The 115,343-nt window shown below is 44.5% G+C and carries 102 protein-coding genes, 1 tRNA gene, 1 pseudogene and 1 riboswitch (1 of these 105 running past the window's edge); of the genes and pseudogenes, 36 read left to right on the top strand and 68 right to left on the bottom strand.

Translation table 11 applies throughout. The annotated features are described in order from the left end of the window. From rpoC to deoC, 11 genes are all read right to left on the bottom strand, one after another. Positions 1-4,039, bottom strand: partial view of a DNA-directed RNA polymerase subunit beta' gene (gene rpoC / locus EXT47_RS01385; RefSeq protein ID WP_010607820.1) — the 5' portion only. The gene continues 143 nt to the left of window position 1, outside the view; 4,039 of the gene's 4,182 nt are visible here — the first part of the coding sequence; it begins with the start codon at positions 4,037-4,039; its stop codon lies beyond the left edge, outside the window. Between the two features lie 109 nt (positions 4,040-4,148). Next, entirely contained in the window at positions 4,149-8,174 is a 4,026-nt protein-coding gene (gene rpoB, locus EXT47_RS01380) for a DNA-directed RNA polymerase subunit beta (protein WP_010607819.1), read from the bottom strand. Between the two features lie 350 nt (positions 8,175-8,524). After that, the gene (gene rplL, locus EXT47_RS01375) at positions 8,525-8,887 is read right to left on the bottom strand and encodes a 50S ribosomal protein L7/L12 (protein ID WP_010376226.1); all 363 of its coding nucleotides are present in this window, start codon (positions 8,885-8,887) and stop codon (positions 8,525-8,527) included. Between the two features lie 71 nt (positions 8,888-8,958). Further along, entirely contained in the window at positions 8,959-9,453 is a 495-nt protein-coding gene (rplJ, locus tag EXT47_RS01370) for a 50S ribosomal protein L10 (RefSeq protein ID WP_128725818.1), read from the bottom strand. A gap of 337 nt (positions 9,454-9,790) precedes the next feature. Next, positions 9,791-10,495, bottom strand: coding sequence for a 50S ribosomal protein L1 (rplA, locus tag EXT47_RS01365; RefSeq protein ID WP_010376228.1), 705 nt, complete (start codon positions 10,493-10,495; stop codon positions 9,791-9,793). Between the two features lie 6 nt (positions 10,496-10,501). Then, positions 10,502-10,930, bottom strand: coding sequence for a 50S ribosomal protein L11 (gene rplK / locus EXT47_RS01360; RefSeq protein ID WP_010376229.1), 429 nt, complete (start codon positions 10,928-10,930; stop codon positions 10,502-10,504). Positions 10,931-11,097: 167 nt separating this feature from the next. Next, complete coding sequence (nusG, locus tag EXT47_RS01355; RefSeq protein ID WP_010376230.1) at positions 11,098-11,655, bottom strand: transcription termination/antitermination protein NusG; 558 nt, start codon at positions 11,653-11,655, stop codon at positions 11,098-11,100. Positions 11,656-11,659: 4 nt separating this feature from the next. Further along, positions 11,660-12,037 (bottom strand): preprotein translocase subunit SecE, encoded by a 378-nt coding sequence (gene secE / locus EXT47_RS01350; protein WP_010376231.1) that lies wholly within the window; start codon positions 12,035-12,037, stop codon positions 11,660-11,662. A gap of 133 nt (positions 12,038-12,170) precedes the next feature. Next, positions 12,171-12,247: transfer RNA gene (locus EXT47_RS01345), tRNA-Trp, on the bottom strand. A gap of 96 nt (positions 12,248-12,343) precedes the next feature. After that, positions 12,344-12,844, bottom strand: coding sequence for a hypothetical protein (locus tag EXT47_RS01340; RefSeq protein WP_130125756.1), 501 nt, complete (start codon positions 12,842-12,844; stop codon positions 12,344-12,346). Further along, positions 12,828-13,577, bottom strand: coding sequence for a deoxyribose-phosphate aldolase (deoC, locus tag EXT47_RS01335; protein WP_010607817.1), 750 nt, complete (start codon positions 13,575-13,577; stop codon positions 12,828-12,830). The genes EXT47_RS01340 and deoC overlap by 17 nt, the downstream gene beginning before the upstream one ends. 401 nt (positions 13,578-13,978) lie before the next feature. On the opposite strand from deoC, the gene cysG reads away from it, so the two are divergent. Genes cysG through cysQ form a run of 6 tightly spaced genes read left to right on the top strand, consistent with a single transcriptional unit; the run spans position 13,979 to position 20,897 of the window. After that, on the top strand, positions 13,979-15,400 hold the full coding sequence (gene cysG, locus EXT47_RS01330; RefSeq protein WP_130125755.1) for a siroheme synthase CysG: 1,422 nt from the start codon (positions 13,979-13,981) through the stop codon (positions 15,398-15,400). A gap of 42 nt (positions 15,401-15,442) precedes the next feature. Next, positions 15,443-16,342 carry a sulfate adenylyltransferase subunit CysD gene (gene cysD, locus EXT47_RS01325; protein WP_010376235.1) on the top strand — a complete coding sequence of 300 codons (900 nt, stop codon included), beginning with the start codon at positions 15,443-15,445 and terminating at the stop codon, positions 16,340-16,342. Next, complete coding sequence (gene cysN, locus EXT47_RS01320; RefSeq protein ID WP_130125754.1) at positions 16,342-17,757, top strand: sulfate adenylyltransferase subunit CysN; 1,416 nt, start codon at positions 16,342-16,344, stop codon at positions 17,755-17,757. Before cysD ends, cysN begins: the two co-directional genes overlap by 1 nt. A 33-nt stretch (positions 17,758-17,790) precedes the next feature. Then, complete coding sequence (locus EXT47_RS01315) at positions 17,791-19,515, top strand: SLC13 family permease (protein WP_172439990.1); 1,725 nt, start codon at positions 17,791-17,793, stop codon at positions 19,513-19,515. 11 nt (positions 19,516-19,526) lie between these two features. Further along, entirely contained in the window at positions 19,527-20,123 is a 597-nt protein-coding gene (cysC, locus tag EXT47_RS01310; protein WP_010607813.1) for an adenylyl-sulfate kinase, read from the top strand. Between the two features lie 3 nt (positions 20,124-20,126). Continuing rightward, positions 20,127-20,897 carry a 3'(2'),5'-bisphosphate nucleotidase CysQ gene (cysQ, locus tag EXT47_RS01305; RefSeq protein ID WP_039494571.1) on the top strand — a complete coding sequence of 257 codons (771 nt, stop codon included), beginning with the start codon at positions 20,127-20,129 and terminating at the stop codon, positions 20,895-20,897. A 34-nt stretch (positions 20,898-20,931) separates the two neighbouring features. Here cysQ and EXT47_RS01300 read toward each other — a convergent pair whose 3' ends face one another. Together EXT47_RS01300 and EXT47_RS01295 are read right to left on the bottom strand one after the other, a co-directional pair. Then, a complete protein-coding gene (locus tag EXT47_RS01300; RefSeq protein WP_130125753.1) occupies positions 20,932-21,762 on the bottom strand; it encodes an arylamine N-acetyltransferase in 831 nt (276 codons plus the stop codon). Positions 21,763-21,895: 133 nt separating this feature from the next. After that, a complete protein-coding gene (locus EXT47_RS01295; RefSeq protein ID WP_240701581.1) occupies positions 21,896-24,553 on the bottom strand; it encodes a bifunctional diguanylate cyclase/phosphodiesterase in 2,658 nt (885 codons plus the stop codon). A 156-nt stretch (positions 24,554-24,709) separates the two neighbouring features. Here EXT47_RS01295 and EXT47_RS01290 point away from each other — a divergent pair, with 156 nt between their 5' ends. Then, the gene (locus EXT47_RS01290) at positions 24,710-25,690 is read left to right on the top strand and encodes an extracellular solute-binding protein (protein ID WP_223193748.1); all 981 of its coding nucleotides are present in this window, start codon (positions 24,710-24,712) and stop codon (positions 25,688-25,690) included. On the opposite strand, the gene EXT47_RS01285 is transcribed toward EXT47_RS01290, so the two are convergent. Further along, positions 25,667-26,329, bottom strand: coding sequence for a hypothetical protein (locus tag EXT47_RS01285; RefSeq protein WP_039494577.1), 663 nt, complete (start codon positions 26,327-26,329; stop codon positions 25,667-25,669). The two genes, EXT47_RS01290 and EXT47_RS01285, sit on opposite strands and share 24 nt — an antisense overlap. A gap of 89 nt (positions 26,330-26,418) precedes the next feature. Further along, positions 26,419-26,688 carry a hypothetical protein gene (locus tag EXT47_RS01280; protein ID WP_010376248.1) on the bottom strand — a complete coding sequence of 90 codons (270 nt, stop codon included), beginning with the start codon at positions 26,686-26,688 and terminating at the stop codon, positions 26,419-26,421. 198 nt (positions 26,689-26,886) lie between these two features. On the opposite strand from EXT47_RS01280, the gene EXT47_RS01275 reads away from it, so the two are divergent. Beyond that, complete coding sequence (locus EXT47_RS01275; RefSeq protein ID WP_130125752.1) at positions 26,887-27,255, top strand: RNA-binding S4 domain-containing protein; 369 nt, start codon at positions 26,887-26,889, stop codon at positions 27,253-27,255. Between the two features lie 268 nt (positions 27,256-27,523). Beyond that, on the top strand, positions 27,524-30,259 hold the full coding sequence (gene acnA / locus EXT47_RS01270) for an aconitate hydratase AcnA (protein ID WP_130125751.1): 2,736 nt from the start codon (positions 27,524-27,526) through the stop codon (positions 30,257-30,259). A gap of 49 nt (positions 30,260-30,308) precedes the next feature. On the opposite strand, the gene EXT47_RS01265 is transcribed toward acnA, so the two are convergent. After that, positions 30,309-31,070 (bottom strand): hypothetical protein, encoded by a 762-nt coding sequence (locus EXT47_RS01265; RefSeq protein WP_130125750.1) that lies wholly within the window; start codon positions 31,068-31,070, stop codon positions 30,309-30,311. A gap of 95 nt (positions 31,071-31,165) precedes the next feature. Between EXT47_RS01265 and EXT47_RS01260 the strand changes: the two genes are divergently transcribed. The 3 genes from EXT47_RS01260 (at position 31,166) to EXT47_RS01250 (ending at position 33,056) form a co-directional block, all read left to right on the top strand. Further along, complete coding sequence (locus EXT47_RS01260; protein WP_010376255.1) at positions 31,166-31,603, top strand: PaaI family thioesterase; 438 nt, start codon at positions 31,166-31,168, stop codon at positions 31,601-31,603. Between the two features lie 77 nt (positions 31,604-31,680). Continuing rightward, a complete protein-coding gene (locus tag EXT47_RS24030; protein WP_039494584.1) occupies positions 31,681-31,899 on the top strand; it encodes a hypothetical protein in 219 nt (72 codons plus the stop codon). A 71-nt stretch (positions 31,900-31,970) separates the two neighbouring features. Then, complete coding sequence (locus EXT47_RS01250) at positions 31,971-33,056, top strand: NAD(P)/FAD-dependent oxidoreductase (protein ID WP_039494585.1); 1,086 nt, start codon at positions 31,971-31,973, stop codon at positions 33,054-33,056. Here the strand turns inward: EXT47_RS01250 and EXT47_RS01245 are convergent. The 5 genes from EXT47_RS01245 to EXT47_RS01225 all read right to left on the bottom strand — a co-directional run bounded on the left by EXT47_RS01245 (position 33,053) and on the right by EXT47_RS01225 (position 38,840). After that, positions 33,053-33,592 carry a DUF4124 domain-containing protein gene (locus EXT47_RS01245; RefSeq protein ID WP_039494586.1) on the bottom strand — a complete coding sequence of 180 codons (540 nt, stop codon included), beginning with the start codon at positions 33,590-33,592 and terminating at the stop codon, positions 33,053-33,055. The two genes, EXT47_RS01250 and EXT47_RS01245, sit on opposite strands and share 4 nt — an antisense overlap. 13 nt (positions 33,593-33,605) lie before the next feature. Then, complete coding sequence (locus EXT47_RS01240; protein WP_240701580.1) at positions 33,606-34,373, bottom strand: amino acid ABC transporter substrate-binding protein; 768 nt, start codon at positions 34,371-34,373, stop codon at positions 33,606-33,608. A 104-nt stretch (positions 34,374-34,477) separates the two neighbouring features. Then, positions 34,478-35,218, bottom strand: coding sequence for a phosphoadenylyl-sulfate reductase (locus EXT47_RS01235; protein WP_039494589.1), 741 nt, complete (start codon positions 35,216-35,218; stop codon positions 34,478-34,480). A gap of 38 nt (positions 35,219-35,256) precedes the next feature. Beyond that, positions 35,257-36,978 (bottom strand): assimilatory sulfite reductase (NADPH) hemoprotein subunit, encoded by a 1,722-nt coding sequence (gene cysI / locus EXT47_RS01230; RefSeq protein WP_039494590.1) that lies wholly within the window; start codon positions 36,976-36,978, stop codon positions 35,257-35,259. A 44-nt stretch (positions 36,979-37,022) separates the two neighbouring features. Beyond that, a complete protein-coding gene (locus tag EXT47_RS01225) occupies positions 37,023-38,840 on the bottom strand; it encodes an assimilatory sulfite reductase (NADPH) flavoprotein subunit (RefSeq protein ID WP_039494592.1) in 1,818 nt (605 codons plus the stop codon). A 300-nt stretch (positions 38,841-39,140) separates the two neighbouring features. Here EXT47_RS01225 and EXT47_RS01220 point away from each other — a divergent pair, with 300 nt between their 5' ends. Next, positions 39,141-40,751 carry an endonuclease gene (locus EXT47_RS01220; RefSeq protein ID WP_010607794.1) on the top strand — a complete coding sequence of 537 codons (1,611 nt, stop codon included), beginning with the start codon at positions 39,141-39,143 and terminating at the stop codon, positions 40,749-40,751. 58 nt (positions 40,752-40,809) lie between these two features. Here EXT47_RS01220 and EXT47_RS01215 read toward each other — a convergent pair whose 3' ends face one another. After that, positions 40,810-41,979, bottom strand: coding sequence for a DUF3103 family protein (locus EXT47_RS01215; protein WP_130125749.1), 1,170 nt, complete (start codon positions 41,977-41,979; stop codon positions 40,810-40,812). 118 nt (positions 41,980-42,097) lie between these two features. Further along, positions 42,098-42,478, bottom strand: a complete 381-nt coding sequence (locus EXT47_RS01210) for a hypothetical protein (RefSeq protein ID WP_010376275.1) — start codon at positions 42,476-42,478, stop codon at positions 42,098-42,100. Positions 42,479-42,633: 155 nt separating this feature from the next. On the opposite strand from EXT47_RS01210, the gene EXT47_RS01205 reads away from it, so the two are divergent. The 4 genes from EXT47_RS01205 (at position 42,634) to EXT47_RS01190 (ending at position 46,092) form a co-directional block, all read left to right on the top strand. Then, complete coding sequence (locus EXT47_RS01205; RefSeq protein ID WP_130125758.1) at positions 42,634-43,344, top strand: hypothetical protein; 711 nt, start codon at positions 42,634-42,636, stop codon at positions 43,342-43,344. 85 nt (positions 43,345-43,429) lie between these two features. Continuing rightward, on the top strand, positions 43,430-44,050 hold the full coding sequence (locus tag EXT47_RS01200) for an endonuclease (RefSeq protein WP_039494600.1): 621 nt from the start codon (positions 43,430-43,432) through the stop codon (positions 44,048-44,050). Between the two features lie 63 nt (positions 44,051-44,113). After that, positions 44,114-45,706, top strand: coding sequence for a S41 family peptidase (locus EXT47_RS01195; RefSeq protein ID WP_130125748.1), 1,593 nt, complete (start codon positions 44,114-44,116; stop codon positions 45,704-45,706). After that, positions 45,706-46,092 carry a hypothetical protein gene (locus tag EXT47_RS01190; RefSeq protein ID WP_130125747.1) on the top strand — a complete coding sequence of 129 codons (387 nt, stop codon included), beginning with the start codon at positions 45,706-45,708 and terminating at the stop codon, positions 46,090-46,092. Before EXT47_RS01195 ends, EXT47_RS01190 begins: the two co-directional genes overlap by 1 nt. Before the next feature lie 23 nt (positions 46,093-46,115). On the opposite strand, the gene EXT47_RS01185 is transcribed toward EXT47_RS01190, so the two are convergent. Further along, entirely contained in the window at positions 46,116-47,003 is an 888-nt protein-coding gene (locus tag EXT47_RS01185) for a LysR family transcriptional regulator (protein ID WP_130125746.1), read from the bottom strand. A gap of 107 nt (positions 47,004-47,110) precedes the next feature. On the opposite strand from EXT47_RS01185, the gene EXT47_RS01180 reads away from it, so the two are divergent. After that, on the top strand, positions 47,111-47,677 hold the full coding sequence (locus tag EXT47_RS01180) for an NADPH-dependent FMN reductase (RefSeq protein ID WP_130125745.1): 567 nt from the start codon (positions 47,111-47,113) through the stop codon (positions 47,675-47,677). 121 nt (positions 47,678-47,798) lie between these two features. After that, positions 47,799-48,485: a 4'-phosphopantetheinyl transferase gene (locus EXT47_RS01175; protein WP_130125744.1), complete on the top strand. Its 687-nt coding sequence runs from the start codon at positions 47,799-47,801 to the stop codon at positions 48,483-48,485. 157 nt (positions 48,486-48,642) lie between these two features. Here the strand turns inward: EXT47_RS01175 and EXT47_RS01170 are convergent, their stop codons facing one another. The 4 genes from EXT47_RS01170 to EXT47_RS01155 all read right to left on the bottom strand — a co-directional run bounded on the left by EXT47_RS01170 (position 48,643) and on the right by EXT47_RS01155 (position 51,692). After that, complete coding sequence (locus EXT47_RS01170; RefSeq protein WP_010376294.1) at positions 48,643-49,158, bottom strand: DUF2489 domain-containing protein; 516 nt, start codon at positions 49,156-49,158, stop codon at positions 48,643-48,645. Continuing rightward, on the bottom strand, positions 49,158-49,745 hold the full coding sequence (gene yihI, locus EXT47_RS01165) for a Der GTPase-activating protein YihI (protein ID WP_010607784.1): 588 nt from the start codon (positions 49,743-49,745) through the stop codon (positions 49,158-49,160). Before yihI ends, EXT47_RS01170 begins: the two co-directional genes overlap by 1 nt. A gap of 24 nt (positions 49,746-49,769) precedes the next feature. Further along, positions 49,770-50,423, bottom strand: a complete 654-nt coding sequence (locus tag EXT47_RS01160; protein ID WP_045990431.1) for a class I SAM-dependent methyltransferase — start codon at positions 50,421-50,423, stop codon at positions 49,770-49,772. Positions 50,424-51,059: 636 nt separating this feature from the next. Next, positions 51,060-51,692: a cytochrome c gene (locus EXT47_RS01155; RefSeq protein WP_039494612.1), complete on the bottom strand. Its 633-nt coding sequence runs from the start codon at positions 51,690-51,692 to the stop codon at positions 51,060-51,062. A gap of 453 nt (positions 51,693-52,145) precedes the next feature. On the opposite strand from EXT47_RS01155, the gene yihA reads away from it, so the two are divergent. After that, on the top strand, positions 52,146-52,784 hold the full coding sequence (gene yihA, locus EXT47_RS01150) for a ribosome biogenesis GTP-binding protein YihA/YsxC (protein WP_017219189.1): 639 nt from the start codon (positions 52,146-52,148) through the stop codon (positions 52,782-52,784). A gap of 26 nt (positions 52,785-52,810) precedes the next feature. Here the strand turns inward: yihA and EXT47_RS01145 are convergent, their stop codons facing one another. The 3 genes from EXT47_RS01145 to polA form a co-directional block, all read right to left on the bottom strand. Next, positions 52,811-53,341 (bottom strand): DUF1285 domain-containing protein, encoded by a 531-nt coding sequence (locus EXT47_RS01145; RefSeq protein ID WP_039494614.1) that lies wholly within the window; start codon positions 53,339-53,341, stop codon positions 52,811-52,813. Continuing rightward, the gene (locus EXT47_RS01140; RefSeq protein WP_069018828.1) at positions 53,328-53,897 is read right to left on the bottom strand and encodes a YceI family protein; all 570 of its coding nucleotides are present in this window, start codon (positions 53,895-53,897) and stop codon (positions 53,328-53,330) included. Before EXT47_RS01140 ends, EXT47_RS01145 begins: the two co-directional genes overlap by 14 nt. Before the next feature lie 615 nt (positions 53,898-54,512). After that, positions 54,513-57,269 carry a DNA polymerase I gene (gene polA, locus EXT47_RS01135; protein ID WP_039494619.1) on the bottom strand — a complete coding sequence of 919 codons (2,757 nt, stop codon included), beginning with the start codon at positions 57,267-57,269 and terminating at the stop codon, positions 54,513-54,515. 432 nt (positions 57,270-57,701) lie between these two features. Here polA and elbB point away from each other — a divergent pair, with 432 nt between their 5' ends. The 3 genes from elbB to EXT47_RS01120 all read left to right on the top strand — a co-directional run bounded on the left by elbB (position 57,702) and on the right by EXT47_RS01120 (position 61,781). Then, positions 57,702-58,352, top strand: coding sequence for an isoprenoid biosynthesis glyoxalase ElbB (elbB, locus tag EXT47_RS01130; RefSeq protein ID WP_039494621.1), 651 nt, complete (start codon positions 57,702-57,704; stop codon positions 58,350-58,352). Between the two features lie 244 nt (positions 58,353-58,596). After that, positions 58,597-58,989 carry a cytochrome c5 family protein gene (locus tag EXT47_RS01125; RefSeq protein WP_010376308.1) on the top strand — a complete coding sequence of 131 codons (393 nt, stop codon included), beginning with the start codon at positions 58,597-58,599 and terminating at the stop codon, positions 58,987-58,989. 221 nt (positions 58,990-59,210) lie between these two features. Next, positions 59,211-61,781: a diguanylate cyclase gene (locus EXT47_RS01120; RefSeq protein ID WP_039494623.1), complete on the top strand. Its 2,571-nt coding sequence runs from the start codon at positions 59,211-59,213 to the stop codon at positions 61,779-61,781. Here the strand turns inward: EXT47_RS01120 and rep are convergent. Further along, complete coding sequence (rep, locus tag EXT47_RS01115; protein WP_039494625.1) at positions 61,767-63,782, bottom strand: DNA helicase Rep; 2,016 nt, start codon at positions 63,780-63,782, stop codon at positions 61,767-61,769. The two genes, EXT47_RS01120 and rep, sit on opposite strands and share 15 nt — an antisense overlap. Positions 63,783-63,976: 194 nt before the next feature. Between rep and EXT47_RS01110 the strand changes: the two genes are divergently transcribed. Next, positions 63,977-64,246 carry an accessory factor UbiK family protein gene (locus tag EXT47_RS01110; protein ID WP_010376312.1) on the top strand — a complete coding sequence of 90 codons (270 nt, stop codon included), beginning with the start codon at positions 63,977-63,979 and terminating at the stop codon, positions 64,244-64,246. A gap of 66 nt (positions 64,247-64,312) precedes the next feature. Here the strand turns inward: EXT47_RS01110 and can are convergent, their stop codons facing one another. From can to ilvG, 9 genes are all read right to left on the bottom strand, one after another. Then, on the bottom strand, positions 64,313-64,981 hold the full coding sequence (gene can / locus EXT47_RS01105) for a carbonate dehydratase (protein WP_045990427.1): 669 nt from the start codon (positions 64,979-64,981) through the stop codon (positions 64,313-64,315). Further along, positions 64,981-66,177 carry a methyltransferase gene (locus tag EXT47_RS01100; protein ID WP_039494629.1) on the bottom strand — a complete coding sequence of 399 codons (1,197 nt, stop codon included), beginning with the start codon at positions 66,175-66,177 and terminating at the stop codon, positions 64,981-64,983. Before EXT47_RS01100 ends, can begins: the two co-directional genes overlap by 1 nt. A gap of 27 nt (positions 66,178-66,204) precedes the next feature. Beyond that, positions 66,205-67,257: an ABC transporter substrate-binding protein gene (locus tag EXT47_RS01095; RefSeq protein ID WP_039494630.1), complete on the bottom strand. Its 1,053-nt coding sequence runs from the start codon at positions 67,255-67,257 to the stop codon at positions 66,205-66,207. Positions 67,258-67,379: 122 nt separating this feature from the next. Next, positions 67,380-67,814, bottom strand: coding sequence for a hypothetical protein (locus tag EXT47_RS01090; RefSeq protein WP_039494631.1), 435 nt, complete (start codon positions 67,812-67,814; stop codon positions 67,380-67,382). Positions 67,815-67,871: 57 nt separating this feature from the next. Further along, entirely contained in the window at positions 67,872-69,413 is a 1,542-nt protein-coding gene (ilvA, locus tag EXT47_RS01085) for a threonine ammonia-lyase, biosynthetic (protein ID WP_130125743.1), read from the bottom strand. 2 nt (positions 69,414-69,415) lie between these two features. Next, positions 69,416-71,272, bottom strand: a complete 1,857-nt coding sequence (ilvD, locus tag EXT47_RS01080; RefSeq protein ID WP_039494633.1) for a dihydroxy-acid dehydratase — start codon at positions 71,270-71,272, stop codon at positions 69,416-69,418. Positions 71,273-71,364: 92 nt separating this feature from the next. Further along, positions 71,365-72,288 carry a branched-chain amino acid transaminase gene (locus tag EXT47_RS01075; protein WP_010607766.1) on the bottom strand — a complete coding sequence of 308 codons (924 nt, stop codon included), beginning with the start codon at positions 72,286-72,288 and terminating at the stop codon, positions 71,365-71,367. Between the two features lie 20 nt (positions 72,289-72,308). Continuing rightward, a complete protein-coding gene (ilvM, locus tag EXT47_RS01070; protein WP_010376329.1) occupies positions 72,309-72,551 on the bottom strand; it encodes an acetolactate synthase 2 small subunit in 243 nt (80 codons plus the stop codon). Further along, positions 72,548-74,209, bottom strand: a complete 1,662-nt coding sequence (gene ilvG / locus EXT47_RS01065) for an acetolactate synthase 2 catalytic subunit (RefSeq protein ID WP_010607765.1) — start codon at positions 74,207-74,209, stop codon at positions 72,548-72,550. Before ilvG ends, ilvM begins: the two co-directional genes overlap by 4 nt. A gap of 528 nt (positions 74,210-74,737) precedes the next feature. On the opposite strand from ilvG, the gene EXT47_RS01055 reads away from it, so the two are divergent. Together EXT47_RS01055 and EXT47_RS01050 are read left to right on the top strand one after the other, a co-directional pair. Next, positions 74,738-75,613, top strand: coding sequence for a TraB/GumN family protein (locus tag EXT47_RS01055; RefSeq protein WP_039494637.1), 876 nt, complete (start codon positions 74,738-74,740; stop codon positions 75,611-75,613). A gap of 166 nt (positions 75,614-75,779) precedes the next feature. Then, positions 75,780-76,397, top strand: coding sequence for a hypothetical protein (locus EXT47_RS01050; RefSeq protein ID WP_039494639.1), 618 nt, complete (start codon positions 75,780-75,782; stop codon positions 76,395-76,397). Here the strand turns inward: EXT47_RS01050 and EXT47_RS01045 are convergent. Continuing rightward, positions 76,383-78,107, bottom strand: coding sequence for a response regulator (locus EXT47_RS01045; RefSeq protein WP_039494642.1), 1,725 nt, complete (start codon positions 78,105-78,107; stop codon positions 76,383-76,385). The two genes, EXT47_RS01050 and EXT47_RS01045, sit on opposite strands and share 15 nt — an antisense overlap. Positions 78,108-78,249: 142 nt before the next feature. After that, positions 78,250-78,428: riboswitch (Lysine riboswitch) on the top strand. 115 nt (positions 78,429-78,543) lie between these two features. Between EXT47_RS01045 and dapA the strand changes: the two genes are divergently transcribed. The 5 genes from dapA (at position 78,544) to EXT47_RS01020 (ending at position 83,735) form a co-directional block, all read left to right on the top strand. Beyond that, a complete protein-coding gene (gene dapA / locus EXT47_RS01040) occupies positions 78,544-79,428 on the top strand; it encodes a 4-hydroxy-tetrahydrodipicolinate synthase (RefSeq protein WP_039494644.1) in 885 nt (294 codons plus the stop codon). A 10-nt stretch (positions 79,429-79,438) separates the two neighbouring features. Then, the gene (locus EXT47_RS01035) at positions 79,439-80,179 is read left to right on the top strand and encodes a 2,3,4,5-tetrahydropyridine-2,6-dicarboxylate N-succinyltransferase (RefSeq protein WP_017219174.1); all 741 of its coding nucleotides are present in this window, start codon (positions 79,439-79,441) and stop codon (positions 80,177-80,179) included. Then, positions 80,179-81,384, top strand: coding sequence for a PLP-dependent decarboxylase (locus EXT47_RS01030; protein ID WP_039494646.1), 1,206 nt, complete (start codon positions 80,179-80,181; stop codon positions 81,382-81,384). The genes EXT47_RS01035 and EXT47_RS01030 overlap by 1 nt, the downstream gene beginning before the upstream one ends. Before the next feature lie 2 nt (positions 81,385-81,386). Next, a complete protein-coding gene (locus tag EXT47_RS01025; protein ID WP_130125742.1) occupies positions 81,387-82,499 on the top strand; it encodes a succinylglutamate desuccinylase/aspartoacylase family protein in 1,113 nt (370 codons plus the stop codon). A gap of 213 nt (positions 82,500-82,712) precedes the next feature. Further along, complete coding sequence (locus tag EXT47_RS01020; RefSeq protein ID WP_130125741.1) at positions 82,713-83,735, top strand: phospholipase A; 1,023 nt, start codon at positions 82,713-82,715, stop codon at positions 83,733-83,735. Between the two features lie 73 nt (positions 83,736-83,808). Here the strand turns inward: EXT47_RS01020 and EXT47_RS01015 are convergent, their stop codons facing one another. Continuing rightward, the gene (locus EXT47_RS01015; RefSeq protein ID WP_039494651.1) at positions 83,809-84,708 is read right to left on the bottom strand and encodes a bifunctional GNAT family N-acetyltransferase/hotdog fold thioesterase; all 900 of its coding nucleotides are present in this window, start codon (positions 84,706-84,708) and stop codon (positions 83,809-83,811) included. A gap of 173 nt (positions 84,709-84,881) precedes the next feature. On the opposite strand from EXT47_RS01015, the gene EXT47_RS01010 reads away from it, so the two are divergent. Next, entirely contained in the window at positions 84,882-85,571 is a 690-nt protein-coding gene (locus EXT47_RS01010; RefSeq protein ID WP_039494652.1) for a spermidine synthase, read from the top strand. A 33-nt stretch (positions 85,572-85,604) separates the two neighbouring features. Here EXT47_RS01010 and dtd read toward each other — a convergent pair whose 3' ends face one another. The 3 genes from dtd to EXT47_RS00995 are packed head-to-tail and all read right to left on the bottom strand — an operon-like array spanning position 85,605 to position 87,933. Next, positions 85,605-86,045: a D-aminoacyl-tRNA deacylase gene (gene dtd, locus EXT47_RS01005; protein WP_039494655.1), complete on the bottom strand. Its 441-nt coding sequence runs from the start codon at positions 86,043-86,045 to the stop codon at positions 85,605-85,607. Positions 86,046-86,064: 19 nt separating this feature from the next. Next, on the bottom strand, positions 86,065-87,009 hold the full coding sequence (locus tag EXT47_RS01000; RefSeq protein ID WP_039494656.1) for an alpha/beta fold hydrolase: 945 nt from the start codon (positions 87,007-87,009) through the stop codon (positions 86,065-86,067). A 42-nt stretch (positions 87,010-87,051) separates the two neighbouring features. Then, complete coding sequence (locus tag EXT47_RS00995; RefSeq protein WP_010607752.1) at positions 87,052-87,933, bottom strand: virulence factor BrkB family protein; 882 nt, start codon at positions 87,931-87,933, stop codon at positions 87,052-87,054. A gap of 157 nt (positions 87,934-88,090) precedes the next feature. Between EXT47_RS00995 and EXT47_RS00990 the strand changes: the two genes are divergently transcribed. After that, positions 88,091-88,738 carry a DUF2959 domain-containing protein gene (locus tag EXT47_RS00990; RefSeq protein ID WP_010607751.1) on the top strand — a complete coding sequence of 216 codons (648 nt, stop codon included), beginning with the start codon at positions 88,091-88,093 and terminating at the stop codon, positions 88,736-88,738. Positions 88,739-88,823: 85 nt separating this feature from the next. Here the strand turns inward: EXT47_RS00990 and EXT47_RS00985 are convergent, their stop codons facing one another. From EXT47_RS00985 to EXT47_RS00960, 6 genes are all read right to left on the bottom strand, one after another. After that, positions 88,824-89,480 (bottom strand): hypothetical protein, encoded by a 657-nt coding sequence (locus tag EXT47_RS00985; protein ID WP_039494659.1) that lies wholly within the window; start codon positions 89,478-89,480, stop codon positions 88,824-88,826. A 300-nt stretch (positions 89,481-89,780) separates the two neighbouring features. Continuing rightward, positions 89,781-90,440, bottom strand: a complete 660-nt coding sequence (locus EXT47_RS00980) for a 3-oxoacid CoA-transferase subunit B (RefSeq protein ID WP_039494660.1) — start codon at positions 90,438-90,440, stop codon at positions 89,781-89,783. Beyond that, complete coding sequence (locus EXT47_RS00975) at positions 90,440-91,144, bottom strand: CoA transferase subunit A (RefSeq protein ID WP_130125757.1); 705 nt, start codon at positions 91,142-91,144, stop codon at positions 90,440-90,442. Before EXT47_RS00975 ends, EXT47_RS00980 begins: the two co-directional genes overlap by 1 nt. Positions 91,145-91,152: 8 nt before the next feature. Next, positions 91,153-91,908 (bottom strand): 3-hydroxybutyrate dehydrogenase, encoded by a 756-nt coding sequence (locus EXT47_RS00970; RefSeq protein ID WP_039494664.1) that lies wholly within the window; start codon positions 91,906-91,908, stop codon positions 91,153-91,155. Between the two features lie 13 nt (positions 91,909-91,921). Beyond that, complete coding sequence (locus EXT47_RS00965; protein ID WP_130125740.1) at positions 91,922-93,100, bottom strand: homoserine O-acetyltransferase; 1,179 nt, start codon at positions 93,098-93,100, stop codon at positions 91,922-91,924. A 15-nt stretch (positions 93,101-93,115) separates the two neighbouring features. Next, entirely contained in the window at positions 93,116-94,420 is a 1,305-nt protein-coding gene (locus EXT47_RS00960; RefSeq protein ID WP_099031119.1) for a GntP family permease, read from the bottom strand. A 248-nt stretch (positions 94,421-94,668) separates the two neighbouring features. On the opposite strand from EXT47_RS00960, the gene EXT47_RS00955 reads away from it, so the two are divergent. Further along, the gene (locus EXT47_RS00955) at positions 94,669-96,951 is read left to right on the top strand and encodes a TonB-dependent receptor (RefSeq protein ID WP_130125739.1); all 2,283 of its coding nucleotides are present in this window, start codon (positions 94,669-94,671) and stop codon (positions 96,949-96,951) included. A gap of 97 nt (positions 96,952-97,048) precedes the next feature. After that, positions 97,049-97,714 (top strand): response regulator transcription factor, encoded by a 666-nt coding sequence (locus EXT47_RS00950; RefSeq protein WP_130125738.1) that lies wholly within the window; start codon positions 97,049-97,051, stop codon positions 97,712-97,714. A 4-nt stretch (positions 97,715-97,718) separates the two neighbouring features. Here EXT47_RS00950 and EXT47_RS00945 read toward each other — a convergent pair whose 3' ends face one another. From EXT47_RS00945 to rpsJ, 14 genes and pseudogenes are all read right to left on the bottom strand, one after another. Then, complete coding sequence (locus EXT47_RS00945; RefSeq protein WP_130125737.1) at positions 97,719-101,177, bottom strand: PAS-domain containing protein; 3,459 nt, start codon at positions 101,175-101,177, stop codon at positions 97,719-97,721. 87 nt (positions 101,178-101,264) lie between these two features. After that, positions 101,265-103,217: a methyl-accepting chemotaxis protein gene (locus EXT47_RS00940; protein WP_240701579.1), complete on the bottom strand. Its 1,953-nt coding sequence runs from the start codon at positions 103,215-103,217 to the stop codon at positions 101,265-101,267. 361 nt (positions 103,218-103,578) lie between these two features. Beyond that, positions 103,579-103,802, bottom strand: a pseudogene (gene rpsQ, locus EXT47_RS00935) (30S ribosomal protein S17). A 104-nt stretch (positions 103,803-103,906) separates the two neighbouring features. Beyond that, positions 103,907-104,164 carry a 30S ribosomal protein S17 gene (rpsQ, locus tag EXT47_RS00930; protein WP_010376371.1) on the bottom strand — a complete coding sequence of 86 codons (258 nt, stop codon included), beginning with the start codon at positions 104,162-104,164 and terminating at the stop codon, positions 103,907-103,909. Continuing rightward, the gene (rpmC, locus tag EXT47_RS00925; RefSeq protein WP_010376372.1) at positions 104,164-104,355 is read right to left on the bottom strand and encodes a 50S ribosomal protein L29; all 192 of its coding nucleotides are present in this window, start codon (positions 104,353-104,355) and stop codon (positions 104,164-104,166) included. Before rpmC ends, rpsQ (EXT47_RS00930) begins: the two co-directional genes overlap by 1 nt. After that, positions 104,355-104,768, bottom strand: a complete 414-nt coding sequence (rplP, locus tag EXT47_RS00920; RefSeq protein WP_010376373.1) for a 50S ribosomal protein L16 — start codon at positions 104,766-104,768, stop codon at positions 104,355-104,357. The genes rpmC and rplP overlap by 1 nt, the downstream gene beginning before the upstream one ends. Positions 104,769-104,781: 13 nt before the next feature. Then, positions 104,782-105,483: a 30S ribosomal protein S3 gene (gene rpsC / locus EXT47_RS00915; RefSeq protein ID WP_010376374.1), complete on the bottom strand. Its 702-nt coding sequence runs from the start codon at positions 105,481-105,483 to the stop codon at positions 104,782-104,784. Positions 105,484-105,495: 12 nt separating this feature from the next. After that, on the bottom strand, positions 105,496-105,828 hold the full coding sequence (gene rplV / locus EXT47_RS00910; RefSeq protein ID WP_010376375.1) for a 50S ribosomal protein L22: 333 nt from the start codon (positions 105,826-105,828) through the stop codon (positions 105,496-105,498). Between the two features lie 12 nt (positions 105,829-105,840). Beyond that, the gene (rpsS, locus tag EXT47_RS00905; RefSeq protein WP_010376377.1) at positions 105,841-106,119 is read right to left on the bottom strand and encodes a 30S ribosomal protein S19; all 279 of its coding nucleotides are present in this window, start codon (positions 106,117-106,119) and stop codon (positions 105,841-105,843) included. Positions 106,120-106,135: 16 nt separating this feature from the next. Next, positions 106,136-106,960, bottom strand: a complete 825-nt coding sequence (gene rplB / locus EXT47_RS00900; RefSeq protein WP_010607737.1) for a 50S ribosomal protein L2 — start codon at positions 106,958-106,960, stop codon at positions 106,136-106,138. Positions 106,961-106,977: 17 nt separating this feature from the next. Further along, positions 106,978-107,280: a 50S ribosomal protein L23 gene (rplW, locus tag EXT47_RS00895; RefSeq protein WP_010376382.1), complete on the bottom strand. Its 303-nt coding sequence runs from the start codon at positions 107,278-107,280 to the stop codon at positions 106,978-106,980. Then, positions 107,277-107,879 (bottom strand): 50S ribosomal protein L4, encoded by a 603-nt coding sequence (rplD, locus tag EXT47_RS00890; RefSeq protein WP_010376385.1) that lies wholly within the window; start codon positions 107,877-107,879, stop codon positions 107,277-107,279. Before rplD ends, rplW begins: the two co-directional genes overlap by 4 nt. A gap of 17 nt (positions 107,880-107,896) precedes the next feature. After that, a complete protein-coding gene (gene rplC, locus EXT47_RS00885; protein ID WP_010376387.1) occupies positions 107,897-108,532 on the bottom strand; it encodes a 50S ribosomal protein L3 in 636 nt (211 codons plus the stop codon). Between the two features lie 27 nt (positions 108,533-108,559). Continuing rightward, on the bottom strand, positions 108,560-108,871 hold the full coding sequence (gene rpsJ / locus EXT47_RS00880; RefSeq protein ID WP_010376390.1) for a 30S ribosomal protein S10: 312 nt from the start codon (positions 108,869-108,871) through the stop codon (positions 108,560-108,562). 471 nt (positions 108,872-109,342) lie between these two features. Between rpsJ and plsB the strand changes: the two genes are divergently transcribed. Next, positions 109,343-111,769 (top strand): glycerol-3-phosphate 1-O-acyltransferase PlsB, encoded by a 2,427-nt coding sequence (gene plsB, locus EXT47_RS00875; protein WP_130125735.1) that lies wholly within the window; start codon positions 109,343-109,345, stop codon positions 111,767-111,769. A 49-nt stretch (positions 111,770-111,818) separates the two neighbouring features. On the opposite strand, the gene EXT47_RS00870 is transcribed toward plsB, so the two are convergent. Further along, positions 111,819-113,903, bottom strand: a complete 2,085-nt coding sequence (locus EXT47_RS00870; protein WP_130125734.1) for a TRAP transporter fused permease subunit — start codon at positions 113,901-113,903, stop codon at positions 111,819-111,821. A 36-nt stretch (positions 113,904-113,939) separates the two neighbouring features. Then, the gene (locus tag EXT47_RS00865; protein WP_130125733.1) at positions 113,940-114,956 is read right to left on the bottom strand and encodes a TAXI family TRAP transporter solute-binding subunit; all 1,017 of its coding nucleotides are present in this window, start codon (positions 114,954-114,956) and stop codon (positions 113,940-113,942) included. Positions 114,957-115,343: the final 387 nt, after the last annotated feature.

The following is a 115,343-nucleotide window of genomic DNA, read 5'->3' as shown; positions in this document are numbered from 1 at the left end:
TACCCGCTGGGATCAAACGACCCACGATTACGTTTTCTTTCAGACCACGTAGCTCATCGCTCTTACCGTTAACCGCAGCTTCGGTTAGAACACGTGTTGTTTCCTGGAACGATGCCGCAGAAATAAACGATTCAGTCGCAAGTGACGCTTTAGTAATACCCATTAGTTGGATTTCAAACTTAGCTGGGATCTTACCTTGCATTTCTAGTTCACGGTTAGCGATGTTTACACGTGCAACTTCAGCTTGCTCGCCTACTAGGAATTCACTGTCACCACCATCAAGGATGATACACTTACGAAGCATCTGACGAACGATAGTCTCAATGTGCTTATCGTTAATCTTTACGCCCTGTAGACGGTATACTTCTTGTACTTCGTTAGTGATGTAGTTAGATACATCAGTAACACCACGTAGACGTAGGATGTCGTGCGGAGACTCTGGACCATCGGCGATTACTTCACCTTTAGCCACTTGCTCACCTTCGAACACGTTAAGCTGACGCCATTTCGGGATCATCTCTTCGTATGCATCACCCTCTTCCGGTGTGATCACAAGACGTTTCTTACCTTTAGTCTCTTTACCGAAGCTAACGGTACCTGTGATTTCTGCAAGGATTGCAGGATCTTTTGGCTTACGCGCTTCGAATAGGTCAGCAACTCGAGGTAGACCACCCGTGATGTCACGAGTCTTCGAACCTTCTTGTGGAATACGAGCCAGTACCGAACCAGGTAGTACTGTTGCACCATCTGTGATTTCAATCGTTGTGAATGAAGGTAGACGGATCTCTTGAAGACCACGTTCTTCGTTCTCAATGATTAGTTTAGGCTCTTTCGCGTTTACTTTCGCAAGATCCTTAACAACCACACGTGTTAGACCAGTTAATTCATCAGTCTGTGCTTCAGTGTTTGAATCATCGATATCGCTGAACGATACTTTTGACTCATGTTCAATGATGATTGGGTGGCTATGCGGATCCCAAGTAGCAACGATATCGTTACCTTTAACGTCAGCACCATCTTGTACAGTTAATACTGCACCGTAAGGAACTTTATAACGCTCTTTCTCACGACCGTGCTCATCGATTATCGTGATCTCAGTTGAACGAGACGTGATAACGATTTTGCCATCAGCATTGATTACAAACTTCGCATTGTGAAGTTTCAGATTACCATTGTTCTTAACTTGAACACTGTTCTCTGCAGAAGCTCGTGATGCCGCACCACCGATGTGGAATGTACGCATCGTAAGCTGTGTACCCGGCTCACCGATTGACTGTGCCGCGATTACACCAACTGCTTCACCAGGGTTGATGATGTGGCCACGCGCCAAGTCACGACCATAACAGTGTGCACACACACCAAAGTCGTTTTGACAGGTGATTACAGAACGTACTTTAACTTCGTCTACTGAGTGCTCTTCTAGAAGGTCACACAGTTTTTCGTCAATCATTACGTTACGTTCAACCAGTACTTCTGTTGTACCAGGCTTAACCACGTCTTCAGCAACAACACGACCTAGTACACGCTCACGAAGCGGCTCTACAACGTCACCACCTTCAATTAGCGGCTTCATTACTAGACCTTCTTCGGTACCACAGTCTGATTCATTGATAACCAAATCTTGTGCTACGTCTACTAGACGACGAGTTAGGTAACCCGAGTTCGCTGTCTTAAGTGCCGTATCCGCTAGACCCTTACGCGCACCGTGCGTCGAGATAAAGTACTGTAGTACGTTTAGACCTTCACGGAAGTTCGCTGTAATTGGCGTTTCGATGATTGAACCATCTGGACGTGCCATTAGACCACGCATACCCGCTAGCTGACGGATCTGAGCAGCACTACCACGAGCGCCTGAGTCTGCCATCATAAACACTGAGTTAAATGACGGTTGCTCTTCTTCGTTACCTTCAGCGTTGATAACCGTTTCTTTTGAAAGGTTAGCCATCATCTCGCGAGAAAGGTTTTCGTTTACACGTGACCAGATATCGATAACTTTGTTGTATTTCTCACCGGCAGTTACAAGACCTGATTGGAACTGTTGGTTGATTTCTGCAACTTCAGCTTCCGCACGATCGATGATCTCACCTTTAGTTGGTGGGATTACCATGTCATTGATACCGATAGAAACACCTGACTTCATCGCGTAGTGGAAACCGGTATACATCACTTGGTCAGCAAAGATAACTGTATCTTTAAGACCTAGACGACGGTAACACTCGTTAAGAAGACCAGAAATTTGTTTCTTACCTAGTGGTTTGTTGATCAGTTCAAACGGCAAGCCTTCAGGGATATTCAATGAAAGGATTGCACGACCTACTGTCGTATCTACTAGGTGAGTTAAAGTGCCGCGCTCACGTGTTTCTTCGTCGATAGTCACTTCTGTGATACGCACTTTAACACGAGCGTGAAGCTCAGCAGCACCTACACGGTATGCTTTTTCAGCTTCTTTAGCATCTTTAAATACTAAACCTTCACCTTTACCGTTGATGCGATCGCGAGTCATGTAGTAAAGACCTAGTACAACGTCCTGTGAAGGAACGATGATTGGTTCACCGTTAGCTGGTGCTAGGATGTTGTTGGTAGACATCATCAATGCACGCGCTTCCAACTGCGCTTCAAGCGTCAGAGGTACGTGAACAGCCATTTGGTCACCATCGAAGTCAGCGTTATACGCCGCGCACACTAGCGGGTGCAGGTGGATCGCTTTACCTTCGATAAGTACAGGTTCGAATGCTTGGATACCTAGACGGTGAAGTGTTGGCGCACGGTTAAGTAAAACCGGGTGCTCACGGATAACTTCGTCTAGTACGTCCCAAACTTCTGGTACTTCACGCTCAACCATCTTCTTCGCAGCTTTGATGGTTGTCGCCATACCACGGCGCTCTAGTTTACCGTAGATAAATGGCTTGAATAGCTCAAGTGCCATCTTCTTAGGTAGACCACACTGATGTAGTTTCAGCGTAGGACCAACGGTGATAACAGAACGGCCTGAGTAGTCAACACGCTTACCTAGAAGGTTTTGACGGAAACGACCTTGCTTACCTTTGATCATGTCAGCAAGCGACTTCAGTGGACGCTTGTTAGAACCTGTAATTGCACGGCCACGACGACCATTATCAAGTAGCGCATCAACCGCTTCTTGAAGCATACGCTTTTCGTTACGTACGATGATGTCTGGTGCAGCTAGGTCTAGAAGACGCTTCAAACGGTTGTTACGGTTGATCACACGACGGTAAAGGTCGTTCAGATCTGAAGTCGCAAAACGACCACCGTCTAGTGGTACTAGCGGACGTAGATCTGGTGGAAGAACCGGTAGCACGCTCATTACCATCCACTCAGGGTTGTTACCTGATTGGTGGAACGCTTCCATTAGTTTAAGACGCTTAGTGATTTTCTTACGCTTAGTTTCAGAGTTGATTGTTGGCAACTCTTCACGCATTTCAGCGATTAACTGACCAAGGTCTAGGTCACGAAGTAGATCAAGTACAGCTTCTGCACCCATCTTCGCTTCAAACTCATCACCGTGCTCTTCAAGTGCATCTAGGTATTCTTCTTCACCTAGTAGTTGACCGCGCTCAAGCGTAGTCATACCTGGCTCAGTTACCACGAATGATTCGAAATAAAGTACGCGCTCGATATCACGAAGCGTCATATCTAGCATTAGACCGATACGTGACGGAAGTGATTTCAAGAACCAAATATGCGCAACTGGGCTAGCCAGCTCGATGTGACCCATACGGTCACGACGTACTTTTGTTAGCGTTACTTCAACGCCACACTTTTCACAGATAACACCACGGTGCTTCAAGCGCTTGTATTTACCACACAAACACTCGTAATCTTTTACTGGGCCGAAGATACGGGCACAGAATAAGCCATCACGCTCAGGCTTGAAAGTACGGTAGTTGATTGTCTCAGGTTTCTTTACTTCACCGTAAGACCATGAACGCACCATGTCTGGCGAAGCAAGACCAATGCGAATTGCATCGAATTCTTCGGTCTTATTTTGTTGCTTCAGAAACTTAAGTAAGTCTTTCACCTTAGCTCTCCTGTCGGAGGTTAATCTTGAGGGCAAGCCATGCTTGCCCCTACATTCTTTTCAGTCCGGTTGCAGTTATGCAACGCCGCAGCGCACTGCGGCGGTCGGATTAAATTTCTTCCAACTCGATGTTGATACCTAGCGAGCGGATTTCTTTCAACAGTACGTTGAACGACTCAGGCATACCCGGTTCCATCTTGTGGTTACCGTCTACGATGTTCTTATACATCTTAGTACGACCGTTAACGTCATCCGACTTCACTGTCAACATTTCTTGTAGCGTGTAGGCAGCACCGTATGCTTCTAGTGCCCATACCTCCATCTCACCGAAACGCTGACCACCGAACTGTGCCTTACCACCCAGCGGCTGCTGAGTAACTAGGCTGTAAGAACCTGTTGAACGCGCGTGCATCTTGTCATCAACAAGGTGGTTCAGTTTCAGCATGTACATGTAGCCTACTGTTACTTGACGCTCAAATGCATCACCAGTACGACCATCATATAACGTTACCTGACCACTTCTTGGATAACCACCAAGCTCTAGCATGTCTTTGATTTCAGCTTCACGTGCACCATCAAATGCTGGTGTTGCGATTGGAAGACCACCTTTAAGGTTATCTGCCAAGCGACGGATTTCATCATCAGAGAAGTTAGCAATATCTACTTTCTGACGGCAGTCACCGATTTCGTAAGCTTTCTTGATGAATTCGCGTAGCTCGTGAATTTCACGTTGCTCTTTCATCATTTCTTCAAGACGTTCACCGATACCACGAGCAGCTAGACCCATGTGAGTTTCTAGGATCTGACCGATGTTCATACGTGATGGTACACCCAGCGGGTTAAGTACGATATCTACAGTACGACCTTTATCATCGTAAGGCATGTCTTCAACAGGAACGATAGTTGAGATTACACCCTTGTTACCGTGACGACCCGCCATCTTATCACCAGGTTGGATACGACGTTTAACAGCTAGGTATACTTTAACAATCTTAAGTACGCCAGGTGCTAGGTCATCACCTTGAGTGATCTTACGACGCTTGTTCTCGAAACGCTTATCGTAGTCAGCTTTAAGCTCGTCATACTGTGCAGCCAGTTGCTCAAGCTCTGCTTGATGCTCTTCATCAGCAAGACTTTGTGTTAGTAGCTTCTCAGTGTTAAAGCCAGCAAGCTGCTCTTCACTCATACCTGATTTAATCAGTAAGTTACGAGCGTGAGTCAGGATACCGCCTTCAAGGATTCTGAACTCTTCGTTGAAGTCTTTCTTCGCTTCGCGAAGCTGCATATCTTCAACTTCTAGTGCACGTTTGTCTTTTTCAACACCATCACGCGTAAACACTTGTACGTCGATAACCGTACCAGATACAGAGTTTGGTACACGTAGTGAGCTGTCTTTAACGTCAGACGCTTTTTCACCGAAGATAGCGCGTAGTAGCTTTTCTTCAGGTGTTAGCTGCGTTTCACCTTTAGGCGTTACTTTACCTACAAGGATGTCACCGCCTTTCACTTCAGCACCGATATATACAACGCCTGATTCGTCAAGCTTACCTAGTGCAGACTCACCTACGTTTGGAATATCCGCAGTGATTTCTTCTGGACCAAGCTTAGTATCACGAGCGATACACTGAAGCTCTTGAATGTGGATAGTCGTTAGACGATCTTCTTTTACAACATTCTCTGAAAGTAGGATTGAATCCTCGAAGTTGTAACCATTCCAAGGCATGAACGCTACGCGTAGGTTCTGACCAAGTGCTAAGTCACCTAGGTCTGTTGAAGGACCATCAGCAAGCACGTCACCACGTACCACCGGCTCACCAACCATACAAGTTGGTTTCTGGTTGATACAAGTGTTTTGGTTTGAACGTGTGTACTTCGTTAAGTTATAGATGTCGATGCCCGCTTCACCTTGGATGCGCTCATCTTCATTAACGTTAACAACAATACGGCTTGCATCAGCATACTTAACGATACCGCCACGCTTAGCAACGATTGTTACACCAGAGTCTTTCGCTAGTGTACGCTCAATACCAGTACCAACTAACGGCTTATCAGCACGTAGTGTAGGTACAGCTTGACGTTGCATGTTTGATCCCATCAATGCGCGGTTCGCGTCATCGTGTTCTAGGAATGGGATAAGCGCTGCCGCCACAGAGATTACCTGCTGTGGAGATACGTCCATATACTGGATGCTGTCGCTTGGCATAAAGGTTGATTCACCTTTAAAACGACATGGAATCAATTCTTCAGCGAATTGGTTGTCATCAGTTAGCGTTGTATTCGCCTGTGCGATAACGAACTGACCTTCTTCAATTGCTGATAGGTAATCAACATCGTCAGTAACGATACCATCTACTACTTTGCGGTATGGAGTCTCTAAGAAACCATAGTCGTTTGTACGCGCGTAAGTAGATAGCGAGTTGATTAGACCGATGTTTGGACCTTCAGGCGTTTCGATAGGACAAACACGACCGTAGTGCGTTACGTGTACGTCACGTACTTCGAAGCCAGCACGCTCACGAGTTAGACCACCCGGACCTAATGCAGAAATACGACGCTTGTGCGTTACTTCTGAAAGCGGGTTGTTCTGGTCCATAAACTGTGAAAGCTGTGAAGAACCAAAGAATTCTTTTACTGCTGCAGAGATTGGCTTAGCGTTGATCAAATCCTGTGGCATAACGTTATCTAGGTCACCAAGACTTAGACGCTCACGCACTGCACGCTCAACACGTACAAGACCTACACGGAATTGGTTTTCAGCCATTTCACCTACAGAACGGATACGACGGTTACCTAAGTGGTCGATGTCATCAACATCGCCTTTACCGTTACGGATGTCGATCAATACCTTCATCACGCTCACGATATCTTCTTTAGATAACGTACCGTCACCTTCGTCTGAATCATAACCAACACGGCTATTGAACTTCATACGACCAACCGTTGAAAGGTCGTAGCGCTCTTCAGAGAAGAATAGGTTATCAAATAACGCTTCTGCAGCTTCTTTTGTTGGTGGCTCACCAGGGCGCATCATGCGATAGATTTCTACCAATGCTTCTAGGCGATTGTTAGTAGAATCAACACGTAATGTCTCTGACATGTACGCACCGCTGTCTACTTCGTTGATGTAAAGCGTATCGATCTTTGAGTGACCCGCTTTCACCAATTCAGCCATAAGCTCTAGTGATAGTTCAGTGTTCGCTTCTGCAATCACTTCGCCTGTTGATTCGTCGATATAGTTTTTAGCAACAACACGACCGATGATGTACTCATGCGGTACTTCAAGAGTGTCGATGCCTTGCTTTTCGATGCTCTTAATGTGGCGTGCAGTAATACGACGGCCTTTTTCAACCAATACGTCACCGTTTGCATCTTTAATATCAAATGCAGCGGTTTCACCACGTAGGCGTGAAGGCACAAGTTCCATCAACACTTTGCCATCTTTTACTTCGAAACTTGTCGTTTCAAAGAATAGTGCCAAGATTTCTTCTGAAGTGAACTCTAGTGCACGTAAGATGATAGATGCTGGTAGTTTACGGCGACGGTCAATACGAACGTAAAGGTTATCTTTAACGTCGAATTCAAAGTCAAGCCATGAACCACGGTAAGGGATCACACGTGCGTTATATAACACTTTACCAGATGAGTGTGATTTACCACGGTCGTTATCAAAGAATACACCAGGTGAACGGTGTAGCTGAGAAACGATAACACGCTCAGTACCATTGATTACGAAAGTACCGGTGTCTGTCATGAGCGGGATTTCGCCCATGTAAACTTCTTGCTCTTTTATGTCTTTGACTGTGCCAGGTGCATCTTTGTCCATTAGCACAAGACGTAGTTTAACGCGAAGTGGAGCAGAATATGTCACACCGCGAATTTGACATTCTTTAACGTCAAATACTGGCTCGCCAATACGATAACTGACGTATTGAAGTTCAGAGTTGCCCGAGTAGCTCTTGATAGGGAATACAGAACGGAAAGCAGCTTCCAATCCAGTATCGCCATCGGCATCAGGCGCAATGAACTTATCGAACGATTCCAACTGCATTTGCAGTAGGAAAGGTATGTCCAAAACCTGTGGACGTTTACCAAAATCCTTACGGATACGTTTCTTTTCAGAATAAGAGTAAGCCATGGGGTTCCTCAGCTTGCTGATCTTTGACCCAACCTGTCCAAAATTGAACAGACTTCACTGGCATCTAAGCCATGATAACAACATCTAAATTGTCACACTAACTTGCTTAACTAACGGCTTAAATGAGCACAATTCAGGCTATATTCAAATCGTTAATGTCATCAAATTAGTGTTACTTCAAATGCCATTGCGATTTTCAACAAAAACTTCTAAGTTATTGAAAATTACAGTGAAATTCGAAGATTTATGCACGATAGAAATGCATATCTCTATAGCGCAAAAGGGCCGGTGATTAAATAATCACCAGCCCTTGCCTGATTTCTCAGGCAGCGAACCTAGCGGGAGCTAGATTACTTGATCTCAACTTGAGCACCAGCTTCTTCAAGATCTTTCTTAAGAGCTTCAGCTTCTTCCTTAGATACACCTTCTTTGATAGGTGCAGGAGCAGACTCAACTAGAGCTTTAGCTTCTTTAAGGCCTAGACCTGTTGCGCCACGTACCGCTTTGATTGCAGCAACTTTGTTACCGCCAGCAGCAGCTAGGATTACGTCGAACTCAGTCTTTTCTTCAGCAGCTTCAGCAGGACCAGCAGCAACAACAGCAGCAGCTGCAGTTACACCGAACTTCTCTTCCATAGCTTCAACTAGTTCAACAACTTCCATTACTGACATTTCAGCAATAGCGTCAAGGATTTGGTCTTTAGTTACAGACATTTCAAATTTCCTAATTATTTACGAACCCATGCGGTTCAAAAAATTTATTAAAGAAAGGAGCGTTGCTTAGATTAAGCAGCTTGCTCAGCTTTCTGTACACGTACCGCTTCAATTGTTTTACACAATTTGCCAGCAGACGCTTCTTTCATAGCGCTCATTAAGCGTGCAACAGCTTCGTCGTAAGTAGGTAGCTTAGCAAGCATATCTACATCAACGATTTTGCCTTCAAATGCAGCAGTTTTAAGCTCAAATGCTTCGTTCTTTTTCGCGAAATCTGCAAAGATACGCGCAGCAGCACCAGGGTGCTCTGAAGAGAAAGCGATAAGGCTTGGACCAACTAGTGATTCGTTAAGGCATTCGTAATCAGTGCCTTCAACAGCACGTTTAGCTAGGGTGTTACGAACAACTTTCATCCATACACCAGCTTCACGAGCTTCTTTACGAAGAGCAGTGATTGCACCTACTGTTACACCACGAGAATCAGCAACAACTGCTGAAAGAGCACCTTTGGCAGCTTCGTTGACTTCAGCAACAATTGCTTTTTTGTCTTGAAGATTTAAAGCCATGGGTGTTACTCCTGGTTTATAGAAAAACAAACATGTTTTTCAGTTCTACTCTACCCTGCTAAAAACTTTAGCAGAGATGCTTTTTACGGCGAGAGCCAGAAGATTAGGAAAATCTAGCTGGGATTCACACCGTCTACGTAGGACGATTAAGGCCGAAGCCACCTACGGTCTTGGACGGAAGCGCAATTTATCGATTCATTGTAGACCATGATGGAAACAATTTTCGAAATTATGCGCTTCAACCCGAATTCTTTGCTTTGTAAAGAAGCACACTTCTCTACAAAATGGCGCAAAATTATAGTCTAATTTTTACGCCATGTAAACGCTAAACTCTAAATTATACTACTTGAGTATTTAGAGTAGCTTGGTCTAAAGCAACACCAGCACCCATCGTAGTAGAGATGCTTACTTTCTTCACGAAAGTACCTTTTGCAGTAGAAGGCTTAGCCTTCTTAAGCGCGATGATTAGCGCTTCAAGGTTTTCTTGAAGTTGGTTAGCGTCAAAGTCTACTTTACCGATAGTAGTGTGGATGATACCGTTCTTATCGTTACGGTAGCGAACCTGACCAGCTTTAGCGTTCTTAACAGCTTCTGCAACGTTAGGCGTTACAGTACCTGTCTTAGGGTTAGGCATAAGACCACGTGGACCTAGGATTTGGCCTAGTTGACCAACAACGCGCATTGCATCAGGAGAAGCAACAACAACGTCAAAGTTCATTTCGCCTTTCTTAACTTGCTCTGCAAGGTCTTCCATACCTACTAAATCAGCACCAGCTTCTTTAGCAGCTTCAGCATTTGCACCTTGAGTGAATACCGCTACGCGTACATCGCGACCAGTACCGTGAGGTAGTACAGTTGCACCACGTACGTTTTGGTCAGATTTACGAGCATCGATACCTAGGTTTACAGCAACGTCAACACTTTCAACGAACTTAGCAGTAGCAAGTTCTTTTAGAAGAGCAACAGCTTCGTTGATTTCGTACTCTTTAGTCGCATCCACTTTCTCGCGGATAGTACGCATACGCTTAGTTAATTTAGCCATTCTCAATTACTCCTCTACGTTCAAGCCCATTGCACGTGCAGAACCTGCAATCGTGCGTACAGCTGCGTCCATATCAGCAGCAGTAAGATCTGGACGTTTCGTCTCAACGATCTCTTCAAGTTGAGCACGAGTAACTGTACCAACTTTTTCAGTGTTAGGACGACCAGAACCAGACTTGATACCAGCAGCCTTCTTAAGAAGGTATGCCGCAGGTGGAGTCTTCATTTCAAAAGTGAAAGAACGGTCACTGTAAACAGAAATAACAACAGGAACAGGTGCGCCTTTTTCGATAGACTCTGTACGTGCGTTGAACGCTTTACAGAATTCCATGATGTTTACACCGTGTTGACCTAATGCAGGACCTACTGGAGGACTAGGGTTAGCCATACCAGCAGCAACTTGTAGCTTGATTAGAGCTTCAACTTTCTTAGCCATGATAATACCTCAATTGTGGGTCTTTGCCTCGTGCGCGCGAGGACGCGTACTCAAACGGCTTCCCAGTTAAAAAATTCAGTCTTTTTGCCGCATATTTTTGCGTACAACAAAAAGGCCGCTGATTATAGATTAATCAGCGGCCTTTGACAACTTTTTCAAGTTAGAATTTATTTGTCTTTCTCAACCTGACCAAATTCTAGGTCTACAGGCGTTGAACGACCGAAAATAAGTACCGAAACTTTCAGGCGACTCTTTTCGTAATCCACTTCTTCAACCACACCGTTGAAGTCAGCAAATGGACCATCTGTAACACGAACCACTTCACCCGGTTCAAATAAAGTAGCAGGTTTCGGTGCTTCAGCATTTTCTTGCAGACGGTTAAGAATACGATCTGCTTCTTTTTGACTGATTGGTGCAGGACGGTCTGACGTACCACCAACAAAGCCCATTACACGCGGTGTACTATTCACCAAGTGCCAAGACGCATCGTCCATTACCATTTGAACTAATACATAGCCAGGGAAGAATTTACGCTCAGATTTACGTTTCTGACCTGCACGCATTTCAACCACTTCTTCAGTCGGCACAAGGATCTCACCGAATAGGTCTTCTAACCCTTCGATTTTAATATGCTCGATAATGGTTTGTGCTACGCGTTTTTCAAAACCTGAAAACGCTTGGATCACGTACCAACGTAATTTCTTTTCTTTGTTCTCATCCGACATGGGATCAGATCTCCAATCCAGTTAAAAAGCCTACTGCACGGAAAAGTATACCATCTAATCCCCATAGGATTAATGCCATAATCACCGTTGCAATGATCACGATAAAAGTAGTGTGAGTCGCTTCCTGACGCGTTGGCCAGATAACTTTACGTACTTCAATACGTGATTCTTTAGCAAAAGCGATAAAGGTACGGCCTTTTTCAGTCGTTACCAAAATGCCCAAAGCCGCAGCGATAGCTGCAACCACGCCAACAGCGCGTACTAAAACAGATAAATCGGCATATAGATAATTACCAACTACGGCACCAGTTAGAAGTGCAATAGCAGCTAGCCACTTTACCGTGTCCATCGAGCTCGACGAGTTTTCAACATTAGTGCTCATAATCAATTTTACCTTAAATACAGACACAACAACCCTGCATAGAACAGGGTAAATCCATTCAATCCAAATTTACAAATAAGCGACTTAAGTGGTTTTGGGTCACGTTATTTTAAATGTGGACTTGTTGCTGAATTGGCAGGGGCGGCAGGACTCGAACCCGCAACCATCGGTTTTGGAGACCGCTGTTCTACCAATTGGAACTACGCCCCTGCAAAGTGGATGCCCATTATACTGACGAAGCAAACGAAAACAAGTGTAAAAGATATGCAAAGTAACATTTAATCTAAACTTAGTTTTGCGACGTCTTCAGAAAAGACGCAATAAATCTCCGTGATAAAAATCACAAAGCACCCAAACTTGCTCAAATGGGTGACAATCAGGGATCTCCCAAGTGGCTTTTAAGCGCTTAAAATCGCCAAGATGATAAATGGGGCTAGCATTTCGAATTAACAACCAAACGCGTTGTGAATCATAGTGTTTTTTAGCTTTTTGATTGAGCAACCGCTGTAAACCGATACTCAGTTGATCGGAGTCAGCGGCTTGGCTCATTGCTGCCAGCTCTCTTTGCGTGGAGAGAGACAGCGGACGCCCAAGCACAGCCATCGCTTCATTCTCACTGGCATAAAAATGGGCTATTTCTATATCAAGCTGTGTTTTTCCTTGATAACAACTGACGTCTGGTTTATTTGGCTCATTGTGCCAAATATGGCGCATGTGCACTGCAAACTGCTTTTCATAACTGCGTAAAAACAGTTTAGCCGCGTCATGCTCAAGTTTTATTTTTTCTGCTTCACTCGCTCTGTCCATTCACAACCACTGCTACATCACTCAATAGGCTTGAAGCACCAAATCTAAAATTATTGGCATTGAGCCACTCGGCCCCCATAATTTCTTCCGCCAATCGTAAATATCGCTGCGCTTCTACTACTGACTTTACTCCACCGGCCGCTTTAAATCCAACCGATTTACCGCTGCTTTTGATTGTCTTAAGGATAACTTCTGCCGCTTCTGGTGTAGCATTGACAGCAACCTTACCTGTACTTGTTTTAACAAAATCCGCGCCCGCCATAATGGCAAGCTGCGCGGCTTCCGCAATGAGCTTTGGCTTAGCCAATACGCCACTTTCGATGATGACCTTGAGCTTTGCTTTACCTTGACAGGCAAGCTTGCTTGAATGCACATATTGCCAAGGTGTATCTGGATCACCCGCCATCAGCTGCTGATAAGGAAGCACGAGATCAATTTCGTCGGCACCATCTGCGATTGCTGAATGAGTTTGTGCAACGACCTGCTGGAGCTTTTGCTCTCCCGATGGGAAGTTGGTCACCGTTGCTACTTTTATCTGCGACCACTCACGCTTTTCCAACTCTTCTTTTACTAACGTCACAAACTGCGGATACACACAAATAGCCGCTGGTAGTCCAATATCAGGGTTAATGCTATTCAATAACGCGAGAATGCTTGCCGGCGTATCGTCCTCTTTCAAAGAGGTCAAATCCATTAAACTCAGCGACAACCGAGCATCAGATTGTAAAGTCATTACCGTGTTCCTTTTCATTCTATGTAATAAGCCGAGGGCCTGTTCATCTTTCAAGTTTGTTTTTGCAGCAAAGGTCAACAGACCCTAGTTAAATGCATACAGCAGCACCAGAAATAGGACAAATGTCCGCATACAATTAGCTGTCGGATACGGTTTTTACTATTGTTCATTAAATGAATATCTCATAACCAAACACTATAATCGTCAAATCACAGCAAAAACTCAAGCTAATCCCATGAAATAAAAAGAAAATGAGATTTAGCCACTTTCTTTATAACTTTTGGTTATATTGAGTCGGTTTAAATTATTTTTTCCCACATTTGCAACTCTATATGCTGCGCACTATTACCGATATCAATCAATATTGATATCAACCGTCGTGATGTTTAGCAGAGGTTATCGTGCAATACTTGCCAATTTTTACCAAACTAGAAAATAAACCTGTATTGATTGTAGGTGGTGGTGAGGTTGCGCTGAGAAAGTGCCGCGCCTTTTTAAAAGCCAATGCAGCAGTCACTTTGGTTTCACCTGAGTTTTGCACTGAGCTTTTATCACTAGCAGCAGATTCAAGCGTTGCACTTCGGCATAAGCCATTTGATGCATCAGACCTAGACAATGCCATGTTAGTCGTTGCAGCAACGGATATTGAAGCCGTAAATGCAGAGGTGGCAGAGCTTGCTGAAGCGCGCAACCTTTTCGTTAACGTAGTCGACGACCAACCAAAGTGTAATTTTATTTTTCCTTCAATCGTGGATAGAAACCCTATAACGATTGCCATATCTAGTGCTGGAACTGCGCCCGTCCTTGCAAGACGATTACGAGAGAAGTTAGAAACCCTTATTCCACAGCATATTGGTCCGCTGGCAACGCTTGTTGGTCAATTCAGACATAAAGTGAAAGCGCGCTTTAAACACTTTGCTGACCGCCGACAGTTTTGGGAATCTGTCTTTGATTCAAATGTGGTAAGTGAAGTACAAGCTGGTAACAATGAAAATGCACAAATTCAACTTGAAGCCATGCTAAAAAGCACTCCCTCCCCTGAAGGCGAGGTTTATGTCGTCGGTGCCGGCCCTGGCGACCCTGAGCTACTGACGCTTAAGGCATTACAACTAATGCAACAAGCCGATGTGGTAGTGTATGATTATCTGGTATCTGACGAAATCATGGATCTTGTACGTCGTGACGCTGATTTAATCTGCGTGGGCAAAAAAGCCGGTAATCATAGTGTTAAACAAGAACAAACCAACGAGATTTTGGTTGATTTAGCCAAACAAGGTAAAAAGGTTTGTAGAATAAAAGGCGGCGACCCATTTATTTACGGTCGCGGTGGCGAAGAAGTGCAAGTATTGGCCGAAAATAACGTGAAATATCAAATTGTCCCTGGTATTACTGCTGCTGCAGGATGTAGCGCATACGCTGGTATTCCACTAACTCATAGAGATCATGCTCAAGCCATTCAATTCGTTACGGGACATTGTAAGCAGGATGGACAGGAACTCGACTGGGAAGGCTTAGCTAAGACGAATCAAACGCTTGCCGTATACATGGGAGTGATTAAATCGCCGCATATTCAGGCGCAATTACTCGCTCATGGTCGCTCGCCGAATACACCAGTGGCAATTGTTGAAAATGGCACGCGCAAATCTCAGCGTGTCGTAAGAACACAATTAGATCAACTTGCACAGACTATTACTGCGCATGATATTCAGTCGCCAGCACTATTGATTATTGGTGAAGTAGCAGCATTACATGAGCAATTAGCTTGGTTTAATAAGAACAATCAAATCAGTAGCTTTGCTCAACCCATTACGCAAGTCGCGTAATTAAAGTACAAGATAGTTAAATTTATAAGTAGGACATTAATCATGGCTTTAACCCATCTCCAGCAACTCGAAGCTGAGAGCATAAAGATCATCCGAGAGGTTGCCGCAGAATTTGAAAACCCGGTAATGCTGTATTCGATAGGTAAAGACTCGTCGGTACTGCTTCACCTTGCTCGTAAGGCTTTCTACCCAGCGAAAATTCCTTTTCCTCTACTCCACGTTGATACCAATTGGAAATTTAGAGAAATGATCGAGTTTCGCGATAGATTAGCAAAAGAGTACGGATTTGAACTGCTTGTGCACAAAAACCCAGAAGGACTAGAGATGAACATCAGTCCATTTGTTCATGGTTCATCTAAGCATACCGATATCATGAAAACACAAGGCCTGAAGCAAGCGCTAGATCAATATGGCTTTGATGCGGCTTTTGGTGGTGCGCGCCGTGATGAAGAAAAATCTCGCGCAAAAGAACGGGTTTATTCATTTAGAGATAAACACCATCGCTGGGATCCTAAAAACCAACGTCCGGAGTTATGGAATACATATAACGGTCAAGTGAACCCTGGCGAAAGCATTCGAGTTTTCCCATTATCAAACTGGACAGAGCTCGATATTTGGCAATATATCTACCAAGAAGGTATTGAGATAGTGCCACTTTACCTCTCAAAGCCAAGACCAGTTGTTGAGCGTAACGGAACATTAATTATGGTCGATGACGACCGCATGCCACTTGCCGAAGGTGAAGTGCCAGAAATGAAATCTGTACGCTTCAGAACACTTGGCTGTTACCCACTAACGGGGGCAGTTGAATCAGAGGCCGATACGCTCACTGGAATTATCGAAGAAATGTTGTTATCTACGTCGTCAGAACGTGAAGGACGAGTGATTGATCATGATTCATCAGGATCAATGGAGAAGAAAAAGCGCGAGGGGTATTTCTAATGTCAACAGCAAATGAAGTGAAAGAATTAGGCATTGAAACCTACTTAGCGCGTCAGCAAGACAAGAGCTTGTTGCGCATGATGACCTGCGGCAGCGTAGATGATGGTAAATCAACGCTGATCGGCCGTTTGCTACACGATAGCCATCAAATCTATGAAGACCAATTAGCTGCGCTACACAAAGACAATGAAAAAGTCGGCAATGCGGGTGAAGATCTAGATTTAGCGTTACTTGTTGATGGCTTACAGGCAGAGCGTGAGCAAGGCATTACCATTGATGTGGCTTACCGCTATTTCTCAACTGCGAAGCGTAAATTTATTATTGCCGATACGCCGGGACACGAGCAATACACACGTAATATGGTTACAGGTGCTTCGACCAGCGATTTGGCGATTATCCTTGTCGATGCCCGTTATGGTGTACAAGTTCAGACTAAACGCCATAGCTTTATCTGTGATTCACTAGGTATCAAACAGTTCGTTGTCGCGATAAACAAGATGGATATTGTTGACTTTGATGAGGCCGTATTTGAGCGCATAAAGGCCGACTACTTGAAGTTTGCTGAGCAACTGAATGTACAAGATATTCGCTTTGTGCCAATGTCAGCACTTAAAGGCGACAATGTTGTAAACCGCTCAGAAAACACGCCTTATTATCAAGACAAACCATTGCTGGAACTGCTGGAAGATTCTCCAGCAGCAGAGCCTAACCATGGTTTTGAAGCGCGCTTCCCAGTGCAATATGTAGTACGTCCTAACCTAGATTTTCGTGGTTTCCAAGGCACATTAACCTCTGGTAGTTTAAGCGTTGGCCAAGCGGTTAAAGTATTGCCATCAGGTAAGACTTCAACCATTAAAGAACTCGTGACTTTTGATGGCAATCTAACCCAAGTGGAAACCGGACAAGCATTCACTATCACTCTAGCAGATGAAGTCGATGTGAGTCGTGGCGATGTGATTGTGCCTGCAGAGTCGACTGCTCAGGTGACGAATCAGATCACTGCTAAGCTGGTATGGATGCACGAAACACCACTACAATTGGGTAAAAGTTATAACCTTAAATTGGGTAGCAAGAAAACTGCGGCAATCGTGAAAAATATCGAGCATACTATCGATGTGAATACACTTGAGCACGGTCAAGCCGATTCATTGTCATTAAATGAAATTGCTATCGTGACCATCGAGCTGACAGAAAATGTCGTTGCGGATGAGTATTTAAATAATCGTGAAACTGGCTCGTTTATCTTAATTGATCGCCTATCAAACCTAACCATAGGTGCGGGTATGGTGGAAACGGTTGAAGCAGCAACAGCAACGTCCTCAAGTCAGTTTAGTGAATTTGAGATTGAGTTTAATGCATTAGTTCGCAAGCACTTCCCTCATTGGCAAGCGCTTGATATTTCGAAGCTAAAATAATGCAATTTAGCCTGTTAGTCGAGGTATGACGTCATTATGGAACAAGTCATTTTAACAGGCATTATGCTAGCGTTAGTCGTGTGTCTTTTTGCCACACGCATTAACGCTGCATGGCTATTCACAGGCGCAATCGCCACCAGTTATTTGACTGGCCTCATCGATCTTGAATCGATGTTGGTGAATTATGCAAACCCGTCTTTAATCACGCTTGTGCTACTTATTCTAGTTTCTATTGCGATTGAAAAAACAACCTTAGTCAAAAAACTCGCCCACTCAATGGCACAAGGTAGTCTCGCAAAAGCGGTGATTAAACTGGGTTTATCCACCGCCTTTTTGTCTTCTTTTACTAATAACACGGCGGTGGTTGCTTCGCTTATCACCACCGTTAAAGAGAGCAAAACACATGCGCCTTCTAAGCTGTTATTACCGCTTTCTTATACCGCTATTTTAGGTGGTACGTTAACGCTGATAGGAACTTCTACCAATCTTATTGTTAATGGCTTTGCCGTAGAAGCAGGAATGGCGCCGCTGGGCTTTTTTGACTTTACCTTAGTTGGTCTCGCCGTCCTGAGTGTTGGTTTATTGACCATCACGATTATGCTCAAATATTTGCCCGACAACGGCAAAAATAATGATGAGGTCGTGCCGTTCTATTTAGAAGGAAAAGTTGAGCCAAGCTCCAAGCTAGTTGGTCGCACGGTTGAAGAAAACGGCCTGCGCGACCTTAAAGACTTATTTCTTGCTGAAATCATTCGTGGTGAACGACGGATCTGTGCCGTTACGCCACAACAAGAAATTCTAGCTGGTGATGTTCTGCTATTTGTGGGCGACATCAACTCAGTGCCACTGTTACAGCGTTTCGATGGATTAAAGATAGTCCATGATAAGCACGAGAAAGACGTTGAGCACTTAGTGGAAGTGGTCGTCAGTCAGTCTTCCCGTTTTCTTGGAAAAACCATTAAAGAGATCCGTTTTAGGGAGCAGTTTCATGCCGCTATTATTGCGATCCGTCGTGGTCATGACCGCCTACAAGGTGGGATCGGTCAGGTCGAATTACAAGCGGGCGACTCTTTAATACTAGCACCAAGCAGCGATTTTTATGCACTCCCCAATCTCAAACGCGAATTTGTGTATATCTCGGGCCTAGATTTACAAACACATCTATCTCGCAATAAGTCCAACACGGTACTTGCGAGTTTTGCGACAGTGGTTGGCCTTAGTATCTTTGGGGTTGTGCCGCTGGTAAAAGGGTTGATTGTGTTACTCGCCGCACTTGTGGTGCTCGGCACAATTAAAGTCCCAGAGATGAAACGCCGCTTTCCTATTGAGCTTGTCGCTATTGTTGGCAGTGCGATAGGACTGGCTAAGTTAATGATTGAAACCGGACTGGCAGCAGAGATTTCCTCGAGCTTATTGTGGTTGTTAGGGGATTTTGGTCCTTACGGCGCATTTATCGCCATTTTTGTGATGACTGTGATATTTACCGAGCTCATCACTAACAATGCCGCGGCAGCACTTTCATTCCCAGTAGCCTATGCGCTGGCAAGTGGTTTTGATGTAAATCCACTGCCATTTGTAATGGCGGTAGCCTTTGGCGCATCCGCGAGCTTTATCTCACCTTTTGGCTATCAAACTAACCTCATGGTGTATAGCGCAGGCAACTATCGAATTCGTGATTACGTCACCATGGGACTGCCCTTGTCATTGATTTATTCAGCAACGGTACTGACTGTTATTCCATTTGTCTTTCCATTTTAATAGAGCAAAGTATGGACGAAAATATTGTTTGGCATAACTATGCCGTAGATAAAACAAAACGTAGCGAATTAAAAGGTCATAAGCCTTGCGTGCTTTGGTTTACAGGCTTTTCAGGCTCAGGGAAAAGCACCGTGGCCAATGCACTTGAGCATGCACTGCAAGCTAAAGGCATACATACCTACCTCCTTGATGGGGATAATGTCAGGCATGGACTGTGTAAAGACTTAGGGTTCAGTGATGAGGACCGCGTCGAAAACATTCGTCGAGTGGGTGAACTCAGCAAACTCATGGTCGATGCGGGACTAATGGTACTCACCGCTTTTATCTCTCCTTTTCAAGCAGAACGAGACATGGTGCGTAACTTAGTCGCAAGCGGCGAGTTTATTGAAGTATACCTAGATACGCCGCTTGCAGTTTGCGAGCAACGAGACCCTAAAGGTTTGTATAAAAAAGCGCGTGCTGGAGAAATAAAACATTTTACTGGCATAGATTCGGCGTATGAGCCCCCAATTAGTCCAGAAATATGTTTAAATACTTCCGAGCAGTCGCTGGAAGAATCTGTCCAGCAGCTAATACACTATCTACTGTCAAAAAATTTAATAGGGTAAGTCATGAATCATACGGATCTGCTGGAAGAAGTATTAAATCTGAGTATTCGCGCTGGTGAAGCGATTATGGAGATTTATGCCAAGGACTTTAATGTTGAATATAAAGAAGATGAAAGTCCCGTCACTGAGGCAGATCTCGCTGCACATCAAATTATTGTTGCAGGCCTTAAAACCCTCACTCCCGAAATGCCGATATTAAGCGAAGAAAGCGCAGGAATAGATTGGCAAGAGCGCCAACAATGGCAAGAGTATTGGCTAGTTGACCCCATTGATGGCACCAAGGAATTCATCAAGAAAAATGGCGAATTTACGGTAAATATTGCACTTATTAATAACGGTGAACCCATTCTTGGTGTTGTTCATGCTCCAGCACTTAATGAAAGCTACCTTGCAGAAAAAAGTATTGGCGCGTTCAAGCAAACGGGTGAAGCTCGCATAGAGCTCAAAGTCACCACCAAGCCCAATCAGGGTTTAATCAAAGTAGTTGGCTCGCGCTCACACCCTTCACCAGATTTAGCCGAGTACCTTACCCGCTTCGAGCAAGTCGACATGGTGCCTAAAGGCAGTTCACTTAAGTTATGCTTAGTGGCCGAAAGTAAAGCCGATGTTTACCCTCGTCTTGGCCCAACTTCAGAGTGGGATACCGGAGCAGGACACGCGGTGGCAAGTATCGCAGGGGCAAAGGTCAGCCAAGTGAATGGAGAGCCTCTGCGCTACAATCAAAAAGCCGAGTATCTTAACCCCTATTTTGTGGTTTCTAGGTTGGAAGACTAAGCTAGAAGGTGGTAATACCGTAAAACCAGTCGAATTAACGTTCGACTGGTTTATTTGCGGCGCGAGTTAGGACTTTATCGTATACGCTTTTTAAAACTGCTCTTGGCGTTTCAAGCAAAAATGTCTCTTTTACTAACTGCTCTAGCTGAGCAAAGCTCTCCACTTTAGTTTCAGTAACACTACCATCACATTCATGCCATTCGAAATAACTCTGATTACGCAGTAAATAACGGTGGCAATCTGTAATTCGAGAGACCACTAAGTTATTCACAAACGCCGCTTCAGGATGTTGATGGGAATAAAAGTGTGCCACTTCACAATCGGATTCGAACACTTCAGCAAGATCGACATGATATAAAGTGAGCGGTGCTTCTCCTTCCTCTAACAGAGTCACTTTGACTGTGTCTGCTGTTTTTTGTACTTGATAAGTCTGCCGACCTTGGATAGTTAAGGCCTGATTGATGTTAATCGGTACACGAGGCGACTTCACTCCAAAGCCTACATCAACCAAGTACTGCTCACCATCCAAATTAAGCAATGTCATCCGGTGAGAACGAGGATTGGAGGAGCTACCATTTAGCATTACTCTCGCAAGAACCGGCCTTACTGTAAACCCAAGCTGTTGCAGCGCTAAAAATGCCACCTTGTTATGCTCAAAGCAGTAGCCACCTTGTTTGTTGGTCACTAAACGGCTAAATAGTGGTAATGGGTCAAGCAACAGACGCTCACCATACATGGCATTAATACTTGAGAAGGCGTAGCGAGAAAGGTGTTTTTGTTGTAACTCGGTGACCAGCTCAACCCCAGCAAAGTGCTGTAACGATAAGCTGCTAAGATATTGATTGATATTCGCTTCTAATTCCATGACTGACTCCTAAAGTTGATGGAGGCAGGTTAAAACCTCAACCCATGTTAAGGTCAATAGGTATTTTCACTTTTTCAGCCATTATTTCTATCACCTAATGAGATGTCACTTTGTTATCCAAATCTCAGGTTAACTAGGCAAATAACTGATGCACTTTTTTGTTCGGTGAAACAAGGCATTTAGCTTCAGCCACAACCAGTGGCTTCGACATAAAATAGCCTTGCGTTTGATGACAATAAAGCCTTGATAACGTATCAAGCTGCGCTGCCGTTTCAATGCCCTCGGCTGTCACGACAAGGTTAAAGCTGTGCGCAATCGCGCAAATCGCTTCAATGAGTTGCGTCGCCTTACCGCCCAGCTCAATGCCGGACATAAAAGCCCTATCTATTTTAATGCCATCCACGGGAAGATGATTGAGCCGGGCAAGGCTGCTATAACCTGTGCCAAAGTCATCAATATAGATGCCAAATCCCGCTTGATGAAGTTGTTCCAGCGGCCCTATAAGCATGTTTTCCTCTGCCATCATGGCGGATTCTGTCAACTCAAGCTTAATTTGTTTCATCGCAACATTTTCATCCTCACAGCGAGACACTAACCAATCGATAAATTCCTGCGACTGGAGTTGCAACGGAGAAACATTAACAGCAACAAAAAGGGTGCTGTCTCCTACGGCATTGATAAAATTGAGCGCCTGATCAAATACCCAGCGACCAAGCTCTGAAATCTTCGCGCATTGTTCTGCGATGGGAATAAATTCCGCAGGACTTACTTCTCCAAGTGTTGGGCTATTCCAGCGTAGTAGCGCTTCGAACCCTTTTAAATTCTGCCCTTTTTGACAATAAACGGGCTGCAAATTCAGGCTTAGTTCGCGAGACATGACTATTGCCTGTAGCGCTTGCTCAATCTGGATCTTTCGACCTGCTTCGCAAGCGATTGCATTAGTGAATATGTGATAAGTGTTCTTGCCTCGCTTCTTTGCCTCATACATTGCAATATCGGCATCATGTAGTAGCTTCTCAGCATCGCAATGTAGACACGGAACGGTAAAGTGGCGTACGCCAACGCTACCACTAACACAGTGGCTGTTACCCTGATACAGAAATGGCGCTCGGATCCGCGCAAGAATATCTTCAAGCACCCCCTCAATTGGTTCATGTAGATGCTCATCGTAAATAAGGACGGCGAATTCATCACCGCCAAGCCGGGCAATATCGGCATAGCTACTAAGCAGCATACGCATTCTTGTTGCAAATTCGATAAGTAGCTTATCGCCGGCTTGATGGCCTAAGGTATCGTTTATTAGCTTAAAGCGGTCTAAGTCAATATATAGCAAAGTAAACTTGGCGCGTTTTCGCTCACGGAGCTTATCAACCAAAGACACGAAGCTCTGACGATTTAGCAGATCGGTCAAGCTGTCATGTTGCGCTTTATATCGCAATTGTTCTTGGAACAGTTTAGCCTGAGTAATGTCCGTCACTCTCCCCTCATACAGGCAACTATCCGGTTGATGCAGCCAATGCCCAGAATGTCTAAGCCAGATATGCTCTCCCGATTCTGCTTTTGCTAACCACTCCATTTCTTGGTGAGCTTGCTTAGTGGCAACAATCTGGTTCCACTGCTCATGACACTCAGAGTCTTGCATAAGTGCACTAAAGTCTGTGTTTGGCGAAGGAATACGCCCACCAAAAAGTAACGCATTGAAAGCGGGGTTGGAGTCAATAATGTAGCCCCGGCGGTCTAGTACAAATAAGCCTTCATGGCTATTAACGAATAAACTTTTATATTTACGCTCTGCAGCGACCTGTTGCTGCAAAGCCCCTAACCGTTTATTAGATTCGACTTGTAACCTGTGCTTAGACACCTCTAGGCTTTTAGTTCTTTCAACAACTAAATTATTGACGGTGTCATTGCGATTTTTCAGTTGTCTTAGCTGGAGCCACACCAATAAAATACAGGCGGCCAGAATACCTAAAAAGAGTACAATCAGTACGCTATGGTTATTTAACCAACTTGGATGTAAACACGCCTCATCATACAACTGCATGGTAATGGGCAAACCATAAAAATTAATGGTGTGCACCGCACTTGGCGTTAAATTATGAAGGTCGAAGCGCTTCTGCCAATCGGAGCTATAAATAATTTCTTTTTTTGAAGAGACCAATAAGTGTTGCTTACGCTGCTGATATAATTGGCCAAATAATGAATCCAATAAAAAAGGTAACTCAAAACTTAATCCCAGTAGCGTTTTAAACTCTCCAAAACGCGGTTGCTCAATCAATACACTGAGTTTTTGCCTATTTGGCCAGACATAGGTCGTTAAGTCATTCTCATCCCGCTCTGCAAAAATATCTCTCTCAAGCACCTCCCCCTGCCCGACGGTCTGACCAACTTCAGACACAGGTGCAGCACGGGTAACCACCAACCATTGGTTAGCCTGTTTATCTAGATTGCCTCTAATTTTAAAGTCAAAATACCCTCTTTCTCGCTGCACTTTCTCTAATATGGAGAATTGATCAGGTGAAACCACTGCGTATGTTTCCATACTCAACCCTAAATTCGCAGTGGTAAGCTGTGATTGCGCTATCTCATAAAAGTCTGCATCTTGATGGGTGTTGAGGTAAGCGTCTATCGAATACAGTAGGTGAGCAACGTGTTGCAACTTACTATCCAGTAAGTATTCTAATCGTGTCAACTCCTGCGCACTTTTGCTTTCTGATTGGTTTTGGTAGTAAACATTCGCTATCAAGCCAACATATATCAAACAGGCGAACAGCAAGATGAACCCCAGCACAGGAAGCCTTCGCTTAAAAACCTGCTGAGCGCTATGGAGAATGGCATTTGTAAAAACGCGTCGTTTAAGTCTGGACATCTTCATCGAACATTGTATGCTACACCCATTCGATAATAATTCTTATTTGCAATGAATAAAAGTAAACTTTTCCTTTTTTTGCTCTTTTGGGTACATTTTGGTCAAGCGGTTGCAACGCAGCCCCACACCTCACAAGTAAACGTCTATTCATTTAGAAAATATGAATTAATTCAACCTGTCCTCCAGGCATTTGAAAAAGAGACTGGGATCACCGTAAACCTAGTAAATGGTAAATCAGCACAACTGCTTGAGCGCCTCAAAAGCGATGGCGCCGACTCAAAGGCCGATGTGTTGCTCACCTCCGATCTAATTCAGTTGCATGATTACAAAACACTACTGCGTCCTATCGACAAGATCACAAATTGGCAAGCAGTAAATCATGAACTCAAGGATGATGATAAGCGGTGGATCAGTGTTTCGATAAGGACACGCGCATTATTCCGTAAAAAAGGCGTTTCTACGCCCTTGCCCGAGCACTTTTCGGATTTAGATAAAGCGCTTTACCAGGGTAAGTTTTGCATTCGACAGTGGTCTCATAGTTATAACTTGACGTTAGCATCGAGCCTCTATGCTTCTTCGAATAGCAATGACTCCTCATGGCTCAACCACGCTAATACGCTATTAGCAAAACGCCCTGTAGGAGGAGATAGAGATCAACTACGAGCGCTTGCACAAGGTCAATGTGAATTTGCGCTGGCGAATCACTATTATTGGAGCATGATGCAACACTCCGAAAATAAGCGCGATAAGGCACTTGCCGAACAGCTAGAGATCCATTTCCTGAAAATGCACTCGGGAAAAACGCCTATTTCTACCACCACAGTTGCGATAGCAAAGCACTCACCCAATGCACACAATGCTGAGTTATTTATTGATTTCTTGTTGAAACCAAGCACTCAGTCCATGTATGCTAATTTGCTTCATGAATACCCTGTGATTCAGAGCTCGCAAACGGCTCCAGCTCCGTTTGTCCCCGCCACGAAACAGGTGAAGCTCGGCCTGCAACAAGTATCACGAGCCCAGCAAGTTATTAATTCACTCAGCAAAGATCACTTGTAAGTCACAGTTAAATACTGGTACTGGTCCATCGAAAAGCTGCTGGCGGGTAAATGTTTTTGCAGGCTTCGGCCCCTGTAATGTCTGCACTGTATGTTCGCGCTCGGCATACACTTGTTGGTAGGGATGTTGTTCGGGTTTCTCATGCCATGTGAGCGTGAGATATTTACTTTTATAAGTCCAACGCCCCCGGTACTCAGTGCCAACCTGCAGCCAATGACCATTGGGTTTCAGCTGCAATTGGATAGAATCGTCTTTGCATTGGTGGGCAAATAATAGATCTGGCAATGCTTGAGCAGCTCTGTTTTGCACCAGATACAATCCCGCGTTATTCGGTGTATAGCGGTGCCCTTCCATATTAAATTCTGAAATTGTCAGCGTATCAAAACCTATATTTTTCACCACATATTCGATATCCCTCAGCCATTTGTCGCCTGAAGTCATCGGTGGAATATTTAATTGTGCACTCTCATATTGTAGCGGTACGGGAAGCTCGGTAAAACGATAATGAATATCTCGCTTTTCTAAAGCTTGAACTAAGTTAGCTCTAGTACCTTCATCAAGACCGGATTCAAAGATGTGTAAAGTTTGGGTACTACAGCCACTCAACAATAAAGTAGCAATTGCGAAAATACGTTGCATTGTCATCCTTGGTGTTACGCCTCGGTTTGAAATGCACCTTATCTGGGAAGTACACTTCAACCTCAGTCTTATTAAATTAATACTTCAAATTAACACCTAGACAACCAATTTTCAACAGACGCTTTTGGATAGAGAATATCTTTAAACAATCGATGCTGTTGATGACGTAGATGCCGCTCCTGACTTGGCAGCCCGGCTTGTACCTGACTATGATGCTCATTAAATCGAGAGATGACAGAAAGCTTATCCTTGGCTTGCGTGAGAGACTCATTGACATAGTGACGTACATCATCCGCGGTCATTAGATCAGTCTTATCAACGTTCATAAGCTCTTTTCTTAATGCTGTGCGAATACCCATCGTTGCCTCCATAAAATACTGATAAAAACAAATCGCGTGGCCGGCTTGCAAGATACACACCAAATGCTTCAATAATGTTAAAGACCCCGGATTTAATGAAAAAGTTTCGTCATTCACCGCAGTAATTTTATATACTGTCGTATAAGGCAATAAGACACTGGCTGTGTTAGGTAAATACGGCATGTTGAGGTTATAAAAATGCAAGATGGGTTTATTGAAATTGAGCTCGAAGAAGAGCCGATAGAATTGTGTAACCTTTTGAAAGTGCTCGACTTAGCAGAAACTGGCGGACATGCTAAGTTATTGATCACTGAAGGTTATGTAGCAGTCAACGATGAAATATGTACGCAAAAACGTAAAAAGATTTATTCAGGCGATATTCTGCATTTTGATGGTGATGAATTTCATTTAACCTTAGCACCTGATGCAACGCCGCAACCGCGATCAGTTGCCACTCCACGCGCCGAAACGGCACCAATGCCGAGTAAGAAAAAACGACAAAATTCAGGAAAATCTTACACACAAGTGGACAAAAATACAGGCCGAAAACCCATTTCCTTTGGCTAGCAATCCCAGACGCTGACGTATTTAATTACAAAAATGCTCACCTTTTTAGTGCACCGATGCCTCGCGAAAGTGCACTTCCCCCTTGAAAAAGTCCCCAATCAACACTAGGACTATAGCAGTACAAAAAAACGGCAAGTCTGCAACTGGTACATTCTATGCACCTTGTTTTGCATTTTTAGAACAAAACCAATTCACTTAATTGGATGCTCTACTTCCCTCTTATATAGAGCAAATCTTAAGTGCAGTTGGTATAAGGAAAGGGTCAAGCATGAATAATTCATATAACACCCTGACTCAGCTTACCGTCGGCGAGCGTCAGGTCCATATTCACTCACTTCCAGCTTTAAGCGATAGAGCAAGAAGATTACCGTTTTCGCTTAAAATTTTATTAGAAAATTTACTGCGCCATGAAGATGGCAAAAACGTGACTGCACAAGACATCGATGCCTTACTCAACTGGAAGCCGGAAGATAAACCAAGTAAAGAAGTTGCTTTCACGCCCGCGCGCGTCGTGATGCAAGATTTTACAGGCGTACCAGCTATCGTGGATCTTGCTGCAATGCGTGACGCTATGGCAAAACTCGGTGGCGATCCAAATAAAATCAATCCCTTATCACCCGCTGAAATGGTCATAGACCACTCAGTACAAGTAGACGAATATGGCCACGATGGCGCCTTTGATCTTAATGCTAAGTTAGAGTACCAACGCAACAAAGAGCGCTATGAATTTTTGCGCTGGGGGCAAGGCGCGTTTGACAATCTAAAAGTGGTGCCACCCGCAACCGGGATCGTGCACCAAGTTAACCTAGAGTATTTAGCACGTGTCGTATTCGAAAAAGAAATCGACGGTATGCCATTCGCCTACCCTGATACATTAGTGGGAACCGACTCTCATACCACAATGATCAACGGCCTTGGCATTTTAGGTTGGGGCGTAGGCGGCATTGAGGCCGAAGCCGCCATGCTTGGTCAGCCAATTTCACTGCTCATTCCTCAGGTCGTTGGTTTTAAACTGGAAGGACAGTTGCCTGAAGGCACAACCGCAACCGATCTGGTACTCACCGTGACACAAATGCTACGTGAACACGGCGTAGTGGGTAAGTTTGTCGAGTTCTTTGGCGATGGTTTAGCAGACTTACCACTTGCCGATCGTGCCACCATCGCCAACATGGCACCTGAATATGGGGCAACCTGCGGTATTTTCCCCATTGATAACGAGACCTTGGAATATCTACGACTAACCAATCGTGATGAAGAAAAAATTGCATTAATTGAAGGTTATGCCAAGCATCAAGGCATGTGGCGAGAACCTGGAGATGAACCACTTTACACCGACGTACTGACACTAGACTTAGCGACAGTGGTTCCGAGCCTTGCAGGTCCAAAGCGCCCACAAGATAGAATTCCTCTCAATGACGCAGGCAAAACAATTCAAGCCCATTTGGGTGAATTCCAGCATGAGCGCAGTGAAAAAAATGCCGTGTCAGATCAAGATGAAGCTCGCACTGTTGGTGAAGGCGGGACTTCTCGAGTTGACCAAGATGAGCCCGCAACGCTTGGCGTCGGTAAGGTTACATTTAAAGCTCAAGAGTTTGAGTTGGTCGATGGCGCCTGTGTTATTGCCGCAATCACAAGTTGCACAAACACCTCTAATCCAAGTGTTATTCTTGCCGCAGGTCTTGTTGCACAAAAAGCAAAGGCACTTGGCTTAAAACCTAAGCCTTGGGTGAAAACCTCATTGGCTCCTGGCTCAAAAGTAGTTACCGACTACCTCAAACAAGCTGACCTATTGGAACCACTTGCTGAACTAGGCTTTGATTTAGTGGGCTATGGCTGTACGACTTGTATCGGCAACTCAGGCCCTTTACCAAAAGAAATTAACGAAGCCATCGTTAAACATCAGCTGGTTGTCAGTTCCATCTTATCAGGAAACCGCAACTTTGAGGGGCGGATCCACCAAGATGTAAAAATGAACTTCCTCGCCTCGCCGCCACTTGTCGTTGCGTATGCGCTTGCAGGTCGCACTGATATCGATGTCTACAATGAGCCATTGTGTCAAACTGATGACGGCCAAGATGTGTTCTTAAAAGACATTTGGCCATCGGTCTCTGAAGTCAGTGAACTTGTGTCTCAGACAGTCACACAAGCCATGTTTGAGAAGAACTATGCAGACGTTTACCAAGGCGACCAACATTGGCAACAAATCGCGGTAAATCAGAGTGAGCGCTATGATTGGCAAGATAGCTCTACTTATATTCGAAAAGCTCCTTTCTTTGATGATATGAGTAAAGAGCCACCAGGGATCCCCAGTATCAAAGGCGCACGCTGTCTCGCTAAACTGGGCGACTCAGTGACGACTGACCACATTTCTCCAGCAGGTAATATTAAAGCTTCGGCACCAGCTGGGGAGTATTTACAAGCGCAAGGAGTGAAGCAAGCTGATTTTAACTCTTATGGTTCGCGTCGTGGTAACCACGAAGTCATGATGCGAGGTACGTTTGCAAACGTACGCTTACGCAATCAATTGGCTCCGGGTACAGAAGGTGGTATTACTCGCCTATTACCTGAGGGCGAACTTATGAGTATTTTCGATGCGGCAGAGCAATACCAACAGCGCAATACGCCACTCGTTGTACTCGCGGGCAGTGAGTACGGCACGGGTTCATCACGAGACTGGGCTGCTAAAGGGTCTTTACTACTTGGGATTAAGGCCGTACTTGCTAAAAGCTACGAACGTATTCACCGTTCTAACCTCATCGGCATGGGGGTATTACCGCTACAATTTAAACCAAATGATGGCCACGAAGAGCTGGGATTAACTGGCGAAGAAGAGTTTGAAATTGAAGGGATATACGACACATCAACCGAAGTGATAGTCACGGCAACAAATGCAGATGGCAAAGAAATCAAGTTTTCGGCGGATATCCGGATCGATACCCCTAAAGAGTGGGAGTACTACCAACATGGGGGAATTTTACAGTACGTCTTAAGACAAATGTTATAGGTCTCTTTTGGTAATACTTTAATGGAAAAGACGGCACCGGCCGTCTTTTTTAAAACCTGCGAGTGTAAATCAGCGTAATGGTATTGATACCACCATCATCAAACGCACTGCCAATACCAAACTTCAGCGCCGATTGTGAACTAAACCAATAATCGGTCTGTAATTCCACTACGGATTGGTCAAAATCATCTTCACGCAATCGAGCTGATACAGACACTTGCCAGTCCTTAGCCAAATAATAACCGGCATGGATCTGCCAAAAGTCGATATCTGCTGCGACTTTTTGCATTTTTACATCCCATCCAACGCCATTATCAATCTCTGTATAACGAAAAAATGGCGCTATTGCCGTTTCTGTATCTCGTTCATCCACTCCGTAGTTATCAAATTCTGAACGCTCACCGATGAACGTAACCCCAAGCTGCATGTTCTCACTAACAAAACGTCCCACTTGTACCAGCGCTATCGTATCTCGCGTCGCAGTAAAAAGTGCAGAGTCATCTCTAAATTGAGTTACATCTACAGCAACTCGCCAGTCTCGTCCAATAAAGAATTCCGCATCAGCTTGGTAAAGATGCCAATCATCATTTTTAAAACCACCTACAGAGAAGTTGTTACTCTTTTGCAGGTACCCCTGTAAACCATAGGGTGTGCCATCATTCTTTAACTCAGTAAGATAGTGTCGATACTGAACACCTAAGAATCCATCCTCAATCTCTAAAAACTCTCCGAAGCCAACACTTACTTCGTGAGAGTTAGCTATACTGAAGCCTGAATAAAATAACAGTCCTATCAGCGATAATGCTTTCATACTTTCCCCTTTATGTTAATGAAACGATTGTAACTATGAAAAAAAATCGCCATAGTAAAAAAATGTAAGCATATGTATTCAAAAGAGAGACAAGTATGGCAATCTGGTTCAAACCCGTAAGTGTAGAGTTATGCAAAAAGCTGGAAGATGGCATGACGGGTAAAGGTACGCTCATGAAAACGTTAGGAATAGAAATCAGCGAGGTGGGTGACGATTACTTGGTTGCGACTATGCCTGCCATTCCTGAGCACCATAATCCCATGGGTATGGTCCATGGCGGCGCAAACGTTGCTTTAGCGGAAACCGTTGCTAGTTACGCAGCAAACTTTGTTGTAGATACTGAACAATTCTACTGTGTTGGGCAAGAGATCAATGCTAATCACTTAAAAGCATCAAGAACAGGCATACTCACAGCCATTGCTAAGCCTGTACATCTCGGTAAACGTTCATCTGTTTGGGAGATCCGCATCACTAACAGTCGCAATGAACTATGCTGCATTTCCAGAATGACCGCCGCCGTAGTATCACGCTAAAACTTGATCTATCACAACTATAAAAAACCAAACCCACCTCATTATTATTGCAACACACAAAATAGTGAGGTGGTACTGTGTCAACTCAAAAGCTTTGGCCTCTGCATATGCTCATTGTGGTGGGATTGATTTTAATTTTCACAGGCCACACCATGTTAACGAGCGACTGGCTGAATGATCTTGGTCCGAGCGGTTTTATAATTGGTGCGAGCTGTGTCGCGCTCGGCCTTATTTGTTCTTTACCAACTAAAATATATCTGACCATTTTGTTAATGCGTCGAGAGCACCGAGATTAGCGTATACCAGCTTGATATTGGGTTGATTTTACTGCACCCTGAGCGTCTAGGTTTATGAAGGTACTTAGTTTGTGGAAAAGGTCGACACCCTAATTATTGGCGCTGGCGTTGTAGGCTTAGCGATAGCAGCAAAACTCAGCCAGAGCCGCAGCGTAATTGTTATCGATAAAGAATCTCGTGTAGGTGAGCATACGAGTAGCCGTAATAGTGAAGTGATCCATGCCGGCATTTACTACCCTTATGGTAGCTTAAAGCACCAGCTCTGCGTGCGAGGAAAAACACTCCTTTACACACACTGTGAACAGCTAAACATCCCCTTTCAGCGAATCGGTAAATTCATTGTTGCGACAACCGAAGAGGAAGTGCAAAGCTTAGAACAAATAAAGACGCGTGCCCATGCTAACTCTGTCACGGATATTGACTTTGCTTCATCCAAGACTATCAAGCAACAGCTCAGCTATTTGAAAATACATAGCGCACTATTCTCTCCCTCCACCGGTATTGTAGACAGCCACCAATTTATGCTGTCACTCATCGCTGAGATTGAAAGTAATGGGGGGATTGTTGCGACGCAAAGTGAGTTTATGCACGCACAGCAATTAGGCAGTGATTTTATTGTTGCGTTGCGCTGCGATGGCGAGCAGTTCGAAATGAGCTGTAGCCAGCTGATAAACAGCGCTGGGCTGAACGCCCCCGATGTACTCAATAAAATTACCGGTGATAGCGACAAAGCCATCGCCTATTATTGTCGCGGCCGTTACTATCGCTATCAAGGTAAGCACCCTTTTCAACAGCTCATCTACCCTCTACCTAACACGCATGGATTGGGCGTACACGCGACATTGGATTTAGCTGGGCAACTCAAGTTTGGCCCTGATACCGACTATATTGAAAACATAGATTATCAGTTTGATGACTCCCAAAAAGCGCGCTTTGTCACCGCAATAAAGCGATACTGGCCAGCTCTGGATGAGAATAGACTGACAGCGGATTACACTGGGATAAGACCTAAATTAAGCAAAGAAAAGCAAAGTGACTTTGTAATTCAGTTCGAGGCAACCCATGGAATATCAGGCTTTGTTAACTTAATGGCGATTGAGTCACCGGGATTGACCGCAAGTCTCGCCATTGCAGAATATATTGAACAACGACTTTAGCGCTGGTTTTCCTCCAGTGCCTTTTCAAGCTGTTTCGTTCTATCATCCATCAGCTGCTGAATGTTTTTCGCATCTTCCATCACCTGTTTTACCGCTTTTGGATTTAATGCCGTTGGTAATGCCGAAGCAGCTTCTTTACTTACGGCTTGCTCTGGCTGTTTATTCAGAATGCTTGTGTCTTCGGCTGCTATCACGGTAATTTTGCGCTCGTCTAATTGATAGTGCTGCGACTCGCCGTTTGGATTGGGTTTATCAGAGTAATGCCATTGTCCTTTGGCGTCCTGCCAACGATACACTTGCACCCCAGATGTAGATTGCTGAGTGTCGTCACTCACAAGCTCCTTCGTGTGGGTTTTCACTTTATCAAGCGCTGTCACACCTTGAACCGTTAATTCTGTTACCTGCTGCTCAACCTTGTTGGTCAACGAATTTACATTTAACCATGGCTTGCCATCAGGACGCTTCAATACAAACAAACTGGCTAACGCCACCAGCATTATCATAATCATCAAGTAACTTGCGGCTTTCATCTTCATACTCTGACTTTCCTTAGAGCCCATACTTTAACAGTATCTGCTTAAATTGCTCCGTTTTTTTAAAGTCAGCATAAAAGTGATTGAAGTCATCACACAATTTTTTCGCTCTTTGAGTGCGACCAAACTGCAATTGTAACGGCGCCACATCCGAAACGCCGCGCACGCTGATAGTACTTTTTAATACTGGATATTTCAGCTGTAACCAACGTAGTGTTGGTTCGCCAACAATAGAAAAAGCGAGACTTTTGTCACTTCCGCCTGCAAGCACGGATAAGATATCAAACTCTGAGTAGTAGTCTTTGCGCTGCAGCAAATTACTGTCAAAATACGGCTCTAACTGAGGATAGGTGTAACCAAATCGACCTAAAAATAGATGCTCATTTAAGCCGTTGACATCAAATTGTTCAGCCTGCTTGTGTGTAACAAAGACATCTTCAATTGTGTAAATTGGCGCGCTCCAACACATTTGCATTGTGCCACGATACCAATGTTCAGACTCCATCCGCACATCAACATTTCCTCGCTCGATTTCTACAGACGAACGCTTTTCTGGATACACAGGGTAATTTGGTTGGTAATGATATTGTGCTGCAAACAGCTCGAAAATATCGATAAGCACACCCTGCTCTTGGGCATGTTCGATAATAAAGGGAGGATAATACTGCACTGCAAAGTTGATAAACGTTTTGCTTTCTTCCGCGGTTTTAGCGTAGCCAGCAAGAGACAAGGTACAACAAAGTAGCAATAATAACATCGTCTTTGGAAAGTAGATCAAAGCCACCTCCAAGACCTTGAACAAATAATAGACTAAGTATGACCGATCGCTGGGAATTTCCAAGTCAAAAAACCAGCCACACTCAAATCTACTAAATATACGTTGCGGATCTAAATACCATCACCATCAATATGCAACCCACACTCACGATTTAGACCGAAGAAACGTGTTTCTTCCTCTGTCATGCCAGGTTCAAGCTTACGAGTAGTGTGAACATCCCCCATAGAAACATAGCCTTGCTCCCAGAGCGGGTGATAAGGCAAATCAAACTTTGTAAGATATTGATAAACATCACGATTATGCCAGTCAATAATAGGGTAAAACTTGACCGTGCCGCGACTGAGCTCAACGATTGGCTTATCCGCACGCGTTGAAGACTGTTGGCGACGTAAGCCACTGAACCAAGTGCCTGCGCTAAGTTCACGTAACGCTTGAGTCATCGGCTCAACTTTGTTTAGGGTATTGTATTTTTTAATCCCTTCTTCGCCTTGCTCCCATAACTTACCATACACCGCCTCTTGCCAAGCAGGACTCTGCTTAGCACGGTATATCTTAAGATTGAGTGCCAAACGCTCTGACAGTGATTCTATAAATTGATACGTCTCAGGAAACAAATAGCCCGTATCAGTAAGTACCACGGGAATATCAGGCTGCTGCTGAGTCAAAAGATGTAACATAACCGCAGCTTGAATACCGAAACTAGAAGACAAAAAGTGAGTATCCGGTAAGTTTTCCAGTGCCCAAGCCACTCTCTGCTCGGCAGTTTTATCACTCAGTAGGGCATTAGCATCCGCAAGTAGCATCTGCTGAGTTGCACTGTCCAGAGTCAATATTTGCTTAAAATCACTCATTTTCTCATCCAATGGGCAGCGTAGCTGCCCGTTCTAAATCAAGCGTGGAAATCAGTTTTTGACACTTTTACTTCCGCAACGATTTCTTTGCGGATGACATAGTCACCAAAACATTCATCTTCGTTGCGCTCACCGACCCACTGACCAATCAACTCATCTAGCGCTGGCAGGAAGACGTCTTCGCCAACATTCTCCAAGTACAGCTTAGGAATGCGAGTACCAGCACGGTTACCACCTAAATACATATTGTATTTACCTGGTCCTTTACCCACGAATCCAACCTCAGCTAGCATCGCTCGGCCACAGCCGTTAGGGCAGCCAACTACACGAAGGATAATATTCTCTTCAGCAACCTCATGCTTGGCGAGCAGCTCTTCTACCTTTGTCACAAGCTCAGGTAAATAGCGCTCCGCCTCAGCCATCGCAAGTGGACACGTCGGTAGCGATACACACGCCATCGAGTTTTTGCGCTGTTCTGAATGTTTGCTATCTATCAAACCATGCTCGCGGGCAATTTGTTCGATTTGCGCTTTATCCTCAGCTGCAACTCCAGCAATAATTAAGTTTTGGTTTGCAGTCATGCGGAAATCCCCTTTGTGGATCTCTGCAATTTTGCGACAACCTGTTTTAAGTGGTTTATCTGGGAAATCTAAAATACGGCCATTTTCGATAAACACCGTTAAGTGATGCTTACCATCAATACCTTCAACCCAACCAAAGCGGTCGCCACGGTGAGTGAATTCATAAGGACGGCTTGGCTCAAACGTCATACCGGCACGGTTTTCAACTTCCGCTTTAAACGCCTCAGTGCCAAATGTATCTAGCGTATATTTAGTTTTTGCATTTTTACGGTTTACTCGGTTACCCCAGTCACGTTGCACAGAAACTACATGCTCAGCAACGGCAAGCGTATGTTCAAGCGGAATAAAGCCAAGGTCATCTGCTTTACGCGGATAGGTATTCACGTCACCATGAGTCATCGCCAAACCACCACCCACAAGCACGTTAAAGCCAACTAGTTTGCCCTCATCTGCGATAGCAACAAAGTTGAGGTCATTGGCATGCACATCGACTTCATTGTTTGGGGGAATAGTAACGGTGGTTTTGAACTTGCGTGGTAAATACGTATCGCCCAGAATCGGCTCTGCCGTTGTCTCGGTTTTTTCACCATTCAACCAAATTTCAGCGTAAGCTTTGGTTTTAGGTAGCAAGTGCTCTGAAATTTTAGCCGCCCACTCGTACGCTTCTTGGTGTAACTCGGATTCAACCGGGTTAGTTGTACATAACACGTTGCGATTTACATCACCCGCCGTCGCAATAGAATCGATACCTACGCTATTCAGCAGCTGGTGCATCCCTTTGATGTTTGGCTTCAATACACCGTGGAACTGGAAAGTTTGACGCGTTGTCAGACGAATGCTGCCATACATGGTTTTATCCGCTGCAAATTCGTCAATCGCCAACCACTGATGTGGTTTAATGATACCACCAGGCATACGAGCGCGGAGCATCACGTTATGCAGTGGCTCAAGGCGCTGCTTAGTGCGCTCTGGGCGGATATCGCGGTCGTCTTGCTGATACATACCGTGGAAACGGATCAATTGGAAGTTATCCGCAGTAAAGCCGCCGGTTAGTTGATCGGTCAGATCCGTTGAAATTGTGCCACGTAAGTGGGCACTTTGTGACTTCAAACGCTCATTATCAGAAAACTTTGCGTTTGCATCGAGCTTACTATTCGGTTTGATTTCAGAGTTGCTCATTGTCTTTCCTACATTAAAATTGGCTGACGGTATAACAAGACGCGTTAGTAAACGTCTTTCTGATAACGGTTTGCGCTACGCAATGCTTTAAGATATTGCTCAGCTTGTTCATCATCTTTCCCTCCATGGGTTTTAATGATGTCGATAAGTGCTTGGTGTACATCTTTGGCCATTCTGCTAGCGTCACCACAGACATAAAAATGAGCGCCCTTTTCAAGCCATGCAAATACAGCTTCGCCCTTCTCGCGCAGTCTATCTTGCACGTAAATCTTTTCTGCCTGATCACGACTAAATGCCAAATCTACATGTGTTAATAAACCCGACTTTACATACTTTTGAATTTCTACTTGATAAAGGAAATCTTCTGTAAAGTGTGGATTACCAAAGAACAGCCAGTTTTCACCCTCTGCGTCACGCGCCTCACGTTCTTGCAAGAAGGCTCTAAACGGTGCGATACCTGTACCTGGGCCAACCATGATCACAGGTGTGGCATTGTCGACAGGTAATCTAAAGTTATCGTTGTGCTCACTGAATACTTTCACTTTCGTGCCTTCTTCAGCACGATTCGCTAAATAACCTGAGCAGCCGCCAAAATGCTTTTCACCAAAGGTATCAAATTCAACTAAACCTACGGTTAAATGCACCTCTTCTTCCACCTCAGCTTGGCTTGACGCGATAGAGTACAGGCGCGCTTGTAATTTGCGGCAGCAATCAACTAGTGCTTGCGCCTCAATGTTGGCAGGGTTTTGCTTTATCACATCGAAGATTTGGCGCTCTTCAATATAAGCACGCAATGCCGCTTTATCGTTTGCAAGTGCGCTTAGTTCCTCATTCCCAGTCGCAATCGCATACTTCTCAACAAAGCCAGGATACGACTGTGTTAGCTCAAGATGTTCAATTAACGCCGTTTCTAATGAAACCGAGAGTTCACCTATTTTTACAGTTTGTGCTTTGTCGAGTTTTAAGACATCGATCACCGCCGCCACTTCTTGTGGGTCATTTAAGAAATACACGCCAAGTGAATCACCCGGCTGATAAGTGATATCAGAGCCTTCAAGGGAAATTTCAATGTGACGCACATCTTTGCTTGAGTTTCTGCCAGTGATCTTTTGTACCACACTCAGCTCAGCCGCAAATGGGTTTTGCTTTGTATATTGGCTCGCTGCGGCCTGAGGAGCACCAAACGGCATGCTGATAACATTACCACCACCCGCTTGCTGCTGAGCTTTAAGCGCAGGCTCCAACGCATCTAGCGCCTGTGCGATCCACGCCTCGGCTTCAGCTTCATAATCCACATCTAAGTCAGCACGTGGCACAGCAATTTCAGCGCCAAGGGCAGCCAAGCGCGCTTCAAAATCCTTTGCTGTTTGGCAGAAGAATTCATAACTTGAATCACCAAGGCCAATCACAGCTTGCTTTACACCTTCCAGTTTAGGCGCCTTCTTACCAGCTAAGAATTCATGCAATGCTTCTGCATCTTCTGGTGGCTCACCCTCACCGTAAGTAGAGACAGCAATCACTAAGAACTTCTCTTTCTTCAGGTTGGCAGGTTTGTAGTCAGCCATATTGACCAACTTAGTCGTCAAGCCACGCGCTTCCGCCTGAGCTTTAATTTGGTTTGCAACCCCTTTTGCGTTACCAGTTTGTGAACCAAATAAAATAGTCAGAGGTGCAGACTCGTCAGCGCCTGCTGTTGCTTGTCCAGCAATACCTGATAATGCAGCTGAATTTGCGGTTGCAGCTAAATAGCCACTTACCCATGCCTGTTGGATTGGATTTAACTCTCCAACTAAGCCTTGTAGTTTTTGCAGTTGTTCATGTGTCAGCGGACTTGCTGCAGCATTAAGTTGACTTAACAACATCATGGATCCCCGTACCCAAAAGGTTTTGCTTGCTCATTGCATAACTGGCTCGCACGCAGCGTAGCCTACTTTTATTAGCGTGAAGCATACGTGGCAAATTGAGAGATCAAAAAGAATAGAATCTGCTTTTATATTCCTTTTAGTTATTGAAGATTGAAAAGTCCAAAGAAAACAGATTAAAAGAAGTTCGATATTTAACCGTTAAAAAGTTTAACATTGCCGTAACAGTTTTGATGCAAAATCAAACTGTCATACACAGACAAATCAATAATACAGATAATCATAATAATGAGACTAAAAATGAAACACGGGAAATATATAAACCTAATACTCAGTTCTTATTGCTCAATACTCAGCTTAAGCGCTGCTGCAGAAGTTACAAATGGCAGTTTCGAGAGCTGGAGCGGTCAAGTCCCTAGTGGATGGACGACGATAGACTCGGGCATCACACTTAGCTCGGTTACGACACCAATAAAAGACGGTAATCTTGCCGCTGCGGTGCAGGTAACTACTGCAACACAAAGTAGCACAGACTTACAACAGCAAGTAAACGTTGAAGCAGGTAAAAGCTATCAATTTAGCACTTGGGTCTATCACACGGAAGGTGGCGTCAAAGCACGATTAGTGGTGGACGGCTATCATGGTTATTCAGATCAGTTCAATGTCGGGCAGTGGCAACAACTTAGCTATACCTATACCGCAACTGCAACCACTGCGATTAATGTTGGCTTACGTTTTTATGATGGCAGTGGTTTTGACGGTAATGAAACTGTCTACGTTGACGGCTTTGGTCCAACTTCTACCACACCAGAGCCGCCTCAGAGCTGTCAAAATAATAGTGTCACTCTCGCTTTGATGACCGATAATTATGGTAGCGAAACAAGCTGGCAAATCACTAATACAGCAAACACAACAGTTGCTAGTGGTAGTGGCTATAGCAATAATCAATCGGTAAATGAAAACTTATGTCTTAACGACGGTAGTTATACCTTTACGATTTTAGACAGCTATGGCGACGGAATTTGTTGCACCAATGGTAATGGCCAGTATACCTTAACGCACGCTGGTACAACGCTCGCTTCCGGCGGCCAGTTCAGCAATCGTCAAGATCATACCTTTACGCTTGGCACAACCACGCCTCCCCCTTCAGGCGATGGTTACTATGCCTCTGCTGCTGGACTGAGCGGTTATGCACTGAAAACAGAATTACACCAGATTATTCGTAACCACCAATCACAAGGATATTCTGCTATTTGGAGCTTTATCGATCAGAACGAGCGCGACCGCTATTTTGAAAAAGATAACAGTATATTAGATCGCTACTCTGAAAAGCCAACGGCAAATGATAGTGTTACTTATGTCTCTACCGGATCACAATGCGGCAGTTACAGCAGCGAGGGCGATTGCTACAATCGTGAACACTCATTCCCTAAATCTTGGTTTGGTGGCCAAGTAGAACCGATGAATTCAGATATCCATCATATTTTTGCTTCCGATGGTTATGTAAATTCTAAGCGTAGTAACTATCCATTTGGTGAAGTAGGAAGCGCCTCTTATACCTCAAGTAATGGTAGTCGCTTAGGTTCAGCATCTGGTATTAACTACAGCGGTACCGTATTTGAGCCTATTGATAGTTTCAAAGGAGATTTTGCTCGTGCCTACTTCTATATGGCAACGCGTTATCAAGATGTGATTGCAAATTGGCAAAATAATACCAGCTACAGCAATGCGGTACTCAATGGCACCCAACAGCAAGTCTTCGAAACTTGGGTCGTCAACATGCTAAAAAGATGGCATAACGAAGATCCTGTCGATGCCCTAGAGCAAGCGCGCAACCAAGCTGCTTATGAATTTCAGGGTAACCGAAATCCATTTGTAGACCATCCAGAGTTTGTCGAAGCAATTTGGTAACTATAAATAAAAAAGGCCAGTAACTGGCCTTTTTCAATAACATCATTTTGGCTAATATTTAGCGAGGGTTAATTGTAAGTGGCTCAATCGTCACTTTCGCATTACCACTTGCGCCCATATGCCCGTTATAAGTTTGTCCTTCAAACAAGGTGTAAAACACATCAACGTAGTCATCATCGTTAGTAAACCAATGGCTTGGCATCGCTTTGATCAATTGATTCGTCAGTTGCGGGATAATCGCATAGCCTTGAACATTAGGATCAGGAATAGCGCGCATCACTTGCGTCACAATATCCAAAAGTGTTGTTGCTAATTCTTGATAGTTAGTATTGTCGTCTTGCTCCATCAGCAATAAATCTGCCGCTTGCCAACGATATCGCTCCCAGTGAATGATAATTTGGTTAGGCGTATAGTCCGTACCATCGTGGTCCAAATATGGCATGTCCACAATATCTAGAACGGGCTCATCTCGGGATGGGTTGACGCCTGTTACAATGCCGTAAACTTCCGCAGCCCCAGATACCCAAGGCTCTTCATCGTCATTTAGTCTGATTTTCTTCAATACACTGGTTGAAATCGGCGCAGCATCATCGTTGCTCTGCACAGCGGTTGATGGCATTGCTAAGCCTTGCTTGGCAAACACTTGCTTCATTACCTGAATGCCTTCTTGTTTTACCTTATCACTATCAAGTTCAACGATTAGCACGGGTCGCTCTGGCATTGTATGTGCGTCAAGTAAATGCAATTGACCTTGCTCATCAAAGGCCTCTACATATTGCCAGTGCTTATCATCACCTTTAGGCGCAAAAGCAATTAATGGCGCTTCACCTTGTTGCCACTTTGTTAGCATTTCGCTAGAAGCAATACGCAGCTGATATAGATTAGAGCTATAGTCAGTCAGGCCTTTTAACGAGCGAGTGTACTGGCTCGCTTCTGTCATGAGCTGCTTAGTTGACCCCTGAACTTGTAGCTGCTCCAGTGAAACTGCATCCTGATACAGGCTAAGTTGAGTTTGAACTTGGGGGCCTACGTGATTAAGTGATAGCGCTAATTTTTTCGCAATTTGCTTCTTTATATCAGCAACCTGAACTGGTGCAGCGTTAAATTTATCAAGCTGCTTAAGTGAACTGTAGGTATTAAGATTAACCTTGCCTGCCGCAGAACTTGCGAAAGACATTCCGCCGAGCATGGCTATCATTAGGGTAGAGAGGGTTACATGTTGTTTCATCTTGCGTTCCTAGAAATAATCCGTGTTATGGAATAAACAAGATAAAACAACAAAAATAAATTATCAATACATTAACATGGTTAACATATAAAACAATTTAATCTAGCTTTTAGAGTTTTTATTCTTCTACTGGGTAGATAGTAATTTCTATACCGGCACCTATTGCAGAGATCCTAAGCAACGTATCGGCCTGTAGTGCTTGCGAAAAGCACTTGGGTGACTTGCCTGAGTTAAAGCCAATATCAAAAGTTCGCTTAGTACAACCTAGCCATTGCTTAAGTGCCGCTTTAGAGCAAGACTCAATTAACTCACACAGTTGGTTAATCGCTTTGTCAGGGGTTAATTCATTGGTATTTGCTTCGATGCGAGCCAATTGACGATAGTCATCTTGATCGTAATGCAGCACGATAGCATTTTTCTTTAAATCCGAAACTAGCGCACTAATATCCTGCTTTGACTCCAGTTCCAAATCGACATTTAAAAATTGAATTTCAGACATGTATTAAAAGCTACCTTGTAAAGCTAAATCTAGTAATGACTTATTTATCAGTGTGATAAGGACATTACTTATTGGACAATGCGACAATTTGTCACATTCTAAGCACCGTGCGTTATAGTTATCATACTCACGAACAACTAGAATAACATATTGTGATGATTAAAAAACTGCTAAAACCCGCACGTAAACTCCACAAGTACCTTGGCTATTTACTGTTTTTACAGATCTTTGCTTGGCTATTAGGCGGGCTAGTCATGAGCGCGATCCCATTGGAAAAGATCCATGGTAAACACTTAGCGCATAGAAGCTTAGACAACCCCTTTCCCGCTGCAGCGTACCAAGCTGATCTCAATCAGTTAGTACAAAGCACGGTGCAAGTGCGCCAAATCCAGTTCGGCCATTTTCTCGATACTCCCATCATCAAACTTAACCAAGATGAGCAGCTTATTTTCAACGGGATAACAGGCGCACCTTTTACCACTCCAAATCAACAGCAAATAATACAGCAGGCCAACCAACACCTATTAATTGCAGCGGATGTGAGCGAAATTGAACGACTTGCCAAAGCCCCCAGAGAAGCAGGTTACAAGGAAGATGTTTGGCGAGTCGAGTATAACGATATCTTCTCCACTACCCTGTATCTTAGCGCAACCAGCGGTGAAGTTGTGACGGTTCGTAGCACGCTGTGGCGCATCTTTGATTTTTTTTGGATGTTACACATTATGGATTACGACGAACGTGAGGATTTTAATAACCCCTTGCTCATTTCCTTCGCCGCTACGAGTGTGCTCTTTTGTCTAACAGGGATATTGTTATTATTGCAATCTCCACCTTGGAGAAAACGTCGCCCTGCACTGAATAAATAAAGGGGTTTACCGTATACGCTTGTTGGTATTGATGATTTTTTTGATATAGTGACATTCCCTGTATTCCACCATTTGGTGAGAGGTTATGTCACGATATTGCTATATCTTAGCGCTTGGCTTATTTGTATTAACGGCTAACGCTCAAGAATTCACGTCTTTCTCAAAAGCAAAGAAACATTTATCACAACAAGTTACCGACAATACCCGCACGCTTTATTGTAATTGTAATATCAAAAAGCAAGGCAAAAAGCTGGTGCCCGATCCCGCAAGTTGTGGTTATACCCCGAGGTTACCTTACACTCGTAATGGCAAAGAAAACGCCCGTGCTCAGCGCATTGAGTGGGAGCATATCGTGCCCGCGTGGGAATTTGGACATCAGTTGCAGTGCTGGCAAGATGGGGGCAGAAAGCACTGCCGTAAAGTCAGTGAGCAATTTAGGAGGATGGAAGCAGATATTCACAATCTTGCTCCAGCGATTGGTGAAATCAATGGGGATCGGTCTAATTTCCGTTTTGGCATGTTACCTAGTACTGAAGCAAATTATGGTGCATGTCCAGTCAAGATAGACTTTAAATTACGCCGAATTGAACCTCCAGAATATGCAAGAAAACGCATCGCTGAGGCGTATTTTTATATGGAAAAAACCTACGGACTAAAAATCTCCTCACAGCAGCGGAAATTATTCACGGCTTGGCAGAAACAGTGATTGCGAGATAACCCAAGCAGTGCTAGTTTTTAGTCATACAACTAAAACAGGAACGTGAATACGATGCAACGTATTACTCTAGTTTTCGCATCAGCAGCAATGAGCTTGTTATTAGCCGCTTGTGGTGGCGGTGGTAGCGATTCATTAGGCACCGATAACCCAGGTAATAACACGGGACAAACCGAGCCGCCAACTTGGACGTTTAATCAATTTCCTGCGTCAAGTCAGTTTATTAACTATTGCGCCTCGCCAAGAACGGGTACTGACAAATATAACAACAACCAACCTTATCCCGATAAGGTTGGTACGGCGATGCATGAAAAAATGTGGCTCCGCTCTTTTACCAACGAAACCTACCTTTGGTACGACGAAGTACTAGATAACGACCCAACACAATTCGATACCGTTATTGATTACTTCGAGCAATTAAAAACAAACCAAACGACGGCGTCGGGTAATGCCAAAGATCAATTTCATTTCTACGAATCTTATGAAAGCTTCCAAAAAGAAGCGCAATCGGGTGTTGCAACCGGTTATGGCATTCGTTGGGCGGCCATATCCACATCACCACCACGTAATTTTACTGTCGCCGCAGTAGAGCCTAATTCACCAGCCGCGAATGCAGGGATCGTACGTGGAGATAAGATCCTCTCGATAGATGGCGTCGACTTTATTTCAAGTGATAATACCGCTGCACTGAATGCTGGCCTATCACCAGAGCAAAGCGAGCCTCATAACTTTGTATTTGAAGATAAAGCTGGTAACGACAAATCAGTCACTCTGACTTCAGTCGATATTGAAACCTCACCGGTACAAAACGCTAAAGTCATTAGCTATGGCGGCAAGCAGGTTGGGTATGTGCAGTTCAATCAATTTATTCCAACAGCGCAAGAAGGATTAATTGAAGCCTTTAATCTATTTAAAACACAACAAATAGACGACTTGGTACTCGACATGCGTTACAACGGTGGTGGTCGCGTCATTATGGCAGCGCAACTAGGCTATATGGTTGCGGGCAACAGCAGCCTAAATAAAACCTTCACTTATAGCACCTTAAATGACAAGCGTACTGCTGAAGAAGAACGAACAGAGTTTGAGTCTAGAGCGATTAACTGGGCTGAAAACAAGTTTACAACCACCTCTTTACCTACGGTAACTTTACCTAGAGTTTATATCCTCTCAACACGAGGCACGGCCTCTGCCAGTGAAAATGTAATTAATGGCCTGCGCGGCATTGATGTTGAAGTCTTTTTGATCGGTGGTACCACTCGAGGCAAGCCCTACGGCTTCGTGCCCGCGCAAAACTGCGGCACGGTTTACTATACCATTCAGTTTGGTTCAGAAAATGCGAAGGGCTTTGATGCTTACGCTGATGGCTTTATCCCTTCAGGAGCGTCAAGCAGCGGTGAAATTGGTCTAAGCGCACAAGTACCAGGTTGTATTGTCGCAGATGACTTCTCAGCACCGCTAGGCAGTCAAGAGGAAGATCTTTTTGCCGCAGCACTGACGCATATAGATACCGGTCGTTGCCCAAATGTAGCGCAATTTGCACCTACCGCTCAGCCACAGTATCAAAATAAGGAGCATGCGGTTACGCTCCCAGTCTATCCACTACGGGAAAATGCAATTTTAATGAAGCCTAAGGAGCCGCAATAATGGCGCTGCTAAAAGCGGTGAAAATCACCGCTTTGGCTTTATTGCTGCAAGCGTGTAATAGCGCGCCTGCAGCAACTTCGGTTAACGAAGCTGTACTCTCGGCTTCTTCGCCCGAAGTGTTATTACAACTCAAGCAAGCTATAATAAAACTCAAAGGCGGTGTACCACCGACGCTCGCAAGCACCGTTTTTCAACGTAGTCCAATACTACTGCTTGAGCATGGCCAAAGCCTTGATGGTAATGGCAGTCCAATTTTAGGCGCCCATAATCTCGCTTATGAGAGTTTCATCTTGCAGCTTCGTGACACCCAGTGTGTGCTCTACTATCCGAAAAAAGATACTTATGTCGTGCTCAGTAAAGTTAGCTGCAAAAAGCTGGAAAAATAACGCCAGCCGTAATTCTCTTAACTTCAGTTCAGGCTAGCAAAATGGCGCTTTAACACGTCACATAATGCCTGTACTTTGGCCGTTCGGTGAACCAGTACATGGGTAACTAGCCAAACTTGGCTTAACCATTTTAACTCATCACGCAACACCGGCTGTAAATCTGGATAACGCTTTGCTACATCGTGCTGTAGCCCACCAATACCTAAACCATTAACAATGGCACGCGACGCATCTGACGTTTCAGATACCCTAAGCGTCACTTGTGTCTCAGGGATATGTTCATCTACCCAAGCGAAATATGGCACTCTTGCATTAAATCCGGCCACACCAGAGACAAAGTAATGCGCCTGTAACGCTTCAAGTGTTTTAGGGATCCCCATACGCTTGATATAGCTTGAAGACGCATACAAGCCAGCTTCCAACGTATTTAGGTGCTGCACTATGTAGTCGGGCTCATCGGGCTTTGGCCCTGCCCTCACCGCAACATGCGCCTGTCCGTGATCTAAGCGTAAACGCTTTTGGTCGAGAATGACTTCAAGTTGCACCTGTGGGTGTAATTGCTGAAAAGTCAAACAAGGCTCCGACAGCATATCCATAAAACCACTGACCGTTGTCACCAAAAGCTTACCTCTAAGCTGGCTGTCCGAGGCAACGATAGAAGTACTCAACTCCATCAAGCGCTCGTCTATTTGACTCGCCGTCGCAAGTAGCTTTTCTCCTGCCTGTGTTACCTGATAACCTCGGGCATGACGGTGAAATAACCGCGTTCCCAATGCTTCTTCTAAGCTATTTATTCGCCTCAGTACCGTACTGTGGTGGATCTCTAAATGCTCAGCCGCCGCTGATAAGGTGCCAAGCTTGGCAACCGTATAAGCGACCTTAAGATCCTGCCAATCTGTGAATTTATCCATAACCACCTCTGTGCATATATGCACACAAGCTTTGCGTTTATTTCGGTTTTGTGCAAGTAAAATTTTGCTACTATCACTTTAACGAAACAAAATGAGGTATCAGCAAGATGACTACAGCAAAAATTATCGCACTAGCAGGCAGTTTAAGAAAAGACAGCTACAACCAATTACTCATCCAAGCCGCGGCAAACTTTGCACTAGAAAGTGGCGCAGAAGTAGAAGTGATCAAGTTACAAGATTTAGATATTCCAATGTTCGATGAGGATCTTGAAGCACAAGGCACACCAAAAGGTGCTCAACTTTTAAAAGACAAGCTACGCGATGCCGATGGTATTCTATTAGCAAGCCCAGAATACAACGGCTCCTTCACTGCGGTGCTCAAGAACGCAATAGATTGGGCTTCTAGAACAGAACAAGGTGCAGTGCCAGCATTTAGAAACAAAGTAGTGGCACTCTATGCAGCCTCACCAGGCGGCTTAGGTGGATTACGTGGCCTAAACCATGTCCGTGATGTGTTGTCTGGCATTGGCAGCTTAGTCCTCGCAGACCAATTGGCTGTACCTAGCGCATTTAATGTATTTGATGACCAAGGTAAAATTAAAGACCTAGAACTTGCTGAAAAAGTATCAAGCCTCGCTCTGCAACTGGTGTCAGTTGCAAGTAAGCTAAAATAACTTTCAATCTCTCGTTCATATCTTGCTATGGACGCTTAGCTCATGCACACTAAGCGTCCAAAGCGAATTAGAGGCGCTATATCAGCCTTGTAATAATGGATACGAATAACGGGAGTCAGCTTTGCAAAGCACTCAGAGTCACCTATTTACCCCCTACCTCTCACACCATTTTCATTGCATTCAGTTTGATCCTGACAGCTTTGACGCGCTTTCCTTTGAACAGCAAAATATACTCCTGCCCGCTTCACTAGATAAAGCAGTGGCGAAAAGGCGAGCCGAGTTTTTAGCGGGACGGATATGTGCCAAGACCTGCCTAGCGCAATTTGGACAAGGTGACTTTACGCTACTTAACGGCTCCGATCGGGCGCCTATCTGGCCTGCTAATATTGTTGCCAGTATTACGCATACTCGAGGGATCGCGGCTGCGATTGCTACAGATGATATCGCCGTGAAAGGCTTAGGCATTGATATCGAAAGAGATATGAAACCGAAGCAGGAAGTCGAACTACAACGACAAATTTTACATCCTGAAGAAGCTGAAATTTTTACACTGTTCGGCGAGCAAGTGCACTGCCCGTTGACTGTTATTTTCTCGGCCAAAGAAAGCATATTTAAGGCACTTTATAGCACGGTGCAAAAGTTCTTTGGCTTTGATGCCGTCAAGCTGACTCAGTTTGATGACAAGAAACTTATTTTCACTTTGATGGAAACGCTACACAAGGATTTAGGCGAAGGAAAACAAGTGGAAGTATATTACCAATGTAAAGACGCTTTAGTGCTGACCGAATGTGAATACATCACACAGTAAACTCATGCCTATTTGACTTAATACTTACTCAACTTGAAGGAGTAAACCTGACCCTAACTGGGTTAAAAACTTCTCATTTAGAACTAAAAAACGCCCACTTGGGGCGTTTAATCTGAAGTTTGGATAAAGATTCACTTAGCCGTTTTCCAAAGCCAACTTACTGAAACACAACATTTTCACTGCCAGCAGCCGCTTTAAAGCGCGCTATCAGCTTTTCACAGTCCTGTAAGATCTCTGCTTCTAGGCGCTCTTCAGCACGCCAACGCTGGCTATCCATTTTGAAAATCTCTTTTTTAGAATACTTCTTACGCGCGTCATGAGTTGGCATTTCTTTGACTTCATCATACATCTGATAAACACCAGGATAACTCTGTTGTAAGTCAACTTCCTCGTCAAAGCTATATTGCGAGATGAGTACCCAAACTCGTAAACACCCTTCAGAATATTCACATTGTTTTTCCTTCATCGCACGCGCGATCAAGTTAACGCTATCCGCAATTTTTCCATTGCGCTGCTGCCGTGACTTTTCAAGCTCAGCAGCCTTTTGCTCGCGATGTTTGGCAATCTGCTCTTTTTGCACCTTCAGTTGCCAAAGTAATTTACCCGCGTAAAACGCCAGTCCAGCAATAATCAGGGCACCAATAATGATTGCGATGATCCATGCAGTATTCATTACTTATCATCTTCCTCAAAGTCGTCGTCTAACCATTCATTTGCTAGATCATTACTCATAAACTGATCCATTGGATCATCTTCTAGCATATCGCCTTCTTCAAACTCATCATCAATTCCTAAGATCTCACATAGTTCCTGATGACGTGCAATGCCGCGATTGAAGTATTTCGCATCTTTACCTGTTAGCAGTTCACCGCGTTCATGACGTTCAAGTAGCGCCATCAAGCGTTCGTCATTTTCTAACTGCTCTAGCTCTTGCTCTGGAGTTAACGTCTCTACCGCTGTAGTTAACTTAACTTGCGGCTGTAGATGGCGCTTCATCTCTGGCTGTGTATTCGACTTAGTCGGTTGTGGCTCTGCGACCAAAGAAATGGGCTTTTTGCTACCAACACGCGGATCTTTATTGGTCGTCGTGTTTGATTGCTCTTTCACTAGGATCTCTGGTGCATTTCTAGAACCCGGCTTTTTACCTTTGGTTTTTTTGCTACGCTGCTCTTTGAGTGCACGTAATGCTTGGAGCTTTTCTTTACTCAGCCTTGGTGTTCCATTGGCTGCAACTTTACGTGTCTTTTTCTTTCTGGTCATAATTGGTTATCCAAAATTCTCGCGTTAACTACGCTTGGTGAGAATGATGACATCATTCCCAATAAATTCTAATTCACAATCCTGCTGCGCGGCAAAATACGCAAAGCTTTCCCGGCTAAAAAATGAAATATGCGTTAGGTCATTTTTATAGTGCCAATTCGCAAAGCGTGCATTATCAATGACAAGCTTGGTCATCAATGCCAGCGGCTTTCCCACTTTTAAGCATGCTAACAATTGCGTTAATACTTTTGCAGGTTCTGCTAAATGTTCCACCACTTCTGTACTGACGATAAAGTCGTACTGACGAGTCAGTACACTGGTATCATTAGCATAGTACAGGTCAAACAAAGCCACCTGATGCCCTGCTTCTTCAAGCATTTTCGCAAGCAGCGGGCCGGGCCCACAGCCAAAATCTAAGCCATGGCTTGGTGTCGCCAAACGTGCCAACAGTGGATCCGCCACTCGTGCTAGAAAGCGACGATAGCCTTCATCGGCCAGATCGTTTTCATGGCTATCATAAATGGCCTTTTCTTGAGCTGGTGTTAATCTCGACTTGGGATCAACCATCACCAACTGGCAGGTTTGACATTGCCAGTACAGTCGATACTTGTCTTGATGGTAGGCTTCAAGCTGATTACCTTGGCACAGGCCACAACTGAATAGAGTTGAATCTTGCAATGGTCAACAGTGATTGCTTAATAAGGCGGCTATTGTATCAGGTATAATAGAGGCAACCAAATAAAAAGGCGGCAGAGATCACTCTCTACCGCCTACTAATCTGAGCGTCACAACTGGACACTTCTCCCTTCGACTTTTAAGCCTTATTATTATTCTTTTTATTTTATTGTCGTCCGTATTGTTTTTATTTTAGACTTCCGTGACACTTTCCATATTGTTTTTATTATGAGACTTCCGTGATTTTCTTATTCTCGGTCTTCCTGACGCTTTCTTGATAGTCCTTCGTATCCAACTAGATACATAACTTTGCCACCTACGCTTCCGTATCGAATTGTCCCTTTTTTTGTATTGCTTGGCGACAACGAATAATCTACGCTCCTGAGCTTGAGTTACAACTGTTTAATAACAAATTTCTTACCTTAATTTTTTTAATTAAACAGAAAAAAGATGAATTACATAAACTTACACTGAACAAGAGCTTAAAAATAAGCTAAAACTCACATGTTGCACAAGCAAATATCTTACATTAAAAGTGAGATATATCTCACAACCTCAACAACAAAAAAAGGCAGCCTATGCTGCCCTTTTTTCAATAGTAAGAGTTTACACTGAGAGAGGTAAACTCACTATACGACTTTAGTGTAGACCACCTAAGTACTTAGATAATACTTCGATGTCTTTGTCTGTAAGCTTCTGCGCGATATCACGCATCATACCATTCATGTCGTTGTTACGAGTGCCATCACGGAACTTCTCAAGCTGAGATTTGATGTACTCAGGGTGCTGGAATGACACTTTAGGGAACTTAGCTAAAGAAGTACCGTTACCACGAGGACCGTGACACGCAGCGCAAGCTGGAATACCACGCTCAGCATCACCGGCTTTATATAGCTTCTGACCTACAGCAACAACATCTTCCGGCGTTGAACCCGCAGACATAGATAAAGAAGAGAAATAGGCGGCTAAATCTTTCATATCTTGATCTGACAGCGGCATAGCCATACCACTCATCACAGGATCCATACGCCCTTCTTTACCACCAGACGTCATACCTAGCTTAAACTCTTGTAGCTGCTTGTAGATATAATCTGCATGCTGACCTGCGATTTTAGGATACATAGTCACAGGGGCATTGCCATCTGGACCGTGACATGCTGCACACGTTGCAGACTTTGCTTTACCTGCTTCCGCGTCACCATCGAATGCCGATGCGTTGCTTGCTGACAACGTACCAAGCAACATTGTTAAAGTTAATGCTATTTTTTTCATGGTAAATTCTCTGTTTCCGACCCTGTAATTTGTACCCTCGCAAATAAAGTCGCTCTCTTTATTGCTCGGGCAAATAATACCAATCAGTACTAATTAGGTTGTTATGTTAATCAGATGAATCATACATGCAAACTTAGCAAATATAACGCCAAACAGCACCGATCCATCTAAATACGCCTTGCTCAGTAGTGACTACTGATAGGTATACACTTTAGATTGACATTGCAATTTCTACATTCTACACGATATTACTTTCTCTGGCACGTTTTCTGCCCATATTAAGCTTATAATTTATAGGGACTTGACCTAGATTAATTAATATTGGGACGACGCTTCGGCCAATTAGCAACAAAAGCGGCATTTAGAACAAACCTCACAATGCTTTTGGTTTCCGTCATACTGTTATAAAATACGCAATTCCATCCGCGAAAGTTTAATCAGTTAGGAGTCAGCGTGCTAAAATCTCGCGTTAAATACAATCAGGCACAATTTATCACAAGTGCCCCAGATATCAGTAAACTGCCACCAGACACTGGAATTGAAGTTGCTTTTGCGGGTCGTTCTAACGCTGGTAAGTCGAGCGCGCTCAATACGCTTACAGACCAAAAGCTGGCACGCACCAGTAAAACACCTGGCCGGACTCAGCTTATTAATACTTTTTCTCTAGGTGAAGATCAGCGTTTGATTGATTTACCTGGCTATGGCTTTGCAAAAGTCCCATTAGAGATGAAGAAGAAATGGCAAAAAGCATTAGGTGAATATTTACAACGCCGCAAATGTCTTAAAGGGATTGTGGTATTAATGGATATTCGTCACCCTCTTAAAGATCTCGATATGGATCTCATCAACTGGGCAACTGGCAGCAATATACCAGTATTGGCGTTGTTGACCAAAGCCGATAAGCTAAAACAAGGTAAGCGCAAAGCAGAAGTACTACAAGTACGTCGTGCGCTATCTGAAATAGACGGTGATATCACTGTTCACGCGTTTTCTTCTTTGAAAGGTATCGGATTGAACGAATTGGCGTGGAAACTGGATGATTGGTATTTAGGTCCGTTTGTCAAAGAAGCTCAAGAGGAAGCAAGCGAGTAATACCAATTCACTAACGTAAGGCGCGCTTAGCTAAGATAAAAGCGCGTCTTTGCCGACATCAAATAAAAGCCTTTTTTATCTTCCTCGAGCAATTCAGCCCACTGATAATAGACATTTCGTGAAATTCTAGCGGTTAAACCATAATTGAGTGTGAGAAATGGAATATCTCCCCCATTAACATGCTCAAGCGCTAATGGAAACACATCACAAATGGGCCATTCACGGCCTAAATTATCTATCGCGATAATACACGGTGATAACTCCAAAGCTGATGCTTCATCACAATAACGCCATTGCTCGATGATAAAAGGATGAGCAAGCACCTCTATCTCACAACTTTCTGCAGGTGTTTTTAACCAATACTGTTGACCATCAAAGGTTAAAACACTAGCAAACAAGGCAACTAGCGATTGCCGTTTAATTTCACGCCCTTGATGAAACCAACGACCATCCGCTGCAATTTTTATGTCAGAAAAACCGCACGACGGCGCCGACCAATTTTCGGTCGGCGCATGAGTCGTAACATACTGTTTGATTAACGCATCAATTTTGTTCATCAAAAACCAAGTTGAAGCTAACAGGCACGCTAGTCGCAATAGTCTTCAGACCCGCGATTTCTCGTAGCGCTTCAATTCCTTTATCTAACCCAAACTGCTTAGAATCGAGAATAAATGCATTTACCGGTGTAACCACCAAGCCATTAGCACTTTTCGTTATTAATAAGTCTAGGCTGATCTTTTGGATCTGACCATGCAGTGTCAATGTTGCTGTTACATCATTGATTTTTTGTGTACCAGCTTTAAGTTTAGCAAGCACTTCAGAAACATCAGCGTTAACTTTCGCCTTTGGGTGTTGCGCTACATTGAACAGCATCTTTTGCATGCGTTCATTACGGATCGGGATCATCGTTTCAACGCTTGCCAGGTCAATATTAACCTCAAGCTCGCCTTTAGCAGATAATGTACCATCTATCGTTTTAAAATGATGTACTTCTGCAACGCTAGTCTGTTTCACAGACACAAAACTAACATCGCTTTGTTGTTGATTAAATTGCCAAGCTGCGAACGCCTGAGAAGAAATAAGTGCACTACCTAAAAGAAGGTACTTTAGCATGACGACTTCCTTATGAAATGAGAGTGAATTGCATTTGAGCGCTCAGTGTAAAACGCAGTGCAAATTAAATAAACCTTTAATCATAAACTCGTCGTTATGTTGGAATACTTTTACGCCCATCGTATTCACTTTATAGCGAGAAAATAGCTTTAGTAGCCAAGCAAAAATGTTGTGATTTAGCTACCCTAAACGATAAATTTTTAACGAAGTTAATAGGGGTTTCACCTGCACATTGATTGGGGAGTTACATCAATTGGTATCATCTTTGAAAAGAGAAGAAAAAGACGGCCCGTAAAAGTTACGAGCCGCTATAGCAATCTGGGGAGAAGCTATCAATACACTGTATCCTCTTTCGAGAGATACATCATCAACAGGATGTCCTACAGGATGAGGACGGCGCGAACTCTAACAAATAGACGTCCAGAAATAAACACCAAAAAGCAAAACTTGAGCCAATTTGATAAACTTTCAACGTTAATTTGTTTTTTGTTACTAGGGATTAACAGGAGCTACAAAATTAAGACGCTATGCTGCTAGTGTATACTTGCAAACAAACATGAATGAAGTTGCACTAGTCTAATCGAATAGTGCAACTCGGGTAGATTTTAATATCGACTAGTGTGCTTGTTCCCAGTTGTCACCACTGTCGGCTTCAACTAGTAACGGTACATCAAGTGCTGCCGCAGCGCTCATCAACTCACAGATCTTTTCACTGTATTCAGCAACTTTATCACTGTGTACTTCAAACACTAATTCATCGTGCACTTGCATGAGCAACTGGATATCATTGCTATCACAGCTTTGTAGCCATTCATCCACTTTAATCATCGCTTTTTTGATGATGTCCGCCGCAGTGCCCTGCATCGGTGCGTTGATGGCTGCACGTTCTGCTGCTTTTCTGCGAGCGCCATTACGCGCATTGATATCCGGTAGATACAAGCGGCGACCGAATAAGGTTTCTACATACCCTTTATCAGCAGCCTCTTCACGCGTGCGCTCCATATACTCTAATACACCAGGGAAGCGTTCAAAGTACATATCCATATAATGTTGCGCTTCATTTCTTGGAATATCTAACTGACGTGACAGACCAAACGCACTCATGCCATAGATCAAGCCAAAGTTAACCGCTTTAGCTTTTCGGCGCATATCAGAAGTCACTTCCTCAAGCGGCACGGAAAACACTTCAGACGCTGTTGCGCTGTGTACATCTTTACCTTCGGCAAAGGCACTCAACAACCCTTTGTCTTGTGACAAATGTGCCATGATCCTAAGCTCGATTTGGCTGTAATCCGCCGCGACGATTTGTTTATTATTGTCGGCAACAAATGCCTGACGAATACGACGTCCCGCTTCGTTACGGATTGGAATATTTTGCAAGTTAGGATCGCTTGAGCTTAGGCGGCCCGTTGCGGTAACGGCTTGATGGTAAGAAGTGTGCACGCGACCGGTATCCGCATTAACCAATTTTGGTAATTTGTCGGTATAGGTTGATTTCAGCTTAGCTAAGCCACGGTGCTCAATAATAAGTTTTGGCAGTGGATAATCATGCGCCAACTCTTGTAGCACTTCTTCGGCTGTTGAAGGCGCGCCTTTTGGCGTTTTCTTAATCACTGGTAGCTCAAGTTTGTCGAACAATATCGCTTGTAGTTGCTTTGTTGAACTCAGGTTGAACTCCTCACCTGCAATTTCAAAAGCTTGTTGTTCAAGCTCACCTAAGCGCTTTTCAATCTCGATACTTTGCTTCGCTAGCATATCGCCATCGATGTGCACACCAGTACGTTCAATGCGAGAAAGTACGCTCAGCAGCGGTAATTCAATCTCTGTAAATACCTGCTTAAGGCGATTTTCTTTTTCTATTAACGGCCAGAGGTGTTGATGCAATCTCAGTGTAATATCAGCGTCTTCCGCTGCATAAGGTGCCGCCTTTTCTAGCTCGATTTGGTTAAAGGTCAGTTGATTCTTACCTTTGCCAGCGATATCTTCAAAGCTAATGGTTTTATGGCCTAAATATTTTAGCGCCAAGGAGTCCATATCGTGGCGAGTTCCTACGCTGTTAAATACGTATGACTCCAACATGGTATCAAAAGCGATCCCCTGCAGTTCAAGCCCTGCACGAGCAAGCACACTTTGATCATATTTTAAATTTTGACCCACTTTTTTGATCTGAGGATCTGCAAGTAGTGGTGCCATGATCTCAAACACTATGTCTTGAGAAAGCTGCTCGGGCGCTCCCACATAATCGTGATTGATTGGTAAGTAAGCCGCTTCGCCCGGTGCAACCGCAAAGCTCATTCCAACTAGATCCGCCTGCATATAGTTAACACTGGTGGTTTCAGTATCAAAAGCGATGAGCTGGGCTGCTTTTAACTTAGTTACCCACTCATCAAGCTGTGCTTTTGTCAAAATAGTCTCATATTGGGTGTCGACCTGCGCCGCTGCAGGCGCCGACCCTTCAGCCTCCACATCAACGATATCAGCTTGTGACTGACCATCCAGCAATTCAGCTAACCAACGCTTAAATTCACACTGACCATATAGCTCGATTAAGCGATCTTTATCCATCTCAGCTATCTTAAATTGCTCTAAGTCTTGCTCTACTTCACAATCCAGCTTAATAGTGGCTAATTCATACGACAATTTTAGCTGCGCTTGGTGTTCCTCTAGTTTTTTCGCCATGGTTTTTGAGCCACGAAAACCTAAATCAGCAATTTTGTCTAAGTTTTCGTAGAGCGAATCGATAGAGCCTAACCCCTGAAGCATCGCCAATGCAGTTTTTTCACCAACGCCTGGTACGCCCGGAATATTATCGACTTTATCTCCCATTAACGCGAGATAGTCGATGATCAAGTCAGGACCAATACCAAACTTATCCACTACCCCTTCAGGGTCTAAGATCGTATTTGTCATTGTGTTGATCAACGTGACATGTTCATTGACCAATTGCGCCATATCCTTATCACCAGTGCTGATTAGCACATGGCGACTTTGCTCTGACGCTATTTTAGAGAATGTACCGATCACGTCATCGGCCTCGACACCACTAATACTTACCAGTGGCAGGCCCATTGCTTTAATTATTTCGTGGATCGGCTCAATTTGCGTTCTCAGATCATCCGGCATAGGCGGGCGATGCGCTTTATACTCGCTATACATTTCGTTGCGGAAAGTTGGCCCTTTAGCGTCAAAGACTACTACCATATGACTTGGTTGATATTGCTTAAGCAAACTCTTAAGCATATTGATCACACCGTAGATCGCACCAGTTGCTTCACCTTTTGAATTTGTTAAATGTGGTGGCGCATGATAAGCACGAAATAAATAGGAAGAACCATCAACCAAGATCAACGGATTTTGAGGGATCTGAGACATAAATATTGGATCCTAAATTAGTCTTTTGTGGAGTAGAATGTAAGGATGCCACAAGGCACAAGATAAAACGAGTTTCGCGTTATCTCATCATTTAGATAAATCGTGCTGCACCTGTGGATAACTTTGTAGACAAACACGAAAAATCGCTCCGAAACTTTGTTTTAAAAGTCAGAGTGTAAATTAAAACTTTGATTTACTTGCGCTTTTTGTGCCTTTTTTATTGTTATTATCTTTACCGCTTTGTGGATAAAGAATTTTTTTAGTCACGCTTAACAATCTGGGTGAGTAAAAAATAGCCTGATTTTCTCAAGCGGAGGAGTATACTAACACAATTGATCAAAGATCATAGAAGATCCTTTATAATTTTTTAATTCGTGCATAATTCTTTTTATGCATATAGCGCGCATGATGTGACATTGAAGGGAGAAATGAATGAAAAAAGTAGCGGTAATTTTAAGTGGCTGTGGAGTATTCGACGGTGCCGAGATCCACGAGTCAGTATTAACACTACTCAATCTTGAAAAAGCAGGGGCAAGCTATCAGTGCTTTGCACCTAATATTGATCAATTCCATGTGATCAATCACATCACCGGTGAAGAACAAGATGAACGTCGTAATGTTCTTGTTGAAGCCGCCCGCATTGCACGCGGAGAAATTGCAGATCTGGAAACATTAAGTGCTGACGAATTCGATGCTTTGGTATTACCAGGAGGTTTTGGTGTAGCAAAGAATCTTTCTGATTTTGCTTTTAAAGGCGCAGATTCTACGATTCTTGAAAGCGTAAAGCGCGTATGTCGTGAGTTCAATCATCAGCAAAAACCTATCGCTTATTTGTGCATTGCGCCAGCACTCATCGCCCATATCCACACACCGGGTACACTCGCGACCATAGGCAATGATGTTGATACCGCAGCGGCAGTTAATACGCTTGGTGCAAAGCACGTGGATTGTGAAGTGACCGAGATCGTCGTTGATGACAATGAAAAAGTGATTAGTACACCGGCATATATGCTGGCGTCATCCATCCTTGAAGCCGCGACTGGCATCGAAAAGGCGGTGACGAAGTTAATCGAAATGGCATAGAGGCGATCACCTCCCCCACCCATTCGTATTAGTAAAGGAAAACGCCAAGGCCGAACAACTCGCTTTTCGGCCTTGAGCGATTGCAAATTTAGGCAGAAAAGCTTGCCCTAACGCAATAAATTAATGGTTTTAACCATTTATACTCAAGTTTACGTTTTATAAATGAACAGGTGACGTTATAATCCCAATAATTCCGTCATCCATTATCGTGATTGAACACGTTCAAACGAAGTGAGCAAGGTAAATGAAGAAACTTTCAGCAGCACTTTTATTGCTATCAACAGCCGCAGTTGCGCAACCATACGACAATTCTTTAACTGAAGAAGCGATTAAGAAACGTCTTCAGCCTATCGGCTCAGTATATTTAGCTGGTGCTGAAAGTGCTGCAGAAGCCGAGCCATCAGGACCTCGTTCAGGTGAGCAGGTTTATCAAGCAGCATGTTTTGCTTGTCACGGCACTGGCGCATTAGGCGCACCAAAAACAGCTGACGATTGGGCACCGCGCCTAGCGAAAGGTAAAGACGTATTACTAGACCATGCGATCAATGGCTTCAATGCAATGCCTCCTCGTGGTACTTGTATGAACTGCTCGGATGATGAGATTGCAGCAGCAATCGATTTCATGACAAGCAAATAAGTATTTCAACTTCTCTATTTAGGGTAGAAAGACTTATTGGACAGTGCAGCGTTTATCGCTGCATTTTCGTCTCAATATAGTGCCATAAAAGCCGTGATTAACGCTGGCTTGATATCACTTTATAAAGCGAGCATGAATGAGAAATTTACACTTGACCGCCTCGGCTAAAAGTGAAACTATTAAGCTCAATAATTAAACAACAATAAGAACTGGTTTCGTCATTGGAAGAGCCACAGCAACAGGTTAGGAGACTATCTCGGCGAACCGCCAGATTAGAGTCTTTACTCAAAAAGTATAAAAGAAAGTCTCAACTTCAATACACATTAATTCAGTTATCAGAACAGGCTAGTACTGTTGCTGAGCTTACCCTGTTGTATCCCGCAATCCACAATATTCTATCTCAATATTTACCTAGCAAAAGCTTTTACGTTGTCCTGCAAAATCGCTTTACTCAAGCGCTTGAGCTATCGTATTTTGTTGATGAGAAAGACGGTATTTCTGTCCCACTTCATGAAGCACATCACTTTAAAGATGGTGTGACTGGTTTTGTATTTAAAACCGGCGAAACCGTTTATCTCACCAAAGATGACATGCTATCGCGAGCCAATGCTGGCGAGTTTAAGATAATGGGCAGTCAAGCGGAGCATTGGGTGGGCGTACCTATCTACCGCGACGGCGCAATTATTGGCGTTATGGTATCGCAAAGCTACGAAGCCGAGCAATCCTACAGCGATCATCAAGTTGAATTGCTTGAAGTAATGTCACTGTATCTGGCCACAGCGATCGAACGCGTTAAAAAACGTGAGTTACTAGAGTCTGAAGTGAAAATTCGCACGCGGGCACTAATGCAAAGTAATGAAGCACTTAATAAAGAGATAGAAAACCGCAAGCGTGCGCTAGAAAGACAGCAAATCTTATTCAAGATTTCTGAATTAGCAACCCAGTTCTCCGATATTGACGATGTTTACCAACAAGTTCACGACATTATTCGTTCTATTACTTTTGCCGACAACCTCTACATAGCGCTTTACGATAAAGAGACGAATTGGCTTACCTTCCCGTATAGCGTTGATGAAAAAACCAGTTATAACCCTCGCCCATTTGCAAAAGGGTATAGTGAGCTGGTCATTCGTACTGAGCAAAGCCAGTTAATAGACAGTACCCGTGCCAAAGCCTTAGCACTCGAAGGCACAGTAGAGCGCCCCGCAGGCTATAATCACAAGCTTGCTGCAACGAGTTGGCTTGGTGCACCATTAAAAACCGCTACTGGCGTCATCGGCCTGATCGCATGTCAGGCTTATGAGCACAAACACGAATTTAATTATGATGATGTTGAGCTGATCTCTTTTGTATCTAATCAGATTGCCTCTGTACTACAAACGCACCTAGCGAACCAAGCGCTTAAGATCAGTCACCAGCAGTTAGAACATCGAGTTGCGGAAAAAACTAAAGAGCTACAACAAGCCAATTTACACCTGCAAATGCAGATGGAAGAGCGTAAAAAGATTGAGCAACAGCTTTATCATGATGCGCATCATGATTCACTCACGGGTCTCCCAAACCGTAGTTTGTTTTTAACTCAGCTCGAAAAGACGCTGAAGAAACATCATCGCTATCCCGAAGATAACTTTGCCGTTCTTTTTATTGATTTAGATAAATTTAAAGACATTAATGATGAATTAGGTCACCAGGCAGGTGATCAGTTTTTGGTATGGGTGGCACAGTCATTCTTAGAGTGTATTCGTGAACACGATTTATTAGCTCGACTTGCTGGTGATGAATTCGTGATCTTACTTGATCACCTAACCGATCGTCAGCAAGCGGAAGATGTCGCCAAACGTATTATCAAAGTCATGCAGCAACCTTTCTGTTTGAAGGGCGTATGCATGCAAAGCGGTGCCAGCATAGGGATCACCTACAGTAATAAGCTATACCGTAACACCGATGAAATTATCAGAGATGCCGATGCGGCAATGTACTATGCTAAAAACGCTGGCCGTGGTCGCTATGAATTTTATCATCCATTGCTAACCGCAAGCTCAAATGCTCAAAAGCAGCAAGAGCAGCATCACTTAGATAAGCTCCCTACCCACTTCCGCTGTACGGAAATCGTGAACTGGTCTGATAACGCCCAACCAATTGGCTTTTTGGAAGCCTTTGGCGAGCATCCAGTGTTAGGCAGCACCAGTTTTGATATTCTGAAAAAGTTTGCCGCAGAAAAATCTCAACTGCTTGAAATTGAATTGCACCTACTTAACAAAGCGCAAGAAATTGCCCTTAGCCGCGATGAAGATATGCTATTTGGTTGCTCTGCAATGTTACTAGAAAGCGCACATTTTGACGCGCTAAAGCAGCAGCTTAAGCGGCAAGACAAAACACTTTGTTTGCTCTTCGAAGAAAGCGAAATTCGCTTTGCTTCTAGTCAGCAAGTATTAAATCTCAGAGCCTTGGCCGATATGGGGATCCCAATTGGCTTGAATAATTTTGGTAAAGATCGCTGCGATCTAACCCTAATTAGCCAAGTTGACTTTACCTATGTCTTATTAAGCTCGACGTTTAGTAAACGCGTCTTACAGCAAACGAGTTATGAGGTTCAGTTACAAGGTATTTTAGCCGTTACTAAGGTGAAGAGTATTAAGGTCATCGCCCGAGGTCCTGCGATTTTAAACTTTAGAAGCTTGCTGGAAAAGCATGGCTTGCAGCTGTTTTTTGGCAAACAGCAAATGCTGGATAAGGGCAACGAACGTGTAGCCTTTATCCAGAGTTTTGATAACGAATCAGTCCCGTCTTAGCATTGCCCGTAAATTTGCAACGTTAGACTTACCTTTTTCCATTCGTTCTGCCTGTGTCGCCACAGGCTTTTTCCCTTCAATTTGTAAATCATCTTGCGGCAATTCTTGTACAAAGCGACTCAGCTCTGGGGTGATCTGCTCGCCAAATTGACGACGACTCTTGGTATAAGTCAATGTTAAGGTTTGCTGAGCGCGAGTGATGCCAACGTAGGCCAAACGCCTTTCCTCTTCGACATTTTCTTCGTCAATACTCGTTTGGTGGGGTAGCAAGCCTTCTTCCATTCCCACCATAAATACGTGTGGATATTCAAGACCTTTGGACGCATGCAGCGTTAATAACTGCACTGCATCTGAGTCATCTTCCTCTTCATTGCGCTCAAGCATATCTCTTAATGTGAGTTTGCTTACCACTTCTGGCAGTGTCATCGCGGGGTTATCAGCATCTCCCGTAAGCATATCACTTATCCAACGGTATAGTTCTGATACGTTTTTCATCCGCATTTCCGCCGCTTTAGCGCTGGGAGATGACTCGTAAAGATACGCTTCGTAATTAATTTCACGGATCATATCTTTTACCGCTTCCAAGGTATCTCCACGGGTTGCTCGGTCGGAAAGCTCAACCACCCAGCGCGCAAATCCCATCAATGCATTTAAGCCACGACCCGCCAAGCGATCCGCGAGCTCTGACTCAAAACACGCAGCAAATAGACTAATATGGCGCTCGTTGGCAAAGCTACCTAGCTTTTCTAATGTCACCGGGCCAATCTCGCGTCGAGGGGTATTGACGATACGTAAAAATGCGTTGTCATCATCTTGGTTCACTAGGAATCGTAAATAAGCCATAATGTCTTTGATTTCACTGCGTGCAAAGAACGACATACCGCCACTAATTTTGTATGGAATACGGTTGGTCATGAGTGCCTTTTCAAACACTCGAGCTTGGTGATTACCACGATAAAGCAATGCATAGTCGCGATAGCTGGTACGTTTCATAAACTTGTGTGAAATGATCTCCGCAACCACACGCTCCGCTTCATGTTCTTCGTCACGAGTCGCTATCACACGGATCGGGTCGCCGTACCCCAGTTCACTAAACAGTTGTTTATCAAATTCATGGGGATTATTAGCGATTAGGATATTCGCGGCCTTTAGGATCCGCCCTGCACTACGGTAGTTTTGCTCCAATTTGATAAGTCTTAGGCCCGGAAAATCTTTGCTCAACAGCACCAAGTTTTGCGGTTTAGCACCACGCCATGAATAAATAGACTGATCATCGTCACCAACCACAGTAAAACGTGCGCGCTCACCAACGAGCAGTTTCACTAACTGATACTGGCTGGTATTGGTATCTTGATACTCATCCACCAGCAAATAGCGGAATCGTTGCTGCCAGCGCTCTCTCACATCAACCGACTGATTCAAGAGCAAAGTTGGGATCATAATAAGATCATCAAAGTCTAACGCATTGTAAGCACGCAGCTGTGTTTGATAACGCGCATAAAGCTGAGCGAATAGCGCTTTTTGTGGCTCTCGCGCTTCTCTAATAGCGCGCTCTGGCAAAATAAGCTCATTCTTCCAGTTACCAATCTGCATCTTTAGCAAATTGAGTAAGTCTTTATCACGCTCAAGCTCTTTTTCAGTGAGTTCACTTAACAACTGATTGGTGTCTTGATCATCAAACAAGGAAAAGCCGGGTTTATAACCCAAGGTCTTGACCTCTTTTTTAATGATTTCCAGCCCTAATGTATGGAATGTCGACACCCACAAACCCTTAGCTTCTTGCTTGCCCAAAGTTTGTGCCACCCGTTCACGCATTTCTTTCGCCGCTTTGTTGGTAAAGGTGACCGCTGCGATATTCTTTGCTTTGTATTCACACTGCTGCACTAGGTAGGCAATTTTATTGGTAATAACCCGGGTTTTACCTGAGCCCGCACCTGCCAATACAAGGCATGGACCACTGATATATTTTACCGCTTCGTCTTGTTTTGGGTTGAGCTTCATGCAACTAATCCGGTTATCTTCTCGCTTGGCACAATGTTGGCAACAACTGTCAGTGCTGAGGGGTTGAGGAATTCTTATAAACTAAGCATGCTAGTTTACCGTATCCATGTAAAACTATGAAGCGAACCTTTTCCGTCTGCGGCGCATAAGGTAAGATGGAATTTGTATACTGACTCGCAAGCTAAGGTAAGAAGATGATTAATCCAGCCAAAATTGAAGAAATTGCTAAGCAAATTTCCAGTAACATGCCACAGGGCGTAAAAAATCTTGCTGAAACATTTGAAGCAAGAACGAAACAGGCGATCCAGAGCAAATTATCAGAAATGGATTTTGTTAGCAGAGAAGAGTTTGATATTCAAAGCAAAGTGCTGATCCGCACACGTGAAAAATTGGTTGAACTTGAAGAAAAAGTGGCGCAGTTAGAAGCGCAGCTTGCCAGCCAAGCATCCGACTCGCAGGAATAAACAACCAAAGCTTTGAAAAGTAAGGCGTGCGCTTGTGGCGCACGCAATCTCTAAACTCTGTTGACCCTAGCAATAGCGCTGGTTCACACCAAGCAGAGACTTTTCATAGCAAAGTGACAGTTGCTCCATATCTTCTACGGCGTTCACCACCTCATTCAAGAGACCATCAGCTAGACCATAGACCCACCCGTGTACCGTCAAAGTTTGACCTCGCTGCCAAGCATCTTGAACGATATTGCTCTGACACACGTTGCGCACCTGTTCAACCACATTTAGCTCACAAAGCGCCGCACACTGCTTTTCTTTGCTCACTTGTTCAATAATCGCTTGGTGTTTCTCTTTCACATCAGCGACATGACGTAGCCAGTTATCGATCAGACCAAACTTAGCGTTATCGAGTACGGCTTGCACTCCACCACAACCGTAGTGACCGACCACCATGATGTGATCCACTTTGAGCACCTCAACCGCATACTGCATGACCGACAAACAGTTGTGATCAGTATGCACAACGACATTGGCAACATTGCGGTGAACAAACAACTCTCCAGGCATTAAGTCAACAATCTCGTTGGCAGGCACACGAGAGTCAGAGCAGCCAATCCATAGATAATCTGGATTCTGTTGTTGCGACAGTTTTTTGAAAAACTCAGGATCACTGGCATTGGTGCGATCTGCCCACTGTTTATTATTATCGAGTAAGTGACTCAGTGGACTTGGGCTCGTATTACACATTAATGGTTCTCCGACTGACGTTCAGCCTGTATCAAAATATTCCTTGGGGTGAGTGACTTTTCGCAAAAAGTGCTAAGGGTGACATCATACCCAGCTGCTTGCAGATATAAAACCCTATCCAGGACCAACCAGATCTCAATCGCGCGACGAAACACGTGTCGTACTAGCTCAATTCTGTCCGTTACTTGTTTTCGTTCACGCCCAATACGTTCATATTGGTCAAAATCAATTCCGTCAGGTAGGACGAGCTGCTTCTGCTCAGCTGCCCAATAACAGAATTCACTAAACGACCCCGAAAAAATAGCCTTATTGACCGAAGGCACACTCACGTAATGTTTATCTGCGGTAAGTTCTCTGCGCAGCGCATCAAACCCTAAGCGCCAACTCACCTCTTTTTTACGTACTTGTGCCACTCTTCCGGGCGCAGTAACTGTCTCTTGTAGCGCTAGCTTCATATCATGATGAGACAAATTGAGCTGACTCTGCTGTGCTTCAACACTCATGGCTTGATAATCAGGTGGCGTAAATAAGTGATAGCAGCACGGAGAGAGCGATAGCTTTTTCATGCCATTCGCCACCGCTTGGTGCATAAATACACGATGTAATTCTCCACATGCATGCAGTGCAATACCATGGCGATTTTCAACAAAGTGGTGATGTATGTCATCTTTCAACACGTCGGCACAATGAAAATGCAAGTTTAGATTTTGCCGCTTCGCACTTTCTTCTCCTTGTCGACATAGATCCGCTTGAAGCTCAATACTGTTTACTTCAGGTGCGCCATGATAAGAAAGCAATCGACCTAAATGACCTTTACCCGCGCACCACTCTAATACCGATGCTTTGGTTTCGTTTACTGCGGCAACAAAGTCTTGAAGTTGCTCTAATTTACGTCCTTTTATGCCATTGCTCAGCCAAAATGGTAACTCATCTCTACGGCCCGCTTTTTGCGGTAAAGTACTTAAGAGCGTAAGTTGTTCAAGTTCGGGAATATGGCGGCTAAAAAAAGTAAAAAGGGCATCAGTGTCATTGTCTAATGTTGATACTGCATCGTCGCTTAACCGCAGTAATTCAGATTGCAGTTGTGGCCAGGGAATAGTGAGGTGCTCAAAAGCAACGATTTGCCAATATTGCCGGGTATCGAATAATAATTTATCTAGAAGTTGAAAGCGTTTGCTCGGTTCCACAATAGCCACAGTTGTCAGGGACACAATACCCTTATTCTAGCGTAATTGTTGATGATATTTACGAGAAAAAATTAAGTGGATATACATAGGGATACAAACCAATGTCAAAATGGTTGCAATAATTAGCACCCACGACAATTGTGGTTGCTCGTTTCTGACCTCGGAATAGATAAAACGCGCTTTGTGTTCATGGAATTGACTCAGATCTAAGTGATATAGCTGTGCTATCCATTGCCATTTCGCCGTCGACATTTTTCCGATTGGAATATTAGCCACCTTGATGAACTCTCTCAGCTTCTCAGCTTCAAACGCCAGCTGTTCCATAGATTTTTGGGTCGCATAACGCGCCTTAGTCACCGCCAGAGATTCCTCTAAATGCAACATCGCGTATCGCCACCCTTTAAGGCTCGCACGACGAAAGCGTTTAACCAATTCAGGGCGGTTTTCTAGCACGGTTTCTGTTGTGAACAATACATCTGCATAAACGTTTAAACCAAACTGCTTTGGGCAAATTTCACGGGTCGATAAACCGCTTTGCTGCACGGTATAGGGCTCATTGGTGCTATAAACTTGCATCGCATCAAATTTGCCAGCGATAAAATCCTGTAGCGGTGCACTCCCTGAGTACAATCGCATTTTCTGTGTGTTGACACCGGCACGTTGCAACATCATAAGCAATTCGCCGTTTTCAGTGTGGCCTAAATGGCTGAGGCGTTTCCCCTGAAAATCTCGGGGAACATAAATATCACTGTCAGCCCTCACCATCCAGCAGTAAGGAGAAGACTGTAACACGGCTGCAAGCGCCACAAAGGGTTTACCATTGAGTCTTTGTTTTAAGAGGCCTGAGTGAAACACACCAAACTGAGCTTGACCATATAACACACGAAAATCAACGTTAGGATTATTGGGATCGGCAGGAAGGATCTGAACGTCTAATCCTTCTTCTTGATAGAATCCCTTTTCTTTTGCCATATAGTAGCCAGCAAACTGAAATTGATGTGTCCACTTTAACTGTAGCGTGACTTTTTCAAGAGCGGCAATTTGAGTGCTCAAAAATAAAAGTAATAACGCAACATAGTACCTAAACATCATATCCTTGCGTTTTTCAACTGATAATAGCTAACTATAGTTTAAGGTGCTCAGGCTGCCATTAAGTTTGGATAAGTATTGAATATATCAGTGAGTTAAGTACTACTTTAACTGACTAGGGTTCAAAGCAGCTGTACGTTGCAATTCTCTATATGTGTACCTAGTATGTTCTTAAGGTGATGATAGATCTGCTCTTGGCTGCCTTTGCACATAATGTCATAGCCATTACCATTATTCTTCTCGATGATCCCAAGGTAATTATCATCAATAGCGACAGACTCAACTTGCGCTATTGGCATCATAATTTTATTTGCCCCGTAGATGAGTATTAACTTCTCGCCCTCTTTTAATAACATTTGCTCTGGGCGTCTGTTGGTACCTGTACCACCTTGGAATACGACCGATATCACTGTTATTGCAAACGCAATTGGCAAGAAAAGTGTGTGTTCGAACAGATCTGGCCAAAGCGCGCTCGCACCAAAATATAAGCCCGCAAGTAATACAAGCCTTGTAACTAACGTTATGAAGATGTCCTTGTTTTTTCTTTTTCTAATCATGTAATCCACTGATAAAATTAGATACTTTCATGACCAGCGTACCTAATTCAGTACTTATTATCCAGCCTTTTGCTTTGCTAACTGCTCGCCATGCAAAAAGCGTGTAAAACACGGGTTATCTGTTTCTTCTTGAAACTGATACGCTAACTTTGCAAGATGTTCATCAAAGCGCTCATAATCACTGGGCTCTACTTCAAAAGCGGCTAATACATTCCCCTGTGCCGCACCGTGATTGCGATAATGAAATAAAGTAATATTCCAATTACAGCCGAGCATGTCTAAAAAGCGCGCTAATGCGCCTGGATATTCAGGAAATTCAAACCGTAATAAACGTTCATTCATGACGCTCGGCGGTTTGCCGCCTACCATATATCGCACATGTAACTTTGCCAGTTCGTTATCTGATAAGTCATCAAACAGATAGCCATTTTGATGCAACGAGGCAGTTAACTCGGTTAGCTCTTGTTGGCCATTTCTAAGCCCAACACCAACAAAAATTTGCGCTTCGCCACAGCCAGCATAGCGATAATTAAACTCGGTGATCGCTCGGCCACCAAGAGAGTGACAAAAACGCTTAAAGCTGCCTTTTTCCTCTGGAATAGTCACCCCGAGCAATGCTTCATGTTTAGCACCTAGCGCCGTTCTTTCGGCGATATATCTCAACCGATCGAAGTTTAAATTAGCGCCTGACAAGATAGCCGCAACACTCAGCCCCTTTTCACCCGTTTGTGTGAGCCACTTCTTCAAACCTGCGGTTGATAACGCGCCAGAAGGCTCTGCAGTTGCTCTCGTCTCCACAAAAATATCTTGAACCGCCGCACAAATTTCATCGGCATTAACCGTCACGACTTCATCACAAAACTTTTGTGCTAATCGAAAAGTTTCTGTACCAATAAGCTTTACCGCCACGCCGTCCGCGAAGCCACCGACTCGCTCAAGCTCCACGGGTTCTCCCGCTTCAAGTGCAGCTTTAAGGCATGCACTGTCCTCAGCTTCTACCCCAATAATACGGATATCAGGGCGAAGTGACTTCAAATACACTGCCATTCCCGCAAGCAACCCCCCACCTCCTACGGGAATAAATACGACGTCTAGTTCATCAAGTTGCTGAATTAACTCTCGCGCCACCGTACCTTGGCCGATGATCACATCTTTATCATCAAATGGCGGGACAAAAACACCATTTTGCGCTGCACAAAGATCTAGCGCGTACTGCTTTGCCGCATCAAAGTGATGGCCGTGTAAGATCACTTCACCACCGAGCTTACGAACCGCGTTGACCTTGATCTCTGGCGTAGTCACAGGCATAACAATCGTGGCGTGCTGACCTAGATGCGTTGCACTTAGTGCAACCCCTTGAGCATGATTACCCGCAGAAGCGGTATACACCCGCGATCCTTTCGGCAACTGACGTAGCTTGTTATACGCACCACGCAATTTGAAAGAATAGACCGGCTGTTGGTCCTCTCTTTTCAGCCAAATTTGGTTACCAAGCTGGGCTGACATTTGCTCTAGTTGATTCACTTGCGTTACCTCAACGAGCGGTGCCACATTCGCCTGAATAATGGCTCTAAAGTAATCAAGCTCTTGGGAAACCATCGCTAGCCTAACTCCTCTAGTTTTTGTAAGTCACGTACCGCGCCTTTGTCTGCACTCGTTGCAAGCAGCGCATAGGCTTTGAGCGCGGGACTCACATAACGTTCTCTGTTAACTGGTTTGTACGCTTCTTTACCACGAGCGAGTTGCCTTTCATGGCGCAGCGCCAACTCGATGTCGTCCAGTTTAACGTCAATGCTGCGGTTATAGATATCGATAGCGACAACATCGCCGTTTTCAACCAGCGCCAGATTGCCGCCACTGGCAGCCTCTGGAGACGCATGGCCAATAGAAAGTCCAGAAGTACCGCCAGAAAAACGACCATCGGTAAGTAAAGCGCAGTCTTTATCTAGCCCCATCGATTTAAGATAGCTAGTTGGGTACAGCATTTCTTGCATACCCGGACCACCTTTAGGCCCTTCGTAGCGAATGATCACTACATCACCTTTCTTAACTTGGCCACCCAGTATCCCCTCGACGGCATCGTCTTGAGATTCAAATACTACAGCCGGCCCCGTAAAGCGCAGCATTTCATCGGCCACCCCGGCACTTTTCACGATACAACCATCAGGCGCTAAGTTACCTTTCAATACTGCAAGACCGCCATCTTGCCTAAAGGCATGCTCGATGGAGCGAATACAGCCGCCTTCACGGTCTAAATCAAGCTCATCCCAGCGATACTCTTGGCTCATAGCTTGGGTGGTGCGGATCCCAGCTGGCCCCGCGCGATAGAAAGTTTGTGCCCGCTCATTATCACGGTCTGCAGCATTCCAACGCGCAATAACTTCACCTAGATTTCCGCCAGCAACGTGCCCCACTGAAAGGTCCAACTTATCGCCTCTGGCCAGCTCGTTGAGAATGGCCATAATGCCGCCAGCACGGTGAACATCTTCAATGTGATATTGCTGTGTTGCCGGAGCAACTTTACACAAAAACGGTGTGCTACGAGATAAGCGGTCTATGTCATTCATATCAAAATCGACAAAGCCTTCTTGCGCTGCCGCCAATAAATGCAGCACGGTATTAGATGAACCGCCCATCGCGATATCTAATGTCATGGCGTTCATAAATGCGGCTTGGTTCGCAATGTTGCGTGGCAGCACTTGCTCATTGTCTTTACCATAGTACTCATCACATAAAGCCATGATGCGTTTTGCTGCGCCTAAATACAGCTGTTGGCGGTCTTTGTGTGTCGCAAGTGTCGTACCATTACCAGGCAACGCTAAGCCCAGTGCTTCTAATAGACAGTTCATCGAGTTGGCAGTAAACATGCCTGAACACGAACCACAAGTCGGACAAGCAGAGCGCTCAACTTGCTCGGAATCCTCATCACTCACGGTTGGATCTGCGCCTTTTACCATAGCGTCGACGAGATCCAATTTTAAATCGATATCCGCTAAACGAGTTTTTCCCGCTTCCATCGGGCCGCCGGAAACAAAGATCACCGGAATATTCAACCGCAGTGCAGCAAGTAGCATGCCTGGGGTGATTTTGTCGCAGTTAGAAATGCAGACCATGGCATCAGCACAATGAGCGTTAACCATGTACTCTACCGAATCTGCAATTAAGTCTCGAGACGGAAGCGAGTAAAGCATGCCGCCGTGACCCATAGCGATACCATCATCAATAGCAATGGTATTAAATTCGCGGGGTACGCCGCCTGCTTCTGTTATCGCATCAGCCATCAATGCGCTAAGTTGATTGAGGTGAACATGACCCGGAACAAATTGGGTATATGAATTCACGACCGCAACGATCGGTTTATGGAAATCACTGTCCGTCATTCCCGTTGCTCGCCACAATGCACGAGCACCCGCGCGTTGTCTGCCCTCAGTAGTTGTCTTGCTCCGTAATTTAGCCATGCTTCACCTTTTTCTCGGCTTTGCCGAGTTCCTCATTCCCACAATTTACAATGCGCTTTTGTTCGGGACGCTTGGCCCCGATTCCAATAAAATTATTCGTTTACGTATTCTAACCAGCCATTTTCGTCATCAGCTTGACCTTTAACCAAAGCGAAATAGGCCTGCTGTAACTCTTCCGTAATTGGACCTCTACCACCATTACCCACGGTAATCTTGTCTACGCTGCGAACAGGTACTACTTCCGCTGCGGTACCAACCATAAAGAACTCATCAGCAAGATAAAGCGCTTCACGAGCGATTGGCTCTTCACGTACTTCATAACCGCGTTTTTTTGCCAAATGGATGATAGTGTCGCGCGTAAGACCAGGTAGAATACAAGCTGTGGTTGGCGGGGTATAAAGCACGCCTTTTTTCACAACAAATAAGTTCTCACCAGCACCTTCGCTTAGGTAACCATTAACATCAAGTGCGATCCCTTCAACATAACCATTACGCTTCGCCTCACCTGAAATAAGCTGTGAAGATAAATAGTTACCACCCGCTTTAGCCGCGGTAGGCATGGTATTTGGTGCAAGGCGGCTCCAAGAAGAAACACACACATCAACACCTTGCGCTAAGCCTTCTTCACCAAGGTATGCACCCCATTCCATCGCAGCGACTGTCATGTCTGCACGGTGAGATTTCGGGTTTAAACCAAGACCTACATGACCCAAAAATGCAAATGGACGAAGGTAAGCATTGGTAAAGTCATTTGCGCGGATTGTCTCTTTACACGCTGCGATTACTTCCTCTTTGGTAAAAGGAATTTCCATACGGTAGATCTTCGCGGAATCAAAGAGGCGTTGAATATGATCGGTTAAGCGGAAAACAGCTGGACCATTTGGCGTATCGTAAGCACGGATCCCTTCAAAAACTGAGCTGCCATAATGTAAAGCATGGCTAAGCACATGGGTGGTCGCTTGAAAATAAGGAACCATTTCACCGTTATGCCAAATTACTTCTGATGTTTGTGTCATTGTTAACTACCTTAATTCTTCTAAATTGCCTGTTTCTGTAGTGTATGCAAGTCAACCGCTTGCACTTCTACTAGCTTACTCAGTTGTGAGGTTAATAAATAGATAGGTTTGTCACTATCTACGGTCATTTTGACGTGGAATAAGTCATCTTGACCTTGTAATTCCAAATTCGTTAAGCGAAATCCGCGATGTCTGGCTACGCGTAAAAAGCGCTCCACTGCGATGCTCTGTTGTTTTACTGCAACGGTTAAATGGTGTTTCATGAAAGGCTCTCCGTCATCATTTCATCATTGGCAGCACCAGGTGGAACAAGCGGCCATACGTTTTCTTTATCGTCGATACAAGCATGTAAAATATAGGGACCTTGCGCATTTACTATAGCGTCAACGGCGTCATCTACTTGGTTTGCATGAGTAATTGTCTGCCCAGGAATACCGAATACGGCAGCCAATGAGACAAAATCTGGATTGTCTGACAGGTCGGTTTCACTGTAACGACCGTCAAAAAAGAGTTGCTGCCACTGTCTCACCATACCCAGCCTCTGGTTGTCTAATATTAATATTTTAACTGGCAGGTTATTACGGCGGATGGTTGCCAACTCTTGAATATTCATCATGATGGATCCGTCGCCAGATACCGTGATCACTGTGTTATCTGGACGTGCTATCTGTGCACCAATTGCAGCTGGTAAGCCAAATCCCATCGTGCCTGCGCCGCCACTACTTAAGTGATTGCTTGGATGACTGAATTTCATGTGCTGCGCCACCCACATTTGATGTTGGCCTACATCGCAGCATACTACCGCTGTATTAGGCAGCTTTTGGCTCAGTTGATTTAACAAATACGGTGCAAATACTTTTTCACCAGGATAGTCATAACGCCACGCATGTTGACGTTGCAGTGCTTCGATGGTCTCTAGCCATTCGCTATTCGTAACCACACATTCAAGTTGCGGCAATGACTGTTTTAAGTCTGCAATAAGCGAAGCGGCGGCGGGTTTACGTTTACCCACTTCTGCAGGGTCGATATCTAAATGGATCACCTTTGCCCCTGCAGCAAACTTTGCCAAATTCCCCGTTACACGGTCATCAAATCGCGCCCCGATACATACCAACAAGTCACATTGCTGAACCGCCAGATTCGCCGCTTGAGTACCGTGCATACCCAGCATTCCTAAGTCATAATCATAATCCGGTGTTACGCTGCCCAAAGCTTTTAGCGTCGATACGGCCGGCATATGGGTCTTTTCTAAAAATTGCATCAGCTGTGACTGCGCATCGGCGCTTTGCACGCCGCCGCCAATGTAAGCAACAGGTCGTTTAGCATCGCATAATAATTGATTGGCTTTTGCTACTTCAGTTTGCGAAACCCTCGGCTGTTCGTCTTGTGGCGCAGCAAAAGGATGAAAAGGTACTTTAGCTAACTGGATATCTTTAGGAATATCGACCAACACCGGACCGGGTCGCCCAGACTGCGCTAAGTACATGGCTTCTTGTAATACCTCAGCCAAGTCTTCCGCTCGCTCAACCATGTAGCTGTGCTTGGTACATGACAAAGACATGCCCAGTACATCCACCTCTTGAAAGGCATCCGAACCGATAGCTGCGGTCGGCACTTGCCCAGTGATAGCCAGTAGCGGAACTGAATCCATCATGGCATCAGCAAGTGCGGTGATAAGGTTCGTCGCGCCGGGTCCAGAAGTGGCGAAACAAACCCCAAGCTTACCTGTACTGCGAGCATACCCAACAGCAGCAAAACCAGCACCTTGCTCATGGCGAGTCAAGTAGTGCTTAACTGGCGCACCATACAAAGCGTCATAAATGGGCATGATGGCACCACCTGGGTAACCAAATACGTGTTTAACGCCTTGCTCTTCTAGCACCTTGATAACAAGTTGTGCGCCGGTTGTTGAATTGCTCATGATCTGCTCTCAGTTGCCTTTTTTATGCCCTAAAACGAAAACGCCCCCCGAACCTTTTGGTGCGGGGGGCGTTTATGCTGATACTTTTCTTACAGCACTAACTAGCCCCCGCGGTAATAATAATCACCACGTTGATAATCACGACTAGTAGAGTTGCTGTTAGTAACATTGCTTGAATTCCGTAAATTTAAACTTGGCAATCATTCAGTGTAAGCACTGTGCTGCCTCTTTTTCTATTAATACCGCGCCTTGCACACTGAAGTCAACACAAAAAACTATGCTATTTAAAATTAAAAACCTGACTTTAACGCATAAAAAAACCAAAAATCCACAAACTAAAGAATTAAAACAACCACACATTTTAAAATGCGAATTTTCTATTGGTTCAGTTTCGATATAACGAAAAATTTACTTTCTCGATTTGCCAATATGAAATTTTTTCTACCACCTCAACGCACTTCATTTTTTAGTGACATTCACATTTCGATATCGCAGACTGACCCTTTAAAACCAACAGGGATCATTACTATGGTTAAAGTATTTTCACCATTGTTATTTATTTATCTTTGCTTAAGCCTTTTCAGTAATCTCGCCAACGCAGAAGTTGGCCTATGGAAAATAGAAAAGGACAACAAAACGTCGTACTTATTTGGTACCGTCCACGTCGGTGACAAACAAATGCATGGTTTACCGGCCAAGGTAAAAAGCGCCATTGCGAGCAGTGATAGAGTCATGGTTGAAGTGAACTTAGAGGCACTTTCTCCATTTGCGATCCAACAGCGCTCCATGCCATTTATGTTGTTAAAAAACAACCAAACACTAAAAGATCAGCTCTCTGCAGAAGTCTATCAGAAGCTACAAGATTACTTTTCCAAAAAGCAAATAGATATCGCCTTATTTGAACGCTACGCACCATGGGCCGTGATGGTAACTATGCTACAACTGGAATATCAAAAGCTCGGATTTACCGATACTAATGGCATCGATAAACAAGTAATAGCCTATGCAAACGAAAAGAAGATCCCAGTTGGTGAATTTGAAACCTTAGAATATCAGCTTGAAATGTTCAGTCAGCTGAGTATTCATAGTGACGCCATGCTCAAGGAAACATTTGCACAGATGTCTGATTTGAATACCTACTTCTTGGATCTAGTTTCCGCATGGCGAAGCGGCGATTTAGAAAAGTTATCACATTACTATCAGGTAAGTTTTTCGGATGATAAATACGGCAAATTAGCCGAGCAACTGATGATCATCGAACGCAATAATAACTGGGTGCAAGTGCTTAAAAAACAGCTCCCTAATGAATCAACGTTTATTGCCGTTGGTGCATTACATCTTGTTGAAAAATATGGCCTTGTTGAGCAACTTAAAAACAATGGTTATTCAGTCACCCGACTATAACGCTCAGCGTTATCTTGCTAAAAGGTAAGTAGTTTACTTTTTACTTTGTGGGCGTGTTAAACAGGTACTTCCATCAACACGCCCTAAAAAAATAAAAACCTTTTTAAACCTTTTCATTTTTATTTGCGACTTACCTTTCAAACACTCTCGTTGAAGGTAAAAAATAATGAAAAAGTTAGCGCTAGTTTTAGCATTAAGTGCAGCGGCAATGACTGCACAAGCAAAAGATTCAAAAACCATTACAGCATCATTCCCAAGCAATAGCCTAGCCGAGTTAGAAGTGGATATTGCCGTAGGTAAAATCGATCTACAAACTTACAACGGCAGCACCATAGAGGTCGAAATTTTGGTTGAACCTAAAGAGTCAGACAGTTGGTTTGGTAAACCAGATGTGAGTGAAGCTACCCTAAACAGCAACACATCAGGAGATAAATTATCACTCGAGATCAATTCGGATGATTATGAACTATCTTGGCAAGTTAAGGTGCCTGTTAATTTGGCCTTAGATGTTGAGGTTGGTGTTGGCAAAATTGATATTCAAGATCTTAATAACTCTGCTGATTTAGAGGTAGGCGTAGGAAAAATTAAAATTGAGACTACCGCCACCGATTTCAAAAAGGTGTCTTTAGATTCAGGTGTTGGTAAAACGGCAATATCAGGTTTTGGCAACGTAGAAACTTCCGAAAAGAGTATGGTTGGCTCGACAACAGACTATCGTGGTCAAGGCCAGTATTCCATCGATGCAGAAGTCGGGGTTGGAAATATTCGTTTAAGACGAGACTAAGTCTCCACACTCATTCAGTAATAGCACCACTTTGCTATGCAGCACATCCGGTTGCAACGGCTTATACAAATGAGCCGTTGCGCCAAGTGCGTAGACCTTATCCAAATCCTCAGCATTAGTATTTGCGGTCACGACCAAAATAGGCACGGTCGGATCGAGCACCCTCAAACGCTCAGTGGCTTCAAAGCCATCCATCACAGGCATATTTAAATCCATTAGCACGATATCAAACTTACCCACCTCATATACTTCAAGGGCACCTTCACCATGTTCGACATGCGTTACCTGCTTGGCTATGGGCTGAAGCATTTTTTCAATCACGCGCGCATTTAGTAAATTATCTTCCACCAGTAAAATGCGAGCTGACACCTGCTCCATTGTGCGAGCCAGCGTCTGTTGATTGTCAATTTCAATCGGGACTCTCAAGGTTGCTCTTGTACCGGTTGGCTCCCTCGCAATAAAATCTAATCGTCCTCCAAGCGCTGAGATGAGTAATCGGCAGCGCTTCAGCCCTAACTGCGTGCCTTGAAAATGCTCGCTATGCACAGCTTCTCGCAACTGCTGATAGTCGAACCCAGGCCCAGTATCTTCAACAACAAACTCTAAATATGGCGTATCTTCATCTACAACCAAATCCGCAAATACTTGAATGCTGCCACGCTCAGTAAATTTAATTGCGTTATTGACCAATTCACTGATCAACCAACCAACACGCTTACCATCACAATAACAAGTCACATCTAACTCATTACTCAACGCCAAATTAAAAGCGAGAGATTTCTTATGTGCGGTTAATTGAAAGGCAATACAGGCCGATTTTATTACTTCTCGCAACGCGACTTGATGACGCTCAATGACCACTTCTTGCTCGGAAAGGTTATTAAAGTCTTGAACCGAATAAAGTAATACATCCAATTGATTTGCTGCGCTTTTCACATGCTGTAATTGCTGGGTATCTTTGTTACTCAGATATTCATCTAAATACCCCTGAATGGCCTGCAATGGCGTTCTTAGCTCGTGACTGACACGCGCTAAAAATCGTGATTTTGAGTGTAGCGCATCATCGGCAAGCTTTCTTGCTGCCTCTAATTTATCAAGTGCTTCAGCAATCTCTCGCGCCATCGGGCGAAATATAAACTTGGCTTCGATAAACAATAACAGCAGTCCAAGCAGCCAAATCAACAGCTCTATTTTCCTCACCATCTCTGTTTTACTTCGCGCGTGCTGCTCAAATAGTGAAACGGCCTCGTTAAGATTGGGGAGTATATGCTGAGATGCAGTAAAGATTTGTTCCTCCAATTGAGGAGTTGGCTGCTGAAACTGAGACCTTGATAAAGTGACAAAAGTATTACTTTGCAAATCCAATTGCACTGGCTCTTGGTAGTAAAGCGCTGCAAGCGCCTCATTCAGATAAATAGCCTCCCTCCTCTCTGTTTTAGTTAAAAACTCATGATTACTTTCAAATTTATCAATGGCTTGACGAAGATTCTCACTGTCTCTTTTATCCTCTTGTGCACTGAAAAGCGCGATGCGCTGGGACAACATCCGCTGCATACCCGCAATATTAATTACGTGCGCGTCTTGGCTCTGCTGATACAGTAAATACTGCATAATCCCCATCGCCATCGACAGCAATATAGCCATAGCAAGTAATGCCCCGATATAACGATTTTTAACTTTATTTATTAACGACATATTTTTGTTTTTCATCTCATAGCATTGTCTCAGCTGCAATGTTAAGTGTAGTTAACAATCGTATTATTTACAGTCCGATGCTTGACACCTAGACGGCCAAAATGTTTCAATGCGTGTTCACCCTATTTAGATAGTTTGATGCCACGGCGTCAAATTAAGGGCTGGAAGAGGTGCGTTATTCAGGTAACTAAGTGAAGGAGAGCAAACTCCGTTGCAGCTTAGTGAGGGGAATATACGCCGAGAAATTGAGTTATTGTTTGCTAATACTCATTTCGGGCGACTGGGCTGAATCCCAGCGACTGTCACCAACATATTTGGTGGAGAGCTTCTGGTCTTAGAAAAATAAGGCCATTGGCTGCCTTATCCTTTTTAAGTCCATTGCTCTTCGAATTTTAACGGTTCGAAGTTTGGACACTCTCCTAACTCCGAACATGATTTAAGTTCGGTAGAGATGAAATCACAATTCAACTTATCTGACTATCCGTTGTGGACGGCTTTAGTAACGCCTTTTGATGCTGAAAATCAGGTTGATTTTGGCGCATTAACCACGCTTGTACGCGATCAAGAGCAAGCTCGTAACGGTATCCTTTTACTAGGCAGTACCGGCGAAGGCCTTGCGCTTACCCAACAAGAACAGCAACAAATCGTTGAGTTTGTTTGCCAGCTAGCCCCAAGCGTACCACTTATGGTTGCCGTTGGCGGCAGTAATCTTGAGCAGCAAACACAATGGGTGCGCTTTTGTAATACGCAGCCCATTCATGCGCTCTTACTTGGCTCACCAATCTACGCAAAGCCCGGCAAAGTTGGTCTGGCACATTGGTTTAGTACACTACTTAATGAGAGCCACAACCCTTGCATGCTCTACAATGTACCCGGTCGCAGTGCCGTTGCTATCGCCCCTGAACTACTCGGCGAGCTAGCTTGCCACCCTAATCTGTGGGCACTAAAAGAAGCCAGTGGTGATATTGCCACCTTTGAAGCATTTCGTCAGGCAGCGCCTGATGTCGCCATCTATAGCGGCGACGATGGCTTAATGCCCTACTTTGCACAAGCAGGTGCAACGGGTCTGGTGTCTGTTGCGGCAAACGCATGGCCACAGCAAACCGCAGAATTTGTAAGGCGCTCGTTAAGCGGCACCTCTCCTAATTTATTTACCATTTGGTCAGAAGCTGCAAATAGCTTATTTGCAGTGGCAAATCCCATACCAGTCAAAGTGTTAATGCACTTGCAAGGGAAGCTCACAAGTCCAAACTTGCGCCCGCCACTGACACATTTGGAACTCACCCATACCGATGCGATCACTCGCGCGAACAAAACGATTTTATCTTGGAACTAAGGCAGTAAACATGAGCTGGTTAACCCTACTAAACGATTTAGAAAATGGCACAGTACGTGCTGCAACACAGGATGAGCAAGGCCATTGGCATGCTAACGTAGAAGTAAAACAAGGGATCCTTGAAGCATTTAGAAATGGCGTAAATACGGAATTCCCAGGTGGATTTGTTGATAAAGATAACTTAGCACCACGCGGATTTGCTGCCCAAGATGGCGTTCGTATGGTTCCTGGCGGAAGCAGTGTAAGACGTGGTGCTTACGTCGCAGCCGGCACAATCATTATGCCACCGGCTTATGTCAACATTGGTGCCTATATTGATTCAGGTACTATGGTAGATAGTCATGCGTTGGTTGGTTCTTGCGCGCAAATTGGTAAAAATGTGCACCTTAGCGCAGCAGTGCAAGTGGGAGGTGTATTAGAACCGGTTGGAGCAAGTCCTGTTGTAGTTGAGGACGATGCCTTTATTGGTGCAGGCTGTGTATTGGTTGAAGGGGTTGTTGTTAAACGCGGTGCCGTATTAGCACCGGGTGTGCGCCTTTCAGCAAGTATTCCTGTCTATGACTGCGTGAACGAACGATTGCTTGACAAAGGTGAAGCCATCCCTGAAAACGCGATAGTGATCCCAGGCTCTCGTCCAGCCTCAAGTGAATGGGCACGCGCGCAAGGATTAAGTATGTCATGCGCACTTATCGTAAAATACCGTGATGAACAAAGTGATGCATCACTGGCGCTGGAAGAGGTTCTACGCTAATGACTTGGTTGAGCACGTCACAGCGAACTACAGCTGAGGCATTGAGCCAGCAACAAGATACGCCATTCTTTTGCTACGATTTAGATAAGCTAAGTGCGCATGTTAAGCCCTTAGTTGATCAGCAAATCGTTAAGCTTTGGTATGCCGTTAAAGCGAATCCATTATCAAAGATCATTCAAACCCTAGATAATGCAGGGTTTAACTTTGATGTGGCATCTAGCGGCGAGCTTGATCAGGTTTTATCTCAAGGGATCGCACCTGAACGCGTGCTCAACACCGGCCCTGCCAAATCGCTAAAGCAGATCCGCCATTTTGCCACACAAGGCGTACGTATTTTCGTGGCTGAAAGCCACAATCAAGTACGCTGGTTAAATCAAGTGGCTGAAGAGTTTGAGCTTCAATTTGAAGTTTTACTGCGGGTGCAATTACGCTTTGATAAAGCAGAGCACAATCCACTTGGTGGCAATACACTGACTCCTTTTGGTCTTGGCGCTGAGCAGTGGCAAGCCCTAACTTTAAGTGACTACACCCACCTAGACTTTGTCGGACTGCATATTTTCCAGTGGGGCAATATGCTCTGTAGCGATACACTCGCTGAACTTTGGCAGGCCATGGTTGCACCTTTAGTTCAGCTCGCTGCTGATTTAGGTATTACTCTAAAAGTGCTCGACTTAGGTGGTGGTCTTGGCATTCCCTATGATAGGCAAAGCCCTTCTCTTGATTGGCAGAAATTATTAGACGCGCTCGCATTAATAAAATCCGCCACGCAAGTGCAAGAGTTATGGATGGAATTAGGCCGCTATGCGGTTGGCGAATGTGGTTTTTATCTCAACCCTGTGGTGGAACAAAAACAAAACTATGGTGAACAACAACTGATCGTCGCAGGCGGTGTCAATCACCTGCTGCGTCCAGCCGTTACCGGACAAGCTTTCCCCGTTGAATTGTTACGCCAGTCTCAAGCTGAGACCACAGACTTTCATATTCATGGCCCACTTTGCACAGCATTGGATAAGTTAGGCACCCTAGCCTTACCAAGCGACAGTGCCGATGGCGATTGGCTTGTTTTCAGTCAGTGTGGCGCCTACGGCTACACCGAAAGTATGCCGTTCTTTTTATGTCATGAGCTCCCAGCTGAGTACATCATCTCAGCTGGAGAAATCAGCTGTGTCCGTGAAGCAGAGCCCGCTTCAAGTTATTTGAGGTAAACATGAATACCATTACACAACAACATATTCAGGTTGGTGAAATTGCCAACTGCTTGCCTTTAACTATTCCGGTCTATCGCATCAAAGGTGATGGCAGTGGGCCTAAGGTGTATATCCAAGCAAATATGCATGGCGCTGAAGTGCAAGGTAATGCAGTGATTTATCAACTGCTGGAACAGTTGAAGCAATTGTCATTAAAAGCGGACATCACTTTAGTGCCTTACGCAAACCCGATTGGTTGTAATCAGAAATCTGGTGAGTTTACCTTAGGTCGTTTCGATCCAATTACGGGCACGAATTGGAATCGGATGTACATCAACCATTCCGGGCTGGTTACCGAGTTTGTGGAGCAAAATCCGACGCTTTCAATTACAGAAATCACTCAGCAATTTCGCCAACGATTAGTTGAGCACACCCAAGCGCTACTTGATGGGCCCTTAGATAGGTTGACAACGGGTAAGCGCATCGCCTTGAATTTACAACGTCTAGCTCATGAAGCTGACATTGTTTTAGACCTTCACACGGGGCCAATTTCAGCAAAACACCTGTATTGTCCTGAGTATGCAAAAGGCAGCGCTCGATATTTTGATATTCCGCATGTGTTACTTATTCCAAGTGACTTTGATGGTGCAATGGATGAAGCAAGTTTTTGTCCATGGTGGAACTTGCAGCAAGCCTATCGGGCTATAGGCCGAGAGATCCCAGTATTAACCGAAGCGTTTACGGTTGAGCTTGGCTCTCAAGAAAAAATTGATTTAGCGGAAGCACTGGATGACGCTAATAGCATTTTGAGCTACCTGAACCATAAACAGGCCTTTCAAGATGCGCACTTTATGCCAAAAAATATCACCCGTTACGTCTGTCGACTAGAGAATTATCGCACCTTTTATGCACCAATGGGTGGCATGGTGGAATATACGGCAAAGCTTGGAGAGCATATCAAGGCAGGTCAGACCATTGCCAAAATTCTCAGAATGGATCGCTATTTATCAGAAACGCCCTTAAATGAGATCAAGTTGGACGAAGATGCCATCGCCATTTTGCATTTTGCCTCTGCTAGTGTGAATCAAGGCACTGAGCTTTATAATTTCTTTACTCAAGTTGAAACGCTTTAACTCGAGTACTTTTATTGCGTGAGAGTAAGTCAAAGCAAATAAGCTCTGCTTGTTTAGCTTAACACTTACTAAGGTATGGCGGCGATAGTCGCCACCTTTTTCTTATTCGACCGTATTTCGCTTTCTGACATTTTTGCCCTTCTAGATTCATTTCCCTTTCATTATCATTGGTTAATAATGTAATCAATTGTACTTACTCTCGGCGCACACAGGATGAAACTTACATACTTATCAATACCGGCTTTAGCCTTGCTTACCTTGCCACTTTACGCTCAAGAAGCCCAACAGGAAGATGAAATAGATTTAGTCAAACAGTGCGTGCTAAACGCGGTATTAACTGGAGATAAAGATAGAACCATAGAACAGGTCCGTACCGAATGTGCCGAGGCTGATGCAGATAAAACCTTAAGCCAATTAGATAAACGCATGGCGCGCGAACGTGTAACTGAAAAGAACCGTAATGTATTAACACCACATAAGCGTAACTATATTTTGCCAGTTTCTTATATGACCAACGTCAACAGTAGACCATTCGACGGTCTAAAAGCCATTGACGATGAAGACGGCGAGCCAATCGACAACTTTGAAGCCAAATACCAAATCTCGTTAAAAGCGCCTATTTATAAAAACTTTTCGGATAAAGATCAGGCAATCTATTTTGCTTTTACGCTGCAATCGTATTGGCAGCTGTATAACAAAGATGTGTCTTCGCCATTTCGTGAAACCAACTATGAACCAGAAATCTTTTGGATTAACTTTTTAGATGATGAAAACGTGCTGTGGGGCGATGAGATGGCCTTTGTACTTGGGATTTCCCACCAATCTAACGGTCGCAGTCAACCAAACTCCCGCTCTTGGAATCGTATCTATGCGAATTTTATCTGGGAAAACCGAGGCTTTGTATTCAGCTTTAAACCTTGGTATCGCTTACCCGAAGACGACAAAGAAGATGCCTTGGATCCACGCGGAGACGACAATCCAAACATCGATGAGTACTTAGGTCACTTCGAGTTTAGTGGGGTATATCGCCACGAGGAGCATGAGTTTGGCTTTATGTGGCGCAATAACTTAAACAGTGATAATCGCGGTGCAATTCAGCTAGACTGGTCATTCCCGATTTGGGGCAGGCTGCGCGGCTACGCACAATACTTTAATGGTTACGGCGAAAGCTTAATAGACTACAACACACATACCCAAAGGCTTGGTATTGGCGTGTTGCTCACTGATATTCTTTAAGCGCATTCGAATACAAAAAAAGCTCTGAACACTCAGAGCTTTTTCGTTTGGAAAGCTGAGAATAATTCTCTACTTATTGCGGTTTAACCACCACAAACTGTCCCTCAAATTTAGCAACTAGCATGTCGCCATCATAGACATTCACTGGCACCACATACTTTGCTTTGCCAGCCGTCTCTAGCGCTTGTAATTCACCTTCACAGTCCGCAATGGTAACTGTTGCCGCTGGTGCCGTGGTTAAAGGCTTTAGATATTTAATATTAGCGTCAGCCAGCACAATATCTCCCTCTAACCCAAGCTCTTTAAGTGCTAAATAAGTCGCCCCCCAGCCCGTTAGCGTCGCCATGCTATATATAGAGCCTGCAAACATCGAGTTGTGTAAGTTGAGGTTCGCTTTTAAGTCAGCCTTAGTGGAAAACTGCCAATCTGTATAGCTTTCTACTTTAATCCCCATCGCATCACTGATTGGAATAGACTCTCGCCAAGTATTTTGTAATACATGGGTCCAATCTGGCTGCCTGAACCAGCCCGGCTCCGTAGGACGTTGTTTTACCATCTTCCAGTGCTGCACATCGCCATAGGCTAAGTGTGCTTTTTCAACCACTTCATAACCATGGCGTTCGTAAAATGATAACGCGCGCTCACGAGCATACAAAACCAACTCTTCTGCTTTTTGCGTCCAAGCAATAATCTCAAGCTCATGTAGCAAACGGCTACCTAAGTGATGACCTCGATGCCCTTCTGCAACGGCCATATAGCGTACTTGTGCTTGCTTATGATTGTTAAAATGGAGCCTAGCTACGCCTAGCACTTCACCATCATTATTTTTAATGTAGCGATGTTCAGCTTCTTGTTCTAAATCATCCTGTTCGCTGCCACGAGGTTGATCCCATGGCGCTCTTAACACCTGCCAGCGTAACTGGTAATAGGCTTGCCAATCTTCGCTGCTTTGTGGTGAAGTTACCTCAAACATCACTGACTCCTGTTTTGTTATTAGCCTGTTAAATGACTTTGAATCTAGTACGGATACACCCTACAAGATAAGCTCAGTGTAGGGAATAAAATGCGCCAAAACACTTATCCTTTAGTGTAAAAACTGGTGGACAAGCTGGCATTCACAAAATCCTCGTCTATGATGATGTTATCATGGGAGAATTTATTACGCATTCAGGCACTATCAGCAACGATTTTGTGGACCGGAGCCACCAACTAGGACACTTGCTATATTGGCATAAACAAGGCAGAAATAGCATCCAAGTGCGGCAAGAGAAATCGTTGAGATGGCTTCTGATAAACAACACATTACAATCCGTTGTGGAGTTAAACCACCCGGAGCACTTGTTATTTCCTCATTTAAAAACATTCGCGAGTCGCTGGCAGCAAGTCACCCCGCCAACCAGCGTACTAGAGCTGGGTCTTGGCGCAGGTGCCATCCGTGATTACCTCAATGCCACTTATCCAAGTTGTCACATTACCACCATAGATAACAACCCAGATGTGATCCATTGTTACAAACGCTACTTTGGTGGCGACCCTTTGTGCGATGTTAATTGTGTTGATGTATTTAAAGCCTTGCAACAAGGCAAACGCTACGATTGGATTGTGCTCGATTTATTTAGCGAACTTGAGCCTCCCATCTTCTTATTTCAGCACCAGTTTTATCGTCTACTCAGAGCTGCTATTAATGATGGAGGCCGACTGTATATCAACTTTTTGACTGAGCATGAGTCGCAGCTCAAGCAACTTCAACACTTATTAATTACCAACTTTGGTAAAAAGCCCTTTATCGAAAAGGTACCGGACTACGCCAATATGATTATCGAAGTTAAACGCTAGCATTTGTTGATCTTAGATTTTTACGTCAAAGCACTATTCTATACTAAAGTTAAAAGTCACAGGGCCGTCATTCAGTAAACTCACCTTCATATCCGCAGCAAATTGTCCTGTCGCGACTTTCAACCCTGCGGCCTTGGCTTGAGCCACAAAGTATTCGTAGAGTGTCTTCGCTTGCTCAGGCGTTCCTGCGCTCGAAAAGCTTGGCCTCATGCCTTTTTTGGTGTCTGCCGCCAAGGTGAATTGCGATACAACTAATAGTTCGCCTTCAATGTCTTTTAAACTTAAATTCATTTTCCCCTTGTCGTCAGTAAAAATACGGTAGTTACTAACCTTGTGCAGTAACTTATCCGCCGTTTGCTCGGTATCCGACTTTTCAACGCCTAATAGTAACAATATCCCCTTATCGATTTGACCAACAACCTCACCTTCAACTTCTACCTTTGCTTCGCTGACCCTTTGAATTAGTCCTTGCACTACCTACCTCTTGTGACTGCTAATGATGCTGAATTTTGCACAGTAATAGATCAGCCGCTCGCCTTATTGCTTCTGCGTAAACGGGGTTAGCACAACAATGCCCAACCCCATTTAAAATCAGCAACTGCGCCTTAATGCTTTGTGCTAACTGATGAACTGGTGCGTATCGACACATTAAATCATGCCGACTGTGAATAAACCAGATAGGTAAGTGATTGAGCTGATGTGCATCTGCTGTAATTTGCTGTGTTTTGATAAAGCACTGGTGACTAAAAAAATGCACCATATGCTGTGCTTTACTGAGCTGTTTGTCTGCTTTGCAGAGCCTAATACCTTGTGTATCGCTATCTGTTGTGATCAGGTTATCCCACTCACACCAGCGCTGTGCCGCTTTTCTTTTGAGTAATTCATCCTCGCCAAAGAGTGCCGAATGATAATGGTCTAGCAAGGATTCCACAGTTTGTGCACCTTGTGCAAAGGCAAGATACTGCTCTGGATAAATTTGCGCGGGGGCACCTTGGCTACCATAAAGCCAATGAAGATCCGCCTCATTGCCCAAAAAACTCGACCACAACACCATCCCCAAGACATCTTCACGATGTTGCTCAGCATAAAGAAGTGCCAGCATGGCACCGAAAGATTCCCCAGCGAGTACAGCCTTTTGCAGTCCTAAATGCGCACGAATGGAGTGAATATCTTTTAGCAGGTTCGCGGTATTTATATTACCAAAGTCAGTAGGGGTTGAATTGCCACAGCCTCGCTGACTAAACAGGATAATGCGGTATTTTTGCGGATTGAAATAACCGAGTACATTACGAGAATGGCCCTGACCTGGGCCACCATGCAGCATGATAAGTGGTGTGCCATCACTACAGCCATATTCCTCTATGCCCAATTGATGTCCTTCACCTACCGCGAGATGAAAGCGACGCAATGCATCGCCATGTTGATACAATAAGCTCATAACTCCCCCTTGGGGGCTTAAGCTAACCGTTATCGGTAAAAGCTAAAGTCCCTGCGCGTCTGGTGGGTCAAACTCCGAGCTTGTATCTAATCCTGCGGCTTCCATATCTTGGGTTAAGCACACAGTAAACTCCGCACCTAACAACACCACTATCCAAGATAAATATACCCAAACAAAAAGAATAGGTACTGTCGCAAGCGCCCCATAGATAACTTCGTATGAGGGAAAATGGCTAATGTATAATGCAAAGCCTTTTTTCGTTAGCTCAAATAACAAAGCTGCAAACAAAGCACCCGGAACCGCAGCTCGAAATGACACACTGGTATTTGGTACTAAAGTATAGAGCATGATGAAGCCAACCATAGAAATTAAATAGGGCAACATCTTAATTAGTGCACCACTAAACCCTGGGATCCCTTGATCGGCAAATGTCACTAAAGAAACGATATAAGATGTCATACCAATACTCGCGCCCAATAGCACAGGGCCAAGCGTGAGCACCATCCAATAAATCGCAAACGAAATCATCAATGGACGTTTTTGCTTAACTCGCCAAATTCGGTTGAGTGTGGTGTCAACATTACGAATAAGTAATAAAGCCACGACGGCCAAAAAACTCACCCCCACAGCTGTCATCTTATTCGCATTGCCAGTAAACGCACTGATGTGCTCTTTAATGGTGTCCGTCGATGTTGGCACAAAGTTATTGAACACAAAGTTTTCAATTGCAAAACGCGTATCTTCAAATCCAGGAAACGCCGAAAAAATTGCTACACCCACCGCAACTAAAGGGACCAACGATAACAGTGTGACATACGCTAAATAGCCCGCGTTGACCGTGATCTGGTCCTCAATACAACGCTTACTATAGCGACGCCACCAGCTAGGCTGAGAATGTAAGAATCGCAGTGCTACGACCTTCATTTCGGTTATTCTTTGCATCATAATCAAGTTAATATTCATGGATGACTTTACACATCATAACAATCCCCGCCATAATTTATAGCGTTAAATAGTAATATATAACGACGGTCACATGGCCACTTACTGATTATTGACCTTCTAGAGCCCGGGAGTGCAAATGAAGAAACTCACCTTAAGCGCAGTGTTACTTTTACTTGTTACTGGCTGCCAAAGTGCCTATTACGCCACCATGGAAAAGTTTGGTGTGCATAAACGCGAGATATTGGTTGATCGTGTCGAAGAAACAAAGGAGTCCCAAGAGGAATCACAAAAAGAGTTTCAATCGGCATTAGAAAGGCTCACCACCTTAATTAATTTTAACGGTGGTGAATTACAAGAAGCCTATAACCTGCTTAACGATGACTATCAATCATCCCTTGCCGCCGCAGCTGAAGTAAGTAGCAACATAGACAAAGTGGAAGACGTGGCAAACGCACTATTTGACGAGTGGCAAGATGAACTTGAGCAATATTCGAGTGCAAACCTAAAACGCGAGAGTGCTAAGCAATTAAGTCAAACACAGCGCCAATTTGAACGCTTACTTCGCTCAATGCGCAGCAGTGAAGCCAAAATGCAGCCCGTGCTCGACTCACTACAAGATAATGTGCTGTACCTTAAGCACAACCTAAATGCACAAGCGGTAAGCGCTATTAAAGGTGAGTTTACGGGGTTAAAGCGTGATATTAGCGCCCTAATCGCAGATATGAACCGCTCTATTGAAGATTCGAACAAGTTTATTGCTGAGATGAATGCACGTAGCGCGTAACAGATAGCATCAGCGAGGAGAAATCTCACGATATCAGGGAGTTGCTTCCTGATATCGTGGTCATTTTGTGTGTAAAACCAGACGCTTAACCTTTATTGATAAGATCTTCAATGATGCCATTCATTTCCATTGGCATTTGCGCCAATACAGCATCATATCCATCAGCCAATACCAAGTCTTTTTCTATGTAAGAAACCACCGCTTGATTCTCCAGATCGATGATCCCGCCAAATGCCGTTACACGATTTACGCCCGGTACTGGGATCCCACCAGAACTATCAACATGCAGTACGATCACTCTGTTAAAGTTAAACCCTTTATCCTTGATCACTCCTGTCGACTTTAGCGTCTTAGTCAGCTTTTGTATTGCACCGGTAAGATCATCTGCAATGCGCTTAGCCGAACCTGTAAGCGCATAATTTCCTTGATTAACATGCCTACGCATGTTTTCGCCCACAGTCCAAGACAAGTTACCAACCACATCATATAACTGTTGGCTTGAAACAACAGACGCACCATGTTTTCCCGTTACGCCAGCGGTAATTGCTAAACCCACTTCACGGTCGTTTCCTGGAACACCATGCAGCGAAACCGGGAATATCAATACAGGTTGTTGAGCTGAGAGTATGATTGGAAATTCATATGCCGTATTTTGTTTAACCTCAGTAGAAGTAGAGACACAAGCAGTCAAAGAAATAGTAAATAGAGAGGCTAGTGCTAAACGCACGATATTTTTTGTCATTATATAGTTCCTTTACGTGATTATTAACTCCCGACAACCCAGCTGAGAGCGCGTTGAAACGCGGCGCAAATTATGTGACAAATCGTAACCACAATCAATAATAAAGTACTAGATAAAAGTGCATTTTCTTCATACTAAGCAGCTTAGGGATAATTAAGGAAAAAATAGGATTTTTAGATAACTGAGAAGATATGTTGGTTACAAGCCACCTTGTGACAGCAGCGCAGAATAACAAATGTAGCGCAGCTCGCGATACAGCCAACTGCGTGCATAGTGTGGTAACTCAGCTTTAGTGCAATCCTAGCTAAATACCATCTCCGGTACGTCATCAGGGCAAATCAATATGCCTGCGGTTTTCGCTTGTATTTCCGAGGCGCTAACACCTGGAGCTCGCTCAAGTAAATGAAACGCGCCACCTTTGACTTCAAGCAGCGCAAGATCGGTTACTATCTTATTGATACAGTTTACGCCGGTGAGCGGTAAACTGCAGTGCTGTAGCAGCTTGGACTCGCCTTGTTTATTCGCATGCGTCATGGTGCAAATTATATTTTTAGCCCCAGCGACAAGATCCATCGCGCCACCCATGCCCTTGATAAGCTTACCTGGGATCATCCAGCTGGCAAGATTACCTTGCTGATCTACTTCAAAAGCGCCAAGCACCGTCAGGTCCACATGACCGCCACGGATCATTGCAAAGCTTTCTGCAGAACTAAAAATGGCAGCTCCCGTGCGGGCCGTAACGGTTTCCTTACCCGCATTGATCATATCCGCATCCACTTCCTGCTCGGTTGGATAAGCGCCCATGCCTAATAAGCCGTTTTCCGATTGCAGCATCACATCCATGCCCTGTGGTACATAATTGGCCACCAGCGTGGGGATCCCAATGCCAAGATTGACATAAAACCCATCTCTTAATTCCTGTGCCACTCGCATGGCCATTTGCTCTCTGGTTAATGCCATTATGCTTGCTCCTTCACAGTACGTTTTTCGATGCGTTTTTCAAACTGTCCTAAAATCACTCTATCGATATAAATTCCAGGGGTATGAATTTGGCTCGGTTCGATTTCGCCGGGATCTACAATTTCTTCCACTTCAGCGACGGTAATTTTTCCAGCTGTTGCAGCCATTGGATTAAAGTTCATGGCGGTGTGGCGATAAACACAATTGCCAAAACGATCTGCTTTCCACGCTTTTACAATGGCAAAGTCTCCCGTAATACTAGGCTCTAAAATATATTCTCTATCACCAAACGTTTTTACCTCTTTGCCCTCAGCGACGGGTGTACCAACGCCTGTTGCGGTATAAAAAGCGGGGATCCCAGCTCCACCTGCGCGCATCTTTTCTGCAAGTGTCCCTTGTGGAGTTAATTCAACTTCCAATACACCGCTCAATAACTGCTGCTCAAACAAGGCGTTTTCTCCCACGTAGGAAGCCACCATTTTGCGGATCTGCTTATCCTCAAGCAAAATCCCTAAACCAAACCCGTCTACTCCGCAGTTATTAGAAACCACGGTTAAGTCCTTTGTGCCCATGTGGCGTATTTGGCTTATCAAACCTTCAGGGATGCCGCACAAACCAAAGCCCCCGGCAATCACGGTCATGCCATCGCAAAGTCCTGCCATTGCTTCTTCGTAGCTTACGACTACCTTATCAAATCCAGCCATCATTCCTCCTATTGCACTGTCCAGCCGCCATCCAGCACAATGGCTTGGCCAGTAATGTTGCGTGACTCATTTGCGAGTAAAAAATTGACAGCATGAGCAATCTCATCCAACCCTATAAACGCCTTTTTCGGCATTGGCGCCAACATAATATTGTTTATCACTTCATCTTCACTGATCCCATGCTGTTTCGCTTGCGCGGTAATTTGCTGTTCTACCAATGGGGTTTTTACATAAGCGGGGCAAATAGTGTTCACGGTGATATCGCAGTCTGCGGTTTCCAGCGCCAATACTTTGCCAAATCCCATCAACCCATGTTTTGCAGCGACATAAGCAGACTTATACTTAGAAGCGACTAGAGCGTGGATAGAACCAATATTGACGATGCGACCAAAGCCTCCTCTGCGCATATGCGGCAATACTGCCTTACACAACATGGCCGGGCCTGTTAGCATCACATCTTGCAGCAATTGCCATTTATCTTCTGGGTAATGCTCTAGTGCTTCAACATGTTGCACGCCTGCGTTATTGATAAGCACATCAATGTTATCGTGCTGACGGACAAAGTCAGCGATGTCTTGCTTATTAGCGATATTGAGCGCAAACGCTTGTGCATTTCCTCCGTCACTGACGATAGATTCGGCTACCGTCTGTGCTTGCGCTAAGTTCAAATCTACGAGCAATAAGCTGTAACCTTGTTTGCTCAGGGCCATCGCGATATAGCGACCAATGCCACTTGCTGCCCCTGTGATCAACGCCGTCTTCATCGTCACTCCTTGATTATTTTGCTAAGAACTGAGCAATAGTGTCAGCCTGTGATTGAATTGAAAAAATACCGTCTAAATGTCCCCAAACGCCTTCTATCTCTGTGATCTGCACATTTTTATTCTTGGCTTTTAGGGTTTCTGCTAACTTACGAATGGGCTCTGGCCTTAATAACAAGTCATTGCTTGCAGGCATCAACAAAATCTTTGCTGTGATTTTATCAATAGCACTATCAAAATTACCTTGCATGCCTGCGGTGTATAATTGCGAGGCGCGGACTAAATACAAGATTGAATTCGCATCTTGCGTTTCTGCCCTCGCTCGTGCGCGCGTGGCTAGCGTTTGACTGAGTTTAGGAAGCTGACGAATATCTTGTTTTGCTTTGGGATCAAGCACAATAAAGTCTGGAAAACTGGCGTTGTAAATAGCGGGGTGCATCGCGTCTTGCGTAATATTAAGCATCGTGGCTGTGAGTCCAGCAAGCGGCCTTTCCCCGTCGTAGTAGTCCCCGCCCTGCCAATTTGGATCAAGTCGGATAGGTAAAGCCCATTTCTCTAACGCCGCAACGGTCCAAGCATCCATCTTTGCAGCGCCAATCACGTGAATTAAACGTGACACTTTTTCGGGATAGCGCACCGACCATTCTAACGCTTGGAAAGATCCCATAGACGCGCCCATCACCGCATGTAGTTTGTCGATACCTAAGCTATCCAATAGTTGCTTTTGTACTTCAACAAAATCACCTATGGTCACCACGGGAAAATCCAAGCCGTAAGGTTTGCCCGTTTTCGGATTAATAGACGCCGGGCCCGTCGTGATCACATCTTTACTATGCCAGTTTGCATTGACCAAAGTATCTGCGCTTATCACAAAGTACTTGTTAGTATCTATCGCTTTACCCGGGCCGATAATGGCATCCCAGTAACCCGCCAATACGTCAGACTCTCGATACTTACCCGCAGCGTGAGATGTGCCAGAAAAGAAATGCGTGATCAAAATTGCATTGCTTTTGTCGGCATTTAATTTGCCATAGCTTTCCCAGCCTACCTTAACGTCAGGAATGCTGACTCCAGACTCTGTAGTAAAATGCGCGAGTGTAAATGCCCGCTTTTCAACCAGCATAGGTTTGTTTGTCTCACTGCCATAGACAATATTGCTGGCAACGAACAAAAGTAACAGGAAAATCCGCTTCATTGCTGTATCTCTCCGTTAAAATAAGATGAATAGGGTTAATGCGAGGGCAACGCCCACCAGCGGTACGACCGCAGTCAACGCAGCCATGGACCAGTATGCTCGTTGATGTGTTTCTTTACAGATGGCGCGAATGGTTGTGACCACATAACCGTTGTGCGGTAAGGTATCCAAAGCGCCTGAGCTAATAGCGACAACACGATGTAATTGTTCTGGATTGACACCCGCATCGATGTAGTGCGGTGCCACTAAAGGTAACGCAATGGCTTGCCCACCGGATGCCGAACCAGTTAAACCGGCTATTACACTTACCGCCACAGCGGCGCCAAGTAGCTCATTACCCGGCATCTGTGTCATCATTTCGACCGCTAATTGAAATGCCTCGGTGTTTTTTGCTACCGCACCAAAACCCACTACCGCACTGGTATTACCGATAGCAACTAGCGCACCTGTTGTACCTAAGTTAATTGCGGCCCCCATGTTGTGAAAATGCTTAAAGTTAATCGCGACAATACTGAGTACACCGCCAAGTAGAGCTACAATGAGTGCACTTTGCTGCAACACATCATGAAGTGTAAAAGATAAAATCAACACCACGATTAGAGGCAGTACGCCAGTGATTGGATGAGGGTAGTTACGTTCATGGATTTCAGGGTCGTCTTCTTTCGCCTCAAAGTGCTCACCATTTGCCACCGCTTTAGCTATCATCTTTTTCAACCACCAATAGCCAGTAATAGCCATAAATGTGGCAACCACTAGACTGACTTCCCAAGCCGCATAAGGCGACGTACCTAAATATTTTATTGGGATCCAGTTTTGGATTTCAGGGGAGCCTGCCGAAGTCATGGTAAAGGTGACTGAGCCGAAAGCCAGAGTTGCGGGAATAAAGCGCCTTGGTAAATTGGCATCTTTAAATAAGCTAAGCGCCATAGGGTAGACAGAGAAAGCTACAATAAAAACACTGACGCCGCCATACGTTAACACAGCACAGGCAATCACCACCGCTAATACCGCATGTTTCATACCTAACTTGTCGACAATATAGCGTGCCACACTGTCGGCAGCACCGCTATCTTCCATGAACTTACCGAACAAAGAGCCAAGCAAGAACATGAAAAACCAAGCACTCAAAAAGCCAGCAAAGCCATCCATATAAAGTGTAAGAAAGCTGCTCTCTACAGCTTCTGTGGGAAATAGCGCAACGCCACTCGTTAATGCGACCAATAAAGCGCACAGTGGAGCTGCGATAAACAAGTTTACGCCACGGAGAGTTAGCCAAATAAGCAGGCCAAGTCCTCCTGCCAGTCCAAGCATACTGAGCATAAGGGCTTCCTTTTATTGTTATTAATGCCCGTTATAAGTTGATGTGTTGGGCATACTGTTGATGAATATCAGTGTGGCGTGCAGGCGCAATAAAAACCATAGTACTAAGGTTATAGAAGCCCTACACCCCGTGTTAATCCTAGCGTATCAAGGCATTAGTACTAAGGTACTAATAGAAAAACTTTACAACTCCCCTATGCTTTGATGTGACAACAAGCACCCAAAATGACAATAATAGGGACCACAGGATGAACATTTACCAACCTAGATATTCAGCTATCGCGTTGGCTATTACACTCGCAACTCAAGTCAGCCCAGCGGCAGCAGAACAAGCAACACAATCAGAAGGCAAGCTAGAACGTATTGAAGTCACGGCGCGCAAGACGGTAGAAAACCTTCAAACCGTTCCAGTTGCAGTGACTTCTATCGGTGAAACCGATCTACTTGAAAATGGCATTTCGGTACTCTCTGAAGTCCAGCAGTTTTCACCCAATACCACGCTTCAAGCTAGCCGTGGCACTAACTCCACCCTCACTGCCTTTATTCGTGGTGTCGGGCAACAAGACCCATTGTGGGGTTATGAACCTGGTGTCGGCATTTACGTCGATGACATTTATTTGGCAAGGCCGCAAGGGGCTGTACTCGATCTGCTTGATGTACAACAGGTTGAAGTACTACGAGGACCGCAAGGGACGCTATATGGCAAAAACACCATTGGTGGCGCTATAAAATATGTCACTAAGGAAATGTCTGGCGATGCGACATTTAACGTGGAGGGAACGGTTGGTAGTTATAATCAACGCGATCTTAAGATCACAGGTCAACTGCCGCTCGTGGAAGACACGCTCTACTTAGGTTATGGCTTTGCTACCTTGAATCGAGATGGCTTTGGCGAGTTCAAGGTTTCAACGCTACCCGGCCAAGACAAGGAAAACTACAATAAAGAAATTCAAGCTGCGCGGTTAACCTTGGAATATCGTCCAAGCGACGATTTGTTCTTCCGTTTAGCATGGGATAAAACCGACGATGACTCCAACTCTAAAGGGGGTTATCGCTTGTTGCCGAGCTTACTGACTGACGCCCCCGTGCCTGACAGCGTATTTGATTCTTACACCAGTATGCCAACCTGGAATAAAGTCGAGCTTGAGGGATATAGTTTGACCGCTCGTTGGGATCTTTCTGACGCTACCACAATAAAATACATCGGTGCTAGCCGAGATAGTTACTCCCCGACCAATATCGACTTTGATAATACGCCATTACGGATCTTTGATGTACCCGCCATTTACGATGATGAGCAAACCACGCATGAGATACAGCTAAGCCATGCAGGTAACGGCTATAAATTTGTCTCAGGTCTATATTATTACGATGGCGAGTCATGCGGCCAATTCCAAGCAATTTTAGAAGTGTTAGGACAAAGCTTGGGCGCACCAGGCCTTACGCGAGAAGTCAGTGGTTGTAACAACTCAAATAGTAAAGCCGCGTATATTCAAGGCACCATTGATTTAGCAGAGCAGTGGTCGCTCACATTGGGCGCTCGTTACACTAAAGACAGCAAAGAAGCACAAGTCAGCAATGGTTTGATCTTTGATGTCGTGTATCCCGAATCAAATTGGATCCCAGGTTATACACGCCCTGCAGGTGAGCTCGTACCATCAGTGCTCGATGATGAAGAAGATTGGTCACGGTTTACGCCAAGAGTGGGAGTGGAATATCAATACAACCGCGATATCATGTTCTTTGCCAGCTATGCTCAAGGATTTAAATCCGGCACCTTCAATCCCAGAGCCAGCACCGCAGAGCCTGCTGCAGACCCTGAAATCGTAGATTCATTCGAAATTGGTATGAAAAGCGAGTGGAACGATAATCTAAGAGCCAATATCACGCTATTCACGTTAGATCACAAAGACCGCCAATATATTTCCGTATTGCCCGGTGCAACCTCTGCCGATCTAAACCAACGACTTGGCAACATAGGTAAGTCTACAGCAAATGGTATTGAAGCCGAGCTGAGCTATGTCGCTACAGAGGCGCTGAGTTTTGACGCCGCGATAGGATATATAGACAGCGACTTCGAAGAGGTACTCGATACTAACCCAGACACGGGTGCGACATTTGACAAATCAGACCGCTTTAGTATTTCTAACACCCCAGATTTAACTTTTAACCTTGGGGCGACATACAAACTCTACAGTGATATTGGCGATTGGGTATTCAATGCCAGCTACTACCATCGTGGTGATTATGTCTTATTTGAGGAAGATAGCCTACTGACGCAGGATAGCTATGGTTTAGTCAATCTGAGTATTAATTGGTATAGCACAGATGGCAATTGGCGTGTTGGCCTTCATGGGAAAAACCTGACCGATGAAGAATATATGATAGGAGGCTATCAGTTCGTGACACCAGACCCGAGCGATCCGAGTAATGTGAGTAAGTACACGCCGGGGCTTGGTGGTGATAATACCTTGATAGGCTACTTTGGCGACCCAAGAACCGTTTCGCTTACCGTGGGTTATCGTTTTTAGCACCGAAAGCGAGGCTGCAAGGGAGCCTCGCTATCTCAATCACTTGATGTAGTTTTGGAAATACCCTATAACAACGGATACTAGGAGTTAGTTAAGGATGTCTCAGGTGCAAGCAATCATCGCTGATGACCACCCATTATTTCGCAGCGCACTCAAACAAGCCGCTGCACAAGCGATTGGTCATGACCCTATCAAAGAAGCCAGTACCTTAGACAGCTTATTCGAGATGTTGATCGCGCATCCTGAAACAGAGCTAGTATTTTTGGACTTATCTATTCCTGGCGCGAAAGGTCTCGAGGGTCTTGCCCGGTTAAGAAATCAGTATCCAGACATATTGGTGATCATGGTTTCAGCCAACGAATCGGCAGCCATTATTAGCCAATGCGTTGCCCTCGGGGCAAGCGCTTATATTCCCAAGTCTTCCTCACTAGAGGTGATCAGTGGTGCCATCAAGCTGGTTATTGAAGGAGAAACTTGGTTACCCGAAATCGTGGATATCGCGCCTGAAAATGACAGCGAACAAGCGCAATTTGCGCGTAATTTAGAAAAGCTAACTCCCCAGCAATATCGAGTATTAACCATGATTGCCGATGGCCTTTTGAATAAGCAGATTGCGTATGCAATGTCGATTCAAGAGACCACCATCAAACAGCATGTTTCAGCTATTTTAAAAAAGCTCAATGTGTATAACCGCACCCAAGCTGGGATCCTCTTTAATCAGCTGGCTACGGATGTACATCTCGACGATGAAGCGAGCACATAAACAACTAGATTAGTCGCTTAATCATGCGCTTTAGGGCAGGCGTTTTAAGTGGCTTATAGAGTAATGGGATCCCTGCATCACTCACCCGCTCTCGAATAGCCTCGTCGTGGTTAGCTGTGTTAATAATGATTGCCATATCATCAAGCGCAAGCGCTGCTATTACCTCAAGTCCAGTGACACCATGATCAAGCTGATAATCCGCGATCAGCATATCAGCCCGGCTCGTTGCTTGCAGCGCGCTAAGCTCTGCCTCATCTCGCGCTACGGCCACCTGACACCCCCAACTCAGTAATACTTGAGATAGTGCATTAAGCGCGTTGGCATCATTATCTAGCAACCAAATAGACAGACCCGATAATTGCGAATCACCGCTGGGCTTGTCAGCGATTACTTCGGTCTTTTGATCCGTCTGCATTCCATAACTTGGCAGTGTTAAGGTAAATTGCGTGCCTTTATTAAGTTGTGAGCCAAGGGTGATGGGTATTTCCAACACTTCGCAAATTCGTTTACTGATCGCAAGTCCAAGTCCTAACCCCTGCGCCAGCTCTTTACTATGCAGCTGTTTAAACTCTTGAAATATGGCGTCCTGATCTTGCTTTGCAATGCCCACGCCAGTGTCTTCAACAATGATAGAAACACTCTCCCCCTGACATTCAGCGATAAGTCTTACCGTACCAGACTCAGTGTAACGGATAGCGTTACTCAGTAAGTTTCCCAATACCCTTTTTAGCAGTGCTTTATCGGTGTAGAGCATGGCATCACAAACCCGCACCGCAAACGCTAACCCTTTGTCTTTCGCAACCGCCCCATATTCGTTTTCCAATGGTTCCAGCAGTGACGACAACGCAAAGCGCGAGCGATTAACCTTAAACGCCCCAGCCTCTAACTTTGTTAGCTCAAGAATGCTCGACAACAGTTCTTCAGCACTTGCCAATGAACTTTTGATGCTTTGCGAAAGCTCAGCTAAGTCGGTCCCTTGGGCCTTTTCACTCATCAATGAGCAAAACAGGCTCGCTGCGTTAAATGGCTGTAACAGATCATGACTCGCTGCGGCGAAAAAACGGGTCTTACTCTCCGTTGCATGTTCCGCTTGGCGTTTCGCAGAAGATAAAGCACGGTTGGCGTCTATCAACTCTTTGGTCCTTGCCGCAACCGTTTCTTCTAGATTGACATTAACTTGCTCTAGTAAGGATTGTTGTTTTACAAACTCGGTGATATCCGTATAGGTCGTTACAAATCCACCTCCAGGCAATGGGTTACCTTGCATTTCAAACACTCGACCATCGTGATGCTCGCGGCGGTAGCGATACGCATTACCTCGTCGTAAATGTGATAGACGCTTCTCTACTTGCTGCTCGACATCGGCATCACCAAATAGTCCACGCTGCGCATTGTAACGAATAAGTTCAGCTACAGGACGCCCAATAAACAACGCATTGTCTGGATAATTAAACATTTCTGCGTAGCGCTGGTTCCAAGCGACCAATTGCAGTTGGCTATCTACTACACTTATCCCCTGACTGACGTTTTCTATCGTCGACTGCAGTAAGTCGCGATTAAAACGTAGCACCTGTGACGCTTCATCGACAAATTCTGCAACTTGTTCTAAAGGTTGGCGTTTTTCATCTTTGGCGACATCTAAAATCAGTTTCGCAGATGCCCCACCAACGAGCGTCGACATTTCCCGCTCGATCATATTTTCAACTTGCAATGGCGCTGGCAGTTTCCAGTTTGCAGGCTCTTTAGGAAAATGAAGCTCAACAAGCTGCTGCGCACGCGCTTGCTCGCTAAAGCGCTGCAGTAATGTTGCCAAGTCTTGGTAACTCAATACCGTGTTAGCGGACTGTGTAGATTTGGACGGCATTACAAATTTATTGCTTTGTAAGCGCTCAGCAAGACGTGCAGATGAAATAAACGGCACCAGCAAATAAACCAACAAATTTGCACTTAAAGAGATCAGGACGGACTGGCTAGTACTGTCTAACCCCAGACCCAAAAAGCCTAAAGGTGCTAACCATGTGATATTCAAAGGTCCCGCGCTCAACCAGTGACTTTCGAAGTTAAAGCCACTAATGAGGCTCGGTAACAACAGCGTGTAAAACCAAATAGCAAACCCAGTCACAATCCCCAATTGCGCGCCTAAGCATGAAGCCCCACGCCACCATAAACCAACCACCATCGCGGGCGCAAACTGCGCAACCAAGGCAAATGACATGAGCCCCATATTGGCCAACGTGTTGCCCTCAGCCAGCACGCGATGACTGGCGTAACTCAATAATAAAATGCCAACAATAACCACCCGTCGAGCATTGAGCAGATTAAACTTAGATAAACCCCGATGGCTCGAATTTAACTGCGAGCGGCGCAACAAAAATTGATTGATAAAGTCATTGGTGATCATAATCGATAGCACAATGGCTGAGACTATCACCATGCTCGTCGCCGCAGAGAACCCTCCTAAAAAGGCTATCAAAGCGACTAAAGGTGCATCAGATCCCAGTGGTAAGGCAAGCACAAACGTATCGTAGCCAACATCTTGACCATTAAAATACACCAGCCCGGCATAGGCGATTGGCAAAATAAATAAATTAATCAGCAACAAATAAACGGGAAACAACCAGCGTGCGGTCTTAAATTGGTTTTGTTCATCATATTCAATAAAAGAGGTATGAAACTGCCTCGGCAAACACAACGTTGCCAATACCCCTAAAAGAACATGAACTAAATAAACATAGGTTGGGCTAGCCGATGCCTCTATTTGCTTGGTAATTCCCTGCTGCTCCGCCTGGTTAAATAAATGAGTAGGTGATTCAAAGAGCACAAAACAGACATAGACACCAACGGCAATAAACGCCAGCAACTTAACTAATGACTCAAAGGCGATTGCAGTCATCAATCCTGGGTTATGCTCACTCGGTCTCAGCCTACGTGTGCCAAACAAAATAGCAAAAAGGGCTAACAGCAAGGTGATATAAAAAGTACTATCCTGCCAAAACGCGACACTCACCCGCTGGGTGTCGCTTGTTAGCATACCGATACTGGCGCTGGTAGCATTAAGCTGAAGGGCAATATAGGGCACGACCGCAATAACAGAGATCAGAGAAATGAGTCCAGACAAACTAGAGGAATTACCGTAACGCGTGGCAATAAAGTCCGCCATGGAGGTGAGCTGCTGCTGGCGGCATATTTCAGCAATTCGTGTGTAGACTTGCCAACCAAATATAAACAGTAAAATCGTGCCAACATAAGTTGGAGCAAGCCACCAGCCATTATTTGCAGCTTGCGCGGTAGTACCAAAAAACGCCCAAGAGGTGCAATACACTCCAAGTGACAAGGCATAGGTGACTTGCTTGGCACGATAAGACCTAAATTTAGTACTCGCCCTATCTGCGCCCCATGCAATGGTAAATAAAAGCGCTAAATACAGCAGCGCAATAAGACTGATTAGCCCGATAGAAAACATAACTGTGATGATTTTTTATTGTTTGCTCTAGCATAACGGCTGTACAGTAAAAAGACAGCACACTTTAGTGCTACAGCGTATCACCACTTATAACCTAAAACTGCTGACCGATTTATCCAGTGCACGGGATAAAGACAGCAGCGACAATGCTTCATCTGACGCTCGCTCGGCTCCGGTTGCTGTCTCCTGCGCGGTTTCGCTGATTTCTGTCACACTTTGCGAAAGTTGCTGTGTAACCGTGTTTTGCTCCTCAGAAGCACTGGCTATTTGCAGGTTCATATCTTTAATCGTACTCACAGAGGAAGAAATCGCTTGTAACACTTCATCCGTTTTCGCTGATTTGTCTGCTGTATCTTTAGCATCTTTCACATTCTCTCGCATCATGCCAACGGAGCGCTTCGCTTCATTTTGCAACTTAGAGATCATCTCCTGAATTTCGTCCGTGCTCTTTTGGGTGCGACTCGCAAGGCTTCTCACCTCGTCGGCCACTACAGCAAAGCCTCGCCCTTGTTCACCAGCTCTTGCGGCTTCAATTGCTGCGTTGAGCGCCAACAAATTAGTTTGCTCCGCTATACCCCTGATAACATCCAAAATAGAACCTACCGACTCTGTTTCTTGTTCAAGATTCTCAATGGTTTTACTAACATTTTCTATTTTACCTACTAAACCTTCCATTGCTTGCTGTGTTGCAACGACAACTTGAACACCTGAATTAGATTGAGAATCCGCATCGGTCGCGGCATCCGCTGCGAGTTGAGCACTTTGGGTTATCTCAGCAATCGTAGCAGCCATTTCATTCATCGAAACAGCACTATGACTGAGTTGCTCCATTTGGTTGTCCGCCCCTTGTTTAGACTGGGAGGTGATAGCACTAAGTGTTTCCGACGAGGAAGATAGTGCATGTGTAGAACTTTGGATTTCTGCAATGATGGCTTTTAGTTTGTCAGCCATATCACGCATTGCCAAATAAATACCGCTGACCGATTCCCCCCTGTCAAACTGTATTGTGAGGTCGCCACTGGCTATCCTTGATGCCACTTCCGCGATTTCTTTTGGCTCCCCACCAATAGGGGCTTTGATTAGTCGTGTGATATACCAACTTAAAAAGCAGCCTAACAAAATCACCACAACAGATACTGCAATAATAATTGTTACTGTCTTCCTGCTCTCACTTTGAGCTATGGGACCTAATTCATCCTGTCTTTCCTTGATCGATTCTTTCACACGTGCCAAATACTCTGCGATATTTTGGCCATTAATATTTAGTACTTCGGTAATCAGTCGATTTCTCTCTGTGATAATATCTTGTACTTCTCTCACTCCATCTAAGTAGCGTTCTCCTGATTGTTCTATATCAAACAGTAAATTTTTTGCATTTTCATTCATAAACCTAGACTTAGACTGAGTTAGAAACATCTTCTCTTGCTTTAGTTCATCCATGGCCCTGTTGTAGTCATTTAACTGGTTACTCACTAAGAATTTCGTTACGAAAAGTCTTCCTAGCAGCAGCTTTTCCTGCATATGTGTAGCAGCCGCAAGTCCTTCAAAGTCACTCATATCAATGCTAGATTCTATTAATTGCGAAATATTCTTGCGCATTTGAGGGCCTATTTTATCCAGCCCGTCATGAACCACAGTATTTCTACGACCATAAAGTGCCATAATCTCCCTAAAAGCAGTTTCATATGTAACCAAAGCTGTTTCACTTTTTTCAATAAGCTGCTTGCTTTCTTTTTGATTAAGGGCCTCCTTGGCTTCTGCTAATGCATCATGTAAAAGTTTCACTTTCTGTTCAAATTGTTCAATATCGTCTTTTGATTGCTGCTTCAAATAATTCAGCACATTGATCCTAAGTGAGAGCAAGTTCGCTTCCAATGTACTTGCTAGATTGCTCGCTCTTGCCAAAGAGCGATACTCAACAAAATTACTATAACCGCCATTCAATCCAATATAAGCGACGCTAGAGAGTGCAACCATAAGTACAATCATTACTCCAAATGAAGTAGATAATTGTTGGCTTAACCTTAACTTAGAAAGCATAAAAGCACCTGACATTGTATTTATAGATAAGCCTATCAGCATTCATAGATGCCAAAACTATTAGCTTGTATTTAATACAATAATCATTGTCGTGTTTTTTGATTTAGTAAAGAAATGTACCGATTAAAAATCGAACAAAGTAAAGTAACGACCTTTAATGCTCCATATTTATGATTGGCTTGTTGAATAAGGAGCGGCGTATTACGTCCAGCACTGCGATAAAGCTATCGACTCTGGAACAAATAAGTATATAGAGGTAATAACCAACCATCTTCGTTGCGCTCAAACATACATCCAGAAACGCAAAAGCCCTAGCTAATGCCGGGGCTTTATAAAAGTCTAATTTAGTTAAAAACTAAAATTAAGCTTTCTTAGGACGTTCAATCACGTCAACTAGCGTCCAAGATTTTTTCTTAGAGATTGGTGCACATTCGCGAATAGTCACGACGTCACCTGCTAGTGCTGTGTTGTTTTCATCGTGTGCGTGCAACTTAGTTGTACGCTTGATGCTTTCTTTCTATAAAGAGTACCGTAGATCGGGTGTTTAACCTGACGCTCGATAGAAACAACGATTGACTTGTCCATTTTGTCGCTAACTACGATAGCGGCTTATAAAAGCTATCCATAAATGCAAAAGCCCCAGCAGATGCCGGGGCTTTATAAAAGTCTAATTTAGTTAAAAACTAAAATTAAGCTTTCTTAGGACGTTCAATCACGTCAACTAGCGTCCAAGATTTTTTCTTAGAGATTGGCGCACATTCGCGAATAGTCACGACGTCACCTGCTAGTGCTGTGTTGTTTTCATCGTGTGCGTGCAACTTAGTTGTACGCTTGATGAACTTACCGTAGATCGGGTGTTTAACCTGACGCTCGATAGCAACAACGATTGACTTGTCCATTTTGTCGCTAACTACACGACCTTGTACAGTACGGATCTTATCGCTCATTATGCACCTGCCTTCTGGTTGATAACCGTTTTCACACGCGCAATATTGCGACGTACTTTCTTAAGCTCGTGAGTTTGAGCTAGCTGACCAGTGCTCGCTTGCATGCGCAGGTTGAACTGCTCACGAAGAAGCTCTAGAAGTTCAGCATTTAGCTCTTCTACGCTTTTGTCTTTAAGTTCGCTAGCTTTCATTACATTACCGTCCGAGTTACAAATGTTGTTTTGAAAGGTAATTTACGAGCAGCTAGGTCGAATGCTTCGCGAGCAAGCTCTTCTGAAACACCTTCCATCTCGTAAAGTACTTTACCAGGCTGAATTTCAGCAACCCAGTATTCAACAGAACCTTTACCTTTACCCATACGAACTTCAAGCGGTTTCTCTGTAATTGGCTTATCTGGGAATACACGGATCCAGATTTTACCTTGACGCTTGACGTGACGTGTCATAGCACGACGAGCTGCTTCGATTTGACGAGCAGTCATACGGCCACGGCCAGTCGCTTTCAAGCCGAAAGAACCGAAGCTAACTTTGTTACCGCTGGTAGCCAGACCACGGTTGCGGCCTTTGTGTACCTTACGGAATTTTGTACGTTTTGGCTGTAACATTAGTCGCTACCTCTTACTTAGCACTTTTTTTAGCTTTCTTCGGCGCACGTTTAGCTGGCTTCTCTTGCTCTTGAACTAGTGGAAGACCACCAATTACTTCGCCTTTGAAGATCCAAACCTTAACACCGATGATACCGTAAGTGGTCAAAGCTTCTGAAGTTGCGTAGTCGATATCAGCACGTAGAGTGTGTAGAGGTACACGACCTTCACGGTACCACTCAGAACGTGCGATTTCAGCACCGCCTAGACGGCCGCTTACTTCAACTTTGATACCCTTAGCACCTAGGCGCATTGCGTTTTGTACTGCGCGCTTCATAGCACGACGGAACATAACACGACGCTCTAGCTGAGAAGAGATACCGTCAGCAACTAACTGTGCATCTAGCTCTGGCTTACGTACTTCTGCGATGTTGATTTGCGCAGGTACACCAGCAAGCTTAGTTACAGCTTGGCGAAGCTTTTCAACATCTTCACCTTTTTTACCGATAACAACACCAGGACGAGCTGTGTGAATTGTTACACGGATTGATTTAGCTGGACGCTCGATAACGATCTTAGCTACAGAAGCACTTTTCAATTCCTTAGTAAGGTATTGACGTACTTTGTGATCGCCAAAAAGCTGTTCAGAGAAATCTTTTGTATTCGCGTACCAAGTAGATACCCAAGGCTTTGAGATACCTAGGCGAATACCAGTAGGATGAACTTTTTGTCCCATTACTTATATCTCCTAGCTATCCGATACCACAACAGTGATGTGGCTTGTACGCTTAAGGATGCGGTCTGCGCGTCCTTTAGCACGTGGCATAATACGTTTCATTGTAGGACCTTCGTCTACAAATACTTTAGCCACTTTAAGCTCATCAATGTCAGCACCTTCGTTGTGCTCCGCGTTCGCGATAGCAGACTCAAGTACTTTCTTAACTAATACAGCCGCTTTCTTCGGGCTGTACGCCAGGATTTCTAACGCGCGATCAACCGGAAGTCCACGGATCTGATCTGCCACTAGACGTGCTTTCTGCGCCGAACCAGAGGCGAATTTGTGTTTAGCTAATGCTTCCATCATACCCTCCGATTAACGCTTCTTAGCTTTCTTATCCGCAGCGTGACCGCGGTAAGTACGTGTAGGTGCAAATTCACCCAGTTTGTGACCGATCATTTCGTCTGTGATGAACACAGGAACGTGCTGACGACCATTATGGACAGCGATGGTCAATCCGATCATGTTAGGTATGATCATTGAACGACGGCTCCAAGTTTTAATTGGCTTCTTGTCACCGCTTTCCAACGCTTTCTCTACCTTCTTCAGCAAGTGTAGGTCAATAAATGGACCTTTCTTGAGAGAACGTGGCATGGCAATTCCTCAACTATTATTTAGTACGACGACGTACGATAAACTTATCAGTACGCTTGTTCTTACGAGTCTTGTAACCTTTAGTAGGTACGCCCCATGGAGATACAGGGTGACGACCACCAGAAGTACGACCTTCACCACCACCGTGTGGGTGGTCAATCGGGTTCATGGCAACACCACGAACTGTAGGACGGATACCACGCCAACGATTTGCACCAGCTTTACCTAGTGAACGTAGCATGTGTTCTGCGTTACCTACTTCGCCAAGAGTCGCACGACAATCAGACTCAACCTTACGAACTTCGCCAGAGCGAAGACGTAGTGTTACGTATTGACCTTCACGAGCAAGGATCTGTACGTAAGCACCAGCAGAACGTGCAATTTGTGCACCTTTGCCAGGTTTAAGTTCAACGTTGTGTACAGTAGAACCTACAGGGATATTACGCATAGGTAGTGTGTTACCAACCTTGATTGGTGCATCAACACCAGATTGGATTGCATCACCTGCTTTAAGACCCTTAGGTGCAATAATGTAACGACGCTCACCGTCTGCATATAATACAAGAGCGATGTTTGCGCTACGGTTTGGATCGTACTCTAGACGCTCAACTTTAGCTGGAATGCCATCTTTTGTGCGTGTAAAGTCGATTACACGGTAGTGTTGCTTATGACCACCACCGATGTGACGAACCGTGATACGACCGTTGTTGTTACGACCACCTGATTTAGAGTTTTTCTCTAATAGCGGAGCGTAAGGCTTACCCTTGTGTAGATCAGGGTTAACCACTTTAACGACGTGACGACGACCCGCAGAAGTTGGTTTACACTTTTGAAGTGCCATAATTCTAACTCCCCTTATTACTCGGCGCCGCCGACAAAGTCTAGCTCGCTACCTTCTTTAAGAGTAACGTATGCTTTTTTCCAATCGCTACGACGGCCAAAACGCATACCAGTACGCTTTGTCTTACCCTTAACATTTAGAGTGCGAACACCAGTTACTTCTACTTCGAAAAGCTTTTCTACAGCTGCTTTAACTTCAGCTTTAGTTGCATCTTTAGCTACTTTGAAAACGATAGTGTTGTTTTCTTCAGCAGATACAGTGCTCTTCTCAGAGATGTGTGGAGCAAGGATTACTTTTAAAAGACGTTCTTCACGGATCATGCTAGCGCCTCCTCAAGTTGCTTAACAGCAGCAGCAGTAATCAGAACCTTATCGAAAGCGATTAGGCTTACTGGGTCGATGCCAGCTACGTCACGCGTGTCAACCTTGTACAGGTTACGTGCAGAAAGGAATAGATTCTCATCTACTTCTTCAGTCACGATTAGTACGTCTTTAAGCTCAAGTTCTTTAAGCTTAGCTACTAGTTCTTTAGTCTTTGGTGCTTCTAGACCAAAGTTTTCAACAACTACTAGACGATCTTGACGAACAAGCTCAGAAAGAATGCTCTTGATCGCACCGCGATACATTTTACGGTTAACTTTTTGGCTGTGATCTTGCGGCTTAGCTGCAAAGCTCACACCACCGCTGCGCCAGATTGGGCTGCGGATTGTACCAGCACGTGCACGGCCAGTACCTTTTTGGCGGAATGGTTTCTTACCACCACCGCGTACTTCAGAACGTGTCAATTGAGCACGAGTACCTTGGCGAGCACCTGCTGCATAAGCAACAACTACTTGGTGTACCAATGCTTCGTTAAACTCACGTCCAAAAGTAGCTTCGGAAACTTCAAGCGCGCCAGCGCCTTTAATTGCTAATTCCATCACTAAATCTCCAGGACTTATGCTTTAACAGCTGGTTTAACGATAACGTCACCGCCGATAGCGCCAGGTACTGCACCTTTAACTAAAAGCAAGTTACGCTCTGCGTCAACACGTACTAGTTCAAGGTTCTGTGTCGTTGAACGAACATTACCCATTTGACCGGCCATTTTCTTACCTTTGAAAACTTTACCAGGAGACTGGTTTTGACCGATTGAACCAGGAGCACGGTGAGATAGAGAGTTACCGTGAGTTGCGTCTTGCATGCTGAAGTTCCAGCGCTTAACACCACCTTGGAAACCTTTACCTTTTGAAGTACCAGTAACGTCTACTTTTTTCACTTCAGTGAAAAGTTCAACAGTTAGCTCTGAACCTACTTCAAATTCACCTTCACCGCCGTTAAGACGGAATTCCCACAGGCCGCGACCCGCTTCAACGCCAGCTTTAGCGAAGTGACCCGCTGCTGGTTTGTTTACACGGCTTGCTTTTTTCTCGCCTGCAGTAACTTGAAGCGCGTTATAACCGTCAGTTGCGTCAGATTTGATCTGCGTAACACGGTTAGGAGTCGCTTCGATAACTGTCACAGGGATAGATACACCATCTTCAGTGAAGATACGTGTCATACCCACTTTACGACCGACTAGACCTAATGCCATTTTCCTAAAACCTCTCTAATCTTCCGATTAACCCAGGCTGATTTGAACATCAACACCAGCAGCAAGGTCTAGGCGCATTAGAGCGTCTACAGTCTTGTCAGTTGGTTCTACGATGTCGATCAGACGTTTGTGGGTGCGGATTTCATACTGATCACGCGCGTCTTTGTTTACGTGCGGAGAGATCAATACTGTGAAACGTTCTTTGCGCGTAGGTAGTGGGATTGGACCACGAACCTGTGCACCAGTGCGCTTCGCTGTTTCCACGATTTCCGCCGTTGATTGGTCAATCAAACGGTGGTCAAAAGCTTTTAGGCGAATACGAATGCGTTGATTTGACATTCTTAAACCTCAAAATAAAAAGAGCATTTAAAAAGAGCATAAAAAAACGACCGAGACTAACTCAATTATTCCTGAGAAGTCGGTTGTTAATTTATTTCTACCGTTGAACTCACAATTGGAGTTCCTGTTCATAGGGCCTGAAATCCAGACCTTTCATTTACTTTCCTAGACGCTATGGTCAAGAAAGTCTGCATATTATAGTGATATTGGTGATAAATGCAACAACTAATACAAAGTAATTTTATCCCTAGGATCCGTAGGCGCTGTCACGCAGATAAAGCGCTTTGAACATACACCATCTTTCACCCACACAAAGCACATAGAACAAAATTCACTCTACTCAAGCGTTCGCTTCTGTTAGTCTTCCATAGTGAAATATTGCGACAAGAAAACATGGATGACGCCTTTGTAAATGGTCAGTCCAGTTAAATCTTGGTATTCTATGGCTAATGATAATTGTTCGGTATTCCCATGCAGATTTTTTCTTATTTGCTCACAACCATCGCTCGCTGTAGCAACTGGCTTTTTGTTAAAAGTAAAGTATTACCAGAGCATCCCATCGAGGATTACGAGCTAGATCCCAGCATTCCCACATTTTATGTAGCGAGACTCGACTCGGTATCAGACATGGTCGCGCTAGACGTTATGTGTAAAAAGCTTGGTTTACCAAGACCGTCTCAAAAGGCGCGAATTGGCAACAAAGAGCTCAATCGCTTTGTTGGGATCCAGACTCCGCCAAGTGTCTTTGGTAATAGTCATAAACCAAGTGATGCGCTTGAACATAGCAAAGCGATTTTTGAAGCGCTAAAAGATGATAACAATACCGATGCGCAGGTTATTCCGGTCACCATATTGTGGGGTCGTAATCCAGGTAAAGAAAAGCCAGGTGTGGGAACCTTATTATCCAACTCATTAACACCGAGCTGGCTACGCAAATGCTTTGTGATCTTGTTTTCAGGCCGGGATAACTTTGTTCGATTTTCTCGCCCGATTGAACTCAACCAATTGTTAAACGATAAAGCAGACGTTGAGGAGCTGCCACATAAGCTGCTGCGTGTTGCACGCGTGCATTTCCGTCGTCAAAAATTGGCTGCTACCGGCCCCAAACTGCCATCACGTGAGCAGCTATTTAATTCTATCTTAGCGTCGCAAAGTATTAAAAAGGCCATTGCTGACGAAGCAAAGGCAAAAGGTCTAAGTCAGGAAGAAGCGAGATTACAAGCACTTAGATTATTAGACGAAATAGCTGCAAACTATTCAGACGCGATGGTACGCGTAGCTGATAGAGTCCTCACTTGGCTGTGGAACAAGCTTTATAATGGTATTGAAGTTAATAACTCAGACAAAGTACAAGCACTCGCGGACAAAGGACATGAGATCATTTACGTGCCATGTCATCGTAGCCATATGGATTACTTGCTTCTAACTTACGTGATTTACCATCAGGGCTTAGTACCACCGCATATCGCAGCTGGCGTTAATCTCAACTTTTTCCCTGCGGGCCCGATTTTCCGCCGCAGTGGCGCCTTCTTTATTCGTCGCTCCTTTTCTGGCAACAAGCTCTATTCCGCGGTATTCAAGGAGTATTTAAGTCAGTTATTTATCAAAGGGTACTCTGTTAAGTTTTATACCGAAGGCGGTCGCAGTCGTACCGGTCGCCTTTTACCACCAAAAACGGGTATGTTGGCAATGACACTGCAATCTATGTTGCGTGGCATAGACAGGCCTATTTCACTGGTGCCTGTTTACCTCGGTTATGAACATGTTATGGAGATCAACACCTACCTCAAAGAGCTGGCTGGTAACAGTAAGAAAAATGAGTCTATCTTTGGTATTTTTAAGGCGATTAAGAACCTTAAAAACTATGGACGAGGTTATTTAAATTTCGGCGATCCGATATCAGTCAACCAATTTTTAAACGAACATCAACCAGATTGGCGTAGTTCTATCCATCCCACCGAAACTCAAAAACCTGCTTGGCTGAATAAACAAGTCGCAGATCTCGCTGATGTCATCATGACTGAGATAAATAACTCAGCAGCACTGAATTCAGTTAATTTGCTTGCGACTATTTTGCTGAGTAACGAGCAGTTTGCACTGCCTAAGCCACAACTGCTACAACAACTTGATTTGTATCTTGGGCTACATAGAAATGCACCTTATCACGACAATGCGACGGGGCCAGATTCGAGCTCTGAGGGCTTACTCGATCACGCACTTAAGCTTGATAAGTTCGATATTATTGAAGACAGTTTCGGCAGCATCATTAGCGTTAAAGAAAAAGAACGCGCTCTGCTTAATTATTACCGTAACAATATTCTGCACCTGTTTGCCGTACCAAGCTTAATCGCTCAGCAACTCTTCAATCGCTACAGCTTGACTGTAGATGAGTGCCGTAAAGAGGTAGCGCTTTTGTATCCCTTGTTTGCAAAAGAGTGGTTCTTAACAGACCTTAAGACAGGATATATAGAGTCTATTTTTGAATACTTTGCGGCTAAGGATCTGATAGCCTTTGATGGTCACCTTGCCTCAGTTAACAAAGATGGTAGCGCATTGGCACAATTAGAAATGTTAGGTAAAGTGATCCACTTAACGCTTGAGCGCTACGCAATCACGATTAACCTGGTTAAGCGTCATCAAGGATTAAGTCGTAGCGAGCTTGAAAAAGAAAGTGCACTTCTTGCCGACCGACTAGGAACTTTACACGGTATCAAAAGCCCAGAGTTTTTTGACAAAAAAGTGCTCAGTGCGTTTGTCACTAGCTTAAAAGAGCAAGGCTTTATAGAACAAGATGAAGCTGCTGGCATTCGTGGCACAGAATCACTACATATCTTAGAGCAGTATTTAAAAGCCCTACTTCCTGCACGAATAAATCAGTCTATCCAACATATCGTCTAATATCATAAGGCCCCAATTTAGGGGCCTACTTTATGGAGCATAGCAAAGCTTAAGTTAGGCGATTATCTATTACTTGCTTTATAACAACAGCAACAACACACAGTGCCGCCGCTATATCTACAGAGATTATTTGGTGCGGCCAAACTAAAGCGATACCTAAAAGCGCTAACACCATCCTGATAGGTTTATTGAGCTTTGCCTCTGCATAACCGTATATCGCTGCTACCAAAGCGTACATTCCCACAAGCGCAGTGAAAAAAACCTGCATGATCTCAAAGTTACTCCCCCCAATAAACGGCGTATAAGCAAACAGTAAAGGAACGATGTATAGTGCTTTGGCCGTTTTCCATGCTTCTATTCCTGTTGCCATCGGCGGTGTTTTGGCAATTCCCGCGGCGGTAAAAGCGACCAAGCATACCGGCGGTGTTACATTGCTATCTTGCGATAACCAAAAAATAATCATATGGGCAGAAAGTAGCATCATGGCTAAATGCGTTGCATCAAATTGGCTACTGCGAATAATATCAATAGCCTCTGGCGGCAAGCTTGCCAAAATAGTAAACACTTGAGCCGCTGTAATATTTGGCTGGTTGTATATCTCACCTAGTGCTGGCGCCATCATACTCATCATCATCGTCGCAGTATCATTGAGTTGACCATTTACTATGATCTCTACCAGTGCTGACTGGCTGATCAAGCCATACAAAGCCGGTGCAGAAAGCGTTGCCAACACAATATATGATGCCGTCACGGGCAGTCCCATACCGATAATTAACGAGGCCAATGCAATCAATACCAACAACAGTATCAAGCTTGCTCCCGCCCATTCATTTATCATTAGAGAAAAAGTAACCCCTAAGGAGCTGATCGAAATACAATTCACCAGCATGCCAATGGCCACCAATAATATTGCTGTTTTAGCGCTGTTTTCAGTTGCATTTGCAAGCGCAGCCAAAACCTTTGACCACTTCATCGGCGAATGTAAAAACAAAGAAAATAGACACACACTGAGCGTCGCAATACTGACTGCATAAGTTGGCGTAAAGCCATAAATCATCAATGTTACGAGCAACGCGATAGGTAATAAATGATGCCAACCGGACTTCAGCTCTTGCCAAGCACTCAATTGCCCTGACTCTAATGCTGGCTGGATATTCAAACGCTTAGCTTGAATACGTACAAAGATGGCGATAGATGCGAAATAAAGCAGAGCGGGAACAAAGGCCGCCGCAATTATCGTAAGATAAGGAATTTGAGTATAGGAGGCCATCACAAATACACCAGCCCCCATAATCGGCGGGATCAGCTGACCTCCCGTCGATGCTCCGGCTTCAACTGCTGCCGCAAACTTTGCAGGAAATCCAGCTTTCTTCATTAATGGAATGGTGATCACCCCAGTCGCCGCTGTATTCGCGATAGCAGAGCCCGATACGGAGCCCATCATACCCGAGCTCACGACAGCAACAAGTCCTTGTCCACCAACCATGCGACCAACAAGCGCATTGGCAAAACGAATGATAAAATCCCCAGTTCCTGCTTGGACTAGAAATGCGCCAAACAGGATAAACATAAAAACAAACGTCCAAGAAATTTTAGCAATAGGTCCAAACAAGCCGTCATCAAAGTAATTGCGAAACAAAATAGTTTCTGCGCTTAAACCAGCAAAATGAAACACGCCATCGATATATTGTCCCAAAAACAGCACATAACTTATCGCCAGTAGGATCATCATCGGGATAAACCAGCCCATACAGCGCCGGACCAACTCAAGCGCGAGGAGTACAGCGGTGGAAGATGCTATCCAGTCAGCCGTAGCAAATTCATAATTACGCGCAGCCAGCGAATCACTGTACAGAACAAGATAGCCGCAGCTCACGATTAAACCGATAAACAGCCCGGTATCAATAACGCTAGAAAGCACTGCTAATTTGCCAACTCTAAGTGGCAAGGTGAGCAAGATAATGCTACCAAATAGCATGAAATGAATGGCTGAAATATAGTTATCCGGCCAAGTGGCGACCAAGTTAAAATAGAGGTGCAACAGACTCGTGAGTATCGCTAAATAAAATGCGATCCGCTCACGAGCTGCTGTTGGTGCTGCTAATGTGCTTTGCTCATTGCTACTATTACTCATTGATAGATACTATCCCGTTTTACTTAGTTGGCGGCGTTACTGCAGATGAGCAGGTACGGCAATACCTATTTCTTTATAATACTTCAGCGCACCGGGGTGTAGCTTAGCAGGCAGTCCCATGAGTGCCTTTTCTATCGCCATGGCTTTAGTCGCTTTATGGATGGTTTGAAGAAAGACTAAATTTTCATAAATTGCCTTGGTGAGCAGATATACATCTTCCTCACTCATGTCTTTATGTGCAGCAAGAAAGTTTGGCTGCGCAATCGTTTTGATTGCGTTAGTTTGGCCGGGGTAAGTGTTAGCTGGGATCTCGAAGCGTGACCATAACTCTACCTCAGCGTTGACTTTATTTAGCTGATCATCAGTAAAATCCAGCACCGTAATACCATTGGCATCGGCTGCATAAGCACTTGTAATAGCGCTGACAGGTACGCCTGCTGGAATATTCATTCCCGCAATCTGACCATTTTGTAGGGCGCTAGAAGAGCCCGCGTAACCTTTATGCACCAAAGTGAATTTGTCACTATCAACGCCCAGTGCAGCCATGATGTGCTTCCCAGAACCTTCCGTTCCAGAGTTACGCTTACCAATACCAAACCCTTGTGAATATAGGTTTTTCAAATCTGAGACGTTGCCCGTTTTGGCATACTTCTTAGCAATGACAAAGTGCTCTACGTTTTGCCACAGCATAGTCACAGAACGCAGATAATCTTGTTTGCCAACAGGTGCCATTGCACCCGTTCCCTGCGTCGCCCACGCACCATAAAGCCCCTGTAGAATAGCCAGCTCAGCTTCTTTATTACGCATGAGTTTGAGGTTATCACCCGAACCGGCAGAGGTAATGGCAGACACACTCATACCGTGCTGTGGCGTGACTTTTAGCTTAGTTAGTGTCGCAATTGCGACGCCTACTGGGTAAAAAGTGCCACCAGATGAGGCTGTCGCCAAAATATAGGATCTGTCCTTATCTACATTGGCAAAGCTTGCAAAAGTACATAGTGACATTGTGATACTGAGCACAGCAGAAATTGTTCGAGCCGAAAGACCTAACATCTTTACACTCCCTAATTTTAGGTTTTATATGGGCTTATTGTGCACACCTTTACGCAATTAACCAAATTTTTACGTGACTGGTGGCAGGGTATCTGCGTATAGAATAGGGAGATTAAATGGTGAAAATATGGATTTTAAGCTGTCGAAAGCAAATATAAGAACATTATCGGATTGTTCGTTATAACCATCACAATGACAAAAATGAGGCTTTTATAGGAGAATGAGCCTTTTCCTTTGTCGCGATATAAAATCGCTGCTACAAGGTATTATAAAAGCCTGTACGTCTTATCGGAGAATGACCCTTTCACTGGTCGCGATATAAAATCGCTGCTACAAGGTATTAAAAAGTATGTACGTCTTATCGGGGAAATGGCCCTTTCACTAGCC

The sequence above is a fragment of the Pseudoalteromonas sp. CO342X genome (assembly GCF_004208915.1).
Taxonomy (GTDB): Bacteria; Pseudomonadota; Gammaproteobacteria; order Enterobacterales; family Alteromonadaceae; genus Pseudoalteromonas; species Pseudoalteromonas maricaloris.
The sequence above is the reverse complement of the archived record's forward strand: the minus strand, read 5'-3'. Positions and strand labels throughout refer to the sequence as shown.

What these genes read in the sequence shown, in the direction of transcription:
- deoC (WP_010607817.1), bottom strand. Translation starts at nt 13,577, where the DNA reads ATGACTTTACAATCTGATGCTCGGTTGTCGCTGAGTTTAATGGATTTG.
- rplC (WP_010376387.1), bottom strand. Translation starts at nt 108,532, where the DNA reads ATGGCATTAGGTCTAGTCGGTCGTAAAGTGGGTATGACACGTATCTTC.
- EXT47_RS00940 (WP_240701579.1), bottom strand. Translation starts at nt 103,217, where the DNA reads ATGCTTTCTAAGTTAAGGTTAAGCCAACAATTATCTACTTCATTTGGA.
- EXT47_RS00950 (WP_130125738.1), top strand. Translation starts at nt 97,049, where the DNA reads ATGTCTCAGGTGCAAGCAATCATCGCTGATGACCACCCATTATTTCGC.
- EXT47_RS00870 (WP_130125734.1), bottom strand. Translation starts at nt 113,903, where the DNA reads ATGAGTAATAGTAGCAATGAGCAAAGCACATTAGCAGCACCAACAGCA.
- EXT47_RS01300 (WP_130125753.1), bottom strand. Translation starts at nt 21,762, where the DNA reads ATGGAATTAGAAGCGAATATCAATCAATATCTTAGCAGCTTATCGTTA.
- EXT47_RS01000 (WP_039494656.1), bottom strand. Translation starts at nt 87,009, where the DNA reads ATGAGCTTATTGTATCAACATGGCGATGCATTGCGTCGCTTTCATCTC.
- cysD (WP_010376235.1), top strand. Translation starts at nt 15,443, where the DNA reads ATGGCTTTAACCCATCTCCAGCAACTCGAAGCTGAGAGCATAAAGATC.
- EXT47_RS01245 (WP_039494586.1), bottom strand. Translation starts at nt 33,592, where the DNA reads ATGAAGATGAAAGCCGCAAGTTACTTGATGATTATGATAATGCTGGTG.
- EXT47_RS01235 (WP_039494589.1), bottom strand. Translation starts at nt 35,218, where the DNA reads ATGAGTGATTTTAAGCAAATATTGACTCTGGACAGTGCAACTCAGCAG.
- EXT47_RS00960 (WP_099031119.1), bottom strand. Translation starts at nt 94,420, where the DNA reads ATGCTCAGTATGCTTGGACTGGCAGGAGGACTTGGCCTGCTTATTTGG.
- ilvD (WP_039494633.1), bottom strand. Translation starts at nt 71,272, where the DNA reads ATGGCTAAATTACGGAGCAAGACAACTACTGAGGGCAGACAACGCGCG.
- EXT47_RS01090 (WP_039494631.1), bottom strand. Translation starts at nt 67,814, where the DNA reads ATGATTAGAAAAAGAAAAAACAAGGACATCTTCATAACGTTAGTTACA.
- cysC (WP_010607813.1), top strand. Translation starts at nt 19,527, where the DNA reads ATGGACGAAAATATTGTTTGGCATAACTATGCCGTAGATAAAACAAAA.
- EXT47_RS00975 (WP_130125757.1), bottom strand. Translation starts at nt 91,144, where the DNA reads ATGGCTGGATTTGATAAGGTAGTCGTAAGCTACGAAGAAGCAATGGCA.
- EXT47_RS01035 (WP_017219174.1), top strand. Translation starts at nt 79,439, where the DNA reads ATGAGCTGGTTAACCCTACTAAACGATTTAGAAAATGGCACAGTACGT.
- nusG (WP_010376230.1), bottom strand. Translation starts at nt 11,655, where the DNA reads ATGTCGGATGAGAACAAAGAAAAGAAATTACGTTGGTACGTGATCCAA.
- rpsJ (WP_010376390.1), bottom strand. Translation starts at nt 108,871, where the DNA reads ATGTCAAATCAACGCATTCGTATTCGCCTAAAAGCTTTTGACCACCGT.
- rpoB (WP_010607819.1), bottom strand. Translation starts at nt 8,174, where the DNA reads ATGGCTTACTCTTATTCTGAAAAGAAACGTATCCGTAAGGATTTTGGT.
- EXT47_RS01285 (WP_039494577.1), bottom strand. Translation starts at nt 26,329, where the DNA reads ATGCAACGTATTTTCGCAATTGCTACTTTATTGTTGAGTGGCTGTAGT.
- ilvA (WP_130125743.1), bottom strand. Translation starts at nt 69,413, where the DNA reads ATGGTTTCCCAAGAGCTTGATTACTTTAGAGCCATTATTCAGGCGAAT.
- rplV (WP_010376375.1), bottom strand. Translation starts at nt 105,828, where the DNA reads ATGGAAGCATTAGCTAAACACAAATTCGCCTCTGGTTCGGCGCAGAAA.
- EXT47_RS01030 (WP_039494646.1), top strand. Translation starts at nt 80,179, where the DNA reads ATGACTTGGTTGAGCACGTCACAGCGAACTACAGCTGAGGCATTGAGC.
- rplP (WP_010376373.1), bottom strand. Translation starts at nt 104,768, where the DNA reads ATGTTACAGCCAAAACGTACAAAATTCCGTAAGGTACACAAAGGCCGC.
- cysQ (WP_039494571.1), top strand. Translation starts at nt 20,127, where the DNA reads ATGAATCATACGGATCTGCTGGAAGAAGTATTAAATCTGAGTATTCGC.
- EXT47_RS01110 (WP_010376312.1), top strand. Translation starts at nt 63,977, where the DNA reads ATGATTAATCCAGCCAAAATTGAAGAAATTGCTAAGCAAATTTCCAGT.
- EXT47_RS01200 (WP_039494600.1), top strand. Translation starts at nt 43,430, where the DNA reads ATGTCACGATATTGCTATATCTTAGCGCTTGGCTTATTTGTATTAACG.
- yihI (WP_010607784.1), bottom strand. Translation starts at nt 49,745, where the DNA reads ATGACCAGAAAGAAAAAGACACGTAAAGTTGCAGCCAATGGAACACCA.
- EXT47_RS01190 (WP_130125747.1), top strand. Translation starts at nt 45,706, where the DNA reads ATGGCGCTGCTAAAAGCGGTGAAAATCACCGCTTTGGCTTTATTGCTG.
- EXT47_RS01275 (WP_130125752.1), top strand. Translation starts at nt 26,887, where the DNA reads ATGCAAGATGGGTTTATTGAAATTGAGCTCGAAGAAGAGCCGATAGAA.
- EXT47_RS01010 (WP_039494652.1), top strand. Translation starts at nt 84,882, where the DNA reads ATGGGAGAATTTATTACGCATTCAGGCACTATCAGCAACGATTTTGTG.
- secE (WP_010376231.1), bottom strand. Translation starts at nt 12,037, where the DNA reads ATGAGCACTAATGTTGAAAACTCGTCGAGCTCGATGGACACGGTAAAG.
- EXT47_RS01140 (WP_069018828.1), bottom strand. Translation starts at nt 53,897, where the DNA reads ATGCTAAAGTACCTTCTTTTAGGTAGTGCACTTATTTCTTCTCAGGCG.
- EXT47_RS01045 (WP_039494642.1), bottom strand. Translation starts at nt 78,107, where the DNA reads ATGAAAAACAAAAATATGTCGTTAATAAATAAAGTTAAAAATCGTTAT.
- EXT47_RS01225 (WP_039494592.1), bottom strand. Translation starts at nt 38,840, where the DNA reads ATGTTGTTAAGTCAACTTAATGCTGCAGCAAGTCCGCTGACACATGAA.
- ilvG (WP_010607765.1), bottom strand. Translation starts at nt 74,209, where the DNA reads ATGAGCAATTCAACAACCGGCGCACAACTTGTTATCAAGGTGCTAGAA.
- EXT47_RS01215 (WP_130125749.1), bottom strand. Translation starts at nt 41,979, where the DNA reads ATGAAACAACATGTAACCCTCTCTACCCTAATGATAGCCATGCTCGGC.
- EXT47_RS00965 (WP_130125740.1), bottom strand. Translation starts at nt 93,100, where the DNA reads ATGAAGCGGATTTTCCTGTTACTTTTGTTCGTTGCCAGCAATATTGTC.
- EXT47_RS01145 (WP_039494614.1), bottom strand. Translation starts at nt 53,341, where the DNA reads ATGAACAAAATTGATGCGTTAATCAAACAGTATGTTACGACTCATGCG.
- cysI (WP_039494590.1), bottom strand. Translation starts at nt 36,978, where the DNA reads ATGAGCAACTCTGAAATCAAACCGAATAGTAAGCTCGATGCAAACGCA.
- EXT47_RS00980 (WP_039494660.1), bottom strand. Translation starts at nt 90,440, where the DNA reads ATGGCATTAACCAGAGAGCAAATGGCCATGCGAGTGGCACAGGAATTA.
- rpsQ (WP_010376371.1), bottom strand. Translation starts at nt 104,164, where the DNA reads ATGAGCGATAAGATCCGTACTGTACAAGGTCGTGTAGTTAGCGACAAA.
- EXT47_RS00945 (WP_130125737.1), bottom strand. Translation starts at nt 101,177, where the DNA reads ATGTTTTCTATCGGGCTAATCAGTCTTATTGCGCTGCTGTATTTAGCG.
- elbB (WP_039494621.1), top strand. Translation starts at nt 57,702, where the DNA reads ATGAAAAAAGTAGCGGTAATTTTAAGTGGCTGTGGAGTATTCGACGGT.
- EXT47_RS01055 (WP_039494637.1), top strand. Translation starts at nt 74,738, where the DNA reads ATGGTTAAAGTATTTTCACCATTGTTATTTATTTATCTTTGCTTAAGC.
- EXT47_RS00995 (WP_010607752.1), bottom strand. Translation starts at nt 87,933, where the DNA reads ATGAAGGTCGTAGCACTGCGATTCTTACATTCTCAGCCTAGCTGGTGG.
- rplW (WP_010376382.1), bottom strand. Translation starts at nt 107,280, where the DNA reads ATGATCCGTGAAGAACGTCTTTTAAAAGTAATCCTTGCTCCACACATC.
- EXT47_RS01170 (WP_010376294.1), bottom strand. Translation starts at nt 49,158, where the DNA reads ATGAATACTGCATGGATCATCGCAATCATTATTGGTGCCCTGATTATT.
- EXT47_RS01015 (WP_039494651.1), bottom strand. Translation starts at nt 84,708, where the DNA reads ATGTTTGAGGTAACTTCACCACAAAGCAGCGAAGATTGGCAAGCCTAT.
- EXT47_RS01280 (WP_010376248.1), bottom strand. Translation starts at nt 26,688, where the DNA reads ATGGGTATTCGCACAGCATTAAGAAAAGAGCTTATGAACGTTGATAAG.
- EXT47_RS01020 (WP_130125741.1), top strand. Translation starts at nt 82,713, where the DNA reads ATGAAACTTACATACTTATCAATACCGGCTTTAGCCTTGCTTACCTTG.
- rplD (WP_010376385.1), bottom strand. Translation starts at nt 107,879, where the DNA reads ATGGAATTAGCAATTAAAGGCGCTGGCGCGCTTGAAGTTTCCGAAGCT.
- EXT47_RS01155 (WP_039494612.1), bottom strand. Translation starts at nt 51,692, where the DNA reads ATGAAAAAAATAGCATTAACTTTAACAATGTTGCTTGGTACGTTGTCA.
- EXT47_RS01210 (WP_010376275.1), bottom strand. Translation starts at nt 42,478, where the DNA reads ATGTCTGAAATTCAATTTTTAAATGTCGATTTGGAACTGGAGTCAAAG.
- EXT47_RS01025 (WP_130125742.1), top strand. Translation starts at nt 81,387, where the DNA reads ATGAATACCATTACACAACAACATATTCAGGTTGGTGAAATTGCCAAC.
- EXT47_RS01340 (WP_130125756.1), bottom strand. Translation starts at nt 12,844, where the DNA reads ATGGACAGAGCGAGTGAAGCAGAAAAAATAAAACTTGAGCATGACGCG.
- can (WP_045990427.1), bottom strand. Translation starts at nt 64,981, where the DNA reads ATGTGTAATACGAGCCCAAGTCCACTGAGTCACTTACTCGATAATAAT.
- ilvM (WP_010376329.1), bottom strand. Translation starts at nt 72,551, where the DNA reads ATGAAACACCATTTAACCGTTGCAGTAAAACAACAGAGCATCGCAGTG.
- rpsC (WP_010376374.1), bottom strand. Translation starts at nt 105,483, where the DNA reads ATGGGACAAAAAGTTCATCCTACTGGTATTCGCCTAGGTATCTCAAAG.
- EXT47_RS01220 (WP_010607794.1), top strand. Translation starts at nt 39,141, where the DNA reads ATGAAACACGGGAAATATATAAACCTAATACTCAGTTCTTATTGCTCA.
- EXT47_RS01205 (WP_130125758.1), top strand. Translation starts at nt 42,634, where the DNA reads ATGATTAAAAAACTGCTAAAACCCGCACGTAAACTCCACAAGTACCTT.
- EXT47_RS01180 (WP_130125745.1), top strand. Translation starts at nt 47,111, where the DNA reads ATGACTACAGCAAAAATTATCGCACTAGCAGGCAGTTTAAGAAAAGAC.
- EXT47_RS00990 (WP_010607751.1), top strand. Translation starts at nt 88,091, where the DNA reads ATGAAGAAACTCACCTTAAGCGCAGTGTTACTTTTACTTGTTACTGGC.
- rplB (WP_010607737.1), bottom strand. Translation starts at nt 106,960, where the DNA reads ATGGCACTTCAAAAGTGTAAACCAACTTCTGCGGGTCGTCGTCACGTC.
- EXT47_RS01260 (WP_010376255.1), top strand. Translation starts at nt 31,166, where the DNA reads ATGGCAATCTGGTTCAAACCCGTAAGTGTAGAGTTATGCAAAAAGCTG.
- EXT47_RS01265 (WP_130125750.1), bottom strand. Translation starts at nt 31,070, where the DNA reads ATGAAAGCATTATCGCTGATAGGACTGTTATTTTATTCAGGCTTCAGT.
- polA (WP_039494619.1), bottom strand. Translation starts at nt 57,269, where the DNA reads ATGTCTCAGATCCCTCAAAATCCGTTGATCTTGGTTGATGGTTCTTCC.
- EXT47_RS01185 (WP_130125746.1), bottom strand. Translation starts at nt 47,003, where the DNA reads ATGGATAAATTCACAGATTGGCAGGATCTTAAGGTCGCTTATACGGTT.
- cysN (WP_130125754.1), top strand. Translation starts at nt 16,342, where the DNA reads ATGTCAACAGCAAATGAAGTGAAAGAATTAGGCATTGAAACCTACTTA.
- EXT47_RS01050 (WP_039494639.1), top strand. Translation starts at nt 75,780, where the DNA reads ATGAAAAAGTTAGCGCTAGTTTTAGCATTAAGTGCAGCGGCAATGACT.
- EXT47_RS00955 (WP_130125739.1), top strand. Translation starts at nt 94,669, where the DNA reads ATGAACATTTACCAACCTAGATATTCAGCTATCGCGTTGGCTATTACA.
- rplJ (WP_128725818.1), bottom strand. Translation starts at nt 9,453, where the DNA reads ATGGCTTTAAATCTTCAAGACAAAAAAGCAATTGTTGCTGAAGTCAAC.
- EXT47_RS01095 (WP_039494630.1), bottom strand. Translation starts at nt 67,257, where the DNA reads ATGTTTAGGTACTATGTTGCGTTATTACTTTTATTTTTGAGCACTCAA.
- dapA (WP_039494644.1), top strand. Translation starts at nt 78,544, where the DNA reads ATGAAATCACAATTCAACTTATCTGACTATCCGTTGTGGACGGCTTTA.
- rplA (WP_010376228.1), bottom strand. Translation starts at nt 10,495, where the DNA reads ATGGCTAAATTAACTAAGCGTATGCGTACTATCCGCGAGAAAGTGGAT.
- rpmC (WP_010376372.1), bottom strand. Translation starts at nt 104,355, where the DNA reads ATGAAAGCTAGCGAACTTAAAGACAAAAGCGTAGAAGAGCTAAATGCT.
- rpsS (WP_010376377.1), bottom strand. Translation starts at nt 106,119, where the DNA reads ATGCCACGTTCTCTCAAGAAAGGTCCATTTATTGACCTACACTTGCTG.
- EXT47_RS01195 (WP_130125748.1), top strand. Translation starts at nt 44,114, where the DNA reads ATGCAACGTATTACTCTAGTTTTCGCATCAGCAGCAATGAGCTTGTTA.
- rplK (WP_010376229.1), bottom strand. Translation starts at nt 10,930, where the DNA reads ATGGCTAAGAAAGTTGAAGCTCTAATCAAGCTACAAGTTGCTGCTGGT.
- rplL (WP_010376226.1), bottom strand. Translation starts at nt 8,887, where the DNA reads ATGTCTGTAACTAAAGACCAAATCCTTGACGCTATTGCTGAAATGTCA.
- EXT47_RS00970 (WP_039494664.1), bottom strand. Translation starts at nt 91,908, where the DNA reads ATGAAGACGGCGTTGATCACAGGGGCAGCAAGTGGCATTGGTCGCTAT.
- EXT47_RS01075 (WP_010607766.1), bottom strand. Translation starts at nt 72,288, where the DNA reads ATGACACAAACATCAGAAGTAATTTGGCATAACGGTGAAATGGTTCCT.
- EXT47_RS01125 (WP_010376308.1), top strand. Translation starts at nt 58,597, where the DNA reads ATGAAGAAACTTTCAGCAGCACTTTTATTGCTATCAACAGCCGCAGTT.
- EXT47_RS00865 (WP_130125733.1), bottom strand. Translation starts at nt 114,956, where the DNA reads ATGTTAGGTCTTTCGGCTCGAACAATTTCTGCTGTGCTCAGTATCACA.
- EXT47_RS00985 (WP_039494659.1), bottom strand. Translation starts at nt 89,480, where the DNA reads ATGACAAAAAATATCGTGCGTTTAGCACTAGCCTCTCTATTTACTATT.
- rep (WP_039494625.1), bottom strand. Translation starts at nt 63,782, where the DNA reads ATGAAGCTCAACCCAAAACAAGACGAAGCGGTAAAATATATCAGTGGT.
- acnA (WP_130125751.1), top strand. Translation starts at nt 27,524, where the DNA reads ATGAATAATTCATATAACACCCTGACTCAGCTTACCGTCGGCGAGCGT.
- plsB (WP_130125735.1), top strand. Translation starts at nt 109,343, where the DNA reads ATGCAGATTTTTTCTTATTTGCTCACAACCATCGCTCGCTGTAGCAAC.